Below are 113,637 nucleotides of genomic sequence, written 5' to 3'. Positions count from 1 at the left end.
ACCTCACCGGCTACAGCTTGGGAGCGCTGGACGCGGCATTCGTCAGCAAGCTCGACGAAACCCGCCAGAGCTTCAACTTCAAGCGTGTGTTGCTGCTCAACCCGCCGGTCAACCTGTACACCTCGATCACCAACCTGGACAAGCTGGTGCAGACCCGGGTCAAGGGCATCGACCGCAGCACCACCTTCTATGAGCTGATGCTGGAAAAGCTCACCCGCTACTTCCAGGACAAGGGCTACATCGATCTCAACGAAGCGCTGCTGTATGACTTCCAGAAGTCGCGCCAGCACCTGTCCAACGAACAGATGGCCATGCTCATCGGTACTTCGTTCCGCTTCTCGGCCGCCGACATCGCCTTCACTTCCGACCTGATCAACCGTCGCGGCCTGATCATTCCGCCGAAATTCCCGATCACCGAGGGCAGCAGCCTGGAACCCTTCTTCAAACGGGCCCTGCAATGCGACTTCGACTGCTACCTGACCGAGCAGGTGATTCCCATGTGGCGAGCGCGCACCGACGGCAACAGCCTGCTGCAACTGGTCGACCAGGTGAGCCTGTACGCGCTGGAGGACTACCTGCGCAGCAGCCCCAAGATCGCCGTGATGCACAACGCCGACGATGTGATCCTCGGCCCCGGCGACATCGGTTTCCTGCGCCGGGTGTTCGGCGAACGCCTGACCCTCTACCCCCATGGCGGCCATTGCGGCAACCTCAACTACCGCGTCAACAGCGACGCCATGCTGGAGTTCTTCCGTGGTTAATCGACTGCTGCTCGTCACCGCCCTGCTCGCCAGCGGCTGCGCCCTGGCCGAGGAAGTCGCGCCGCGTGCCAGCGTGGTCGAGGCCGACAAGACCGAAACCCTCACCGTGGAGGCCGACGGTTTCGTCGATCCGCTGCGCGAGCTCAAGTTCAATCCAGGCCTGGACCAGCGCGAGTTCGAACGCTCGACCCTGGCCGCGCTGAACATCTACGACCCGCTGGAATCGCTGAACCGGCGCATCTACCACTTCAACTACCGCTTCGACCAGTGGGTGTTCCTGCCGGTGGTCGATGGCTACCGCTACGTCACCCCCGGTTTCGTGCGCACCGGGGTGAGCAACTTCTTCAACAACCTGGGCGACGTGCCCAACCTGTTCAACAGCGTGCTGCAGCTCAAGCCCAAGCGCTCGGCACAAATTACCGCGCGGCTGATGTTCAACACCATCATCGGTGTCGGCGGCCTGTGGGATCCGGCGACCGAGATGGGCCTGCCCCGACAGAGCGAGGACTTCGGCCAGACCTTGGGCTTCTACGGGGTGCCGGACGGGCCGTACCTGATGCTACCGATCCTCGGGCCGTCGAACCTGCGCGACACCACCGGGCTGGTGGTCGACTATGTGGGGGAGAAGGAAATCAACTACCTGAACGTACCCGACACTGCCAGCGACCACCCGGAGCTCACCGTGCTGCAGGCGGTGGACAAGCGCTACACCACCAACTTCCGCTACGGGCAGACCAACTCGCCGTTCGAGTACGAGAAGTTGCGGTATGTATATACCCAGGCGCGCAAGCTGCAGATCGCCGAATAAGCGCTGTGGGAGCGGCCTTGCCGAGGCGTCGGACCGGTCGGAAAGGGCCGCAAAGCGGCCCCGGCAATCTTGAACTGGGCACACATCCTGGGGCTGCTTCGCAGCCCTATCGCGACGCAAGGCCGCTCCCACAGGAGTGATCAACCGGGCAATCCCAGGAACTGGCACAGCTCCCGCTTCTTGGCCAACGCATCCTTGCGCCCCAGCTCGATCAGCTCGCTGCAATAGCTCGCTTCGAACAGCAGGTAGCTCAGCACCCCCGCGCCGCTGGTCTTGGTAGCGCCAGGCCCACGCAGGAACAGCCTCAGCGCCGCCGGCAACTCGCGCCGATGACGGGCAGCGATTTCGTCCAGCGGCTGGCTGGGCGCTACCACCAGCACCTCAATTGGCGCCAGCCCCAGGCGCCGGGCGTCCAGGTGCGCCGGCATCAGGTGGCTGAGGTGATTGAGCCGTTGCAGCAGCTCGATGTCGTCCTCGAGGCTGTCGATGAAGGTGCTGTTGAGCATGTGCCCGCCGATCTGCGCCAGGCTTGGCTGCTGACCGCTGAACACGCGCTGGGTCGGCAAGGGCGGCGCCGGCCGCTGGGGGTTGCCACTGACGCCTACCACCAGCACGCGGCTAGCGCCCAGGTGCAGCGCCGGGCTGATCGGTGCCGACTGGCGCACCGCGCCGTCGCCGAAGAATTCATCGCCCAGGCGTACTGGCGCGAACAGCAGCGGGATCGCCGAACTGGCCAACAGGTGGTCGATGGTCAGCGGCGTGGGCATGCCGATGCGCCGGTGGCGCAACCAGGGTTCGATGGTGTTGCGGCCCTGGTAGAAGGTCACCGCCTGGCCGGACTCGTAGCCGAAGGCGGTCACCGCGATGGCGCGCAGTTGGTTGGCCGCCAGGGAGTGGGCGATACCGTCCAGGTCCAGGTGTTCATGCAGCAGGCGGCGCAGCGGGCGGCTGTCGAGCAGCGCCACCGGCACCTGGCCGCCGAGCCCCAGCAGGCTGTGACCGACGAAACGGCTGGCCTGGCGGATCACCCCGGGCCAGTCGCTGCGCAGTACCAGGTGGCTGCGAAAGTTCTGCCAGAAGGCGGTCAGGTGCTGCACCGATTCGGCGAAGCGGGTGGCCCCACTGGCCAGCTTGACGGCATTGATGGCGCCGGCTGAGGTGCCGACGATCACCGGGAAGGGATTGGCGGCGCCAGGGGGCAGCAGCTCGGCGATGCCGGCCAGCACGCCGACCTGGTAGGCGGCGCGGGCGCCGCCGCCCGAGAGGATCAGGCCGGTGGTTGAGGTCATGCATCCTTCCTGGAGTCAGTGATTGCCAGTACCGGCCCTATCGCGGGGCAAGCCCGCTCCCACGCAGCATAGGCAAAGAGCCAGCGCTAGCGCGCTTTCTTGTCATACAGCCGTGGCTCGCCCTCGGGCCGCGACTTGAAGCGCCGGTGCGCCCACAGGTACTGCTCGGGGCACTCGCGCAGCACGCCCTCGACCCACTGGTTGATGCGCAGGCAATCGGCCTCCTCGGTTTCGCCGGGGAAGTCCTCGAGTGGCGGGTGCACCACCAGACGGTAGCCGCTGCCGTCCTCCAGGCGCCGCTGGGTGAACGGAATCACCCGGGCCTTGCCCAGCCGGGCGAACTTGGTGGTGGCGGTGACGGTGGCCGCCGGGATGCCGAACAATGGCACAAAGATACTCTGTTTGATGCCGTAGTCCTGGTCCGGTGCGTACCAGATCGCCCGGCCCTTGCGCAGCAGCTTGAGCATGCCGCGCACGTCGTCGCGCTCCACGGCCAGCGAATCGAGGTTGTGACGCTCGCGGCCGCGGCGCTGGATGAAGTCGAACACCGGGTTGCCGTGCTCGCGGTACATGCCGTCGATGGTGTGGGCCTGGCCCAGCAGCGCGGCGCCGATCTCCAGGGTGGTGAAATGCACGGCCATGAGAATGGCGCCCTCGCCTTCGCGCTGGGCGGCCTGCAGATGCTCGATGCCCTCGATGTGGGCCAGGCGTGCAAGTCGGGCTTTTGGCCACCACCAGCTCATGGCCATCTCGAAGAAGGCGATACCGGTGGAGGCGAAGTTTTCCTTGAGCAGGCGCTGCCGTTCGTCGCCGGACAGGTCGGGGAAACACAGTTCAAGGTTGCGCGCAGCGATGCGCCGGCGCTCACCGGCCACCCGGTACATCACCGCGCCCAGGGTCCGGCCCAGGCCCAGCAGGGCGCGGTACGGCAGCTGGGCGACCAGCCACAGCAGGCCCAGCCCCAGCCACAGGCCCCAGAATCGCGGGTGGAGGAAAGAGGATCGAAAACGCGGGCGTTCCATTGAAGCTTCCGGCAAGACATGAGCCCGGCATTCTACATCGGTTGCGGGCAATCGGTCTTATCGCTATAAGTCAGGGCACTTTTTTCGCAACAAGCCGTCTATGCAGACCATGAGCCCCAACCAGACACCCGACAACGCCCCCGTGTTCCAGCTCAAGGGCAGCATGCTTGCCATCACCGTGCTGGAACTGGCGCGCAACGACCTCGAATCCCTCGACCGCCAGCTGGCGGCGAAGGTGGCGCAGGCGCCGAATTTCTTCAGCAACACCCCGCTGGTGCTGGCCCTGGACAAGCTGCCCCATGACTCAGGCGCCATCGACCTGCCCGGGCTGATGCGCATCTGCCGTCACCATGGCCTGCGCACCCTGGCGATCCGCGCCAGCCGCATCGAGGACATCGCCGCGGCGATCGCCATCGACCTGCCGGTGCTGCCGCCGTCCGGCGCCCGCGAACGCCCGCTCGAGCCTGAACCGGAAGTGAAGAAGCCGGAACCTGCGCCCGTTCCACCGCCTGCACCCGCAGAGCCGGAAGTACGCGCGACGCGCATCATCACCTCGACCGTACGCGGTGGCCAGCAGATCTATGCCCAGGGCGGCGACCTGGTGGTGACAGGCTCCGTCAGCCCAGGCGCGGAACTTCTCGCCGATGGCAACATCCATGTGTACGGCGCCATGCGTGGCCGAGCCCTGGCCGGTATCAAGGGCAATACCAAGGCGCGCATCTTCTGCCTGCAGATGACCGCGGAAATGGTCTCCATCGCCGGCCAGTACAAAGTGTGCGAAGACCTGCGCCGCGACCCGCTGTGGGGCTCGGGCGTACAGGTCAGCCTGTCCGGTGAAGTGTTGAACATCACCCGTCTTTAACGGATACTTGCCGGCATTTTTAGCGCAACTTTTTTCCAGTTGCCGTTTTTTGTATTTGCAGGGACGCCTGTCCCGATTATTTAGGGGTGAAACACCTTGGCCAAGATTCTCGTGGTTACTTCCGGCAAGGGGGGTGTGGGCAAGACCACCACCAGCGCCGCTATCGGTACCGGCCTCGCGCTGCGCGGGCACAAGACTGTCATCGTCGACTTCGACGTCGGCCTGCGTAACCTCGACCTGATCATGGGCTGCGAACGCCGCGTGGTGTACGACTTCGTCAACGTGGTCAACGGCGAAGCCAACCTGCAACAGGCCCTGATCAAGGACAAGCGCCTGGAAAACCTGTTCGTGCTGGCCGCCAGCCAGACCCGCGACAAGGACGCGCTGACCAAGGAAGGCGTCGAGAAGGTCCTGATGGAGCTCAAGGAGCAGTTCGACTTCGTGGTCTGCGACTCGCCTGCCGGTATCGAAAAAGGTGCTCACCTGGCGATGTACTTCGCCGACGAAGCCATTGTCGTGACCAACCCGGAAGTCTCTTCGGTACGTGACTCCGACCGCATGATCGGCCTGCTGTCCAGCAAGTCGCGTCGCGCAGAGCAGGGCGAAGACCCGATCAAGGAACACCTGCTGATCACCCGCTACCATCCGGAGCGCGTCGAAAAAGGCGAAATGCTTGGCGTCGAGGACGTCAAGGAAATCCTCTCGGTCGAACTGCTGGGTGTGATTCCCGAATCCCAAGCGGTGCTCAAGGCATCCAACCAGGGTATCCCGGTCATCCTCGACGACCAGAGCGATGCTGGCCAGGCCTACAGCGACACCGTCGACCGCCTGCTGGGCAAACCAAAACCACTACGGTTCATCGAAGTGCCGAAGCAAGGCTTCTTCGCGCGCCTGTTTGGAGGCAAATAAACCATGAACCTTTTTGACTTCTTTCGTGGCAGACAGAAACAGAGCAGCGCGTCGGTAGCGAAAGAGCGTCTACAGATCATCGTGGCGCACGAGCGTGGCCAGCGCAGTACCCCGGATTACCTGCCTGCCTTGCAGAAGGAACTGGTCGAGGTGATTCGCAAATACGTCAATATCGGCAACGATGACGTGCAGATCGAGCTGGAAAACCAGGGCAGTTGCTCGATTCTGGAACTGAACATCACCCTGCCTGATCGCTGATTCAAGCACTTCCGACTGATCCTGGGGCTGCCTTGCAGCCCTTTCGCGGCACAAGGCCGCTCCTACACAGGCCCTGCGCGCCCCTGTAGGAGCGGCCTTGTGCCGCGAAAGGGCCGCAAAGCGGCCCCGATTGTCTATAGAGAACCTGCAATGCCGCTGTCGAACATCCAGATCCTTCACGAAGACGCCGCCATCCTGGTGATCAACAAGCCGACCCTGCTGCTGTCGGTGCCGGGCCGCGCCGAGGACAACAAGGACTGCCTGATCACCCGCCTGCAGGAGAACGGCTACCCGGACGCCCTGATCGTCCACCGCCTGGACTGGGAAACCTCGGGGATCATCCTGCTCGCCCGCGACGCCGACAGCCACCGCGAGCTGTCGCGCCAGTTCCACGACCGCGAGACCGAAAAGGCCTACACCGCGCTGTGCTGGGGCCAACCGACCCTGGACAGCGGCAGCATCGACCTGCCGCTGCGCTACGACCCGCCGACCAAGCCGCGTCATGTGGTCGACCATGAACAGGGCAAGCACGCCCTGACCTTCTGGCGCATCGTCGAGCGCTGCGGCGATCACTGCCGGGTCGAGCTGACACCGATCACCGGGCGCTCGCACCAGTTGCGCGTGCACATGCTGTCGATCGGCCACCCGCTGCTGGGCGACCGGTTGTACGCCAACCCCGAGGCGCTGGCGGCCCATGAGCGGCTGTGCCTGCATGCGTCGATGCTGAGCTTCACCCATCCGGTATCTGGCGAACGCCTGAAGTTCGAGTGTCCGGCGCCGTTCTGATTACTCAAGGCCTGTAGTGCCGGCAACAGGGCCGGCACAAATTTTCGAGCATTTACGCTAAACTCGCGCCACTGCTGTCTGGAGTGACTTATGCGCGATGCCCTGAACGCCGGCCTGATCGAATTCCTCAAGGCCTCCCCGACGCCCTTCCATGCCACCGCCAGCCTCGCGCAGCGCCTCGAGGCCGCCGGCTACCAGCGCCTGGACGAGCGCGACAGCTGGGCCACCGTGCCCGGTGGTCGCTACTACGTGACCCGCAACGATTCCTCGATCATCGCCATCAAGCTCGGCAAGCTCTCGCCGCTGCTGGGCGGCATCCGCATGGTCGGCGCCCACACCGACAGCCCGTGCCTGCGGGTCAAGCCGCAGCCCGAGCTGCAACGCCAGGGCTTCCTGCAACTGGGCGTGGAAGTGTACGGCGGCGCCCTGCTCGCCCCCTGGTTCGACCGTGACCTGTCACTGGCCGGGCGGGTCACCTTCCGCCGTGACGGCAAGGTCGAGAGCCAGCTGATCGACTTCAAGCTGCCGATCGCGGTGATCCCGAACCTGGCGATCCACCTCAACCGCACCGCCAACGAAGGCTGGCAGATCAACCCGCAGACCGAGCTGCCACCGATCCTGGCCCAGGTGGCCGGCGACGAGCGCGTTGACTTCCGCGCCCTGCTCACCGAGCAACTGGCCCGCGAGCACGACCTCAACGCCGACGTGGTGCTGGACTACGAGCTCAGCTTCTACGACACCCAGGACGCCGCGCTGATTGGCCTGAACGGCGACTTCATCGCCGCCGCCCGCCTGGACAACCTGCTGTCATGCTATGCCGGCCTGCAGGCCTTGCTGGGTGCCGACAGCGACGAGACCTGCGTGCTGGTGTGCAACGACCACGAGGAAGTCGGCTCCTGCTCGGCCTGCGGCGCCGACGGCCCGATGCTCGAGCAGACCCTGCAGCGCCTGCTGCCAGAAGGTGACGAATACGTGCGCACCATCCAGCGCTCGCTGATGGTCTCGGCCGACAACGCCCACGGCGTGCACCCCAACTACGCCGACAAGCACGACGGCAACCACGGCCCCAAGCTCAACGCCGGCCCCGTGATCAAGGTCAACAACAACCAGCGCTACGCCACCAACAGCGAAACCGCCGGTTTCTTCCGCCACCTGTGCATGGCCGAGGAAGTACCGGTGCAGAGCTTCGTGGTGCGCAGCGACATGGGCTGCGGCTCGACCATCGGCCCGATCACCGCCAGCCACCTGGGTGTGCGCACGGTCGACATCGGCCTGCCGACCTTCGCCATGCACTCGATTCGCGAACTGTGCGGCAGCCATGACCTGGCGCACCTGGTAAAAGTGCTCACCGCCTTCTACCGCAGCCGCGAACTGCCCTGACGGCCAGCCCGCTCCCAAACGGACCTGTGGGAGCGGGCGTGCCCGGCGATTCGGTAGTCACCTGCCCCCGATCAATCCGCCGCGCTTGCAAAGCGCTATGCTTGATACATGGCCCCAAAACAGAAGGATGCTGTCCATGTCATCGCCGTTCCTGTCCCTGTTCGTGCCGGTGTTCCTGTTCCTGATGTTGCTGACCATCGGCTTCAGCCTGCGCGAGCGCAATGTCGGCGTGCTGATGATGTGGATCGGCACCCTCGGCATTTTCGGCCTCACCTGCTGGAAGATCCTCGAGAAACTGCCGTCGTAAACCACTACACTCGGGCAAACGTTTGACCTGAGGTAGAGTTTCCGGTGCCAGCCCTCCTGCGTTGCATCACGCTGCTGTTCCTGCTGTTCGTCACCCCGGTGCACGCCGCCGGCCTGCCGGGCCTGCTCGGTTCCAGCACACCCGCCCAGCCCGAAGCCAGCGAACCACTGGGCAAGTCGCTGGACGAGGTGATCAAGAACCTGGAGAACGACCAGCAACGGGCCAAGCTGCTGGCCGACCTGAAGAAGCTGCGCGACGCCACCAAACAATCTCAACCCACTGTCGAGCAGGGCGTGCTCGGCCTGATCGGCGGTGCCCTGCACGATTTCGAGCAGCAGTTCAGCGGCGATGCCAGCCCGTTCAAGCGCTGGTCGCTGGAAATCGACCAGGCGCAGGACGAGCTGGCCGCGCTGGTGGTGCCGGTGCACCAGTGGCCAGCGATCCTGTTCGGCTTTGCCGGGGTGATCCTGGTCTGGAGCCTGTTGGCCTACACCTTCAACTGGATCGGCCACCGCGTGCGCCTGCGCTTCGGCCTGACCGAGGAACTGCCCCAGCACCCGCGCACCTGGGACCTGGTGCGCTTCGCCCTGCGCAAGCTGGGGCCGTGGCTGGTGGCGCTGGTGTTCACCGTGTACCTGAGCTTCGCCCTGCCCTCCTCGCTGGGCAAGTCGATGGCCATGGTGCTGGCCTATGCGCTGGTGGTCGGCACGCTGTTCTCGGCGATCTGCGTGATCGCCTTCTCGCTGCTCGACGGCCCGCATCGCCACCGCGCCCTGCATATCCTGCGCCACCAGGCATTTCGCCCGTTGTGGCTGATCGGCAGCTTCGCCGCGTTCGGCGAGGCGATGAGCGACCCGCGCCTGACCACCGCGCTGGGCAGCCACCTGGCCCACGCCCTGGCCACCCTGGCCAATGTCGTCGCCGCGCTGTGCACGGGGCTGTTCATCCTGCGCTTTCGCCGGCCGATCGCCCACCTGATCCGCAACCAGCCCCTGTCACGGCGCCTGACCCGGCGCACCCTGAGCGACACCATCGAGCTGCTCGGCAGTTTCTGGTACGTCCCGGCACTGATCCTGGTGGCGATCTCGCTGTTCGCCACCTTCGTCTCCGCCGGCGACACCAGCACCGCCCTGCGTCAGTCGCTGATGTGCACGGTGCTGGTGGTGGTGTGCATGGTGCTCAACGGCCTGGTGCGGCGCCACGCCGCCAAGCCCAGGCGCGCCAACAAGCGCCAGGCGGTCTACACCGAACGCCTGCGCAATTTCGGCTACGTGCTGGTGCACCTGTTCATCTGGCTGGTGTTCATCGAGCTGGGCCTGCGTGTTTGGGGTCGCTCGATGATCAGCTTCGCCGAGGGCGACGGCCATGAAGTCAGCCTGCGCCTGCTGGGCCTGGCCGGTACGCTGATCGTCGCCTGGCTGGTGTGGATCCTCGCCGACACCGCCGTGCACCATGCCCTGGTGCGCTCGCGCCGGGGCATGGCCAACGCCCGGGCGCAGACCATGATGCCGCTGATCCGCAACGTGATGTTCGTGGTGATCTTCATCATCGCGGTGATCGTCGCCCTGGCCAACATGGGCATGAACGTCACCCCATTGCTGGCCGGTGCCGGCGTCATCGGCCTGGCCATCGGTTTCGGTGCCCAGTCGCTGGTGGCCGACCTGATCACCGGATTGTTCATCATCATCGAGGACTCGCTGGCCATCGACGACTACGTGGACGTCGGCGGCCACCTGGGCACGGTCGAAGGCCTGACCATCCGTACCGTGCGCCTACGGGACATCGACGGCATCGTGCACACCATCCCGTTCAGCGAGATCAAGAGCATCAAGAACTACTCGCGCGAATTCGGCTATGCGATCTTCCGCGTGGCCATCCCGCACAGCATGAACATCGACCAGGCCATCACGCTGATCCGCGAAGTGGGCCAGAAGCTGCGCAACGACCCGCTGATGCGCCGCAACATCTGGTCGCCGCTGGAGCTTCAGGGAGTGGAGAGCTTCGAGTCGGGCTCGGCGATCCTGCGGGCGCGGTTCAAGACCGCGCCGATCAAGCAGTGGGAGGTGTCGCGGGCGTTCAACCTGGCGTTGAAAAGGCAGCTGGACGAGGCGGGGCTGGATCTGGCGACGCCACGGTTGTCGGTGCAGGTGGTGACGGCCGGAGGGGGCCAGATGGCGGAAACCGGGTCCTCCAGTTAGGGCCCTTTCGCGGGTAAACCCGCTCCCACAGGATTGCCACACATTCGAAAATTGTGGGGTCCCTGTGGGAGCGGGTTTACCCGCGAAGAATCCAACACCTTATCCCGCCTGGGCACGAATGCGGATAGCATCGTGCCGCCAATATTCCAGGTCACAGTCGATCAGATGCCCATGCTGGTCGCTGTTGACCCGGGTGATATGCAAGCCCGGACTGCCCGCCGAGACCTTCAGCGCCCCCGCCGCAGCCGCCGGCAACGCGGTCGGCAGGATCTCGAAGCACACCTGCCCATAGTGAATGGCGTATTCCCGCGCATAGATCTCGGTCAGCGACCGGGCCAGGTCCAGTTCAAGAATCCCCGGGAAGTAGCGCGGGTTGAGATAGTGCTCGGCATACAGCACCGCCCGCCCGTCGATGCGGCGCAAACGGCAGATCCGCACCACGCTGGACAACGCCGGCAGGCGCAGGCGCGCGCAGATCGCCGCCGAGGCCGGTTGCAGGCGCGCCGACAGCAATTCGGTGCTCGGCATCCGCCCCTGGTCGCGCACCATCGCATGGAAATGGCTGCGCTCGATCAGGTCGTAGGTCAGCCGCTCGGGCGCGACGAACCAGCCACGGCGCTCCTCGCGGTAGATCAGCCCCTGGGCCTCCAGTTGCACCAGCGCCTCGCGCAGGGTGATGCGCGTGGTGTCGAACACTTCGCTGAGCCTGCGCTCGGCCGGCAGCTTGCCGCCGGGGGCCAGCAGGCCGTGTTCGATCTGCTCCTGCAGGGCATGGCAGATGGCTGTTACCGCGCGCGGTGGCGTCGCTTGCATCAATGGTTACCTATCTGGACTAGTCCAGCCCCATAACAGGGCATGTGGCGATGGCTACAAGCCTAGGCAAGGCTGATGAACATCCTGTGACAAAGGCACGCCAAGAGACCTGCCAGAACCGGGCCAGGCCACGCGCTTCAAGGCTTTCGATGTGGTCTACGCTGTATCCCCAGAGCCATCGGCCTGCCACCCACACCTTCTTCTTACATCAAACTGTCACGCAACAGGCCTACCTTGGCTCAAGGTTTGCTGACCTAGACCAGGGGTTCGCAAGCACCGCTTCTGTTCATAACAACGAATGCAAGGCACCCACCAAAGGAGCTTCGGATGAAAAAGTTGTTCATGGCGTCACTGCTCGGTTCGGCCATCGCTTTTTGCACCTCGGCCATGGCCCAGGACCTCAAGGCCCTTGAAGACGCCGCCCGCAAGGAAGGCACCGTCAACAGCGTGGGCATGCCCGATGCCTGGGCCAACTGGAAAGGCACCTGGGAAGACCTGGCGAAAAAATACGGCCTCAAGCACAGCGACACCGACATGAGCTCGGCCCAGGAGGTCGCCAAGTTCGACGCCGAGAAGGACAACGCCAGCGCCGATATCGGCGACGTCGGCGCCGCCTTCGGCCCGATCGCGGTCGCCAAGGGCGTCACCCAGGCCTACAAGCCGAGCACCTGGGACCAGGTGCCGGCGTGGGCCAAGGACCAGGACGGCCACTGGGCGCTGGCCTACACCGGCACCATCGCCTTCATCATCAACAAGGACCTGGTCAAGGAAGGCGAACGCCCGACCACCTGGCACGACCTGGAAAAGGGCAAGTACAAGGTCGCCATCGGTGACGTCGGCACCGCCGCCCAGGCCGCCAACGGCGTGCTCGCCGCCGCCATTGCCTACAAGGGCGACGAAAGCAACATCGAGCCGGGCCTGCAGCTGTTCACCAAGCTGGCCCAGCAGAAGCGCCTGTCGCTGGCCAACCCGACCATCCAGACCCTCGAGAAGGGCGAGGTGGAGGTCGGTGTGGTGTGGGACTTCAACGGCCTGAGCTACCGCGACCAGATCGACCCGAAACGCTTCGAGGTGCTGATTCCGTCGGATGGTTCGGTCACCTCCGGCTACACCACCATCATCAACAAGTATGCCAAGCACCCGAACGCGGCCAAGCTTGCCCGTGAGTACATCTTCAGCGACGCCGGGCAGACCAACCTGGCCATCGGCCATGCCCGGCCGATCCGCGCCGAGCACCTGAAGCTGCCGGCGGACGTGCAGGCCAAGCTGCTCCCCAACGAGCAGTACAAGGCCGCCCAGCCGATCAAGAACGCCCAAGCCTGGGAAGCGACCGCCAAGGCCTTGCCACAGAAGTGGCAGGAGCAGGTGATCATCGAGATGGAATAAGGCTGGGCCAACCTGGGGCTGCTGTGCAGCCCATCGCGACGCAAGGCCGCTCCCACAGGGCCAACGTCGCCCCAGAGGTTTGCACTACCTCTGTGGGAGCGGCCTTGCGTCGCGAAAGGAGGGCAAAGCCCTCCCCGCTTTTTCGGAGTCATAAATGAACCACAACGTCATCCTGGTCCTGCTCGACGGCCTCAATTACCAGGTCGCGCACCATGCCATGGGCCACCTGCACGCCTACGTCGAAGCCGACCGCGCCGCACTCTACCGCGTGGAATGCGAGCTGCCGTCGCTGTCGCGACCGCTGTACGAATGCATCCTCACCGGCGTGCCGCCAATCGACAGCGGCATCGTCCATAACAACGTCAACCGCCTGTCCAACCAGCGCAGCGTGTTCCACTACGCCCGCGAGGCCGGCCTGGGCACGGCGGCGGCGGCCTATCACTGGATGAGCGAGCTGTACAACCGCTCGCCGTTCGACCCGCTGCGCGACCGCCATACCCACGCACCGAAGCTGCCGATCCAGCACGGCCTGTTCTACTACGCCGACCACTACCCCGACTCGCACCTGCTGGCCGACGCCGAATACCTGCGCCGCCGCCATGCGCCGAACTTCCTGCTGGTGCACCCGATGAACATCGACGACGCCGGCCACCGCCATGGCCTGGACAGCAGCCAGTACCGCAATGCTGCGCGCAGCGCCGACATCCTGCTGGCCGACTACCTGCCGCGCTGGCTCGAGGAGGGCTACCAGGTGCTGGTCACCGCCGACCATGGCATGAACAACGACCGCTCACATAACGGCCTGCTGGCCGAGGAACGCGAAGTGCCGCTGTTCGTGTTCGGCGAAGCGTTCAACCTCGATCCTGCGGCCAAACCGTTGCAGACCGAGCTGTGCGGCACGATCTGCGAACTGCTTGGCGCCGCCCACGACAAACCGGTCTGCCGGGAGCTGCTCAAGTGAATGCAAGCCATCGCGGCCGCTACCTGGCCCTGCTCTGCCTGCTGCCGTTCGCCGTGTTCTTCATCATCTTCCAGGTCGCGCCGCTGGCCTGGGTCGCCCTCAACAGCCTGCAGAGCGAGAGCGGCTGGGGCCTGGCCAACTTCAGCAAGATCTTCGCCTCGAAGTTCTACCTGCAGGCGCTGCAACGCAGCCTGGAGATCAGCTTCTGGTCGAGTCTGTTCGGCATCGTCATCGCCACCTTGGGCGCCTACTCGCTGCGCCGGGTCGACTCGAAACTGCGCGATTTCGTCAGCGCCTTCGCCAATATGACCAGCAACTTCGCCGGCGTGCCCCTGGCGTTCGCCTTCATCATCCTGCTCGGCTTCAACGGTGCACTGACGCTGCTGCTCAAGCAGATGGGCCTGCTCGGCGACTTCAGCATCTACTCCAAGACCGGGCTGATCCTGGTGTACACCTACTTCCAGATCCCCCTGGGCGTGCTGCTGCTCTACCCGGCCTTCGACGCACTGCGCGAGGACTGGCGCGAATCCGCCGCACTGCTCGGCGCCAGTCACTGGCAGTTCTGGCGGCATATCGGCCTGCCGGTGCTCACCCCGGCGCTGCTCGGCACCTTCGTCATCCTGCTGGCCAACGCCCTGGGCGCCTACGCCACCGTCTACGCCCTGACCACCGGCAACTTCAACGTGCTGCCGATCCGCATCGCGGGCCTGGTGGCCGGCGACATCAGCCTCGATCCGAACCTGGCCAGCGCCCTGGCCATGGTGCTGGTGGGCCTGATGACCGTGGTCACGGTGGTCCATCAATGGCTGCTCAAGAGGAGCTACCATGCGCGCTGAAAACACGGCGGGCGGGCTCTACCACCGGGTGGTGGTGTACCTGCTGTTCCTGATCCTGCTGCTGCCGCTGGCCGGCACCCTGCTCTACTCGCTGGCCACCAGCTGGTCGGCGACCCTGCTGCCCAGCGGCCTGACGTTCAAGTGGTATGTGGCGCTGTGGAGCGAGCCGCGCTTTCTTGCCGCCTTCGGCCAATCGTTGCTGGTGTGCGTGGGTGCGCTGGTGCTGTCGGTGCTGCTGATCCTGCCGCTCCTGTTCGTGGTGCACTACCACTTCCCGAAACTCGACGCGCTGATGAACGTGCTGATCCTGCTGCCCTTCGCGGTGCCGCCGGTGGTGTCGGCGGTGGGCCTGCTGCAGTTGTACGGCAGCGGGCCGATGGCCATGGTCGGCACGCCGTGGATCCTGATCGGCTGCTACTTCACCATCGCCCTGCCGTTCATGTACCGGGCCATCACCAACAACCTGCAGGCCATCAACCTGCGCGACCTGATGGACGCCGCCCAGCTGCTCGGCGCCAGCACCTGGCAGGCGGCGTTCCTGGTGGTACTGCCCAACCTGCGCAAGGGCCTGATGGTGGCGCTGCTGCTGTCGTTCTCGTTCCTGTTCGGCGAGTTCGTGTTCGCCAACCTGCTGGTGGGCACCCGCTACGAGACCCTGCAGGTGTACCTGAACAACATGCGCAACAGCAGCGGCCACTTCAACAGCGCGCTGGTCATCTCCTACTTCGCCTTCGTGCTGGTGCTGACCTGGGTCGCCAATCGCCTGAACAAGGACAAGACCTGACATGAGCTTCGTCAGCGTACAGAAACTGCAAAAGAGCTACGCCGGCAACCCGGTGTTCGAGAACATCGACTGCCAGATCGAGCGCGGCGAATTCGTCACCCTGCTCGGCCCCTCCGGCTGCGGCAAGTCCACCCTGCTGCGCTGCATCGCCGGGCTGACCCCGGTGGACAGCGGGCGGATCCTGCTCGACGGCCAGGACATCGTGCCGGTAAGCCCGCAGAAGCGTGGCATCGGCATGGTGTTCCAGAGCTACGCGCTGTTCCCCAACATGACCGTGGAACAGAACGTCGCCTTCGGCCTGCGCATGCAGAAGGTCAAGGCCGACGAGAGCCAGGCGCGGGTGCGCCAAGTACTCGACCTGGTCGAGCTGGGCAGCTTCGCCGGGCGCTACCCGCACCAGCTGTCCGGCGGCCAGTGCCAACGCGTGGCCCTGGCCCGCTCGCTGGTCACCCGCCCGCGCCTGCTGCTGCTCGACGAACCGCTTTCGGCGCTGGATGCGCGCATCCGCAAGCACCTGCGCGAACAGATCCGCGCCATCCAGCGCGAACTGGGGCTGACCACCATCTTCGTCACCCACGACCAGGAAGAGGCGCTGACCATGTCGGACCGCATCGTCCTGATGAACCAGGGGCGCATCGTCCAGAGCGGCGATGCCGAAACCCTCTATACCGCGCCCGTGGACCTGTTCGCCGCGGGCTTCATCGGCAACTACAACCTGCTCGACGCCGACAGCGCCGGCCGCTTGCTGCAACGCCCGGTCAGCGGACGCCTGGCAATCCGCCCGGAGTCGATCACCCTGGGCCTGAACGGTGAGCTCGACGGCGAGATCCGCAGCCACAGCCTGCTGGGCAACGTCATCCGCTACCGGGTGCAAGTGCGCGGCGTGGAACTGGTGGTGGATGTGCTCAATCGCTGCGCGGCCGACCTGCACGCGGACGGGCAACGGGTATCCTTGTCGATCGACCCCACGGCGCTACGGGAAGTGGCCTAAGGAGCATCAACGCATGGCACTGGCAATCTTCGATCTGGACGAAACCCTCATCCACGGCGACTGCGCGTCACTGTGGAGCGAGCAGATGGCGCGGCTGGGGTGGGTAGACGGCAAAGCCTTCCTCAAGCGCGATCATGAGCTGATGGAAGCCTACGGCAAGGGCCACCTGGCGATGGAGGACTACATGGCCTTCAGCCTGGAGCCCATCGCCGGGCGCACCCTGGAAGAGGTGGAGCACCTGGTCGAGCCCTGGGTGGAGGATGTGATCGAGCCGATCATCTTCGGCGACGCCTGCCGCTGCATCGCCGAACACCGCAAGCGCGGCGACCGGATCCTGATCATCTCGGCCAGCGGCACCCACCTGGTCGGGCCGATCGCGGCCAGGCTGGGGGTGGACGAATACCTGGCCATCGAACTGGAGGCGGTCAACGGCGTCTACACCGGCAAGACCCACGGCGTGCTCACCTACCGCGAGGGCAAGATCTCCCGCCTGCTGGAGTGGCTGGACCAGGAGCAGGAAAACCTGGAGGGGGCGAGTTTCTATTCCGACTCACGCAATGACCTGCCACTGCTGCTGAAGGTCGATCACCCGCACGTGGTGAACCCGGACCCGGTGCTGCGCGAGCATGCGCAGACCAATGGCTGGCCGATTCTGAGCTGGTCTTGACCTGGGTGTGCGGATATACCGGCCAGCCATAGCGTGTGGCCGGTACACGCACCATTGATCCGTAACGCTTGCCTCGCCCGCCACAAATGTGCAGTATAGTGCGCACTGTGAGGACGGCCTCACGACGCTGTGCGTGAACATACCGGGGACGGCCCCATCATTGAATCGATGGAGACTCACCATGTCCTGGATCATCCTGTTGTTCGCCGGCCTGTTCGAAGTCGGCTGGGCTGTCGGCCTCAAGTACACCGACGGTTTCACCCGCCCCCTGCCCACCATCCTCACCGTCGGCGCCATGGTCATCAGCCTTGGCCTGCTGGGCCTGGCCATGAAGGAGCTGCCGCTTGGCACCGCCTATGCCATCTGGACCGGCGTCGGCGCGGTCGGCACGGTGATCGCCGGGATCATCCTGTTCGGCGAATCCATGGCGCTGATCCGCCTGGCCAGTGTCGCCCTGATCATCACCGGCCTGGTCGGCCTGAAGGTCAGCGCCAGCTGACCTCCCTCCGTTTTCCTTAGCGAACGTCGCCGCGCAGCAGGCTCACCTGCTCGCGCAGCACTGCGGGCTGCGCCGCCTCCACCGGGATGGCGGCGCCGGCCACCAGGGTCACCCGCGACCACAGGCGCTTGAAGAAGCCCTTGTTCGGGTCGCGACTGAAGAAGCTGCCCCACAGCCCCTGCAACGCCAGCGGAATCACCGGCACCGGCGTCTCCTGCAGGATGCGGTTCACCCCGCCCTTGAACACATCGATCTCGCCATCCGAGCTCAACTTGCCTTCCGGGAAGATACACACCAGTTCGCCGTCGTCCAGGTACTGGGCGATACGGGCAAAGGCGCGCTCGTAGGTGGCCTCGTCCTCGCCACGCCCGGCGATGGGAATGGCGCCGGCGGTGCGGAACACGAAGTTGAGCACCGGCAGGTTGTAGATCTTGTAGTACATGACGAAACGGATCGGCCGACGGATCGCCCCACCGATCAGCAGCGCATCGACGAACGACACATGGTTGCACACCAGCAGCGCCGCGCCCTCGTCGGGAATGCGCTGCAGCTCGCGGTGCTCGACGCGGTACATCGAGTGGCTGAGCAGCCAGATCAGGAAGCGCATGGTGAATTCCGGCACGATGCGGAAGATGTAGGCGTTGACCGCGATGTTGAGCAGCGACACCACCAGGAACAGCTGCGGGATGCTCAGCTTGGCCAGGCTCAGCAGGACAATGCTGATGATCGCCGAGACCACCATGAACAGCGCGTTGAGGATGTTGTTGGCGGCAATCACCCGGGCCCGCTGATCTTCCGGGGTGCGCGCCTGGATCAGCGCGTACAGCGGTACGATGTAGAAGCCACCGAAAATGCCCAGGCCGACGATTGACAGCATGATCCACCAGGCCTGGCTCATGCCCAGCAAGGTCAGCCAGTCATGGGGCACGGCTCCCACCGGGACATCCCCCGAATGCCACCACCAGAGCAGGCCGAACAGAGTCAGGCCGAACGAGCCGAACGGCACCAGGCCGATCTCCACCTTGCGCCCGCTCAGGCGCTCGCACAGCAGCGAACCGACCGCGATGCCCACCGAGAACAGGGTCAGCACCAGGGTGACCACGGTCTCGTCGCCGTGCAGCCAGTCCTTGGCGTAGGCCGGGATCTGCGTGAGGTAGATGGCGCCGACGAACCAGAACCACGAGTTGCCGACGATCGAGCGCGACACCGCCGGGGTCTGGCCCAGGCCCAGGCGCAGGGTCAGCCAGGACTGCTTGAAGATGTTCCAGTCCAGTTTCATCTGCGGCGCGGCGGCGGCGGCGCGGGGGATCCAGCGGCTGGCCAGGTAGCCCAGCACCGCGGTGCCCACCACCCCGGCGGCGGCCAGTACCGCGTACTGGCTGGAGGACATCAGCATACCGGCGCCGATAGTGCCGGCCAGGATCGCCAGGAAGGTGCCCATCTCCACCAGGCCATTGCCGCCCACCAGTTCCTCCTCACGCAGGGCCTGGGGCAGGATCGAGTACTTCACCGGGCCGAACAGCGCCGAGTGGGTGCCCATGGCAAACAGCGCCACCAGCATCAGTTCCAGATGATGGGTGACGAAACCGGTTGCGCCGATGGCCATGATGACGATCTCGGCCAGCTTGATCGCACGAATCAGGCGGTCCTTGGCGAACTTCTCGCCGAACTGCCCGGCCAGCGCAGAGAACAGGAAGAACGGCAGGATGAACAGCAAGGCGCAGAGGTTGACCCAGATCGAGCGGTCGCCTTCCAGGCTCAGCTTGTAGAGGATCGCCAGGATCAGCGACTGCTTGAACAGGTTGTCGTTGAAGGCACCCAGCGACTGGGTGATGAAGAACGGCAAAAAGCGCCGCTTGCCGAGCAGGGTGAATTGCGAGGGGTGACTCATCGTCCTTGTACCTGGTTGGGCTTTGTCATTGGAGGCACGTTCAGCGCATAAAGCCACAAATCTGCACGGGAATGGACGATGAAGGCAAGCCCGTTGCTTCGTCCAAAGGTTTCGGCTGCGCCACGCCTGTGGCAGAAGCAGCGGCTGTCAGTTCACCGCCTGTGGCTCGACGCGATGGAACGGCAACCGCGAAGCTGGCAGACTGCCGCCCCTCACCAACACGGAAGGTGCGCCCCTTGGGGCCGAACTGAACAGGGATGAAGGCCAGCCATTGATTCAATTGAATACCCACAACGCCCGGCTCAAACGCACACTGCGGGCGGCCAGCCACACCGCACGCACGGCGACGACCAAGCAGCAACTGCTGGCCGCCGTGGACGCCATGGCCGCCTTTTACGGCAACATGCAGTTCGACAACCGCTTGCCCTGGCTGATTGCCCTGCTCTGTGGGCCCCTGGCCATTGCCAGCATCGCAGGCTACTTGCAGGCGTACGAGCCGCTACTGGCGCCGCTGGCCAAGCTGCTGGGCCAGAGCCTGGCGCAGCTCGCGTCCAACCTCACGCTCGGCCTGCTCGGCGCCGCTGCGTTCAGCCTGATCGTCCTTTACCAGCGCAGGAAGCTCATCCCCAACCTTGCCTACGACCTGGCCGAGCGCTCCAGCCTGATCACCGCCGGCCTGCAGGAAATCCCGGTGACCGACAGCCAGTTGCTCAAGGGCCTGCAAATCGAGTTTCGCGACTATGTGCGCGGCAACCACAAGCGTTTCCTGCGCCGCGCCGTGCAGGGCCACTATCAGGGCCGGCTGCACAGCTTCAACTACCGCTGGTACCACCTGCATTACGTGGACAAACAGACCCACCAGGAAACCGAGTCCGATGGCAAGGGCGGCACAACCTCGAAAACCGTGACCTCCTACCAGGAATACGATCGCTACAGCCTGGTGATCGACTTCCCTTGGGTGAAGGGCATCGCCCTGGGTGGCGGTAGCGGCGGCCGCTCATCCATGGTCGACCTGGAGCACCACTTCAAGACCGCATCAAGCGACTTCGACCGCGCCTTCAGCCTCACTGGCAGCTCGGCCATGGCCTGCGCCCGCTTCGCCAAGCCGGTGACGGTGCTGCACCTGATCGACCTGCATCGCCAGCTTGATACGCCCAACCTGGAGTTCTCGCAGCACGGGCAACTGTGCCTGAGCAGCAACGACAACCCGCTCGTTTTCAAGCTGACTTGCGAGCTGGCCCGCGCGAGCGATTTCCGCTTGCTGATCGACCACGGCGTGCACCTGCCACAGCTCAGCGCTCTGCTCGACGCCGTGCACACCCTGGCCGAGCAGCACGACGACAATTTCACCGTGCCTACCCCGGCACAGCTACAAACGGAGCACTGACATGGACCTTTTCGCCCTTATCCTGCTAGCCGTGCTGATCGGCGTACCACTGATCGTCATCAGCCTGTACAACGGCATCGTCGGCAACCATAACCGGGTCAAACGCGCCTGGGCCGATGTGCTGACCTATGAGCGGCAGAAAACCAAGGTGCTCGACGCGCTGCAAGAGCAGGCCGGCCTGTACCGCGACCATGAACAAGGCGTGCTGGCCGGGATCACCCGCCTGCGCAGCGCCATTGCCGAGCTGCCTGTCGAGGCGGACGGCAAGACCCTGGCCAAGGCCGAGGACGCCACCCGTTCGCTGCTCGGCGGGCTGCGCGTGGCCTTCGAGGCTTACCCCGAGCTCAAGGCCTCGGAGCTGATGAACAACCTCATGCGTGAAATCGCCGAGCAGCAACAGAACGTCGGCGCGGCCATCGTGATTTTCAACGGCGAAGTGGAACGCTTCAACAACGGCATCCAGATGTTCCCAGGCTCCTTGGTCAACAGCGTGATGAACAAGCATGCGACCGTCATCCCGTTCACCGATATCCAAGCCGCCAGCGCCTTCGACTACACACCCAACCTGTAAGGCCGATCAGTGCTGGGCAATGCACGGCGACACGAACAGCTCGCCGCGCCACGCCCCGCGCAAGGTGCGGCTGGCCACCAGCGCCCAGAGCATGGCCAGCGCCACCACCAGCACCTGGCCGAACACGCTGAAGAAGCCGAGCTGCAGCCAGGCCGCCAGTTTCAGAGTGGCCAGGCAGTACACCCCCAGCGGGAAGGTGAAGCCCCACCAGCCCAGGTTGAACGGCATGCCCTGGCGCATGTAGCGCAGGGTGATCAACACCGCCGTCAGCAACCACCACAACCCCGCGCCCCACAGCACAATACCGGCCACCAGGCCCAGGCCACGGGCGACCTCACCCAGGCTGCCCAGGCCATTGGCGGCGAACACCGCCGGCGCGTCGCCACCGAGCACCAGCATGCCCAGCGCACCGGTGCCGATCGGGCCCAGGGCCAGCCAGCTGGAGGCTGCCATGTTGGCAGGCGGCAGTTTGTGCAGGGCCATGCGCAACATGAGGATGGTGAGGATGCTGAAGGCCACCGGCAGCGACACCGCCCACATCACATAGCTGGTGATGACCACCAGGAACTGCTGGTGGGCGTCGGCCAGGTGCGGAGCCAGCAGACCACCACTGGCCGCCGCGACCTCCGCCGCCACCACCGGCAGCAGCCAGACTGCGGTCATCTGGTCGATGCTGTGCTCCTGGCGGGTGAACATCAGGTAGGGAATGGCCACGCCGCACAGCAGCGCCAGGCCCACGTCCAGCCACCAAAGCATTTCAACCCACGGCACCACGGCCTCACCCCAGCGCGCCATGCCGAACACCAGGGCGCCGTTGAGGATGGTGGCCAGCCCCATGGGGATGGTGCCGAAGAACATCGACACGGTGGAGTGCGCGAAAATCCGCCGCGCCTCATCGAAGAACATTACCCAACGGGCGCCGTACAGGACGCAGAACAGGGTAAACAGGCCGATGGTCAGCCACCACAGGCCCTCGGCCACGCTGTCCAACCCCGGCACCTGGACTTGATGAAAGGCCAGGGCCAGCACGCCGGTACCCATGGTCGCGGCGAACCAGTTGGGGGTGAACTGGCGGATCACTTCGCGGGGGTGGGCCAATTGGCTGAACGGGCGCCAGGAAGGCGCGCGGGTCTGGGTGCATGGCATAAGGTGTCTCCTGGCCTTGTGTAAGGTAGAGATATCTTATGCCTGCAAAGAATATCTATATAACGGGTAATTTCTCTATCTGTTATCGATTTTAAAGATATAGCAGCCAGGCCGGCACCTGGCATATGCTTGACCGCTGACAATGACAAGGATCGGTCGATGCTCCGCGCCCTTAAAGGCTACCCCGCTGCGGTTCGCCTGCTGTTGTTCACCACCTTCACCTTGACCATGGCCCGGGCGATCACCCTGCCCTATCTGGTGGTGTACCTGTCAACGCACCTGGGCCTGTCGGTCGGCCAGACCGGCCTGCTGGTCGGCGGCGCGATGCTCCTGGCATCCATGCTCAGCCTCTATGGCGGACACCTGGTCGACACCCTGCGCAGTCATACGCTGATCGTCGCCTGCACCTCGGTGTTCGCCCTGGCCTTCGTCGGCATCGTGGCCAGCACTTCGGCTGCGTTGTTCTTCTGCTTCCTGGTGGTGGCCTACCTGGCCCAGACCGTGGTCGACATTGCCGCCAAGGCCGGGTTCTGCGCCTTGCTGGCAGAGAACCGACGCGGCGAAGTGTTCGCCATCAAGTACACCTTCAACAACATCGCCTGGGCCGCGGGGCCGATGCTTGGGGTGCTGCTGATCGAGGCGGACGACCACCTGCCGTTCGTGGTTTCGGCCCTGATCGGCCTCGGCCTGAGCCTGGTCTATTACCGCCTTGGCGAACGCAGCTTGCTGAGCCTGCGCGAGGACCGGCCGGCAGCGGGCTTCGCCCAGGTCGCCCTGGGCATGCTGCGCGACCGGCGCCTGGTGTGCTTCACCCTGGGCGGCGTGCTCAGTGCCGTGGTGTTCGGCCAGTTCACCGCCTACCTTTCGCAGTACCTGGTGGTGACCCTGAACGATCCCGCCGAGGTGGCGCGCCTGGCCGGCTACCTGGTAACCACCAATGCCCTGGCAGTGATCGGCCTGCAATACCTGATCGGCCGGCGCATCACCCGTCAGCACCTGATGCCCTGGCTGATGGCTGGCATGGCCATGTTCGCTGCCGGGTTGCTGGGGTTCTCCGTGGCTGCTTCGGCGCCGGCGTGGTGCCTGGCCATGCTGGTGTTCACCCTGGGCGAGATCATCGTGATTCCGGCCGAGTTCATGTTCATCGACCTGATTGCGCCGGAGCATCTGCGCGGGGTTTATTATGGCGCGCAGAACCTCTCCAACCTGGGCGCTGGGCTCGGGCCGATCCTGGTAGGTCTGGCGCTGGGGCATGTGGTGCCGGTGACGGTGTTCTATCTGTTGATCGGGTCGGTGATGCTGGCGGCGGTGTTCTACTGGCTGGGGACACGCACGGCCCGGCTGGCTTAGTTGGCAATACCGGTCCATCGCGGGCCCTGCGACGTCCTGCCACTGCGACCAACGTCGGCGCTGACGAACCCGCCGCTGCGTGCCAGACTGATTGATCGTGACCGCGTTTCATTTTTTGCTCCGGAGTTTGCATGTCGTTGTCCAGCGGGCTGATCGCCGTGGTCGCCCTGGCCTACATGGCCATCATGTTCGCCATCGCCTTCTATGGCGACCGCCGCAGCACGCCGTTGCCGCCGCGCCTGCGCGCCTGGGTGTACAGCCTGTCGCTGGCGGTGTACTGCACCAGCTGGACCTTCTTCGGCGCGGTCGGCCAGGCCGCCGAGCAGCTCTGGGCGTTCCTGCCCATCTACCTGGGGCCAGTGCTGCTGCTGATCTTCGCGCCCTGGGTGCTGCAGAAGATGGTGCTGATCAGCAAGCAGCAGAACATCACCTCGATCGCCGACTTCATCGCCGCCCGCTACGGCAAGTCGCAGACCCTGGCGGTGGTGGTGGCGCTGATCTGCCTGGTCGGCGTGCTGCCGTACATCGCCCTGCAGCTCAAGGGCATCGTGCTGGGGGTGAACCTGTTGATCGGTGCCAACGCCGATGCAACCGGCAGCCGGGTGCAGGACACCGCGCTGGTGGTGTCGCTGGTGCTGGCGCTGTTCGCCATCGTCTTCGGCACCCGCAGCCTGGACGTCACCGAGCACCACCGCGGCATGGTCCTGGCGATCGCCTTCGAATCGCTGGTCAAGCTGCTGGCCTTCCTCGCCGTGGGCGCCTTCGTGGTGTTCAACCTGTACGACGGCTTCGATGACCTGTTCACCCAGGCCCGGCAATCGGTGCACCTGAACGACTACTGGGAAGAAACCATCAACTGGCCGTCGATGGTGGTGCAGACCGCCGTGGCGATGATGGCGATCATTTGCCTGCCGCGGCAGTTTCACGTCACCGTGGTGGAGAACATCGAGCCCCAGGACATGCGCCTGGCGCGCTGGGTGTTCCCGCTGTACCTGGCCCTGGCCGCGCTGTTCGTGGTGCCCATCGCCCTGGCCGGGCAGATGCTGCTGCCGGGCACGGTGATCTCCGACTCGTTCGTGATCAGCCTGCCGCTGGCCGAGGCCCACCCCAGCCTGGCCCTGCTGGCGTTCATCGGCGGCGCCTCGGCGGCCACCGGCATGGTCATCGTCGAGGCCGTGGCACTGTCGACCATGGTCTCCAACGACATGCTGCTGCCCTGGCTGCTGCGGCGCAACAACGCCGAGCGGCCGTTCGAGGTGTTCCGCCACTGGATGCTCTCGGTGCGCCGGGTGACCATCGTCGTCATCCTGCTGCTGGCCTACGTCAGCTACCGCCTGCTCGGTTCCACCGCGAGCCTGGCGACCATCGGCCAGATCGCCTTCGCCGCGGTGACCCAGCTGACCCCGGCGATGCTCGGCGCGCTGTACTGGAAGCAGGCCAACCGCCGCGGTGTGTTCGCGGGCCTGGCCGCCGGCATCTTCCTGTGGTTCTACACCCTGGTGCTGCCGATCGCCGCCCACAGCCTGGGCTGGTCGCTGCAGCTGTTCCCGGGCCTGGCCTGGCTGCACGGCAACCCGCTCAACCTGCCGATCACCCCGCTCACCCAGGGCGTGGTGCTGTCGCTGGCGGGCAACTTCACCCTGTTCGCCTGGGTCTCGATCCTGTCCCGTACCCGGGTTTCCGAGCACTGGCAGGCCGGGCGTTTCATCGGCCAGCAGACCAGCGCCCGCCCCTCCAGCAAACCCCTGCTGGCGGTACAGATCGACGACCTGCTCAAGCTGGCCGCGCGCTTCGTCGGCGAGGAGCGCGCCCGGCAAAGCTTCATCCGCTTCGCCTACCGCCAAGGCAAGGGCTTCAACCCCAACCAGAACGCCGACGGCGACTGGATCGAGCACACCGAACGGCTGCTGGCCGGCGTGCTCGGCACCTCCTCGACCCGCGCCGTGGTCAAGGCCGCCATCGAAGGCCGCGACATGCAGCTTGAGGATGTGGTGCGCATCGCCGACGAAGCCAGCGAGGTGCTGCAGTTCAACCGCGCGCTGCTGCAGGGCGCCATCGAAAACATCAACCAGGGCATCAGCGTGGTCGATCAGAACCTGCGCCTGGTGGCCTGGAACCGCCGCTACCTGGAGCTGTTCAACTACCCCGACGGGCTGATCAGCGTCGGCCGGCCGATCGCCGACATCATCCGCTACAACGCCGAGCGTGGCCTGTGCGGCCCGGGCGAGGCCCAGGTGCATGTGGCGCGGCGCCTGCACTGGATGCGCCAGGGCCGGGCCCACTCCTCCGAACGGCTGTTCCCCAATGGCCGGGTGATCGAGCTGATCGGCAACCCGATGCCCGGCGGCGGCTTCGTCATGAGTTTCACCGACATCACCCCGTTCCGCGAAGCCGAGCAGGCCCTGCGTGATTCCAACGAAGGCCTGGAGCAGCGCGTCGCCGAGCGCACCCACGAGCTGTCACAGCTCAACCAGGCGCTGACCGAGGCCAAGAGCCGCGCCGAGGCGGTCAGCCAGTCCAAGACCCGCTTCCTCGCCGCCGTCAGCCACGACCTGATGCAACCGCTCAACGCCGCCAGGCTGTTCTCCGCCGCCTTGTCGCAACAGGCCGAGGCCATGAACGACGAGGCCCGGCAACTGGTGCAGCATATGGACAGCTCGCTGCGCTCGGCCGAGGAGCTGATCAGCGACCTGCTCGACATCTCGCGCCTGGAGAACGGCAAGGTCACCCCCGACATCAAACCCTTCGCCCTCAACGAGCTGTTCGACACCCTCGGCGCCGAGTTCAAGGTGCTGGCCGCCGAGAAAGGCCTGGAGTTCCGCCTGCGCGGCAGCCGCCTGCGGGTGGACAGCGACATGAAACTGCTGCGCCGGGTGCTGCAGAACTTCCTCACCAACGCCCTGCGCTACGGCAAGAGCCCGCTGCTGCTGGGCGCGCGGCGCCAGGGCGAACGCCTGTGGCTGGAGGTGTGGGACCGCGGCCCGGGCATCGCCGACGACAAGTTGCAGGTGATCTTCCAGGAGTTCAAGCGCCTGGACAGCCACCAGACCCGCGCCGAGAAAGGCCTGGGCCTGGGGCTGGCGATCGCCGACGGCCTGTGCCGGGTGCTCGGGCATCCGCTGGAGGTGCGTTCCTGGCCGGGCAAGGGCAGCGTGTTCCGCGTCAGCGTGCCCATCGTCCGCAGCCCCGCGCCCGCAACGCCCGCTCCCGTGGAGCAGGCCGGACAACCGCTGGCCGGGCTGCAGGTGCTGTGCGTGGACAACGAGGACAGCATCCTGATCGGCATGAACAGCCTGCTCAGCCGCTGGGGCTGCCAGGTATGGACCGCGCGCAACCAGGCCGAATGCGAGGCCTTGCTCGGCAAGGGCCTGCGTCCGCACCTGGCACTGGTGGACTACCACCTGGATGACGGCGAGACCGGCACCGGGTTGATGGGCTGGCTACGGGCGCGCCTGGGCGAGCCGGTGCCCGGGGTGGTGATCAGCGCCGACGGGCGCAACGAGACCATCGCCCTGGTGCATGCCGCAGGCCTGGACTACCTGGCCAAGCCGGTCAAGCCGGCGGCCCTGCGCGCCCTGCTCAATCGGCATCTGAGCCTGGTTCAGTAAGCGCTTCGTCGGCCAGGGCACGCTCGATCAGCTCGGCGGGCAGGCTCTTGCTGGCCCGGGCACCGAGCAGCTTGAGCTGCTCGCTGCGGCTGACCAGGTTGCCGCGCCCCTCGCACAGCTTGTTGCGCGCCGCGGCGTAGGCCTTGTCCACCTGGGCCAGGCGTGCGCCGAGCTCATCCAGGTCCTGGATGAACAGCACGAACTTGTCGTACAGCCAGCCGGCACGCTCGGCGATCTCCCGGGCGTTCTGCCCCTGGCGTTCCTGCTTCCATAGGCTGTCGATCACCCGCAGGGTGGCGAGCAAAGTGGTCGGGCTGACGATCACGATCTGCCGGTCGAAGGCTTCCTGGAACAGGTTGGGCTCGGCCTGCAAGGCTGCCGAGAAGGCCGCCTCGATGGGCACGAACAGCAGCACGAAATCGAGGCTGTGCAGGCCTTCCAGGCGGTTGTAGTCCTTGCTCGACAAGCCCTTGACGTGGTTGCGCAGCGACTGCACGTGCTGCTTGAGCGCGGCTTCGTCGTTATTGCCGACGAACTGCTGGTAGGCCGTCAGGCTGACCTTGGCGTCCACCACCACCTGCTTGTCGCCCGGCAACATGATCAGCACATCGGGCTGGAAGCGCTCTCCGTCGGCGCTGCGCAGGCTGACCTGGGTCTGGTATTCGCGGCCCTTCTCCAGGCCCGCGTGCTCCAGCACCCGCTCCAGGATCAGCTCGCCCCAGTTGCCCTGGGTCTTCTGGCCCTTGAGTGCCTGGGTGAGGTTGGTGGCCTCGTCGGACAGGCGCAGGTTGAGCTGCTGCAGGCGCTCGAGCTCCTTGCCCAGGGAGAAGCGCTCGCGGGCCTCCTGCTGGTAGCTTTCCTCGACGCGTTTTTCGAACGCCTGGATACGCTCCTTGAGCGGGTCGAGCAATTGGCCCAGGTGCTGCTGGCTGGTCTGGGCGAAGCGTTGTTCGCGCTCGTCAAAGATCTTGGTGGCCAGGTCAGCGAACTGCGCGCGCAAGGTGTCGCGGGCTTCCTGCAGGTCCTCGAGGCGTTGCTGGTGGCTCTCCTGCTGCTCGCGCAGCTCGGCCTCCAGGCGCGCGGTCTGGGCCTCGAGACGGCGCAGTTCGGCCTCGCGGTTGGCGCGTTCGAGGTGCCAGGCATGGGCGGCGTCACGGGCGTTGTCGCGGTCGATCTGCAGCAGTTCAAGTTCACGGCCCTGGGCGGCCAGCTGGGTCTGCTTGACGGTGTTGGCCTCGCTCAGGTCGCTGATCTCGTCGCGGCTGGCCTCCAGCTGGGCCTGCAAGCCGGCCTGGGTCAGCTGGGCGGCGTTCAGGCGTTCTTCGAGCAAGGCCTGTTCGGCCTTGCGCGCACCCTGGCCGCGCTGTACCTGCATGACCCAGCCCAGGCAGGGCACGGCGCCCGCCACCAAGCCCAGCAGAATGCTGGTCAGATCCACTGTCATGCTTACCCCGATCGAACATTGACGAATGCTGCGCAGCTTATCAGCCTGGTGGCAGGGTTGCCTGGTCGGTGCCAAGCGAGAGAGCACCTCAAGCCATGCGCATTCTCTGTGGGAGCGGCCCTTTCGCGACGCAAGGCCGCTCCCACAGGGGCAAGCGCAATCCTCACAATTGTTTTTACACAGCTGCTCCGGTTAACCACCGAACCACTGGCGCAACAATCGACGCGCCTCCTGCGAACCCTGTCCCGCCGCCAGTTCCAGCCAATAGCGAGACTGCTCCGGCTCCTGGGCCTGGCACAACCGGCCATACTCCAGCTGGGCCCGGCGATCGCCGGCGCGGGCCGCCTGGCGCAGCAGTTCATGGCCGATGCGCCGGTCGCGGGCATTGCCGCAGTCGCGGCAAAGCATCTGCCCCAGGCGGCTCTGAGCCACCACCACGCCCTGGCGCGCCGGCTGCTTGAGCATGCGCCCGGCCAGGTGCTTGACACTGGGCTTGTCGCCCAGGCGCGGGCTGTCGAGCAGCCACAGGGCCACTTTCAGGGAAAACCGCTTGGGGGAAGGCAGCGATGGCGAGGCATCAGGACTGGCGAGGTGTTTACCGCGAAGCTTCATGACCAACAGCAAGGATGACTCCAGAGGCGCGCCACTCTACTCCATTTTTTGTGGACTGGCCTGGGCGACTTTCGGCTGATCGACATTTTTTTCCATGATTTTTTCTTGACGTTTTCCCAGGGAAAATGTCCATGCCACCCCCACCCACCGATTGTCGGACAATCGAAGAAACAGCTGGCACGCCCGTCCTAGAGCAAGCGCCCGGGACAATCCACAGAACCTGTGGATAACTCGGTGGACAACCCCTTGAGGTAGCCCGCAAACCCCTGTGAAATGGGGCTTTCAGTCAAACTGTCGATTTTTTCACCAGCAAAATTAAGTGTTTTTTTTCATTGACTTAAGCCCTCAGTCAAGTCATTGGCGAGCCGTCCACAGGATGTTGCAGGAGGGTTACAACTGTTCAGCCGAGTGTGTACAAGTGCTCCAACAAAAGGCATCTCCGTGCACGAAAACGGTACAGACGGGCGATTGACGGGGCATTTTCCCCTCTTCACAGCAGGCGCGATTGACGACATAATGATCGGCTTCCCGCCAGAAAAGCCAAAAGCTTGCCAACCCCGATAAGTTCGTGTAGGGTTGCGCCCTGTTAGTACCCAGCTGAAGTCATTCTGGCCACTCAGTCCCCCGCAGCTTTCCGCTCGACAACGAGCAGGCACTGCCCCATCGGGACCGGCCCATTCGATGATTCACTCGGCAAGCCTTGCCCAGCACGAATCACGTTTCAGATTGATCAGGATCTTCCCCGATGCCCAGAACCCTGGTGTCGGTGTGCTGCCTGCCTTCTGTCGTACCTACCAGTCAGCCCAGCGCCCACCTAATTGCATGCGCCTCTCTGGCTGCCCTGTTCCAGTCAGGTTCTGCGTCTCCTTAATAAAGACGTCACTGGAACGTTTCTATTGTGCACGGATCAAACACCGTGTCTTACGCAGGAACATCCAACAATATGAGTAACCATCAACAGATCCAGGCTGCCTTCGGCACCCTTTCCCAGGCCTTCGCCCCACTGAAGTGCCTTATCGTTGCCCCACGCAAGGGCAGCTTCAGCTTCACCCTGGTCGACGAGCATGGCATCGCCTGCCACAGCGAGCGCCTCTACCCGGAGCAGTACAACCGGGCCGAACCGCTGCAAGCGGTGATCGAGCGTACCCGCCAGTCGCTGACCGCATGAACGAATGGCGGGAGATTCACGCCATGAATACGCCATGCAAAACCCAGCCTGAAGGTAATTGGCCTAATCGCCAGCGGGCATATGCCCCGCGCCTTCAGGCTGCAATCGATTTAAAAACAGCCCTTTACACCACAGTTATCACACTACACTTCAACTCGAGCGGCACCTGCCGCTTCCGGCGGGCCTGACCACTCACCAGCTGCCAAGCTCCAGCGCCCGTCGGCCCTTTTCAGCAGAGGGCATCATGGGCATCGCTGCGAGCGAGTTGAGTCAGTATGTGATCCGGCCGACCCTGATCTACCTGGGTCGCCACTGCGAAAGCGCCGAAGCTTTGTTACTGGGCGTTGCCGCAAGTCAGTCTGCACTGGGGGCCGCCCTGCATGACCGACGTGGCCACGGGCTTTACCGGATCGGCGGGAATCGTCACCGTTGCCTGTGGGACGAATACCTGGCCCGCGACCCCGAACTGGCCAGCCTGGTGCGTGGCCTGGCCAGCCAGCACGCCTTCCTCGGCGGCCCGCACCTCGAACTGACCGTCAACCTGCGCTACGCGACCGCCATCGCCTGGATGCTGATCGAAGAGCAGGCCATGCCCTTGCCCGCGGCCGACGACCTCCTGGGCCTGGCGCGGATCTGGCGGCAGACCTTCCACCCCCAGGGCCGCCTGCGGGATTTCACCCAGGCCTGGCAGCACTGCATCGAGCCAGTGCTGACCCAAGCCTCCTGAGCCGCCGCGCCCTACAACCGGAATAAACGGAATTTTGGTCGGATTGTCCTACAAAACCGCTCTATCTCCTGTGTTTCAGCCTATGGCGCAGCGCGGCATTTGTTGGTAGCTTTTCGCCCCGGAGATCCCAAGGAGTTTTCTAATAATGAAAAAAGTTATGCTCAAAACCTCTCTCGGCATTGCCGTTGCCCTCGCATCCAGCCAATTGCTCGCCAGCGGCTTTGCCCTGAACGAACAGAGTGTCAGCGGCATGGGGACAGGTTTCGCGGGTCGTTCTTCTTCTGCCGAAGATGCCAGCACCGTGTATGGCAACCCGGCGGGCATGTCCCGCCTTAAGCGCGACCAGATGACCGTCGGTGGTGCCGCGGTCATCGCCAAGTCCGATATTTCCGGACGCGGCAGTAACAAAGGGGGGGAAATGGACGGTGACATGGTGCCCGTGGTCGGCGTGCCGATGGGTTACTACGTCAAGTCCATCGATGATCACTGGAGCGTCGGTTTCGGCGTCTACGTGCCGTTCGGCCTGGTCACCGACTACGGTAGTGACGATGCCGCGCGCTACTGGGGCAAGAAGAGCCATGTCGAGGTCGTGACCTTCCAGCCGACCGTGAGCTATGCGTTCAACGACAAGGTCTCGATCGGTTTCGGCCCGACCATCAACCGTATCAAGGGCGAGCTGGGTTCGAACCTGGCCAGTATCTCGCCGCGCAGTCCCGCTGATGGCGAGGTGAAGATCAAGGGCGACGACACCGCCGTCGGCTACAACATCGGTATCCTGGTGCAAGCCACCGACCGCACCCGCGTCGGCCTGACCTACCATTCGATGGTCGACTACAAGCTCGAAGGCAAGACCAAGGTCAGCTACCCGCTGCTTGGCCTGAACGGCAACAAGTACGATGCCACCCTGAAGATCAAGACCCCCGAGTCGGTGGACTTCTCGGTGACCCACGAGCTGGACGACAAGTGGACCCTGTACGCAGGCAGCACCTGGACCCGCTGGAGCCGCCTGGAAAACATCACGGTCAACAACGAGGTGCCGGCAGGCGCTGCCGGGCAGTTCAAGACCATCACCGAGGAACAGAACTGGCACGACACCTGGGCTCACGCCATTGGCGCCTCCTACAAGGTGAACAAGGAGTGGACCCTGCGCACCGGCTTCTCGGTTGACCAGTCGCCGACCAACAACACCAACCGCTCCCCACGCATCCCTACTGGCGATCGCAAGATCTTCAGCATCGGTGCCGGCTGGAGCCCGACCGACGACATGACCATCGACGTGGCCTACTCCTACCTGTGGGAAGAAGACACCAAGGTCAACAACCAGCCGCACAGCTTGGCCGAGGCAGGCCTCAAAGGCAGCTACCAGGCCAAGTACGAAAACAGCGCCCACGGCGTTGGTGCTTCGCTGACCTACCGCTTCTGAGTGACACCTGCTGTATGAAAAAACCGCCCCCGTGGCGGTTTTTTCATGCCTGCACCCGCCACTGCTCTCCCAGGCACTGCTGCAGGTATTCCATGAACACCTGCACCTTGGTCGTCAGAGCAAAGCGATCGGCCAGGCACAGGTAGACATCCATCGGTTCGGTCTGGGCATAGGCCTGCCCACTGTCGCTGAATTCAAACAGGGGCACCAGCCGGCCGGCATCTAGATGCGGGCGCACTACGAACTCAGCCAGACGGGTGATACCACCGTCATTCAGCGCCATCTGGGTCAGCGCATCGATATCGTCGCTGATCAGCACCCGCCCGAAACGGGCCTCGAAACGCAGCCCATCGCGCATGAATCCCCAAGGCAGGAAGCGCCCATCCACCGGGTAGCGGAACACCAGGCAACTATGATCGTGCAAAGCTTGCGGCGTGGTTGGCCAACCCGCACTCGCCAAGTAGCCGGGCGAGGCACAGCAGATGAAGGGAATGCGGGCGATATGCCGGGCCAGCAGATGATCTTCCAACTGAGGGGTGATGCGCAGGCTCACATCCACGTCTTCGCGGGCATGATTGACCTTTCGATCAGCCATCACCAACTCTATCGAAAGCAGCGGGTAGCGTGCGCTGAACGCCGGGATCAACGGCGCCAGCACGTGCCGTCCGAACGCCGAGGTCGAGGCAATGCACAAGCGCCCCTGGGGCTCGCTGTCCGGCGTGGTGACCGCCAGCTCCGCCTGGGCAAGATCACGCTCGATATGCCGTACGCGCTCGTAGTACAGGCTGCCAGGCGGCGTCAGGGCCATGCTGCGAGTGGTGCGGGTCAGCAGGCGCACCTGCAGATGCGTCTCCAGCCGTGCCAAGTTCTGGCTAACGGCTGCCGGGCTGAGACCCAGGTTGCGGGCACCGCCGGCAATGCTGCCGGCTTCGACGACCTTGATGAAACTGCGGATGGCGTTGAGCAGATCCATGGAGTGCCTGTCTGATTCGTAAGTTTCTCTTTATAAAGAACTCAGTGAAGAGGGTCTACAGCGTTGCGTACAGCCCTTGTTAACCTGCACGCCCATTCATTCGAACAGAGGCCCCCATGACCGAATTGTCCTCGATCCGTAATCGTCGCAAATTACGCGCAGGCGCCACGCCCTATGTGTTCGCGTTCTACATGTCAGCGATCATGGCATTGTTGATGTGCTTCGTGATTACCGCCGCCAATGGCGGGGTCGCTGCCGACTACCTGCACAACGTACTCAAGGCGTACCAGCTGGCGATGCCCGTGGCGTTTTTCTGTGTACTGATGGTGCGACCAGTCGTCATTCGATTGGTGGCGCTGACGGTGCACCCGGAGTAGTCGACACACGTGCCTATCCGGCGAATGAAAACGAGCAATACAAGGATTGTAGGTACGGTGCCCATTACCCAAATGACAATTACCCGTTAACCCCTCCCGCGGCTCGCCACAATAGGCCAGCCTTGACCCAGGAGCGATCGATGATTCGCCATAGGGCGGGGTAAAAGTATCAGATCAGCCGACCGACCCCCACTCTGGACCTATTGGCTCAAGGCTGCGAAGCAATCGCCTTGTCGATCGCCGCCCTGAACGCCGGATCGTCCGGCTTGGTCAGGCTGGAGAAGTTGCCGATCACCTTACCCTTGCGATCCACCACGTACTTGTAGAAATTCCACTTCGGCGCGCTGCTCTGCCGGGCCAGCTCGACGAACAGCGGGATCGCGTCCTTGCCGCGCACCGGCTGGGCCTTGGTCATGGTGAAGGTCACGCCGTAGTTGGCGTAGCAGACCTTGGCGGTCTTGTCGCTGTCGGCGTCTTCCTGCTTGAAGTCGTTGGACGGCACGCCGAGCATTTCCAGGCCCTGTTCGCGGTAGTTCTTGTAGGTCGCTTCGAGCCCTTCGAACTGCGGGGCGAAGCCACAGTAGCTGGCGGTGTTGATCACCACCAGCGGCTTGCCGGCAAAGCGCTGGCACAGGTCGATCTGCTCCTTGCCGCGCAGCTCCGGCAGGCTGCCCTGGAGCAGCGCCGGGCAATCGGCCGCCCAGCTCGAAGTGGCGGCGGCCAGGGCCAGCAGGGGGAGGGTCAGCCAACGCGCATGCATGATATCGGTCTCCTGCACATGATTCCTTGAATGTGCAGGGTAGCGCTTAACACAGGCTCATGCCCAACTGCATCAACGCCAGCCCGCCCTTGTGCCAGCCCCACCACACCAGTGCCAGCACCAGCACTGCGGCGACCAGCAGCAGGCCACGCCTCAGCAGGCCGTTCATGCGGCCTGGGCCTGCAGGCGGGCGACCGGACGCTCGCGCACCGGCCAGTTGAGCGCTGCGGCGAGCAGGCTGAGCAGGATCGAGATCTGCCACACCAGGTCGTAGCTGCCGGTCTGGTCATACACCACCCCGCCCAGCCAGCCACCCAGGAACGCGCCCAACTGGTGGAACAGGAACACGATGCCGCCGAGCATCGACAGGTTGCGCACGCCGAACAGCGTGGCCACGGTGCCATTGGTCAGCGGTACCGTGGACAGCCACAGCAGGCCCATGGCGATACCGAACAGGTAGGCGCTGAACTGAGTCACCGGCGCCCAGAGGAACAGCACGATGACCACCGCGCGCAGCAGGTACAGGCCGGTCAGCAGGCGCGGCTTGGACATGCGCCCGCCGAGCCAGCCGGCGGTGTAGGTGCCGACGATATTGAACAGGCCGACCAGCGCCAGCACGGTGGTGCCGGTAGTCGCCGGCAAGTGCTGGTCGACCAGGTAGGCCGGCAGGTGCACACCAATGAACACCACCTGGAAGCCGCAGACGAAGAAGCCCAGCGCCAGCAACCAGAAGCCGGAATGCGAGCACGCCTCACGCAATGCCTGGCCGAGGGTCTGCTCGGCGCCATGGCTGGGTAGCGGGCGATCACGCAGCATGCCCACGAACGGCACGATCAACGCCACCAGCAGGCCCAGCACCAGCAAGGCTGTCGACCAGCCCAGCCACTGGATCAGCCCCAGGGTGCCAGGGAGCATGGCGAACTGGCCGAAGGAGCCGGCGGCGCTGGCGATGCCCATGGCCATGCTGCGCTTCTCCGCCGGCACGGCGCGACCGACCACGCCGAGGATCACCGAGAACGAAGTGCCGGACAGGCCGATACCGATCAGCAGGCCGGCGCTGAGCGACAGCGACCAGGGCGAATCGGCAAAGGCCATCATCGCCAGGCCGACTGCGTAGAGAATGCCGCCGATGACCACCACCTTGGCCGCGCCCAGGCGGTCGGCCAGGGCACCCGTGAACGGCTGGGCCAGGCCCCAGATCAGGTTCTGCAGGGCGATGGCGAAGGCGAATACCTCACGGCCCCAGCCGAAATCGGCGCTCATCGGCGCCAGGAACAGGCCGAAACCATGCCGCACCCCCAGCGACAGCGCGAGGATCAGCGCCGCCCCCAGAAGTACCCAACCGCTGCTCCGCCAAAGGGAAGTCATTGTCGTTGTCTCCAGCCCATCGCAAGGTTGATACGGGTATATACCCGCTTTCTATCGTGGTCGTTCAGGCAAGCTGCTCCAGCAAGCGTACCAACTCGTCACGCTGGCTTTCGCCCAGCCGCTCCACCAACTGTGCCTGGGCCTGCTGCCAAGCCGGGTAGGCGGCGTCCAGGCGCGCCCTGCCCGCTTCGCTCAGCAGCACCACGCGGTTACGCTGGTCGTCGCCGTCGGCAAGACGCACCAGGCCATCGGCCTCGAGCACCTTGAGGTTGCGGCCCAAAGTGCTGCGCTCCAGGCCCATGGCCTCGGCCAGGCAAGTGATGCTGGGGCGGTCGAGGCGCTGTACATGGCGCAGCAGGGAAAACTGCGCGACATTGATGCCGAAGCCGGCAAGGGCCTCGTCGTAATGTCGGCTCACCCCACGGGCGGCACGACGCAGATGGGTACAGATGCATTCACTGGTCAGCATGGATATGTGTATATACCCGCATTATGGATGTTGCAAGAAATTTCACGGTGTCGATTGAGGCTGCAGGCGTCGACGGATCGGTTCGAACTCGGGCGTGGCCTTGCGCGGCAAGGGGTCCGGCGCTGCCTTTTCGATAGCTTGCCAATAGCGCCACGGCACCTTGGCCGAACCCAATTCGTAATCCATGCCATCCCAACTGTCCTCGCGGAAGCTGTAGAAGGCCCAATGCAGTTGCTGGCGATCCAAGACCGTGAGCACATCCTCCAGGTAGGGTCGGCACCCGGGCAACCGGCGCATGCAGCCGAACTCGCCGACCACCAACCGTGAACGCGGCAACTTGATCGAATCGGCCCAATCCACTGGTTGCTGCAGGTAGCGGGCAACCTGCTCGGCATCCCACTGCCGGGTCTGCCCGGCAAACGGGACCGGCCCCGGATAGGCGAAAGGTTGCTGGCGTGCAAGATTGGGCGCGCTGGTGGCGGCATAGGGCTCGTACATATGCACGCTGTAGAGCACACGCTCATCCTCCAGGGCCTTGGGCCAGTAGCCGAAGGCATCGGCGGCGGCGTACCAGCCGGCATCGACCATGATCGGCGTCTTGCCGTCGACCTCACGGATCGCTGCCACCAACTGCCGATAGAGCGCCGGCAGGTCACGCGCTCCGCCCTGCTCGCGGGTGTACCACTGCTTCATCAGATCGAGATCGGCGTGCTCGGCCAGGTTTCCCTGCTTCTCTGGTGCAGGCTCGTTGACAAGGTTGTAGGCGGCAACGGCCGGGTGGTCCTTGAGGGCCTGGGCAACGTCTCGCCAGAAACGGGCGGACTGGGTCCAGTAACGCTTGTCCTGCCACAGCCGGTCGTCGAAGCGGTTCTGGTTGTTCTGCGCCCAGCGCATGCCGGGGAGCGACAGCGGTGTGATGACCACCTTGAGGCCGGCGGCGTGGGCACGGTCAAGCACCGCGATGAGCTGCTTCAGGTCGGCATCGGCCAACCCCTGGTAATCGTCGGCGTTGCCCAGCAGGAAATCGCGTTCGGCCGGCTGCCATTTATCGTACGAAAGCCGCACCCAGCTGGCGCCGTAGCCTTTCAGCGCATCGAAGTACGCCTGGTCCGGGGGCAGGCGGTTGAAACTGTTGCCGCCGTGGCGTGGAGTGCTCCAGAAATCGATCAGGTCGGCGGCGGTGGCGGGTATGGCGGCAAGGGCCAGCAGGCTGGCGAGTATCCAGTGGTGCATGGCGAGGTTCCTGGTGGTTTTGAGGAGCGAACGAGGATAAGCGCAATACGTGGGGATGGTTTCCGAGATCCATGCAGGACACATCCTGCCCCTGTGGGTGCTATACGAGCAGAGCCAAGGTGACCACCACCGTCAACTCCAGCAGTTCCAGCAACGCCCCGGCCGTGTCCCCCGTGGTTCCCCCCAGTCGACGGCACATCAGCCGACGCAGCCACACGAATACCACCAACGCCGCCAGCAGTGGCCACAGCACCGCCCAGCCTCCCAGCGCCAAGCCGGCCAGTGCACAGCCCAGCAATACCCAGCCCGCACCGCGCCGGGGCAGGTGTTCGGCCAAGGCCGCACCCAGCCCACCCGCACGCACGTAGGGCGTGCCGAGGAACAACCCAAGCATCGCCGCCCGCCCCACCACCGGCGCCAGCACCAGCAGGCCACCCGCTCCCTGTTCGACCAGCACCCACAGCGCACAGAACTTCAGCAGCAGCACCAGCACCAGCGTGACCACGGCAATCGGCCCGCTGCGCGGATCCTTCATGATCTGCAAGGTGCGTTCGCGATCGCCAAAGCCCCCCAGCCATGCATCGGCGCTGTCGGCCAGGCCGTCCAGGTGCAGCGCGCCGCTGAGCAGCACCCACAGCGCCAGCAGCAAGGCCGCGTGCAACGGTGCCGCGGTGCCTTGCAGCAGATGGCTGGCCAGCCACAACAACAGGCCGAACAGCAGCCCCACCAGCGGATAGCACAGCAGCGAACGCCCCATCTCCCGGGGCGCCGGCATGCCCGGCAAGCGCACCGGCAGGCTGCTGAGGAACTGCAGGGCGATCCAGAACGGCAGCATCTCAACCCACCTCGCGCATCTGGCCGTCGTTATCCAGCAGCAGGCGCACCAGCGCCCCATGCCCGACCTCGACCTGCAGCAATTGCTCACGCGGCAAGCCACGCGCCCGCGCCAGCAACAGCCGCATCACTCCGCCGTGGGTGACCAGCAGCACGCGCTGGCCCGCATACCTGCGGCGCAAGCCCTCGACCGCATCCAGCACCCGTTGGGCAAACTCCAGCACCCGCTCGCCGCCCGGCGGGGTGAAGGCATAAGGGTCATTCCAGAACTGTCCCAGGGCATCGGCATCGACCTGCATGATCTGCGCGGCGCTCTGCCCTTCCCACTCACCAAAATGCAGCTCGCGCACACCGGCCTCGCGCAGCACCGGCAGGTCCAGGCGTGCACCCAGCTCATCGGCGAACGCCGCACAGCGCTGCAACGGCGAACTGACCAGCACATCCCAAGGGCCGGCCTCGGCGACAGCCTGGCGCATCTGCGCCCATCCGGTCTCGGTCAGGGCGTCGTCGAGGCTACCGCGCAGGCCGCCACCCAATTGCGTCTCGCCATGGCGCAGCAGTTCGAGGATCATGCCGGGCGATCCGCCACTGCCGCCTCGGCGAAGGTCGCCATCTGCCCGTGCAGGGCGCAGGCCAGGCGGATCAGCGGGACCGCCAGTGCCGCGCCGCTGCCCTCGCCCAGGCGCAGGCCCAGGGCCAGCAGCGGCTGTGCCTCCAGGGCCGCCAGCAGGGCCTTGTGCCCCGGCTCGGCGCCCTGGTGGGCGAACAGCAGCCAGGAGCGGCACTGCGGATTGAGGCGTACCGCCACCAAGGCGGCGACACTGCAGATAAAGCCATCGACCAACACCGCCACGCCGTGCTGGGCACACGCCAGGTAGGCACCGGCCAGGGCGGCGATCTCGAAGCCCCCGACACAGGCCAGCGCCTGCAGCGGCTGGTCGGCGCGCAGGCCGTGCAGCACCAGGGCACGTTCGATCACTTCGGCCTTGTGCCGCACGCCGGCGCTGTCCAGGCCGGTGCCCGGCCCGCTCAGCTCACACGCCGGGCAGCCCAGCAACGTACTGGCCAGTGCCGCTGCGGCGGTGGTGTTGCCGATGCCCATTTCGCCGCCGATGAACAACTGGGTGCCATTGTCGAGTGCGCGCAGGGCACTGTCGCGCCCCGCCTGCAACGCCGCGGCCAATTGCGCGTCGGTCATCGCCGGCTGACGGGCAAAGTTGGCGGTGCCGGGCCCGAGGTTCAGGTGATGGACACCGGGCAGTTGCAGCGTCGGGTCGATGGTACCGAGGTCGACCACCTCCAGTTGAGCATCCAGTTGACGCGCCAGCACGCTGATCGCCGCGCCACCGCCGACGAAATTGCGCAGCATCTGCCCGGTCACCGCCTGCGGGTAGGCCGAGATGCCCTCTTCCACCACGCCATGGTCACCGGCAAAGACCGTGATGGCGATGCGTTCCAGGCTGGGACGCTCGCGCCCTTGCAAGCCGGCCAGGCGAATCGCCAGGTCTTCGAGCTGGCCGAGGGAGCCGGCCGGTTTGGTCAGTTGCTGCTGACGGGCGCGGGCCTGATCCATGGCGGCGGTGTCGAGGGGTTGGCAGGCGTCACGCCACCAGATCTGGGTCATAGGGCAGGTCCTTTGAGCATGAGAGGGAGGCCGGCCACGGTCAGCACCACGCGCTGGCAGCGTTCGGCCACAGCCTGGTGCAGCGTGCCCGCCAGGTCGACGTAGCGACGGGTCAGTTCGCCCATGGGCACCACGCCCAGGCCGGTTTCGTTGCTGACCAGGATGACGGTGCCCGGCAACTGCGCCAGGCACTCGAGCAGTGCGTCGCGCTCCTGCGCCAGGCGCTGGTCATCCTCGAGCATCAGCAGGTTGGTCAGCCACAGGGTCAGGCAGTCCACCAGCAGGCAGCGCCCTTGCGCGGCTTGCGCGCGCAGCACATCAGCCAGCGCCACGGGTTCCTCCACCAGCCCCCAATGGGCCGGACGCCGCTCGCGGTGCAGGCGCACGCGCTCATTCATCTCGCCATCCAGCGGCTGGCTGGTGGCGATGTAGGTCACCGGCAGGCCACTGGCCTCGGCCAGTTGCTCGGCCAGGCGGCTCTTGCCCGAACGGGCGCCGCCAAGGATCAGGTTGCGCATGTCAGGCGACTCCACACAGTTGGCGCAGGTGCGCGGTGTCCAGGTGCTGCTCGACCAGGTCGGCCAGGCGCTCGATATCGCGTTCGCGCAGGGCCTCGTAGTCGATGGTCTGCACATCGGCCAGACCTGCCCAGCGCAGCAGTGCAGCGCACGACTGGCTGCCTTCGAACAGGCCATGCAGGTAGGTGGCGAGGATCTGTCCGTCGGCGCTGATGGCGCCGTCGGCACGGCCATCGGCCAGATGCACCGCCGGACACTCCAGCGCCGGCCCCTGGGTGACACCGGCATGGATCTCGTAACCCGACACCGGGCTCTGTTCGAGGTACAGCGTGCCTGTGACATTGCGCAACTGCTTCTCGGCCTCCAGCACAGTGCTATAGGCCAGCAGGCCGAGGCCAGCGCTGGAGCCGGCGGGCCCTTCCAGGCCCAGTGGATCATGCACCTGCTCACCGAGCATCTGCAGGCCGCCGCAGATGCCGATGAGCTTGCCGCCGTAGCGCAGGTGCCGGGCGATGGCGGTGTCCCAGCCACGCTCGCGCAGTTGCGCCAGGTCGCCGCGCACGCTCTTGGAGCCGGGCAGGATGATCAGGTCGGCAGCGGGAATCGGCTGGCCCGGGCCGATGAACTGCAGGTCCACCTGCGGATGCAGGCGCAGCGGGTCGAAGTCGGTGTGGTTGCTGATACGCGGCAGCACCGGGACGATCACCTTGAGCACGCGCTCGCCTTTCGTCCCCTGGCGGGTATCGATACCGTCCTCGGCCTCCAGGTGCAGGTCGGTGACATAGGGCAGCACACCCAGCACCGGCTTGCCGGTACGCTGCTCCAGCCAGTCCAGGCCCGGTTGCAGCAAGGCGATGTCGCCACGGAAACGGTTGATGACGAAGCCCTTGACCCGCGCCTGCTCGCTTGCCGACAGCAGCTCAAGGGTGCCGACCAGGTGGGCGAACACGCCGCCCCGGTTGATATCGGCCACCAGGATCACCGGACAGTCGACCTCCTCGGCAAAGCCCATGTTGGCGATGTCACCGGCGCGCAGGTTGATCTCCGCAGGGGAGCCGGCGCCTTCGACCATCACCACCGGATAGGCTTCGCTCAGGCGCTCGTGGGACGCCAGCACCGCCTGCATGGCGATGGTCTTGTAGTCGTGATAGGCCACGGCGTTCATGCTGGTCACCGCCCGGCCATGGACGATCACCTGGGCGCCGGTGTCGCTGTTGGGCTTGAGCAGCACCGGGTTCATGTCGGTGTGCGGCGCCAGCCGGCAGGCCTGGGCCTGCACCGCCTGGGCGCGGCCGATCTCGCCGCCGTCAGCGGTCACGGCGCTGTTGAGGGCCATGTTCTGCGGTTTGAACGGCACCACGGCGACGCCCTGGCGCAGCAGCCAGCGGCACAGGGCGGTGACCAGCGTACTCTTGCCGGCATCGGAGGTGGTGCCTTGCACCATGAGGGTGGTCATGCCGATTCCTTCTGGTAGTCCGCCAGGGCCTGGGCCAGGCGTTGTTCGTCCGTCGCCGTGGCGGGCAGGCCGAAGCGCAGCGCAGGTGGTTGCTCGAACAGGCGCACCAGGATGCCGCGGCGGGCGAGAAATTCATGCAGGTGCGCGGCACGCTCATCACGCACGTACTGGAACAGGTCGCAGCCACCGCTGGGTGGCAGGCCTGCCCCATCAAGCAAGGTGGCCAGACGCTGGCTGGCCTGGGCGCAACGGGCAATCTGCGCCTGGTGCGCCGCCTCGTCGGCAAAACACGCCTGCCCAAGCACACGGGTCGGGCCGCTGACGGTCCAAGGTCCGAGTGCCTCGGCCAGCCGTCGCAGCACATCCACCTGGGCGACCACAAAGCCCAGCCGCACGCCGGCCAGGCCGAAGAACTTGCCGAACGAGCGCAACACGATCAAACCCGGTTGCCCGGCCTGTTCGACCACGCTGTGATCAGGCGTGTTGTCCATGAAGGCTTCGTCCACCAGCAGCCAGCCACCGCGTTCAGCCAGGCGCGCATGCCAGGCCAGCAGGCGTTCGCGGGCTACTCGGTGGCCGGTGGGGTTGTTGGGATTGACCAGCAGCAGAACATCGAGGCTGTCGAGCACGTCTTCGACCTCGGCCTCCTCCAGTTCGACCACCGCGTGCCCCGCTTGCGCCCAGGCATGTGGATGCTCCGCATAGCACGGCGACAGGACCCCGACCCGCCCTACCGGGCGCAAGAACGGCAAGGCCTGGATCGCCGCCTGGGAGCCGGCCACCGCCAGCAAAGGCTGCGCGCCATAGTACTGCCGCGCCGCCGCCTCCAGGCCGTCCTCGGTCTCCGGCAGCCGGGCCCAGGCTTCCAGCGGAATCGGCGGGATCGGGTAGGGCCAGGGCGCAATGCCGCTGGACAGGTCGAGCCACTGCTCCCGAGGGATGGCGTACTGTTTCACCGCCCGCAGCAGGCGGCCACCGTGTTCAAGCATTCAGATAGGCTCCCACACAGATCAACAGCACCCACAGCCACACGCCGCGCTGCACCAGGCTCCAGCCATGTTCGATGGCATCGGCGTCAGCCATCGGCCCTTCTCCCAGGCGCGGCCGCTCGTGCAACTCGCCGTGATACACCGCAGGGCCACCCAGCTCCACGCCCAGCGCGCCGGCACCAGCGGCCATCACCGGGCCGGCGTTGGGGCTGTCCCACAACGGCGCCTGATTGCGCCAGCAGGCCAGGGCCAGGCGGGTCTTGCCCAACAGCGCATAGGTCAGCGCCACCAGCCTGGCGGGAATATAGTTCAGGCCATCGTCGATGCGCGCCGCGCACCAGCCGAAGCGCTCGAAGCGCTCGTTGCGATAGCCCCACATGGCGTCCAGGGTATTGCTCAGGCGATACAGCACCACCCCTGGCGCACCGGCCACGACGAACCAGAACAGCGCGGCGAACACCGCGTCGCTGCCGTTTTCCAGCACCGACTCGGTGGCCGCCCGGGCCACGGCGGGCTCGTCCAGCTCGCGGGTCTCGCGGCTGACCAGGTAACCGACGCGCCGCCGCGCCTCGGCCAGGTCGCCCTGGCGCAATGCCTGGGCCACCGGCAGCACATGCTCGCCCAGGCTGCGCAGGCCCAGGGCGCAGTAAAGCGCCAGCACGTCCACCAGCCAGCCGATGTACGGCAGCCAGGACAGGATCAGCGCCAGCAGGGTCAGCGGCACCACCGCCAGGAACCACGCGGTAACGCCATGGCTGCGCCAGCCGCGCCCGCCAGCGTTGAAGCGTTGTTCCAGGCGTGAGGCGAAATTGCCGAAGCCCACCAGCGGATGACGCCGACGCGGCTCGCCCAGCAGCGCATCCAGGGCCACGCCCGCCACGGTCAGCAAGGCCACGCTCATGGACGCTCTCCCCAATGGTTTTCGTACAGCATCTCGCTCAACGGTCGTTGCTCGGCCCAGTCCTCCAGCACCAGCATTGGCGCCGGATAGAATTCGGTCACCGGCCCCAGGCACAGCACCGCCATGGGCTTGGCGCCGGCGGGCATGCCCAGCAGCTCGGCCAGGGCCTGGGGGTCGAACAGCGACACCCAGCCCATGCCCAGCCCTTCGGCACGCGCCGCCAGCCACAGGTTCTGGATGGCGCAGGCCAGCGAGGCCAGGTCCATCTCGGGCAGGGTGCGACGGCCGAAGACGTGCGCCTCGCGCTTGTCCATCAACGCCGCCACCAGCACTTCGGCGCAGTCGTTGATGCCTTCGACCTTAAGCTTCATGAATTCATCGGAGCGCTCGCCCAGGGCCTCGGCGGTGCGCACCCGCTCCTGCTCCACCAGCGCCTGAATTTGCCCGCGCAATGCACGCTGACTGATACGGATGAAGCGCCACGGCTGCATCAGGCCCACGCTGGGCGCTTGGTGGGCGGCGGCGAGCAGGCGCCCCAGCAACTCGGGGGCCACCTCACCCCCGGCGAAATGGCGCATGTCGCGGCGTTCGCCGATGGCCCGGTAGATGGCCTGGCGCTCGGCTTCGCTGTAGGCGTGTCGGCTCATGGTCGCAGCAGCGCCGCCGCCGCGTCGGGGTTGGAGGGGAAATAGAAGTGCACGTAGGAGGCAGTCAGGCGCCCCAGGCGATAGACCGCCTCGTTGCCCCGCCCACCGTTGGGGCTCAGGCCACGGGCGATCGGCGCCAGCTCGGTGCTGGTCAGCGAGTGGTGGTAAGTGTGGCCACGCAAGGTGCCTTCGGGCAGTTCGACCGCCTGCAGGGCCAGGGCCGCCAGGCGCTTCTGCATGGTCGCCTCGCCCGGCAGCAGGCCCAGCAGCGCGGCGCGCTCGCCCGCCACGTCGGTCAGTGCGTCGAGCAGGTAGAGCATGCCGCCGCACTCGGCCAACAATGGCTTGCCGGCGGCATGATGGGCGCGGATCGCCTCCAGCATCGGCGCGTTGGCGGCCAGGGCCTGGTGATGCAGCTCGGGGTAGCCGCCGGGCAGATAAAGGCTGTCCACCACGGGTAGCTCGCGGTCATGCACCGGCGAGAAGAACTCCAGGTGCGCGCCAAGGCCGCGCAGCAGGTCGAGGTTGGCACCGTAGGTGAACGCAAAGGCTTCGTCGCGGGCCACGCCGATGCGTACCCCGGCCAGCAACGTGGTTACGCTCGCAGGCTCAGGCCCGGCAAAACTGACCGGTGGCGGCAACGCGGCATCGCAGCTGGCACCGAGCGCTTCGGCGGCGGCGTCCAGGCGTGCATCCAGGTCGTTCAGTTCGCTGGCCTGGACCAAGCCAAGGTGACGGCTGGGCAGCTCGATGCCGCGCTCGCGGGACAGCCCGCCGTACCAGCGCAGGCCTTCGGTCAAGCTGCCTTCGAGCAGTTGCGCATGGCGCAGGCTGCCGACCCGGTTGGCCAGCACCCCGGCGAACGGCAGGTCGGGCTGGTAACGCGCCAGGCCCAGGGCCAGGGCACCGAAGGTCTGGGCCATGGCCGTGCCGTCGATCACTGCCAGCACCGGCACGCCGAAATGGCGCGCCAGGTCGGCGCTCGATGGCGTGCCGTCGAACAGGCCCATTACGCCCTCGATCAGGATCAGGTCGGCCTCGCCCGCCGCCTCCCACAACAGGCGCCGGCTCTCCTCGGCACCGATCATCCACAGGTCGAGCTGGTAGACTGGCGCGCCACTGGCACGCTCGAGGATCATCGGGTCGAGAAAGTCAGGCCCGCACTTGAACACCCGCACCCTGCGCCCGAGGTTGCGGTGCAGGCGGGCCAGGGCGGCGGTGACCGTGGTCTTGCCCTGGCCCGAGGCCGGGGCCGCGATCAGCACGGCGGGACACTGGCGCAAATCACTCACAGTTCGACGCCCTTCTGCGCGCGGATACCGGCCTGGAAGGCGTGCTTGAGCATGCCCATCTCGGTGACGGTGTCGGCCAGCTCGATCATTTCAGGCTTCGCGGCTCGGCCGGTGACGATCACATGCTGCATCGGCGGACGCGCCTGGATATCCGAAAGCACCTGGTCGAGATCCAGGTAGCCGTGCTTGAGGGCGATGTTCAATTCATCGAGCACGACGAACTGGATCGACGGGTCCTGCAGCAGCTGGCGGGAAACGGCCCAGGCGGCCTCGGCGGCGGCGATGTCGCGCTGACGGTCCTGGGTTTCCCAGGTAAAACCCTCGCCCATCACGTGGTAGCGCACCTGCTCGGGGAAACGACGGAAGAACAGTTCCTCGCCGGTGCTATTGCGGCCCTTGATGAACTGCACCACGCCGCACTGCATGCCATGACCCAGGGCGCGGGCGAGCATGCCGAAGGCCGAGCTGCTCTTGCCCTTGCCGTTGCCGGTCAGCACCAGCAACAGGCCGCATTCGTTGGGGGAATTGGCGATGCGCTCGTCGATGATCGCCTTCTTGCGCTGCATGCGCGCCAGGTGACGTTCGTCGCGTTCGATGGATTCGCTCATCAGGGGTCTCCGCAGACTGTCGCGCCGGCGGCGACAGGTAAAGGGCAGGCAGACGAGGAGCGCGCAGGGGGCGTGGCAACGGCCACATCGCACCGCGCATCACCCTCCGTGATGCCGTTTGGCAGTGACAGGCCGGTCTCCGGGCTCATGAGCGGGCGCAGGCCCTGGCCACGCGCCTTCCCGGACATGAAAATCCAGTGGCCTTGCGTAGCCGTCGACTCATCTACCGTTGCGGGGGCAGCGCCGGACTCGCGCCTGCTGGCGCCCACCGGCTTCCCAGTTTCACCCTGCCGAACCGCGGCTCGCAGGGCACCTGAAACACGCCGCGAAGGTTAGAGGGTTGCACCGGGAGCGTCAATCGAACGAGGGCCGATCTGGCCTGGATCAATGGCCGATCCGCCAGCTTGTGCCACACTCAAAGCAGTGATATCACATAGCCACCATTTTTCTCGGCTGACCTCGATCACAATGACAAGGAGAGCGCAGCATGCAAGGCCTGATCATCAACAACCCGCACCTGGAGTTCCTGCGCCCGGCTCTCGAACGCTGGATCGACTGCATCGACCGCTTCAACCAGTTGCAGGGCGACAACGAGGCGCCCTACTGGCACGGTAGCGCCGCCAATGTCGGGCTGCTCGCGGCCGCCGCCTGGCAGGGCGAACTGGTGGCACTGCAGCAATACACGAGCAAGAAGCAACGCGACGAAGGCGAGCGCGAGGGACGCTGCGACCTTTCGATCAGCAGCACCGAGTCAACCCTGCACCTGCGCGCCAGCCAGCGCTGGCCACGCCTGGGGCGCCTCGACCTGGCGACGGCCCTGCAGGAGACCAGCGCGCTTGCCAGGCACATCACCTATGCCAGCCAGCTGCGTGCCGGCGCCCTGTTCGTCACACCGTGGAAGGCGGGCCAGCACGCCAGCCCAGAAGAACTGCAGGACCTGGTGGATGACCTGCAGAAGCACTCGACGTGCGCGATCGCCTGGTACTTCCCCTACGCCTATCGCAAGCTGCACAACGAGCTGGGGCAGTATTTCCCAGGCGTGGCCTTACTGCTCAAGCAAGCTTGAAGGCGGCTCGGCAGGGCTCGGGAAGAAGCGCTGCGCCAGGGTTGGCGTCTTGATCCGCGCGACGAAGCTCGCCCGGTCGAATACCTGGCCGGTACGCAGATCGTAGACCGGCCCCGACACAGGGCCAACCACCTGGCCAAGCGTGACGTGGATGAAGCGAAAGTGCTCGCCATAGACCTGCTCCAGCTTGTCAACTCGGAAGTACCGGCCCGGCAGGAACACCGTCTCGCCCTCGTCCCAGTACAGGGAGAACGGGCTGATCGGCGTTCCATCCTGATAGCAGCCAGCTGGCAGCTCGTAGATGATCGAACTGTCGTCAAATACTCCGACCAGGCCCTGCGGGGCCTGCGCCCGGTGGGCAGAGGCAAACTCAACTACCTTGTAGGGGTTCTCGGTGAAGGACGCGATATCGGTATTGACCAGCACGTCCCCGACATTCAGCTGCCCCTGTCGATAGCGTTCTCCCCCGGTACCGCGCGAGCTGTGCCCGCCTCGATACAGGCTGACCTGGTTACTCCGGGGCAACTGCTCGAGGCTGTCGGCAAGGTCCTTGATGTAGTCGTCCTCATCGCCATAACGATAGGTACCGGAGCGAAACACGTCGTTCACACGAGACTCATCGCTGGTGTAGTACTCGATCAGCGAATTGAAGTAATCACGGCCATGGCGATAGGAATAGTGGGGGGTCCCCGCCGTCAGCACGCAATCCAGCCCATGGCCATCCAGCGCAGGCGCCGTACCCGGCGCCAGCTCCGCGACCGGCCACTGCCTGAGGAGGGTCTTCTGCCGGTGCAAGGCGTTGGCGGAAAGCACTCGACTGGACACTTCGTCCAACGTCACATGGCTGGTCCAGAAACGCGATGTGACACTGGCCATCCCCTCCACCGCCGGCGGGCTTCCACCGGCCAGCCGCGGGGGCTCCAGCAGCAGCCACACCCCGTTCTCATCCAGGCGCACCGGATGCAGGGGGGCGAAAGCAAAGGGATCGTCGGGCGGCACGATCAGCCACACGGCCAGCTCATGGCTGTAACGCACCCGGTAGCTCAGGCCATCCAGAACGATCCAGCAGCCACCGCTCTCGTCGAGCCGCATCCCCCGCAGACGCCCTGCCAGCTCGACCTCACCGGCAAGCACCTGGTTGGCTTCCAGGTCTTGCAACGACGGCGCGGCAGACTGCACAGGCGCCCAATTCGCCAACGAGGTGTTGCGCTCATTGAACGGGGCCTCGTAGGTCAGGGATACCAGGCTGGACTGAAACCCCAGATCGGCCATGTTCAACGCCGCGAACAAACTGTCGAAGATGGCGTCGCGCAGCGCGGCCCTGCGGGCATGATCGTCGACGGCGTTGGCTGCCGCGTCCACGTCGAGCGCCACCTTGGCGACACTGGCACCGAGCAGCGTCAGTGTCATCGGCCAGCCCAACGGTGCAAAACCGCCAAATACCCTGAGGAACGCGGCCAGGTAACCGCTCCACATCGCCGTGCGCAGGTCGGCGTTGTCGAGCATGGTCGAGGCGCTCTGGCGCATTTCCTCATTGGCCCGATTGCCAAGGTAGGTGAACAGCACACCGCTGATCGGCTGTCTGAGGTAGGCCAGGACCATCGTGGCCGCCTGCTCGGACCGGCTGTTGGCGATGCTCTGCAGGGTGGCCTTGACCTCGTGGGTACGTACGCTATCGCGGGCGTCGATGTGTGCGGCGTGGATGAATGCATTCAGCGTGTCGGCGTCCTGCAGCTGTTCGCGCAACCAGCGGGCCATGGCCAGCTCGGATTCGAACCCCTTCAACGCTTCAGTCGCCCATGGGCGGTAGAGCACCACCCGACCGTCCTGCGCCGCGAAACTGTAAAGGCAGCCTCGGTCGACCCGGTCGATCGCATAGCGGCTTGCGACCAGCGGGTTCGCGGTGCTGTCGCGCTGCAGCATGTCCAGCGTCGGCACACCGGTGACGCTCAGCTCATGGCTGACCATGGCACGCAGTCGGGTCCAGTCATCGACGGTAATACGCCCGTCGCGCTTGGCGGCGTGCACCTGGCCCAGCAGATTGATCTTGGCCAGCACACGAAACTTGTCACCGTAGGTGGACCAGAAGCTCGCGAGCTCGGCACGATAGGCGACGGCAAAGTCCAGCGCCCACAGATCCTGCTGCACCACCCTACCCAGCATCGGCACTTCATTGCGCTCATCGAACGCGCTGGCATGGTCCCCCTGGCGATAGAATCCGCCATACAGGTCCAGCTCATCGGGCGCCTGCTGGAAGCGGGCGTCGAAACGCTGGACCACCAGTTCGGCAAGATGCATCGACTTGCTGGGCGGGCCGCTGTGCCACCACCCGGTGAAACTCCGACTGCTGGTGCTGGCCCTGTCGAACTGGTGCCACCAGACGAACCTCGGGTCCATCGCCCTGCCCGTGTGCTTGGACAGGATGCGCTGCGCATGCTGGCGCGCCAGCTCGTAAGGGTCTGGGTACGCGCCGATGATCTCATCAACCAGGCCGGCCAGCGGCCGCCCTGCGTCCAATGCACCGAGACTGCGCTCCACGCGCTCCTTGATCGTGCTCATGCCCCACTCCCGGAATGTCGTTATCGGACGAGCATCCTGGCCACTGGCGGCCGGTGGGGAGCGGTAGATACTTGCGCGGACGGCTCAACGGCCCGCAAGGCGTGACTCAGGGATTCTGCGCCAGGTGCCCAGGCGGCAGTACGCGCTTGGCCTGCAGGTAGGCCTTGGCCCAGTAGCTGTTCGACAGGTAGTCCAGGCGCACGGTGCCGCCGCTGGAAGGCGCATGGACGAAGCGCCCTTCACCCACGTAGATCCCGGCATGGCTGACCTGCGACCCACCGCTGGTGGCGAAGAACACCAGGTCACCCGACTGCAGCGCATTGATATCCACGTTCGGCGCGTGCATGACGATCATCTCGCGGGTCGAGCGCGGCAGGCTGATGCCCGCGGCGTCACGGTAGACGTAGCCGATCAGGCCGCTGCAATCGAACCCGGCATCCGGTGTGTTGCCCCCCCAGCGATACGGCGTGCCCACCAGGCCGATGGCGCGGAACAGCACGTCGTCCGCTGCTGGCGAGGAAGATGCCTGATTGAACACCATCGGCGTCTTGGGTACCGGCGCCGGCGTGGGCGCACGGCTGGAGCAGGCCGCAAGCAGGGCCACCAGGGAAAGGAGTGCGAAGCGCGCCAACATCGCCATGATGCGAACGTCCTGTCGAGAATCCGACGGCCACGGCCGAAGGTAAAAAGAGTTGAGAATTTAGATTAGACGCTTTCTGTAAATGCGCACGGCGGCAAGCTTTTCAGCTACGCCGCCGTGCGAGGTTACAGCATTTTGATATCAAATCAATTGCGCGAGATCGTGGTCGGCGCCATGGCGAGCGCGCGTTTTGCCTCGATGAAGGTCTTGCTCCAGTAGCGATCGCCCAGACTGTCGATACGCACGCCACCGCTGCGGCGGCTGCTGGAGTGGATGAACTGGTTGTCACCCAGGTAGATGCCGGCATGGCTGACGCGGCCACGGCCGTTGGTGCTGAAGAACAGCAGGTCGCCGGGCTTGAGCTTGTTGCGGGCCACCTTGGGCGCGTCAACATTGATCATCTCGCGGGTCGAGCGCGGCAGGTTCATGCCCGCCTCTTCGCGGAACAGGTAGCCGATGAAACCGCTGCAGTCGAAGCCGGACTTCTCGGAGGTGCCGCCGAAGCGGTAGCGGGTACCGATCAGGGCCATGCCGCGTTCGAGAATGCTGTCGGCCAGCACAGGCAGCTGGTACGGCTTGCTGTTGCTGGAGAAGGCCTCGAGGTCGTCTTCGCTGGCCAGTTCTTCCTCGGTGAATACGGAAGACGCGGAAGCCTTGGCCTTGACCGATTGCTCGGCGGCCACGCGGTGATCCTGCGAGGGTGCGACCGGGCCGGTGGAGGCGCAGCCGTAAAGAAGGGTGACAAGTGCAAGTGGCACGAGGGGTGCGAAGCGCTTCAGCATGGGCACGACCGTGTCTGTAGTCCTTTAGAAGGGGGAAACTATGCCTTCTATCGGACCCATTTGCAAATTTTATCGAAAAAGATGTGACTTTTCCGTTTTGACGCTCTGGCACCGTGTTCTCAGGGTCACCAGCCGAGGGTTTCCTTGAGGAACGGGATGGTCAGCTTGCGCTGGGCCTGCAGGGAGGCCTGGTCGAGGCGCTCGAGGAGGTCGAACAGCGCGCTCATGCTGCGCGTGCCGCGGGTAAGGATGAAGTGGCCGACCTCATCGGTCAGGTGCAGGCCGCGGCGCGAGGCACGCAGTTGCAAGGCGCGCAGCTTGTCCTCGTCGGACATGCCGCGCATCTGGAAGATCAGCGCCAGGGTCAGCCGTGATTTCAGGTCGGCCAGCTTGATCGGCAGCTCCCGCGGCGAGCTGGCCGCCGCCAGCAGCAGCCGTCGGCCGCTGTCACGCAGGCGGTTGAACAGGTGGAACATCGCCTCTTCCCAGTCTGCCTTGCCGGCGATCACATGCAGGTCGTCGATGCACACCAGCTCGTACTGTTCGAGGTGGTCGAGCAGTTCGACGCCACGATCGAGCAGTTGCGCCAGGGGCAGGTAGACAGCCGGTTGACCCAACTGCTGGAAACGGTGGGTGGCGGCCTGCAACAGGTGGGTGCGGCCCACGCCCTGCTTGCCCCATAGGTAGATGAGGCTTTCGGTCCAGCCGGCGTCGGCTTCGCACAGCCGCTCGACATAGCCCAGTGCCGCGGCATTGGCGCCGGGGTAGTAGTTGATGAAGGTGGCGTCGTCGCGCAGACGCACACCCAGGGGCAACTGGATCGGTTTCATGCTCGCGGGCGGTCGCGGGGACCACAGGGGGCCTTTGATGAACAGTGTGCAAAGTCTATACCCGCAGCGCGGACGGCACAATCAGCGAGGGGAATAGCACAAGTAAAATCAATCAGTTGCACCATTTCACAAGCATCGCGGGGCAAGCCCGCTCCCACGCTGCCACTGTCGATGACGCCGGCGTGGTAGCGGGCTTGCCCCGCGATTGATCATAGGTCGGGGTCGATCTCCCCGGCATACATGTCCGATTCCTTGTACAGGTCATGCACATGCCGCAGCAGCACCATGATCACTGCCGCCACCGGCAACGCCAGTAGCACGCCGGTAAAGCCGAACAGCTCGCCACCGGCCAGGATCGCGAAGATCACCGCCACCGGGTGCAGGCCGATGCGGTCGCCCACCAGCAGCGGTGTCAGCACCATGCCTTCGAGCGCCTGCCCGACCATGAACACCGCGACGATGCCCAGCATCGGGTACAGCTCACCGCCGAACTGGAACAACCCGGCGACCAGCGCCGCGCCGATGCCGATGATGAAGCCCATGTACGGCACGATCGCCGCCAGCCCCGCCAGCATGCCGATCAGCAGGCCCAGCTCCAGGCCCACCAGCATCAGGCCGCTGGAATAGATGACGCCCAGCGCCAGCATCACGAGCAGTTGTCCGCGCACGAACGCCCCCAGCACCTCGTGGCACTCGCCGGCCAACCCCACCACCTGCGGCTCGCGCTGGCGCGGCAGCAGACTGCGCAGCTTGGCCATCATCAGGTCCCAGTCGCGCAGCAGGTAGAAGCCCACCACCGGGATCAGCACCAGGTTGGCCAGCCAGCCGATCAGCGCCAGGCTCGAAGCGGTGGCCTGGGACAGCAGCACGCCGACGATGTCGGTGGTCTGGCCCATGTGCTCGCCGATGGCGGCCTTGATCTTGTCGAACTTCCAGAAGCCATCGGCCAGGCCCAGGCGGCTCTGCACCCAGGGCAATGCCACATGCTGCAACCAGTCGAGCATCTGCGGCGCCAGCTCGTACAGACGCAGCAGCTGCTTGGCCAGCATCGGCACCAGCACCAGCAGCAAGGCCAGGAAGATCAGGGTGAACAGGCTGAACACCACCACCACGCCCCAGGTACGTGAAAGGCCGAGCCGCTCCAGGCGGTCCACCAGCGGGTCTGCCAGGTAGGCCAGCAGGATGCCCACCAGGAACGGCGAGAGGATGTTGTGCAGGAGGTACAGCAGCAGGGCGACCACAAAAGCCGCGCCCAGCCAGATCCAGCGACGCATATCAATCATTCAAGTATTCCTTACCAGCGAAAACGCAGGCCGTCGAACGGCTTGGCGGCGGTGGCCGGCGGTGTCGCGCCGGCCGGGTCCTGCGTGCTCGGCGCAGGCGTGGTGGCTACAGGCTCGGCAGGCAGTTCCTGGAGCTTGGCCAGGCTCAACTGCGCGCGCAGCTGTTCGCGATTGCCGCTGACGCGGTAGGTCAGGGTGCCGCCATCGGCCATCTGCAGACGCGCACCATAAGGCTCGAGCACCCGGCTCAGCTCGGCGTAGCGTTGCAGGTTCATGCCCTGGACCTGCACCTGCAGGTCGCTGCTGGCGCCGGGACGGGTGACGTAACGCGGCGCCAGGCGATTGCTCACCGCCAGCAGCACGGCATCGGCCAGGGCCGCCTGATCGGCGCCCTCGGCGCTACCCTGCTCACGCTGGTCGCCCAGCCACAACTGCCACTTGCCCTGCCACTTGCCATCGGCCTCGTGGGCGTGCACCGCCAGCAGCGCATCGGCGCCATAGCGCTCGGAGGCCTCGCGCAGCGGCGCCGGGTCGTTGCCTTCGAGCAACTTGGCATTGGCCACCAGTTGCTCCTGCAGATCGGCCAACGGCAGGCGCAGTGGCAGGCCGCGGTGCTGGGCGGCTCGGCGCAGGGGCTCGGCGACGGCCTGGCCATCACCGACCAGGTTGCTGCCCTCGACGCTGTCGTTCAGCCACCAGCCGAGGATCGACGGCCGGTTGCTGCCCCACAACGCCAGCCCTGCCTGGCGCAGGGCGCGCTCGGTGCTGCCGGGGTCGAACTCGACCAGCACCGACTCCGGCGGCCCGGCCTCGGTGCCGACCTGGTTGATGATCTGCTGCGGGTCCTTGCGCAGCGCGGCCAGTGCCGGGTTCTGCGCAGCCTTGGGGTCGCCGGTCAGGCGCAGCACCAGGGTATCCAGGGCTTTGCCGGTGGCCTGGGCGCGGGCTTCGCTGCCCTGCCCTTCGACGGGCTCACGCACCTGGTACAAACCGGAGACGGTTTCGGCCTGGGCGACGCTGCCGGCCACAGCCAGGCAGGCACCAGCGAGGAAATTGAGAAGACGCATTGAGGATTCCTGTCCAGATGACCTTGGGGCGACACGCCCTTGCCTGTCGGCTGTGACCGCGCAAGCACGGGAAATGCTCCGCCTTGCCGGCCCTTTGCGTTGGGCGCCATGCCTATACCTTATACAGGCACCGGCGCGGCAACCAGCCGCACAGGGTGAAACACGGTTTTTTGCCCAGATTTCCCGCCTGCCCGTCGGCCTGAGGATGGCCGCCTCGGGGCAACCCTGATAAAATCGCGCGCCTTCGCAGACCAGTGACGTACAGGCAGCCGCCGTTTCTGAAACCGGCCTTGGCCGTCCCGGTCGTTTTTCTGAATCCCTCCCTCCTAAAGGCCTGGATCAATGAGCAAGCAACCCTCCCTGAGCTACAAAGACGCCGGTGTAGACATCGACGCCGGCGAAGCACTGGTCGAACGCATCAAGGGCGTCGCCAAGCGCACCGCACGTCCTGAAGTCATGGGTGGCCTGGGCGGCTTCGGCGCCCTCTGCGAGATCCCGGCCGGCTACAAGCAGCCGGTGCTGGTCTCCGGCACCGACGGCGTCGGCACCAAGCTGCGCCTGGCGCTGAACCTGAACAAGCATGACAGCATCGGCCAGGACCTGGTCGCCATGTGCGTCAACGACCTGGTGGTGTGCGGCGCCGAGCCGCTGTTCTTCCTCGACTACTACGCCACCGGCAAGCTCAACGTCGACGTGGCCGCCACCGTGGTCACCGGCATCGGCGCCGGTTGCGAACTGGCCGGCTGCTCGCTGGTCGGTGGTGAAACCGCCGAGATGCCAGGCATGTACGAAGGTGAAGACTACGACCTGGCCGGCTTCTGCGTCGGCGTGGTGGAAAAGGCCGAGATCATCGACGGCTCGAAAGTGGTCACCGGCGACGCCCTGATCGCCCTGCCATCCTCCGGCCCGCACTCCAACGGCTACTCGCTGATCCGCAAGATCCTCGAAGTCTCCGGCACCGACATCGACAACACCCAGCTCGACGGCAAGCCGCTGGCCGACCTGCTGATGGCGCCGACCCGCATCTACGTCAAGCCGCTGCTGCAGTTGATCAAGCAGACCGGCGCGGTCAAGGCCATGGCCCACATCACCGGCGGCGGCCTGCTGGACAACATCCCGCGCGTGCTGCCAAAAGGCGCCCAGGCCGTGGTCGACGTGGCCAGCTGGCAGCGCCCGGCGGTGTTCGACTTCCTGCAGGAAAAAGGCAACGTCGACGAGCATGAAATGCACCGCGTGCTGAACTGCGGCGTGGGCATGGTCATCTGCGTGGCCCAGGACCAGGTCGACAACGCCCTGAAGGTGCTGCGCGCCGAAGGCGAGCAGCCTTGGGTGATCGGCCGTATCGACGTGGCCGCCGAAGGCGCCGCCCAGGTCGAGCTGCAGAACCTCAAGGCACACTGATGCCCTGCAATGTAGTCGTGTTGCTGTCGGGCTCCGGCAGCAACCTGCAGGCACTGATCGACCGCAACAGCGCCAGCGACAGCCCGGCACGCATCCGCGCGGTCATCTCGAACCGTGCCGATGCCTATGGCCTCGAGCGTGCCAAGGGCGCCGGCATCGATACCGCGCTGCTCGAGCACACCGGTTTCGACGGTCGCGAAGCCTTCGACGCGGCGCTGATGGCGCTGATCGACGGTTTCCAGCCCGACCTGGTGGTGCTGGCCGGTTTCATGCGCATCCTCAGTGGCGATTTCGTACGCCACTACCAGGGCCGCCTGCTGAATATCCATCCGTCACTGTTGCCCAAGTACAAAGGCCTGCACACGCACCAACGCGCGCTGGAAGCAGGCGACGCCGAGCATGGCTGCAGCGTGCACTTCGTCACCGAGGAACTCGATGGCGGGCCTCTGGTCGTACAGGCTGTGGTACCCGTGGCAACGGATGACACCGCGCAGACGCTCGCCCAGCGCGTGCACCTGCAGGAACACCAGATCTACCCGCTGGCGGTGCGCTGGTTCGCCGAAGGACGCTTGCGTCTGGGCGAACAGGGTGCATTACTGGATGGCCAGCCGCTGGCGGCCAGCGGTCACTTGATTCGATCCTAGGAGAACTTATGCGTCGCGCCCTGCTCTTGGCTCTCGCCGTGCTCGCCCTGCCCCTCCAGGCAGCTGACCTGAAGCCTTTCGCGGCCAGCTACACCGCCGACTGGAAACAGCTGCCAATGAGCGGCACCGCCGCGCGCAGCCTGGAAAAAAACGCCAACGGCACCTGGAGCCTGAACTTCAAGGCTTCGATGATGATCGCCAGCCTGACCGAGCAAAGCACCCTCAAGTTCGAGAACGACACCCTGCTGCCACAGCAGTATCATTTCGAACGTGGCGGCCTGGGCAAGGCGAAGAAAGTCGACCTGAACTTCGACTGGGCCGGCAAGAAGATCACCGGCAGCGACCGTGGCGATGCCATCAACCTGCCGCTCAATCGCGGCGTGCTGGACAAGTCGTCCTATCAACTGGCCCTGCAGCATGACGTGGCAGCCGGCAAGAAGAGCATGACCTACCAGGTGGTTGACGGTGACGAGATCGACACCTACGACTTCCGCGTGCTGGGCACCGAAAAAGTAACCACCAAGACCGGCCAGGTCGACGCGATCAAGGTCGAGCGCGTGCGCGACCCGAGCCAGAGCAAGCGCATCACCGAGCTGTGGTTCGCCAAGGACTGGGACTACCTGCTGGTCCAGCTGCGCCAGGTCGAGACCGATGGCAAGGAGTACGTGATCGTGCTGCAGGATGGCACGGTCGATGGCAAGGCAGTCAAGGGTAACTGATCGTCAGGCCTGCAATGCCCGAAGCCCCGCCTTGCGCGGGGCTTCTTTTTGGGTGAATACCCCTCGATCGGCCCCTTCATGAAACTTGTTTCATCGCTGTTTTATTTACTTAGCCTGCTAACAAATTCTATAAAGGAGGCCTGCGACACAGTGCCGCAGCCAACCAAGCAGTGGAGTTTGACGATGACAGTCCAAGTAACCGAACGCGACGAATCGAAAATGTCCCACGAAGGCCAGGCCGCTGGCCTGCGGATCTGGGACGTGCATCAGCAAGGCCAACTGGTCGGCATGTTCCACGACGAGCAACAGGCTCACCAGTACCGCATGGAGCTGGAATACCTCGAGCGCCAACGTCCGGCGCAGTGACCCGGCCTTGCAACAAAAAACCCCGCCAAGGCGGGGTTTTTCGTACTTACCACATCAGATCGTCCGGGATCTTGTAGGCTGCGTACGGATCGTCCTCGTCCGCCTCCTCGACATGGGTGTTGAGCAGCAGGATACGGTTGGGGTCGCGCTCCTGGATCTTCACCGCCGCCTCGCGCGGGATCACTTCGTAGCCGCCGCCATGGGCGACGATGGCCAGCGCGCCATTGCTCAGCTTGCTGCGCATCAGGGCGTTGACGGCGATGCGCTTGACCTTCTTGTCATCGACGAAGTTGTAGTAATCCTCGGTGGTCAGCCTGGGCAGCCGGGTCGCTTCGATCAGTTGCTTGACCTGCGCGGCGCGGGCCTTCTGCTCGGCCTTTTCCTGGACCTGGCGATTCAGCTCCTGGTCCTTTCTGGCTTTCTCGGCCTGGGCTTCCTTGGCCAGGCGCTGCTGGCTGTCGTCCACCTCGACCTGGCCCTTGTGTTCCAGGCGTTTCTGTTTCTTCTCGGCCTTGTTGGTCTGAGAAACCTGTTTCTGGTTGACCAGACCGGCTTTGAGCAATTGGTCGCGAAGGGAAAGGCTCATGGGTGTTCACTCACTTATGCATCGGCTCAGCCGCAGCTGGGCAGGTTCTTTTCCTGACGCTTGGCCTCGCCCCACAGGGCGTCCAGCTCGTCGAGGGTACGATCTTGGATGGACAGGCCCTGCTCGCGCAATGCCTGTTCGATAAAACGGAAACGGCGCTCGAATTTACGATTGGCGCGGCGCAAGGCGTTTTCCGGGTCGTGCCTGAGGTGCCGGGCCAGGTTGACGGTGGCGAACAGCAGGTCGCCCAGCTCGTCCTCCAGCGCGTCGCTGTCGCCGTCGGCCATGGCCTGCAGCACTTCGTCGAGCTCCTCGCGGACCTTGTCCAGCACCGGCAACGCCTCGGGCCAGTCGAAGCCGACCGTGGCGGCGCGCTTCTGCAGTTTGGCGGCGCGGGACAGCGCGGGCAAGGCCGCGGGTATGTCGTCGAGCAGCGATAACTGCTCGGGCTCGCTCTTTTCAGCGCGCTCCTCGGCCTTGATCTCCTCCCAGCGCGACTTGACCTGGGCCTCGTTCAGCGCCGGGGTGTCCAGTGGCGCATACAGCTCGCCGGTGGGGAACACATGGGGGTGACGGCGGATCAGCTTGCGGGTGATCGAATCGACCACGCCATGGAACTCGAAGCGCCCTTCTTCACGGGCCAGCTGGCTGTAGTAGACCACCTGGAACAACAGGTCGCCCAGCTCGCCCTGCAGGTGCTCGAAATCGCCGCGCTCGATGGCGTCGGCGACCTCGTAGGCTTCCTCGAGGGTGTGCGGGACGATGCTGGCGTAGTCCTGCTTGAGGTCCCAGGGGCAGCCATATTGCGGGTCGCGCAGGCGGGCCATGAGGTGCAGCAGGTCTTCAAGGGTGTAGGTCATGGGTTGTCCTTACCGGCCCCATCGCGGGGCAAGCCCGCTCCCACGGCGGGAACGGGCTCGCCCCGCGATGGCGGTATCAAGGGGTGCGATTACGCCGCGTCTCGATGATGTTGGGCAACTGCGAGATCCGCCCCAACAGACGCCCGAGGGCGTCCAGGCCGGGGATCTCGATGGTCAGCGACATCAGCGCGGTGTTGTCTTCCTTGTTCGAGCGAGTGTTGACCGCCAGCACGTTGATCTTCTCGTTGAGCAGCACCTGCGACACGTCGCGCAGCAGCCCCGGGCGGTCGTAGGCACGGATGATGATGTCGACCGGGTAGGTCTGCACCGGGATCGGTCCCCAGCTGACCTGGATCATGCGCTCCGGCTCCTTGCCCGCCAGTTGCAGCACCGAGGCGCAATCCTGGCGGTGAATGCTCACGCCACGGCCCTGGGTGATGTAGCCGACGATGGCATCGCCCGGCAGCGGCTGGCAGCACCCGGCCATCTGCGTAAGCAGGTTGCCGACCCCCTGGATCTGGATATCGCTGCGCTTGCCCGCACGGATGCCACGGGCCTGGCGCGGGATCAGTTCGACCGGTTCCAGACGCTCAGGCTCGAGCAGCTGCTGGGCGGCGTTGACCATGTGCGCCAGGCGCAGGTCGCCGGCGCCAAGGGCAGCGAACATGTCCTCGGCGGTCTTGACGTTGGCCTTTTCCGCCAGGCGTTCGAAGTCCACCTGGGGCAGGCCCAGGCGGCTCAGTTCGCGCTCGATCAGGGTCTTGCCGGCGGCCACGTTCTGGTCGCGGGCCTGCAGCTTGAACCAGTGGACGATCTTGGCCCGGGCCCGCGAGGTGGTCACATAACCCAGGTTGGAGTTCAGCCAGTCACGGCTCGGGCTGCCGTGCTTGCTGGTGATGATCTCCACCTGCTCGCCGGTCTGCAGGCTGTAGTTCAGTGGCACGATACGGCCGTTGATCTTGGCGCCACGGCAGTTGTGGCCGATCTCGGTGTGCACCCGGTAGGCGAAGTCCAGCGGCGTGGCGCCCTTGGGCAGGTCGATGGCGTGGCCATCGGGGGTGAATACGTAGACACGGTCCGGCTCGATGTCGACGCGCAGCTGTTCGGCCAGGCCGCCGATGTCGCCCAGCTCTTCGTGCCACTCCAGCACCTGGCGCAACCAGGAGATCTTTTCTTCGTAGTGGTTGGAGCTTGGCTTGACGTCGGTGCCCTTGTAGCGCCAGTGGGCGCACACGCCCAGCTCGGCCTCCTCGTGCATGGCGTGGGTACGGATCTGCACCTCCAGCACCTTGCCCTCGGGGCCGATCACTGCGGTGTGCAGGGAGCGGTAGCCGTTTTCCTTGGGGTTGGCGATGTAGTCGTCGAACTCCTTCGGAATGTGCCGCCACAAGGTGTGCACGATGCCCAGCGCGGTGTAGCAGTCGCGCACTTCCGGCACCAGCACGCGCACCGCGCGCACGTCGTAGATCTGGCTGAACTCCAGGCCCTTGCGCTGCATCTTGCGCCAGATCGAATAGATGTGTTTTGCCCGGCCGCTGATGTCGGCGTTGACGCCGGTGGCCAGCAGCTCGTTCTGCAGCTGGTTCATCACGTCGCTGATGAAGCGCTCGCGGTCCAGCCGGCGCTCGTGCAGCAGCTTGGCGATCTGCTTGTACTGGTCTGGCTCGAGGTAGCGGAACGACAGGTCCTCGAGTTCCCACTTGATATGGCCGATACCCAACCGGTGCGCCAGCGGCGCATAGATGTCGAACACCTCGCGCGCCACGCGCAGGCGTTTCTCGTCATCGGCGGACTTGACCGCACGGATGGCGCAGGTGCGTTCGGCGAGCTTGATCAGCGCCACGCGCACATCGTCGACCATGGCCACCAGCATCTTGCGCAGGTTCTCGACCTGCGCCTGGGAGCCAAGTACCAGCGACTGGCGCGGGCTGAGGCTGGCACTGATGGCCGCCATGCGCAGCACGCCGTCGATCAGCTTGGACACCACCGGGCCGAAACGCTGGCCGACCTCGGCCAGGGTCACCTTGCCTTCGCGCACCGAACGGTAGATGACCGCCGCCACCAGCGAATCCTGGTCAAGCTTGAGGTCGGCGAGGATCTCGGCGATCTCCAGCCCCGCCTGGAAACTGGAGGTGCCATCGGCCCAGGAATGCTTGGCCGGATTACCCTTCCTCTCGACTTCATGGGCGAACTCGCAGGCCTCTTTCAGCCCCGGGCGATCGAGCTGCGAATCGACGCTCACCACATGATCGAGCCATGCTTCGAGATTGATACTGCCGTCGTTGTTGACCGGCTGGTGCACTCTCACCTGTACCATCTTTGTTCTACCTTTCCATACAGTGCACCACGCGGGTGCACTGGCTATCACCTGTGCGTCCCTCACTCCCTGAAGGGCGCACCAAGAGGGCCAGCCCGGCTAGCCCGCTTCGAATAACGCCATGGCCTCGACATGCGCCGTTTGAGGAAACATGTCGAGAATCCCGGCCCTTTTTAACCGGTACCCCTGCCCGACCAGCACCTGCGCGTCTCGCGCCAGCGTGGCCGGGTTGCACGATACGTAGACCAGCCGTTTCGCACCCAGCCGGGCGATGCCTTGCACCACCTCGAAAGCCCCGTCGCGCGGTGGATCCAAGAGTACCGCAGAAAAGCCCTCGGCGACCCATCCGGCGTCCGCCAAAGGCTGCGATAAATCGGCCTGAAAAAACCGAGCGTTATGCACATTGTTGCCGTGGGCATTGGACGCGGCGCGCTCGACCATGGCCTGCACGCCTTCCACCGCCACCACCTCGCGCGCCTGGCGAGCCAGCGGCAAGGCGAAGTTGCCCAGCCCGCAGAACAGGTCCAGGACCCGCTCGTGCGCTTCAGGTGCCAGCCAGGCCAGGGCCTGCTGGATCATCAAGGTGTTGACCTGGGCATTGACCTGGACGAAGTCGCCCGGCCGCCAGGCCAGCTCCAGCCCCCAGGGTTCCAGGGCAAAGCCCAGTTGCACCGCGACATCCACCGGCGCCGGGTCACCCTCGCCCTGCAGCCACAGCTGGGCGCCGGCCTCACGGCAGAATGCCTCGAGCCGCGCCAGGTCTTCACTTGGCAAGGGCGCCACATGCCGTACCAGCACCGCCTCGGCGGTACCGCTGAACAGCTCCACGTGCCCCAGCGCTTGCGGCTTGCCCAGGCTGCGCAGCACGGTGGGCAGGTGGCGCATGATCGCCTGCAAGGGCTGTACCAGCACCGCGCATTCGTCGATGCCGACGATGTCCTGGCTGGCCTCGGCGCGAAACCCTACGTCCAGTTGGCGCGCCTTGGGGTCCCAGCGTACCGCGACCCGCGCCCGGCGGCGGTAGCCGAATTCCGGTCCGCTCAGGGGAACAGCCCACTCCTCGGGCTGCACACCGGCCACTCGCTGCAGCTGCTCGGCGAGCAGGCGCTGCTTGAGCGCCAGCTGGCCGTCATGGGGCAGGTGCTGGAGGTTGCAGCCACCGCAGCGGGCGTAGTGCCGGCAAGGCGCTTCGCGGCGCTCGGGGCTGGCCTGGAAAACGCGCTCAAGGCGCGCCTCGACCACCTTGCCGCGGGCGGCCAGCACCCGCGCCTCGACGTCCTCGCCGGCCAGCGCGCCGCTGACGAACCAGGTACGCCCCTCGCTGAAGGCGATGCCGCGACCGTCACCGGCCACGCGCTCGATCGACAGGCGTTGCTTCTTGCCCACGGGCACCTGCGCGGCACGGTTGCCGCCGGCCGGCTGGAAGCGCAGGCCGGTGTTGCTTTTCTTTCTGGACATCAGGTCGGGTCGAACAGGCCGGTGGAGAGGTAACGATCGCCGCGGTCGCAGATGATGGCGACCATCACCGCGTTCTCGACTTCACGGGACAGGCGCAGCATCGCCGCCACCGCACCGCCGGAGGATACGCCACAGAAAATGCCCTCTTCGCGGGCCAGGCGACGGGTGGTCTCCTCGGCCTCCTGCTGGGACATATCGACCACGCGGTCGATGCGGCTGGCGTCGAAGATCTTCGGCAGGTACTCGTGGGGCCAGCGGCGGATGCCCGGAATGGCCGAGCCTTCCATCGGCTGCAGGCCGACGATCTGCACCGCCGGGTTCTGCTCCTTGAGGTACTGCGAGCAGCCCATGATGGTGCCGGTGGTGCCCATGGAACTGATGAAATGGGTGATGGTGCCCTGGGTCTGCTGCCAGATTTCCGGGCCGGTGCTGTTGTAGTGGGCGATCGGGTTGTCGCCGTTGGCGAACTGGTCGAGGACCAGGCCGCGGCCTTCGGCCTGCAATTTCTCGGCAAGATCGCGCGCGCCCTCCATGCCCTCTTCCTTGGTCACCAGGATCAGCTCGGCGCCATAGGCAGTCATCGCCGCCTTGCGTTCGGCGGTGGAGTTGTCGGGCATGATCAGGATCATCTTGTAGCCCTTGATCGCCGCGGCCATGGCCAGAGCGATGCCGGTGTTGCCGGAGGTGGCTTCGATGAGGGTGTCGCCGGGTTTGATCTGGCCACGCAGCTCGGCGCGATTGATCATCGACAGCGCCGGGCGGTCCTTGACCGAGCCGGCCGGATTGTTGCCTTCGAGCTTGAGCAGCAAGGTGTTGCTGGTGTTCCCGGCGAGACGCTGCAGGCGAACCAGAGGCGTATGGCCGATGCAATCGGCGATGGTTGGGTACTGCAGGGTCATGGGCGTTTTCGCAATCCGGACGGCAGGGGCGTCTATCATACCGGCAAACCCTGCTCGGCCATATCACGCAATTGCTGGATGTTATAGCTCATGGCTATAAGAGCATGGGCAAACCGTAAGTCATAGATTCAGCGAGTCCCTGTGGGAGCGGCCTTGTGTCGCGAAAGGGCTGCACAGCAGCCCCGGCGGCAGTGGCGGTGACGCTGACATCTCGGGGCCGCTTCGCGGCCCTTTCCGACCGGTCCGACGCCTCGGCAAGGCCGCTCCCACAGGGCTGGGCGATCTCCTAAAGGGAGAGCGGAGCCTTTGTGGAAACGGGATTGACTCGCGATGGGTCTGACTCTACTGCTGCCAGGCGCATGCACAAGCGCAGGCCATGCTCGCCATTGACCGCCCACACGCTCCCACCCTGTCGCCGGATCGCATTGCGGGCAATGCTCAAGCCCAGGCCGAAACCACCGTCCCCGGGCCGCGAACCCTCCAGCCGGGAAAACGGCGCGAAGATCCGCTCCAGGTCGTCCTCGGCCACGCCACCGCCCTCGTCTTCCAGGTCGATACGCCAATACCCGCCCTCACGCCAACCGCCCAGGCGCACCACGCCCGCCTCCGGGGAATGACGGATGGCGTTGCGCAGCATGTTCTCCAATGCCTGGGCCAGGTCGTTGAGGCTGCCCTGCACCCAGCAGTCGGCCGGCAGCTCGCAACGCAGCCGCCGCGGCGCCCAGCCGCTTTCATAGCAGGCGTTCTCGCTGAGCAGGTCCCACAGCGCCGCCACCTGGATCGGCTCGAGGTTCACCGGCGCACGCTCGGCGTCCTGCCAGGCCAGCTGCAAGGTGTCCTCGACCAGTTGCTGCATGCCATCCACCTCGCGGTGCAGGCGTTCGCGCAGGCGCTGCAGGTCGGTCTCGCCATCGCAGGCCACGCGCAGGCGGCTGAGCGGCGTGCGCATCTCGTGGGACAGGTCGCGCAGCAACTGCTGCTGCAAGGCCACGGTGCCCTGCAGGCGCTCGGCCATCTGGTCGAAGGCCCGGGCCAGTTCGCCCAGTTCGTCCTTGCGCCGCGTGGTACGCGAATCCAGGCGGGCCGCCAGCTGGTCGGCCCGCCAGGCATTGGCCTGTTCGCGCAACTGGTTGAGCGGCACGATCAGCATGCGGTACAGGCCGACGCACAGCAGCAGGGTGAACAACCCGGGGATGATGCCGTTGGTCACGACGCGCCAGAACAACCGGTACTGACCGGGGTTGAAACGCTCCGGCAGCTCGATCACCAGCATGCCCTGCTCCGGCGCACCGGGGAACGGCAGGCGCAACCAGGGCTGGCCGACACTGCGTCGGCTCATGGGCCAGTCGACGCCACGCAGGCGTGTCAGGCGCTGGGCCTGACCGGCGGTCAGGTCGGCGCTGCCCAGCGGCTGCAGGTCGCCATCGAGCACACCCACCCAGCCCTGCTCGCGCTCGCGCATCGTGGCCAGCCAGGCGTCCACGCCCTCACGGTCGCCGCTGCGCCAGGCCTGCTCGGCCTCCGCCGCGTAGCCGCGCAGCACTTGCCGCGCCGGCTCGGACAGAAAGGCATCCTGGGTTTCCATGTGCCGGCCCCAGCTGTAGCTCAGGCCGATCATCAGCAGGCAGAAGCCCACCAGCAGGACGGTCAGTTTCCAGAACAGCGAGTGGCGGTCGAGCACGGTTCAGTCGGCCTCGCCCGCGCCGAACACATAGCCCTTGCCCCAAACGGTACGCACCTGGCGCTCGTGGTAGCCGATGGCCTTGAGCTTGCGGCGGATCTGGCTGACGTGCATGTCCAGACTGCGGTCATGCCGCGAATAGCCGCGCTGCAGCACCTGCTGGTAGAGGAAGGGCTTGCTCAGCACCTCATCCTGGCTGCGGTGCAGGGTATCGAGCAGGCGGTACTCGCTGGGGGTCAGCCCGGCACAGGCTCCGGCGAGGCTGACATCGGTGGCTTGCTCGTCGAAATGCAACTGCCCGGCTTCCACCTCACGCGGCGCCCGAGCGCGCCGCTCGAAGGCCACCCGGCGCAGGATCGCCTCGATGCGCACCCGCAGCTCGGCAAAGCTGAACGGCTTGGGCAGGTAGTCGTCCGCGCCGCGCTCGAAGCCGCTGATGCGGTCGGCCTCGGCGCCCAGCGCCGACATCAGGATCACCGGCGTGGCGCTGCGTCGACGCAGGCTGGCCAGTGCGTCCAGGCCGTTGAGGCCGGGCAGCAGGATGTCCATCAGCACCAGGTCGAACACCTGCCGGCCCGCCGCCTCCAGGCCTTCCAGGCCATTGCGGCACCAGGTCACCTGGAAGCCGCCGCGCTGCAGCTCGTCATGCAGGTAGGCCCCCAGCACGGGATCGTCCTCGATGGCGAGGATGTTGGTCGCGTGAATCGCTTCAGGATGCATTGGCAACTGCCATCAATTCTCAATTACGCGATTATTGGACAAGCGGTCCGAACAAGGCAACCTCCGTCCGACTGGCGTGACATTGAAGCGCCCGCACCGGCAACGCCAGCCGAGAAAAGCAAAAACCATTACAAATCCTGTGCATTACCCCTCAGCGCAGAGTAACGTTCCCGCTGATGCGCGAACCGCGCCTTTAACAGCACATGACAGGAGACAGGTGTGCTCGACCGTTTGGGAATCCGCAGCCGCGTCCTGCTGCTGGCCTTGCTGCCCGCCAGCCTGATGGCCCTGGTGCTGGGCAGTTACTTCACCTGGCTGCAACAAAGCGACCTGCGCACGCAACTGCTGCAACGCGGCAAGATGATCGCCGAGCAGTTGGCACCACTGGCGGCACCGGCCCTCGCCCGCCAGGCGCCGGCGCAACTGGAGCGCATTGCCGCCCAGGCCCTGGAGCAGGCCGATGTGCGCGCCGTGGCGTTCCTTGCCGCCGACCGCACGCGCCTGGCCCATTCCGGCCCCAGCATGCTCAACCAGCCGCCCAGCGGCGGCACCGGCACGCAGCTGCTGCAACGCACCGGCAACGACGCCACCCGCTACCTGATGCCGGTGTTCGGCCATCACCGCGACCTGGCCACCGACGCCGTGCCGGCCGAGGCCGAGCGCCTGCTCGGCTGGGTGGAGATCGAACTGTCCCACGACGGCACCCTGTTGCGTGGCTACCGCAACCTGTTCACCAGCCTGCTGCTGATCCTCGCCTGCCTGAGCCTGACCGCGCTGCTGGCCCTGCGCATGAGCCGCACCATCAACAACCCGATCAACCGCATCAAGCACGCGGTCAACCAGCTCAAGGACGGCCATCTGGACGAGCGCCTGCCGGCCATGGGCAGCCACGAGCTCGACGAACTGGCCGCCGGCATCAACCGCATGGCCGAGACCCTGCACAGCGCCCACGAGGAGCTGCAGCACAGCATCGACCAGGCCACCGAGGACGTGCGCCAGAACCTGGAGACCATCGAGATCCAGAACATCGAACTGGACATGGCGCGCAAGGAGGCCCTGGAGGCCAGCCGCATCAAGTCCGAGTTCCTCGCCAACATGAGCCACGAGATCCGCACCCCGCTCAACGGCATCCTCGGCTTCACCCACCTATTGCAGAAGAGCGAGCTGACCCCGCGCCAGCTCGACTACCTCGGCACCATCGAGAAGTCCGCCGACAACCTGCTGGGGATCATCAACGAGATCCTCGACTTCTCCAAGATCGAGGCCGGCAAGCTGGTGCTCGACAGCATCCCGCTGAACCTGCGCGACCTGATCCAGGACACCCTGACCATCCTCGCCCCGGCCGCCCACGCCAAGCAGCTGGAACTGCTCAGCCTGGTCTACCGCGACACGCCGCTGTCGCTGGTGGGCGACCCGCTGCGGCTCAAGCAGATCCTCACCAACCTGGTGAGCAACGCCATCAAGTTCACCCGCGAAGGCACCATCGTCGTGCGCGCCATGCTCGAGGACGAGCAGGAAGACAGCGTGCAACTGCGCATCAGCGTGCAGGACACCGGCATCGGCCTCTCGCCCCAGGATGTGCGTACCCTGTTCCAGGCGTTCAGCCAGGCCGACAACTCGCTGTCGCGCCAACCCGGCGGCACCGGCCTGGGGCTGGTGATCTCCAAACGCCTGATCGAGCAGATGGGCGGCGAGATCGGTGTCGACAGCACGCCCGGCGAAGGCTCGCAGTTCTGGATCAGCCTCAACCTGCCCAAGGCCCACGACGACGCCGAGGAACAGCCCGCCCAGGCCCTGCTCGGGCGCCGCGTGGCCATCGTCGACGGCCACGACCTGGCGCGCCAGGCGCTGGAACACCAACTGGAGGACTGCGGCCTGGCGGTCAGCGTGTTCGCCTCCTGCGACCAGCTGCTGCAAGGCGTGCAGGCCGCCAGCCAGGCCGGACAGCCATTCGAGTTTGCGGTGCTCGGGGTCAACCTGGGCAGCCTGGCGCCGGAACAGCTGGGCCAGTACCACCAGCAGCTCGAACGCCTCGGTTGCCAGTGCGTGGTGCTGTGCCCGACCACCGAGCAGCCGCTTTACCACCCTTACCTGCCCAACGCCCACGGCCAGCTGCTGGCCAAGCCGACCTGTACCCGCAAGCTGCGCCGCCTGCTGCTGGAGCTGGTGCAACCGCGCCGGCCAGTGTGCGAGCAGCGCAACAACGGTGGCCAGCGCATGCCGAAGATCCTCTGCGTCGACGACAATCCGGCCAACCTGCTGCTGGTGCAGACCCTGCTCGAAGGCATGGGTGCCGAGGTGCTGGCGGTGGACAACGGCTACGGCGCGGTACAGGCCGTGCAGGACGAACCGTTCGACCTGGTGCTGATGGATGTGCAGATGCCCGGCATGGATGGCCGCGCCTGCACCGAGCAGATCCGCCAGTGGGAAAGCAGCCAGAGCGGCCCGCCCCTGCCGATCGTGGCCCTCACCGCCCACGCCATGGCCAACGAGAAACGCGCCCTGCTGCACAGCGGCATGGACGACTACCTGACCAAGCCGATCAGCGAGCGCCAGCTGGGCCAGGTGGTGATGAAGTGGACCGGCCTGAGCCTGGGATCGCCGCCACCGGAACGCGCCAGCGAACGCCTGGCCGACAGCAGCGAACTGAAGGTGCTCGATCCGGAGGAAGGCCTGCGCCTGGCGGCCGGCAAGCCGGACCTGGCGGCGGACATGCTGGCCATGCTGCTGGCCTCGCTGGAATCCGACCGCGAAGCCATCCGGGCCGCGCGCAACGCCGCCGACCGCACGGCAATGATCGAGCGCGTGCACCGGCTCAACGGCGCCTCGCGCTATTGCGGCGTGCCGCAGTTGCGTGCGGCCTGCCAGCGCAGCGAAACCTTGCTCAAACAGGACAGCCCCCAGGCGCTGCAGGCGCTGGATGAACTGGACCAGGCCATCAGCCGGCTGGCCGAACAGGCGCGCCAGAGCGCGTAGGAGACACAGGTCAACGCCCAGAACAACCATTTGGCTAGACTGGTGGCATTTAAGATAGGACTCAGACCATGCGCGCCCTGTTGTTCAGCAGCCAGCACTACGACCAGGAAAGTTTCACCCGCGCCGCCAGTGCGGGCACGGTGGAGCTGCACTACCAGCCCGCCCGCCTGACCCTCGACACCGCGCCCCTGGCCCAGGGCTTCGAGGTGGTCTGCGCCTTCATCAACGACGAGCTCGACGCGCCGGTGCTGGAGCGCCTGGCCGCCAGCGGCACGCGCCTGATCGCCCTGCGCTCGGCCGGCTACAACCACGTTGACCTGGCTGCGGCGCAGCGCCTGGGCCTGACCGTGGTCCGCGTCCCGGCCTACTCGCCCCACGCCGTCGCCGAGCACGCCGTGGCCCTGATCCTGGCCCTCAACCGCCGTTTGCACCGGGCCTACAACCGTACCCGCGAAGGCGACTTCACCCTGCACGGCCTGACCGGCTTCGACCTGAGCGGCAAGACCGTCGGCGTGGTCGGCACCGGCCAGATCGGCGCCGCCTTCGCCCGCATCATGGCCGGCTTCGGCTGCCAGCTGCTGGCCTACGACCCCTACCCCAACCCTGAGCTGGTCGCCCTCGGCGCCCGCTACCTGGAACTGCCCGAGCTGCTGCGCCAGGCACGCATCATCAGCCTGCACTGCCCGTTGACCGAGCACACCCGCCACCTGATCAACGCACAGAGCCTGGCCCAGCTGCAGCCTGGAGCCATGCTGATCAACACCGGCCGCGGTGCGCTGGTCGACACCCCGGCGCTGATCGACGCGCTCAAGAGCGGCCAGCTCGGCTATCTGGGGCTGGATGTGTATGAAGAGGAGGCGCAGCTGTTCTTCGAGGACCGTTCCGACCTGCCGCTGCAGGATGACGTGCTGGCGCGCCTGCTGACCTTCCCCAACGTGATCGTCACCGCCCACCAGGCCTTCCTCACCCGCGAGGCCCTGGACGCCATCGCCACGACCACCCTGGACAACATCAACCGCTGGGCGGCAGGCAATCCGCACAATCTTGTAAACGGTTGATGCTAGGATACGCGGCAATTTTGGAGGACCCATGGTCGAACACGATTTCCGCTACACCCTTTTCAACCCGCAACACACCCTGATCGAGTGCCGCGCGCTGGCGCCGGGCCGCTACCAGGTCACCGGCAACGGCGGCTCGATCCAGAAGGGCGACGTCCTGCTGGTCACCCTCAAGGGCAGCAAGGACCTGTCCATGCGCCTGACCGTCCAGACCGTGCGCCACCTGATCAATCCGCACGGCCAGTGGGTCGCCGTGGCCCAGGGCCCGGCGTTCAACGAGCTGGAAATCCTCAACTGGCAGGTCAAGTGCGACAGCTGCGACGCGGTGCTGGACTTCGAGTTCGCCAACGACGCCAAGCTGGGCAAGAAGGGCCAGGCCCCGGCCGCCAGCGCGCGTATCCAGGAACTGGGCTGGGCGAGCAAGGGCGACAAGCACCTGTGCCCGCAGTGCCGGGAGCGTGGTTGAGTGAAACAGCTGCTGACCGGCGCGCTGATCGCCTGCGGCCTGCTGGGCTGCGCCGCACAACCCTCGAAGCTGCAGCAGGAGCAGAGCTACGTGCTGGAGTGGATCGGTGAGCGCCCGCTGATCGACTACAGCCACCTGACGCTGACCCTGGCCAGCGATGGTCGCGCCTACGGCAACGGCGGCTGCAACCACTGGTTCGCGCCCTACACGCTGGATGGCGAGCGCATCAGCTTCGGCAAGGTCGGCAAGACCCGCAAGCTGTGCGCGCCGGCGCTGATGGACCAGGAAAAACGTTTCCTGCAGGCGCTGGAAACGGTGCAGCGCTGGGATGTGTCGCCGATCGAGCAGATCCGTTTCTGGCCGGCCGAAGGCAAGCCGCTGCGGTTCTGGCCTGAGGAAGGCTGATTATCGCCGGGGCCGCTTTGCGGTCCTTTCGCGACACAAGGCCGCTCCTACAGGGTTTCGCGTTCCCCTGTAGGAGCGGCCTTGTGTCGCGAAAGGGCTGCGAAGCAGCCCCAAGATCGATCAGGCGCCGCCTTTCAAAGCCTTGATCTTCGCCTGCAGCCCTTCGAGCGTCTGCTCGCCCATCAGCTGCTCACGCACCTTGCCCTTGTCGTCGATGATGTAGGTCACCGGCAGCGCCTCGCTGCGCGGCAGCTCGTAGCGCTCGGCCGGGTCCTGGGCCAGCACGGTGAAACCGATGCCCAGGGTGTCGGCGGCCGTTTTCAGGTCCGGCCCCTGCAGGCCATCGAAATTCACCCCCACCACGCGAATGCCCTGGGCCTCCCACTGCTTGGCGGCGGCATTGAGCTCAGGGATTTCCGTGCGGCACGGGCCGCACCATTCGGCCCAGTAGTTGAGCACCAGCCAGTGCCCGTCGATCTGTTCGGCCTTTACCGTATTGCCGTGCTGGTCCACGCCGTAGTCCGCACCGCAACCGCCGAGCAACAGGCTCGCGGTGATGGCCAGTGCAGCTGCCAAACGCCTTGCCATGGGTCAATCCTTCTCGAAGTTTTCAAGCATTGAAGTCGGTCGCTGCGGTTAGAATAGCCGCCACACCCAGCTGGATGCGACCCGTCATGACCGATCTGACCCTCTATCATAACCCGCGCTGCTCGAAATCCCGCGGCGCCCTGGAACTGCTCGAGGCACGCGGCCTGGCGCCGACCATCGTGCGCTACCTCGAAACCCCGCCGGACGCCGCCACCCTCGAACAGCTGCTTGGCAAGCTGGGCATCGGCGCGCGCCAGCTGCTGCGCACTGGCGAAGACGAATACAAGGCCCTGGACCTGGCCAACCCGGCCCTGAGCGACGCCCAGCTGATCAAGGCGATGGTCGAGCATCCCAAGCTGATCGAGCGCCCGATCCTGGTGGCCGGTGACAAGGCCGTGGTCGGCCGCCCACCAGAGAAGGTCCTGGAGATCCTGCCGTGAGCGAACCCTACATCCTGGTGCTGTACTACAGCCGCCACGGCTCGACCAGCGAGATGGCCCGGCATATCGCCCGCGGCGTCGAGATGGCCGGCCTGGAGGCGCGCCTGCGCACCGTGCCGGCGATCTCCACCGAGTGCGAGGCCGTGGCCCCGGACATCCCGGCCAGCGGCGCGCTGTACGCCACCCTCGACGACCTGCGCCATTGCGCGGGCCTGGCCATGGGCAGCCCGACCCGCTTCGGCAACATGGCCGCGCCGCTCAAGTACTTCCTCGACGGCACCAGCAGCCTGTGGCTGGGCGGCGAGCTGGTGGGCAAGCCGGCGGCGGTGTTCACCTCCACCGCCAGCCTGCACGGCGGCCAGGAGACCACCCTGCTGTCAATGCTGCTGCCGCTGATGCACCACGGCATGCTGGTCACCGGCCTGCCCTACAGCGAATCGGCGCTGCTGGAGACCCGTGGCGGCGGTACGCCGTACGGCGCCAGCCACCATGCCGGCGCCGACGGCAAGCGCGAGCTGGACCCGCACGAGATCACCCTGTGCCGCGCGCTCGGACAGCGCCTGGCGAAGACGGCCAAGGCGCTGGGTGGCGAACGTGGCTAGAAAGCCGAAGGTCTTGCCGCCACTGGACTGGCTGGCCCCGCGGGTGCGCTTTACCCGCGCCCTGAGCCTGGCCTGCTTCTTCGGCCTGATCGCCCTGCTGGTGGTGAACAACCTGTGGTTCGCCAACCTGCACGGGGCGCGGGTCGAGGTGATCATGGCCATCGAGCTGATCCCGCTGCTGCTGTTGCTGCCGGGCATGCTGATGGGCAGTGCCCGGGCGCATGCCTGGACCTGCTTCGTGGTGAACATCTATTTCATCAAGGGCGTGCTGGCGGCGTTCGATCCGGCGCGGGCGCTGTTCGGCTGGGTTGAAGTGCTGGTGAGCCTGGGGTTGTTCGTCAGCGGGTTGCTGTTCGTGCGCTGGAAGTTCCAGCAGGAGCGGCGCCTGGCGGGTGAAGGGCAGTAGACCTGGCCTGGCCTCTTCGCGGGTAAACCCGCTCCCACAGGATCTTCACTGCATCTGAAAGCAGTGCACTACCTGTGGGAGCGGGTTTACCCGCGAAGCAGGCAACACTGATATCAGTGGTTGACGGTATGCGCCAGCATCACCGACAACTGGCACAGCGGCCGGCCGCTCTCTGCATGCCACTGGTTGAACGCCTGCTGCACCAGCGCCAGGTCACGCTGGCTGGTCGGCGGCTTGTCGATGATCTTCTGCGCGATCAACGCCGCCGCCATGTCGTCGGTGGGGATGAAGGTATCCTTGCCGACCATCCGCAGGAACCGCGGCGCCGACAACCCGCCCAGCTGGTTGCCATGCTTGGCCAGGTACTTCCACAGCCCGACGATATCGGTCTCTGGCCAGTCGGCGATGAACGCGCCGAAACTGCCCTTCTCCTTGGCCACATCCAGCACCATCTGCGCATTACGCGGCACGCTCTTGAGCTTGCCCAGGTGGCGGATGATGCGCTCATCCTGCATCAGCCGCTCCAGGTGCTCGGCGCCCATCAGCACCACCTTCTGCGGATCGAAACCGAAGAACACCTGCTCGAACGCCGGCCACTTGGCGTCCACCAGGCTGTGCTTGAGCCCGGCGCGGAACACGCGCAGGGCCAGGGTCGACAGGTAGCGGTCGTCAGGGATGTCGCGCAGCTGCGCGGGCGTGCGCGGCTGCGGCAGGAAGGCTTCCAGCGCCTGGGCCGAACCGAAGCGGTTCAGGCAGTACTCGTGCAGCCACTGATAGTCGCGCATGGGTTCAGATGTTCAGCACGTCGAGGAAACGCGGGGTGGCGCTCTCGTCGATCTTCAGGCTGGTGAAGTCGAACAGGTTGCGGTCGGCCAGCTGCGACGGCGCGACGTTCTGCAGGGCGCGGAAGATGCTCTCGGTACGGCCCGGGTGCTTGCGCTCCCACTCCACCAGCATGTCCTTGACCACCTGGCGCTGCAGGTTCTCCTGCGAGCCGCACAGGTTGCACGGGATGATCGGGAATTCCTTCATGTCCGAATAGGCCTGGATGTCCTTCTCGCTGCAGTAGGCCAGCGGGCGGATCACCACGTTGCGGCCATCGTCGGCACGCAGCTTCGGCGGCATGCCCTTGAGCGCGCCGTTGAAGAACATGTTGAGGAAGAAGGTCTCGACGATGTCGTCGCGGTGATGCCCCAGGGCCATCTTGGTCGCGCCGATCTCGTCGGCGAAGGTGTACAGGGTGCCGCGACGCAGGCGCGAGCACAGCGAGCAGGTGGTCTTGCCCTCGGGTACCAGCTCCTTGACCACCGAGTAGGTGTCCTTCTCGACGATGTGGTACTCGACGCCCAGCTCTTTCAGATAAGCCGGCAGCACGTGCTCGGGGAAGCCCGGCTGCTTCTGGTCCATGTTCACCGCGACGATGTCGAACTTGATCGGTGCCACCTTCTGCAGGTGCAACAGAACGTCGAGCATGGTGTAGCTGTCCTTGCCGCCGGACAGGCAGACCATGACCTTGTCGCCATCCTCGATCATGTTGTAGTCGGTGATGGCTTCGCCGGCGAGACGACGCAGGCGTTTTTGCAGTTTGTTCTGGTTGACCGAGAGGGTGCCCATAGCGCTTGGATCCGCGAGGTGTGACAAAAGCCGACTATTTTACGCACAAACCGCACGGCGCAGTAGGTGAATCCGATAAAGACTTCAAGGGAATCAGCACCGGGCCTGACAGCGCAATTTGCTCTAAAAACCCGGTTTTATGCGGGGAACGGCTTCCTATACTGCGACATAAGGCCACATTGGCGCAGCACTTGGTGTCCTGGCCTCGGGCCATAGGCGCTCCATCCGGGGGGCGTTTGGCAACGACGATAGGAGTGACCCGTATGATTCATCACGTTGTTGGGCTGTTCACCCACCCTGACCAGGAGTGGCGGGAGATCCGTGGCGAGGACGAAAGCATCAGCCACATGTACCTGACGCACACGCTGATCCTGGCGGCGATCCCCGCCGTCTCGGCGTTCATCGGCACCACCCAGGTCGGCTGGGTGATCGGCGAGCGGCCAGCGGTGATGCTGACCATGGAAAGCGCGCTGTGGATGAGCATCATGTCCTACCTGGCGATGCTCGCCGGGGTCGCGGTGATGGGCGCCTTCATCCACTGGATGGCGCGCACCTACGACGCCAACCCGAGCATGGCGCAGTGCATCGCCTTCGCCACCTACACCGCCACCCCGCTGTTCATCGGCGGCCTCGCGGCGCTGTACCCGCACCTGTGGCTAGGCATGCTGATCGGCACGGCGGCCATCTGCTACACCGTGTACCTGCTGTATGTCGGCTTGCCGACGTTCATGAACATACCGTCGGATGAAGGCTTCCTGTTCTCAAGCTCCGTGCTGGCGGTGGGCCTGGTGGTACTGGTGGCGATCATGGCCGCGACCGTGATCATCTGGGGACTGGGCGTGGGGCCCGTCTACACCAACTGAACGCATACCTATCAGATCCAACCAACACTGGGGCATCACCCGAGGCCGCCGCAAGGCGGCTTCGTTTCGTGTGCCTGACCGGCGGCTCGGCAGCCGGCCATTGCCTGCGGCATAATGCCCGGTCAGGAGAACTGCCCCGCCATGCCCGAGCTGCTCAGACAACGCGTCGAAACCTGTTACCAGCAAGCCGAAACCTTCTTCAAACGCCCTTTTCCGCGCCCGCAAGTCAGCTTCAAGCTGCGCGGCCAGAAGGCCGGTGTTGCCCACCTGCACGAGAACCTGCTGCGTTTCAACCTGCAGCTGTACCGCGAGAACCAGGAAGACTTCCTGCGCCAGACCGTGGCCCACGAGGTCGCCCATCTGGTTGCCCACCAGTTGTTCGGCGAGCGCATCCAGGCCCATGGCGAGGAGTGGCAACTGATCATGCGCGGGGTGTACGAGCTGCCGCCGAACCGTTGCCACAACTATGAGGTGCAGCGGCGGGTGGCGACGCGCTACATCTACCGCTGTCCGTGCCCGGAGAGTGATTTCCCGTTCACCGCCCAGCGGCACAAGCTGGTGCGCCAGGGGCGGCGGTACCTGTGCCGGCGGTGTCGGGAGATATTGGTGTACAGCGGCGAGACCCGGGTCGAGTAGATGCCGGACACGTCCCTGTAGGAGATCACCCAGCCCTTTGGGGCTGCGCTGTCGCGCAGGGAACTGCTATCTCTGTGGGAGCGGCCTTGCGTCGCGAAAGGGCTGCGCAGCAGCCCCAGCAATTTTGATGGTGACTCGGAATCTGGGGCCGCTGCGCGCCCCTTTCCGACCGGTTCGACGCCTCGGCAAGGCCGCTCCCACAGGGGTAGGCGTACTATCCCGGGCATTCTGCTAGTGGCACAAAAAAGGCGACCCGAGGGTCGCCTTCTTCATTTCACATCGCGATCAACGCGCCGGGCCTTCGGCCACGCCCAGGTCGTCGGTCGGACGGGTGTCGATCAGCGGCGAGCCGCCGGACGCCAGTTCCGCCTGCAGGGTGTCGGTGTCCAGCTCCTTGACCCACTTGGCCACGACCACGGTGGCCACGGCGTTGCCGATCAGGTTGGTCAGCGCGCGGGCTTCGGACATGAAGCGGTCGATACCCAGGATCAGCGCCAGGCCCGCCACCGGCAGGTGGCCAACGGCCGACAGGGTCGCGGCCAGCACGATGAAGCCGGAACCGGTGACGCCCGCAGCACCTTTGGACGCTACCAGCAGCACCAGCAGCAGGGTGATCTGGTGGGTGATGTCCATGGTGGTGTCGGTGGCCTGGGCGATGAACACCGCGGCCATGGTCAGGTAGATCGAGGTGCCGTCCAGGTTGAACGAGTAGCCGGTCGGGATCACCAGGCCGACCACCGATTTCTTCGCGCCCAGGCGCTCCATCTTGGCCAGCATGCGCGGCAGGGCCGACTCGGAGGACGAGGTGCCCAGCACGATCAGCAGCTCTTCACGGATGTAGCGGATCAGCTTGATCACGCTGAAGCCGTGGGCGCGGCAGATGCCGCCCAGCACCACCAGGATGAACAGCACGCAGGTGATGTAGAAGCAGGCCATCAGGTAGCCCAGTTGCACCAGCGAACCCACGCCGTACTGGCCGATGGTGAAGGCCATGGCACCGAAGGCGCCGATCGGGGCCAGCTTCATGATCATGTTGATGATGTTGAACATGACATGGGCGAAGCGATCGATCAGGTCGAGCACCGGCTTGCCGTAGCTGCCCAGGCGGTGCAGGGCGAAGCCGAACAGCACCGAGAACATCAGCACTTGCAGGATGTCGCCGTTGGCGAAGGCGCCGACCACGGTGTTGGGAATGACATTGAGCAGGAAGCCCACGGTGGTCTGCTGCGCGCCGGCGGCGGCGTAGGCGGCCACGCTGCTGGCGTTCAGGGTGCTGACGTCGACGTGCATGCCGGCGCCAGGCTGGACCACGTTGACCACGACCAGGCCGATGATCAGGGCGATGGTGGAGACGATCTCGAAGTACAGCAGCGCGTAACCGCCGGTCTTGCCGACCGACTTCATGCTCTGCATGCCGGCGATGCCACTGACCACGGTGCAGAAGATGATCGGGGCGATGACCATCTTGATCAGCTTGACGAAGCCGTCACCCAGGGGTTTGAGGGCTACGCCGGTTTCCGGGTAGTAGTGGCCGAGCAGGATACCGATGGTGATGGCGACGATCACCTGGACATACAGCGATTTGTACAGCGGCTGACGAGTCGTCATGGCTAGTTTTTCCTCAAGTGGGCCGGCGCATCCTTCCCAGGATGTCGGGGCACCTGAATCGCGAACCCTCCTGTACCCGGAGGGATTTGTCGTTGTGGGCGAGTGCCTGGGCAGGCCTCTGCCAGCTGAATAGCAAGGGCGATGCCAAAGTGCCCGCTTGAGGTGCACAGCCAATGATTACAGGGTGTGAATGCCCCGGGACGGGGCGCAAAAGCCGGTAGGAAATGGCGGGTTTCCGCCCGATGGCGGAAATCGTACAGGGCGGTTTGGCGGATTTCCGCCCAGCGCGCATGGCATTTCCTGTAGGAGCGGCTTTAGCCGCGAAGCAAGCAACGCGGTGCATGGCACTGGCTGTGCCGGTGATCGCGGCTAAAGCCGCTCCTACAAGTTTTGCGCGATTTCAATCGAGCCGGAAAGCGATGCGGAACGCAGCCCCGCCCAATTCGGAGTCGCCCAGGCTCAACTCGGCGTCATAGCTGTCGATGATGTCCTTGACCACCGCCAGGCCGATCCCCTGCCCGGGATGCTGACGGTCCAGCCGCTCACCGCGTTCGAGAATGCGCTCACGCTGGTCGGGCGGCACGCCCGGGCCATCGTCCTCGATCCACAGTTCCAGTTGCCCCGGCGCTTCGCGCAGGCTGACCCGCACCTGCCCCAGGCACAACCGGTAGGCGTTCTCCAGCAGGTTGCCGAGCAGTTCAAGCAAGGCGCCCTGCTCCATCGGCACTCGCGCATCAGCCGGGAGATTAATGCTGACTTCGACGCGTTTGTCGCGATAGACCTTGGCCAAGGTGCTGCACAGGCTGTCGAGCAACGGCTTGAGCTCGACCTGGTGCTTTACCAAACCACTCTTGCGCAGGCTCGCACGCTGCAACTGGTAGTCGATCTGCTGGCTCATGCGCTCGATCTGGCTCTGCAGCACCCGCGCCTGCTCGCGGTCGCCCTGCTCCATGCTCTCGCCCACGCCCTGCAGCACCGCCAGCGGGGTCTTCAGGCTATGAGCCAGGTCGTCGAGCGAGTCGCGGTAGCGCTGGCGCTGCTCGCGCTCGCTGCGCAGCAGGCGGTTGAGCGAGCCGGTCAGGCGCAGCAGCTCGCGCGGGTGCTCGCGGCTGAGCCCGTCCCGCGCCCCGCTTTCCACGTCGTCCAGCTCGGAGCTGAGCCGGCGCAATGAGCGCAGGCCCCAGGTCAGGCCGGCCCAGAGCAGCACCATCAGCGCCAGCAGCGCCGCGCCGAAGCCCAGGTAGAGCTTCTCGCGCAGGCCATTGAGGGTGTCCTGGTATTCGCGCACCGGCTGCAGGGCGACGATGCTGAACGCCGCGCTCTTGCCGCCTAGTAGCTTGACCTCGACGTCGTAGACGAAGAACTCATCGCCGTCGTCCTGGTGAATACGGGCGAACTCATTGCCGCGCCCGTCATAGCGGGGGTGGTAGTTGATATTGCGGTTGCGCGTAGCCCGCGACTGCCAGACCAGCGTGCCCTGGCGGTCGAAGATGTAGCCCAGCAGGCCGGTGTAGGGCAGGTTGTAGCGTTCGTCCGGCAGCAGCGCCGGCATCTGCAACTGGCCGCGCTCGATGCGCGCGGCCGAGATCAGGGTGGTCACGTCCGAGGCCAGGCGCTGCTCGATCGACTCCTGCAACGCCAGGCTGAAGGCCTTCTGCAAGGCCGGCAGCAGCGCCAGCATGAACAGCAGCGCCAGCAAGGCCGCCGCCAGCATCAGCCGCACCCGCAGCGAACGGATCATCGGCAGCGCTCGGTGAACAGGTAGCCCAGGCCGCGCACGGTGTCGATCGGCTTGAAGCCGTTGTCGCCCTCGAGCTTGCGGCGCAGGCGGCCGACCAGCACCTCGATGACGTTCGGGTCGCGCTCCTCGTCGTCGGGGTACAGCTGCTCCATCAGGCGGTCCTTGGCCACCACTTGCTGGTGATGACGCATGAGGTACTCGAGGATGCGGTATTCGTAGGCGGTCAGCGCCAGCGGTTGCTCGTCCAGGGTCGCCTGCTTGCGGTTGAGGTCGAGCACCAGGGGCCCGGCGGCGATGGTCGACTGGGTGAAACCGCTGGAGCGGCGCAGCAAGGCGTTCAGGCGGGCCTCCAGCTCCTCGAACTGGAACGGCTTGACCACGTAGTCGTCGGCGCCGGCAGCCAGGCCCTCGACCTTGTCCTGCCAGTTGCCGCGGGCGGTCAGGATGAGGATCGGGAAGGTCTGGCCGAGGCTGCGCAACTGGCGGATCAGGTCCAGCCCGCTCATGCCCGGCAGGCCCAGGTCGATCACCGCCAGGTCGTGGTTGTACTGCTCGGCCTGGTACAAGGCCTCTTCCGCGTTGGCCACCGCCTGCACCACATGGCCGCCCTCGCCGAGGCGGGTGAACAGGTGATGACGCAGCAGCGCCTCGTCCTCGACCACCAGCAATTTCATGTGGATCTCCTTTCAATGGGAATGCCCTGTGCCGGCCTCTTCGCGGGTAAACCCGCTCCCACAGGGTTGTGCACCACCTGTGGGAGCAGGTTTACTCGCGAAGAGGCCGGCACAGGATAACAGCGACCTCAGAACTTGTAGGTAGCCGCCAGGTAGGTCTGCGCGCTGCTGGTCAGGCGCAGGGTACCGTCCTTCGGCCCGCCGTGGGTGCCGATCTCGGTGGCGGCGTTGCTGCGCAGGTAACGGTAGCCCAGCTCCACCGAGGTGTTGTCGGTCACTTCCTGGATCACACCGGCCTGCAGGCCGACGGCGTAGCCGTAGTCGGTGTCGCGGCGGGCGCCCGGCGAATCCTGGGTCAGCTTGGTCATGCCCAGGCTGCCGCCGCCGAACAGCTTGGTGGTATCGCCCACCGGCAGGAACAGGTCGTAGCTGCCCAGCAGGTTCTCCTGGCGCAGCTTGACGCCGCTGTGGTCGCCCGAGACGTTGTCGTAGGTCAGGTAGTAGCGGCCCTGGTCGTTGATCTTGCCCAGGCGCGCGCCCCAAGTGCTGTCCTTGCCGATGATGCCGTCGGCGTTCAGGCCGTCGGTGTTGCTTTGCAGCAGGCCGGACTTGCGCACTTTGTCGCTGGTCTGGCCGTAGGTCAGGCTGGCGAAGTTGTCATCGGCCTGGGCAACGCTGGTGAGGCCGGCGGCGCAAACTGCCATGGCGGCGATCAGGGTGTTGAGGGTTTTCATGGTTCAGGTACTCCGGGTTGGATGCGTTGTTGCTGTCTGGGGGCTAGAGTAGGGAGGGCGCCCTGAACCCCTGCTGAACCCGGCCTGAACCTTGGCTGAACGAACCGAAGAAGGAGCTCGACCATGCGTACCCTGCTTGCCCTGGCCTTGTTGTGCAGCGCCAGCCTTGCCCAGGCGGCGGTGCAGACCCGCGAGATTCGCTATCAGGATGCCGACGGCACCGCGCTAATCGGCTACTACGCCTACGACGACGCCCTCGAGGGCAAGCGCCCGGGCGTGGTGGTGGTGCATGAATGGTGGGGGCTGAACGACTATGCCAAGCGCCGCGCCCGCGACCTCGCCGCGCTGGGCTACAACGCCCTGGCCATCGACATGTACGGCGACGGCAAGAACACCGAGCACCCGGCCGACGCCCAGGCGTTCATGGCGGCGGCGATGAAGGATCCGAAAGCCGCTGCCCGGCGCTTCGACGCCGGGCTTGAGCTATTGAAGATCCAGCCCAACACCAACAAGCACCAGCTGGCGGCCATCGGCTACTGCTTTGGCGGCAAGGTGGTGCTGGATGCGGCGCGCCGGGGCGTGAAGCTCGATGGCGTGGTGAGCTTCCATGGCGCGCTGGTGACCCAGACACCGGCCAAGCCCGGGGTGATCAGGGCGAAGATCCTGGTGGAGCACGGTGAGGCCGACAGCATGGTTACCCCGGAGCAGGTGGCGGCGTTCAAGGCGGAGATGGATGCGGCCAAGGCCGACTACAAGTTCGTCGGGATTCCGGGGGCCAAGCATGGGTTTACCAACCCGGACGCGGATCGGTTGGGGCATGGGGGGCATGGCGGGCCGGATATCGGGTATGACAAGGCGGCTGACGAGAGCTCTTGGAAGGATATGCAGGCGTTCTTGAAGACGGCGTTTGACTGAAGGCCTCATCGCGGGGCAAGCCCGCTCCCACGAATGGCGTTGTTTTCCGGCGTGGGAGCGGGCTTGCCCCGCGATGACGCTCCGGTGATTTGCGCCAGCTATCGCGACTGGCACAATACCGACCATGAACAGACTCCCTACCTGCTGCGCCCCGCTCCAGCACCACTGGCCCCTGCCCCGCCCGGTCCCCGGCGCGGTGCTGGTCAGTTGCGCCTTCGACCCGGCCCGCCTGGCCGCCGACGACTTCCAGCGCGCCGGCATCGAGCAGACCGCCAGCCTGCAACGCTCGGTGGCCAAGCGCCAGGCCGAGTACCTGGCCGGCCGGGTCTGCGCCCGCGAGGCGCTGCGGATTCTAGACGGTCGCAGCTACGTTCCCGCACCTCATGAAGACCGCTCGCCGATCTGGCCCGCCAGCATCCACGGCTCGATCACCCACGGCCAAGGCTGGGCCGCCGCCGTGGTCGCGGCCGACGGCCAATGCCGTGGCCTGGGGCTGGACCAGGAAACCTTGCTCAGCGAAGAGCGCGCCGAACGCCTGGCCGGGGAAATCCTCACCCCCGCCGAGCTGGAGCGCCTGGACCGCAGCCAGCAAGCCCTGGCCGTGACCTTGACCTTCTCGCTCAAGGAAAGCCTGTTCAAGACCCTCTACCCGATCACCAAACAGCGCTTCTATTTCGAACACGCCGAGCTGCTGACCTGGTCCGCCGACGGCCATGCCCGCCTGCGCCTGCTCACCGACCTATCGGCCGAGTGGCACCATGGCGTCGAGCTCGATGGCCAGTTCTGCCTGCAAGACGGCCATCTGCTGAGCATGATCAGCGTCTAAACCCTCGGCTGCTCACGCGGCCAGCTCAGGCTGAAACACGCCCCACCCAACTGCTCGCTGTGCCCGACCAGGGCGCGGCCGCCGTGCCAGTAGATGATCCGCCGCACGATCGACAACCCCAGCCCATGCCCGCCCGAAGCCCGGGTGCGGCTGTCGTCGAGGCGGGTGAACGGGGTGAAGATACGGTGCCACACGCCTTCGGGAATCCCGGGGCCGTCATCCTCCACGTCGATGCGGCAACGCTGCTGGCCGATCTGGTAGCTCAGGCGCACTTCCGATTCAGCATGGCGCATGGCATTGCGCACCAGGTTCTGCAGGGCCCGGTGCAGATAGCGCGGCTCGGCCTCGACCCGGGCGTCGCCGCCGTCGAGCCCGTGGCACACCCCACGCACCACCCGCACCTCGGCCCGTAGCGGCGCCAGCTCCTCGATCACCCGCGCCAGCAGCTCGTCCAGGTCCACCACCTGGAAATGCAGGGCCGGCGCGCCCTGCTCCAGGCGGGCGTAGGTCAGCATCTCGTCGACCAGCTTGTCCAGGTCCTGGATATCACCGTCCATGCCGGCCAGGTGCTTAGCCCGCGCTTCATCGGTGCTGGCGCTCTCGATCATCTCCAGGCCGAAGCGCAGCCGGGCCACCGGCGTGCGCAATTCGTGGGACACCGCCCGCACCAGCTCGCGCTGCATGGTCAATGAACGCTGCAGGTGTTCGGCCATGCCGTTGAAGGCCTCGGCCAGGCGCCCCACCGAGTCGGCGTCGCCGGCCGGCACGCGGGTATCGAGGCTGCCCTGGGCAATGCGCGTGGCCGCCACCTCCAGGCCCGACACACGCCGTTCCAACTGGCGCACCAGCAGGTAGACCACCAGGCCGATCAGGCACAGGCCGAGGAAGGCGATCAGGATCAGCAACTGCGGTGGATACGGGTTGAGCTGATACAGCGGGCCGATCTCCAGCACCCAGGGCGAGCCGGACAGCCCCGCGAACACGCGGATCGAATCGCCGTCCCGGCCCAGGGCCATCACCGTGTCGCCCTCCTCCACCCGGCGGCGCTGGTCGTCGTCCAGGGCGGCGCGCTCGATGCGCTGCAAGGCGATGTCGAAGCCGAAACCCTTGCTCTGGCGCAGCTGCGCCAGGCGCGCCTGCTGCTCGGTCACCGGGTAGCGCACCAGCTCGTCAGCCAACAGGTAAAGCGTGGCACGGGCCAGCTGCTCACTGATCTGCTTGACCTCGGCCACCAGCAGCAGATCCTCGTGGCCGACCCGACGCAATACCCGGGCGGCATGCGGGCCGGTCTTCTCCACCACCACCAGGTCGCGGTACAGCCGCGCCCGCTGCCCACCGTCGAGGGTGAACGCCGACAGCGGCTGCAGGTCCAGCGGCACGCCGAGCAGGCGCTCCCAGATCACCAGCGAACGGGTGCGCTCCACCGCGTTCTGTTGCGCCAGGTTGTCGGCCATCAGGCTGAAGGTACCCTGGGCCAGGCGCTCGCGGTGCTGGCCGGCGCGGATTTCGTTGAGCAGGTGCAGGCTGAGCACGCCGAGTACGGCCACCAGCACCAGCACCGCGAGCATGCCGCCATAGATGCGCAGGAAGATCGAGTTCATGGCGCCTCGCCGACGAACAGGTAGCCCTTGCTGCGCAGGGTCTTGATCAGCCGCGGGTTGATCGGGTCGTCGCCGATCTTGGGGCGGATCTTGGAGATGCGCACATCGATGGAGCGGTCCTGGCCGTCGTAGCCGACACCGCGCAGCGAGGTGAAGATCTCCTCGCGGGACAGCACCCGCCCGGCGTTGCTGGCCAGCAGCCAGAGCAGGTCGAACTCGGCGCCGGTCAGCTCGATCAACTGGCCGCTCAGGCGCGCCTCGCGCTGGCGGCTGTCTATATGCAGCGGGCCGAAGCTCAGCTCCTGGCGCCGCTCCGGGGCCTCGCTGCGGCGCAGCAGGGCATTGATGCGCGCCAGCAGCACGCGCGGGCGCACCGGTTTGCAGACATAGTCATCAGCGCCCAGGTCCAGGCCCTGGATCTGGTCCAGCTCGTCGCTGCGGGCGGTGAGCATTAGAATTGGGCCGGCGTACTGGCCACGCACCCGGCGGCAGATGCTCAGGCCGTCCTCGCCGGGCAGCATCAGGTCGAGGATCACCAGGTCCGGCTGACTGTCGATGATGCGCCGGGCGGCACGGCCGCCATCGCCCTCCACCGCCACCTCGAAGCCATTGGCCTGGAGGTACTCGGCAGTGAGCTCGGCGAGGCGCTGGTCGTCCTCGACGATGAGGATGCGGTTGATTGGCTGGTCCATGGCCTTACCCTTCTTCTGGTTTTTGTCGGGCCTTGCTGTTGGCTGTAGCGGCCTCATCGCGGGGCAAGCCAGTACAACCCTTTGATTCCAGCGAAAATACACCTTCACCAAAGCGCAACATCAGCCCCGGATACTACGTCCCGCCCCCACCCCTGCCAACCACCCAGAACGCCCCACGACTGAACCGTTTTTTGTGATAGGGTGCGCGCCCGAAAAAATCTCTGCGATGGCGTAGCACAGGCAAAAAATAGTGCAAACCTCTTGGGACAAGGGCTACAGCGAATACCCACGGATCACTCACAAAGTACCCACAAGTTATCCACAGGCGCTCACCTTGCAAAGCCCCCGAGACCGCATTATCTTGTATCCCTATCGCAGCGAACCACTAGATGTTGGGTTTCGCGCAAAATCACAAACACAAGTCGCCAGGCAAATTCAAGCGAATTTACCGACTGAACTTAACGTGATTTCAACAGCCAAACCGCTCCTGCGGAGGGCGACCGAGGCAAGCCGCAGACGGCCTTGTTCGGGTATGAGTGTTGCAGGCAGTGCCTCCCACTCATCAGCAACAGATTTTGGGTACGCCCAGAACCTTTGACTTCGGCCAGGGAGCGGCAGGTTATTGCCCCTTATTCCTGAGTCTGTCCCGAAGTCGGTAAGCCCGAGCGGGCGTATGCGCGTGCATGACGCCTCCCCGCCCAGGCCATCGAGCAAGTGGACGGAACGGTGGGCGCCCCAACAAGGCGCCTGAACAAACTAGAAACTGTGGAGACACCCACCCATGCAAACCGACACAACTCGCGAGAACCCGCAGGGCAAAGCGCCGCAGGCCGCCGATTCCAATCAGGATCTGGCAGCCACCGCGCCTGGCCAACTGCGCGTGATCAAGCGCAACGGCACTGTCGTCCCCTACACCGACGACAAGATCACCGTGGCCATCACCAAGGCGTTCCTCGCAGTTGAAGGCGGCACCGCCGCCGCCTCGTCGCGCATCCACGACACCGTCGCGCGCCTGACCGAGCAGGTCACCGCCACGTTCAAGCGTCGCATGCCATCGGGTGGCACCATCCACATCGAAGAAATCCAGGACCAGGTCGAACTGGCCCTGATGCGTGCCGGCGAGCAGAAAGTCGCCCGCGACTACGTGATCTACCGCGACCAGCGTGCCAAGGAGCGTGCTACCCGCTCCAACGCCGAAGCCGTGGTCGAGCCGCACCCAAGCATCCGCATCACCCTCGCCGACGGCAGCCTCGCGCCTCTGGACATGGCCCGCCTGAACACCATCATCAGCGAAGCCTGCGAAGGCCTGGCCGAAGTCGATGGCGACCTGATCCAGCGCGAAACCCTGAAGAACCTGTACGACGGCGTGGCCCTGAAGGACGTCAACACCGCCCTGGTGATGACCGCCCGTACCCTGGTCGAGCGCGAGCCGAACTACTCGTTCGTCACCGCCCGCCTGCTGATGGACACCCTGCGCGCCGAAGGCCTGGGCTTCCTGGGCGTGGCCGACAGCGCCACCCACCACGAGATGGCCGACCTGTACGCCAAGGCCCTGCCGGCCTACGTCGAGAAAGGCGTCGAGTTCGAACTGCTCGACCCGGCGCTGAAAGGCTACGACCTGGAGCGCATGGGCAAGGCGATCAACCACGAGCGCGACCAGCAGTTCACCTACCTGGGCCTGCAGACCCTGTACGACCGCTACTTCATCCACAAGGATGGCGTGCGCTTCGAGCTGCCGCAGGTGTTCTTCATGCGCGTGGCCATGGGCCTGGCGCTGGAAGAGAAAGACAAGGAAGCCCGTGCGATCGAGTTCTACAACCTGTTGTCGTCCTTCGACTACATGGCCTCGACCCCGACCCTGTTCAACGCCGGCACCCTGCGCCCGCAATTGTCCAGCTGCTACCTGACCACCGTGCCGGACGACCTGTCGGGCATCTACCACGCGATCCACGACAACGCCATGCTGTCGAAATTCGCTGGTGGCCTGGGCAACGACTGGACCCCGGTGCGCGCCCTGGGCTCGTACATCAAGGGCACCAACGGCAAGTCGCAAGGCGTCGTGCCGTTCCTGAAAGTGGTCAACGACACCGCCGTCGCCGTGAACCAGGGTGGCAAGCGCAAGGGCGCCGTGTGTGCCTACCTGGAAACCTGGCACCTCGACATCGAAGAATTCATCGAGCTGCGCAAGAACACCGGTGATGACCGTCGTCGTACCCACGACATGAACACCGCCAACTGGATCCCTGACCTGTTCATGAAGCGCGTCTTCGATGACGGCAAGTGGACCCTGTTCTCGCCATCGGAAGTGCCTGATCTGCACGACCTGACCGGCAAGGCCTTCGAAGAGCGCTACGAGTACTACGAAGCCCTGACCGAGTACAACAAGATCAAGGTGTTCAAGACCATCCAGGCCAAAGACCTGTGGCGCAAGATGCTGTCGATGCTGTTCGAGACCGGCCACCCATGGCTGACCTTCAAGGACCCGTGCAACCTGCGCTCGCCCCAGCAGCACGTGGGCGTGGTCCACAGCTCGAACCTGTGCACCGAGATCACCCTGAACACCAACAAGGACGAGATCGCGGTCTGCAACCTGGGCTCGATCAACCTGCCGAACCACATCGTCGATGGCAAGCTGGACACCGCCAAGCTGCAACGCACCGTGAACACCGCCGTGCGCATGCTCGACAACGTGATCGACATCAACTACTACTCGGTGCCGCAAGCGCGTAACTCGAACTTCAAGCACCGCCCGGTCGGCCTGGGGATCATGGGCTTCCAGGACGCGCTGTACCTGCAGCACATCCCGTACGGCTCGGACGCTGCCATCGAGTTCGCCGACAAGTCGATGGAAGCGGTCAGCTACTACGCGATCCAGGCTTCCTGCGACCTGGCCGACGAGCGCGGCGCCTACGAGACCTTCCAGGGTTCGCTGTGGTCCAAGGGCATCCTGCCGCTGGACAGCCAGCAGATCCTGATCGAGGCCCGTGGCCAGAAGTACATCGACGTCGACCTGACCGAAAGCCTGGACTGGGCACCGGTGCGCGAGCGCGTGCAAAAAGGTATTCGTAACTCGAACATCATGGCCATCGCGCCGACCGCGACCATCGCCAACATCACCGGCGTGTCGCAGTCCATCGAGCCGACCTACCAGAACCTGTACGTGAAGTCGAACCTGTCGGGCGAATTCACCGTGATCAACCCGTACCTGGTCCGCGACCTGAAGGCCCGCGGCCTGTGGGACTCGGTGATGATCAACGACCTGAAGTACTACGATGGTTCCGTGCAGCAGATCGAGCGTATCCCGCAAGAGCTCAAAGACCTGTACGCCACCGCGTTCGAAGTCGAGACCAAGTGGATCGTCGATGCCGCCTCGCGTCGCCAGAAGTGGATCGACCAGGCCCAGTCGCTGAACCTGTACATCGCCGGCGCTTCGGGCAAGAAGCTGGACGTGACCTACCGCATGGCCTGGTACCGTGGTCTGAAGACCACCTACTACCTCCGTGCCCTGGCCGCGACCAGCACCGAGAAGTCGACCATCAACACCGGCAAGCTCAACGCCGTGTCGAGCGGCGGCGACAGCGCCCCGGTCCAGGCCGCGGGCCCTGCCCCGGTACCGAAGGCCTGCGCCATCGACGAGCCGGATTGCGAAGCCTGCCAATAAGGCCTTCGCAGCGCTGAGCTGAACATGCCGCCTCAATCGCCCTCACGGGTGGCTGAGGCGGCATTTTTTTGCGCCCCGACATCCCCCTGCGGGAGCGGTGCGTGGGAGCGGGCTTGCCCCGCGATAGGGCCCCTACAGGCAATACACCCCCTAGGCCCTGACCAAGATCAAAACACCATATGTAGCGCCTAACAAAAAAAATCACACTACATATAGGATCTAGTCCCATTTAGGGCTAGACTCTTACCCCGTGACGAACCACCGGTATCCAGTGAACGGAAGCACGTAATGCAGGTCGAAAATTTACCGCCCTGCGCCCCCTGCGCCGCCCCGATCCAAAGTGATTTCCGGTATACTTCGCGGCCCCAAAAAGGGATGAGCCAATGATCGACTGCGTGAAGCAAGCCCCCGGGGCCACACCGCAGGTTTTATCGTTGCCGTACAGCTTCCAGGTGCCCTGCCCCCTCGCCCGAGTGCAGGCCAGGCGCCGACCCGAACACCTTCAAACGTGACGAGAGCCCGCTCTCACTGCTTGCCGCAGCGCCCGTTGGCGTCGCGCCGTACAGGCATCACTTCAAAATCCAACCGGTTGCCCCGCGCAACCCTCTAGCAGGAGCCAGGACCATGCTGAGCTGGGACGAATTCGACAAAGAAGACGGTGAAGTCGCCGCCAAAGGCAACACCCCCGCGCAGGCCGCAGCCGCCACCACCCTCGACAAGCTCGACAGCGCCGGCGGTGCCGCCGCCCTGGAAGCCCGTGCCGCCACCGCCGCCGACTCCGACGCCGTCAAGCGCGCCAAGGCTGCGCTGGACGCCCTGGACATCGCTGAAGGCCTGGCCGAGCTGGAAGGCTCCTCGGCCCGTGTCGCGGTCGATGAAAAGCGCATGATCAATTGCCGCGCCGACCTCAACCAGCTGGTCCCGTTCAAGTACGACTGGGCCTGGCAGAAGTACCTCGATGGCTGCGCCAACCACTGGATGCCGCAAGAGGTCAACATGACCGCCGACATCGCCCTGTGGAAGAGCATGGACGGCCTGACCGAAGACGAGCGCCGCATCGTGATGCGCAACCTCGGCTTCTTCTCCACCGCCGACTCGCTGGTTGCCAACAACCTGGCCCTGGCCGTGTACCGCCTGATCACCAACCCGGAGTGCCGCCAGTACATCCTGCGCCAGGCCTTCGAAGAGGCGATCCACACCCACGCCTACCAGTACTGCATCGAGTCGCTGGGCATGGATGAAGGCGAGATCTTCAACATGTACCACGAGATCCCGTCGGTCGCGAAAAAAGCCGCCTGGGGCCTGAAGTACACCCGTGCCATCTCGGACCCGGAGTTCAACACCGGCACCGTCGAGACCGACAAAGAGCTGCTGCGCAACCTGATCGCCTACTACTGCGTCCTGGAAGGCATCTTCTTCTACTGCGGCTTCACCCAGATCCTGTCCATGGGCCGCCGCAACAAGATGACCGGCGTCGCCGAGCAGTTCCAGTACATCCTGCGCGACGAGTCCATGCACCTGAACTTTGGCATCGACGTGATCAACCAGATCAAGATCGAGAACCCGCACCTGTGGGATGCCGCGATGAAGGAAGAGGCTACCCAGATGATTCTGCAGGGTACCCAGCTGGAGATCGAATACGCCCGTGACACCATGCCACGCGGCGTGCTGGGCATGAACGCGGCGATGATGGAGGATTACCTCAAGTTCATTGCTAACCGTCGACTGACCCAGATTGGTCTGAAGGAAGAGTATCCGGGGACGACTAACCCGTTCCCTTGGATGAGTGAGATCATGGACTTGAAGAAGGAGAAGAACTTCTTTGAGACTCGGGTGATTGAGTATCAGACTGGTGGGGCGTTGAGCTGGGATTGACGCTTATTTGAATAAAAAGGCTGCCCAAGGCAGCCTTTTTATATTCGGAAACCATTCATCTTCAAAACTTAGCAACACGAAAAGCCATTAGTTAAAACCACATTATCTCATAACGACCATTGGATGCCCTCTGAAATGAGGTGACCCAGGGAACCTTGAATAGCAAACCCTCCGCCGCTCATTTGAAGGCTTCTGCAACCCATAAATACTTTCCATACTAAAGAATGATTGCAACCCATCCCCACCCATTACAAAACCACTATACCCATTTTGAATAAGATTAAGTAACTCTCCCTCGTAGCGGTCGCCACAAATAAAGCAAAGATCCGATAACGACCTTACAAGCTCCCCGGCAGTAGGTCGTGCCTTTAAGTCAGATTGCAAACAACTTTCAACTATCAACTGCAGTTGCTCTGAAAGAATCTTATACTGAGGATTACTCGTCATAAAGCCTGGCCAAGCGGCACGCTGTCCAGTCTTAACATTTACAGCCGCCTCTAAATACACACCAAACGGGTAGTCTCCAGTCAGCACTCTAAACATCAAAGCGCCAAGTGACCAGATATCTGTACTTTTCCCTGGATGATCCCCAGGAGAGCGGAACATCATTTCTGGCGCCATATAAGGCAGCGCCCCTTTAATAGTGCCCGAGGTTGAATTTGTCAGATCACCACCATCTTTTGCAGCCTCATCCAACACCTCCTTGGTAAAAGTAGCAATACCAAAGTCTGTTATTTTTAGCTGATGAAGATTCACTCCTGGACCGACAATTATATTACTAGGTTTCAAATCACGATGAATGACATCTACGTAATGGGATGCGGCAACACCCTTTGCCAAATGGAGAAATACTCGTGCCCCGAGATGAGGATCTACCGCTCCAAACTCCTCAATTACCTTTTCAAGCGTCCGCCCAGGAACATACTCTTCAATCAGGTAAGCTTTTCCTTCATCCTCAAAATAATCTAATGTTTTTGCGACATTATGATGATTTACCTTTGCCGCAATAATTGCACTTTGACTGAATCGCCTCAGAACCTGGCCTGCCTGAGGTGTTTTAAGCGCAACTTCACACTGTAATAAATGGTCTTTAGCAAGAAATACATCTTGCATCCCACCCTTCCCAACATGCCTTAAAATCTCATATCGCTGGGCTACAATATGGCTCATACCAAAACCTCCGGATTTGAGACATCGAATGTCACAAACCTTCTCTTACCCGCCGCTCCGAATGTAATGACACAACATCCTGGAACTAAATCCCCAGGAGAAACCCTGGTATTATTCAAATAAACCGCACCACTAGTCGCTTCCACTTTAAAGTCAAAGCCATCATAAACTATAGTTATCTCGCCGACATCCTGAGCTCTCAAACCAATCTTCTTATTCTCAGCATCAAGTTGATGAACCTTTCCGCTCATCACAACTAGAGCCTTATGCTTATTTTTCAAAAGGTGCTTCGCCAACATACGAGCCACCTCGCTCATGACAGGCCTCTCAGCAGGCTCTTTACTCAGGCATGCTGAAATCATAAGCAATATATCTTCGTGCAAACCTTTCAAATGGCAGGAAACACCGTCAATATCTTCTCTTCGATTCCTCAGCTTACTCACAAGAGAAAAATCTCTATTCACAAGTGAGACACAGAGAACCCCAAATGCATAAACATCGACGGCCTTTGTGAAAGATATTGGCTTCTGCGCCCATAGTTCAGGAGCCATGTATGCCGCAGTACCAATAACACTAACCGTTTTTGCCTCATCTTCGAAACGAGACAGCCCGAAGTCAAAAATCTTTACAACGCCATCATGATCAATTCGAATATTTTCTGGCTTAATGTCTCGATGAATAATCCCAACATCATGAATATCTGACAGACCCGAAGCAATCTGCCACAAAACCCTTAAATACTCTACACCTACTTCGTAGCTTCCAGGCTCTAAATCCTTGCCATCTATATACTCCAATACAATACCAACTTCCGAAACACCCCGATCACTTAAATTAACAACATCATATAACTGCACCACGTTTTTTGAACGAAGCTTAGCCAACGACATCTGCTCATCAACAATCCTGCGAGTATCCACCCCTGGCTGGAGCCGTTTCATAACAACGCGACGCTGCAGGTTAGTGTCAAAACACTGTACTACCTCCCCCATTCCACCGGCAGCTCCACCCGATGACACCTCGTACCTATTTGCGACTAACATCTCCACCCTCCGAAGCAGAGCCACCGTTAATCTCTACATCTAACTCAAATTCATGAGAAGCTCTCTTTTTCACCTTAGAAGACTTAATCTTCTTTGTGCGCTGGCTCTCATTCTTCGTTAGAGATTCGTCCTTCCTTCCATGCAATCCAAGCTCATGCTGAATCAGTGCAAGATTGCTCTTTGGAACTATTACTTCGGCGAATGACACATGCCCAAAAGCATCCCAAAGCTCCACCGAATCAGGTTCCGACTCTAAGACCTTAACCTTAAGCCCAGGCAGATCCATGAGGGCAGATGAGGCGTTATCTGGGCTACCACACCACCGTGACAGAGCGGAGATTCTTTCTGACGCAGATTTAATGTCAGGTGAATAGTACAAAATATCGTCAAACGTTTTGGAATCGACGTAATGCACCCCATCAGTTGTAATCGCAATACTTTGAGCGTCTGACGAGACATCTACTAAGTGAGGTGAAATCCCTGCCCCCATCCCGGCAAACTGAAGCAGTTCCCGCCCATGTCCGCCAACTGCCTCTTGTAGAGAATCATCTGTAGTCAATCGTTTGGTTCTGCCTCCGCCACCAAACTCATAGGCCCTTGAGTCGCCGACATGTACAATTAAAGCTCTCCCTTCGTCATCTACGATCAACCCTGTTAAGGTAGCCCCCCCTCTCCCCTCAAAAGCATGATTAACTCGATCATTAGCCTCCAATATAGAAAACTTCACCCGCGATTGGAGGTTGAAATCTCTATATGCTAACAGCGAGCTAAAGAAGCTTGCTATAGCCAACTCAGCACACTTATCTCCTTCCTGCATCCCTCCCATACCATCAGCCAGTACAACAGCCAAAATCCCACGACCACCATTTACTGCTCCAAGCCTGAGCATTGCTGCTCTGTCTTGATTGCTTTTCCTTTGAAGTCCTATATCTGTACTAATAATTACTGGAATGTCGTAACATGACTGAACACCACGACCTGGCACCTTTCTTGATAACCACTTCCTTATAGACTCGCTTAATAGTATTCCCACTTCTCCTCCTTATGATTCGAATCCACTTAACCTCTACCAAATTGAATAGACAACCCCTAAGCAAAGCCATTAAATAGCCATCAGACTAGAATTTTTTCTGATCGTTTGTCTACACCTTGGCATTAGAAACTCTAGCCATTTACGGAAATCTCCTACACGAAAGCTATTGACCTTATCGAGTGTGGCACCTAGATTTGCCGTCGGCGCCTAAGAAACGCCTCACGTAGCGGTCGTTCCGCCCCGACAGATGCGGTTTTTTTGTGCCCGTGGTCTAATCCTGCGCGCGAAAAACGTGTTATGTCGGGAGTGGACCAATACAAGACCCGAAAGGGAAATACGTCCGGCCTCTACGTGGGTTTTCTTAACTCCCGACACCCAGCCCTAAGAAAGCTGGCAATCACGTAGAGGTAAAGGAAATGCCTATCGAGACCGTTCGCAGGCCTTTCGCACATGCGTCCCGCCTATTCCACTCCCTCAGGACCAGGGAGGCCAGCCATGACTGACCTCCACGACTCCACCCTCTTCACCCGCCACAACCGTCCTCTCCACACCCTCTGGCTCGAATCCCAAGCCTGGTTCTGCGCCCACGAACTCGGTCGGATGACCGGGCGCTTCTTCGACGAACACTGCATCCGCAAGCTTGACCCGGACCAGCATCGCACCGTGCAGCTGCTGCGCTACGGCCAGTACAGCGAGACCACCATGGTCAGCGAGTCCGGTGCCTATACCCTGCTGGCCCATCACCACATTCCGGAAAACCGCCACCTGCGGCACTGGCTGACCCATGAGGTGGTGGCGGTGCTGCGCGATGGGCAGGACTCGGCGCTGGAAGACCTGCCTCGCCTGGGCAGGATGTGCTGGCCGGGTGGGCATACGGCGAGTCTGTTGTATTGGCAGAGTGAACCTTGGGTACGAATGCGGGATATGCCGGTGGTGATGGCGGCGGAGTTACCCGTGGTGGTGCCCGAGCGGCGCAAGCTGAGCTGGAAGGAATGTGCGCAGCGGGCGTTGCGGTTGCATGGGGTTGGCGATTGAACCCTGCGATCCACTGAAAGGGCTGCCATGCAGCCCTGTTCAATCCTGCCCTGATTTCTTCCGGATGCGCTGGCGCTTGGCACCAAGCTCATAGCGAGCGATGTCGGCTATGCACTCCACCTTCGGCAAAAACAGCGCCTCAAGCTCTTTTCTTCGACCTAGAACCATCGCCACTCGGATCAGATTTTCAAAACCGACATTTCGTCCCGTTTCAAGGTTGGACACAGTATTGGTGCCGATGCCAGCACGAGCAGCCACTTCCGCTTGCGACATCTGTTGAGCGAGCCGCTCGGTGCGCAAGCGCTCGCACAAGGCCCTCATGAGCTCGCTGGGTTTAGTAAGACTTAAATCCAACTTCATGCGTGTTATCTCGAGAAATCGCAGTTAAGGCACAAAATATTGGATTAAGTATTCCTCTGCCAGAAAGGGGTCGTCTTTCTGAATGGTCTGACAACACCGTAAGACTCAGGCAGATTTCGAAGGAGGATTTCTGATGGCTGGGGCGTGGGAGCGGCGCTGCGCCGCAGGAGATTGCACCGCAAAGCCGGTGCTCCCCTTCGCGGGGCAAGCCCGCTCCCACGCCCTTATCGGCTCACAATGGCCTTAGTGAGCAACATCCAGCGGCATCCGGTACTCGATCACCCCCGGCTTCTCGGCAATCCAGTCATACAACCGCTGCGCAGTCCGGTTGGTCTCCTGGGTATGCCAGTACAGCCGGTCGCACTGCTGCTGCCGGGCCTGGTCCTGGACGAACTCGATCAGTTGCTTGCCGATCATCCGCCCGCGGGCGCTCGGGCACACGAACAGGTCTTCCAGGTAGCAGAAGTCGTTGCGTCCCCAGGTCGAGCGGTGGAACACATAGTGGACGAAGCCGAAGAGCTGTTCGCCGTCGGTGGCCACGGCGCAGTGCATGGGTTCGGCCGGGTCGAAGAAGCGGGCCCAGGTGCGCTCGGTGATGGCTGGGCCCAGGTCTACCTGGTAGAAGGCCTGGTATTGCGCCCAGTAGTCGAGCCAGGGCTGAAGGTCGGTTTGCTTCACTTCGCGGATGAAAACGGGCAGTTGGGTGGTGGTCATGGTTGGAACCCCTTTGGGACAAGACTGCGTGAATTAGTGAGGGGGCCGGCCTGCCCGTAGCGCTTGCCTTCCTTGGTGGTTGCTTGCGGGCTTGGGTTTTATAGCGGATAAATGGTTGGTTTTTACCTGCCAATTGCTTGGTAATGGCCAGACCACTTTGGGGTTCTGGATGGGCGTTAGGCTTGAGATTGCCGGGGCTGCTTTGCAGCCCTTTCGCGACACAAGGCCGCTCCCACAGGGGTTCGCGGTCGCCTGTGGGAGCGGTCTTGCCGGGGCGCCGGACCGGTCGGAAAGGGGTGCGAAGCGGCCCCGGCATTGGCAGTTATTAATCTAATCCACCAGCCAGGGAATCAGGCCAATGTTCAAACACGCGCAGCTGGAATCGGTGAAAGCCTGGATCAACGACCCCGCACACGGCGCGCTGGCCTTGCATGTGCGTATTCAACGGGCAATCCGCCAGCTGATCCTCGACGGCGCACTGCCGGTGGGTAAGGCGCTGCCCGCCTCGCGCCCGCTGGCCCAGTCCCTGGGCGTCTCGCGGGATACCGTGGAGTCGGCCTACAGCCAGTTGCACGCCGAAGGCTTTATTGAACGGCGCGTGGGCAGCGGCAGCTTCGTGTCGCAACGGGCCCGGTGCCTGCCGTCGCGCAAGCGCCAGCGTCCGGCACATCAGCAAGCCCCGGTACAGTTGAGCCGCCGAGCTGAAGCCGTGTTGCACAGCGGTGGCGTCCACAACTTCCAGTCGCCCCGCCCCTTCGCCCCAGGCGTGGCCGAAACCCGGCACTTCCCCCTGGCCATCTGGGAGAAGCTGGAGCGGCAGGTGTACAAGGAATACGGCACGCGGGCGCTGGAGCACAGCGAGCCGCAGGGCATGGCCCCCTTGCGTAGGGCAATCGCCGACTACCTCAACCTCGAGCGCGGGGCCCAGGCATCCGCCGAGCGCATCCTGATCCTCACCAGCTCGCAGCAGGCCCTTGGTCTGTGCGCCCAGGTACTCATGGACGCAGGCGACCAGGTCCTGGTCGAAGACCCGCTGTACCAGGGCACCCGCAGGGCTGTCACCGCCGCCGGCCTGGCATGCGTGCCGGTCCCGGTGGACGCGCGCGGCCTGCAGGTGGACGCCATGGCCCGGCTGGCGCCGGATGCCCGGGCGGTGTTTCTTACCCCTTCGCACCAATACCCGACCGGCGCGACCCTGGCGCTGGACCGGCGCCTGCTGGCGATCGAATGGGCGCGCCAGCAACAAGCCTGGATCATCGAGGACGACTACGACAGCGAGTTCCACTACGCCGGCCGCCCCACCGCCTGCGTGCAGGGCCTCGACCCACACGACCGCACGCTGTACATCGGCACCTTCACCAAATCGCTGTTCGCCGGCCTGCGCATCGGCTACCTGCTGCTGCCGCCCCAGCTCGTCGCGCCGATGACCGCCGCCCGCACGCTGCAGGATGGGCATAACGCCTCCATCGCCCAGCTGACTCTGGCCCGCTTCATGGAAGGCGGGCACTTCAACGCCCATGTGCGGGCCATGCGCGCGCTCTACGCCGAGCGCCGGGATGTGCTGGCGGATCTGCTACGCAGGCACCTGGGGGCGTTTCTCGTGCCGCAGGTGCCCGCCGGCGGGCTGCAGATGCCCTGCCATTTCGTGCAGGGCTTGCCTGAAGACGCCGTGGTCAGGGCGGCACGCGGGGTGGGGATCGATCTGTTGGGGCTGGGCAGCTTGTACGCGGTGCCGAGGAACGATGCCGGCTTGTTGATGGGGTTTGCAGCGCTGACGCCCGCTGAGATGAGGGAGGCGGTGGTGAAACTGCAGAAGGTGCTGGCAGGTTTGGCCAGATAACCACGCTGCGTGCAAGCAGTACGGTCAAAACCCATGCGGAATGCGACCAGAATGCCCGATCCACGTAATGCCTCGGATTGCAGGCATTAACGGCCAATATTGCAGTCAGTGCCCAGAAATCCAGGCATTGGCGTGAGAGGTAGTGCGAACAGGTGCCTCTAATGCCACGAGCCAGGGGCTGTATTGAAAATCCCCCACTCCCTGTATCTATTACGGTCTCTCCCTTCCCTCCACCATCCCTTCCACACTCATCTGGATGGCTAAAGGAACCCGCATCATGGCTGCCCTGCTGCTGCAAATGTCCCCCATTGGCCTGGTGATCGCCCTGATCCTGCTGCTGCGCCGCCCACCCGTGCAGGCCGCGCTGGCCGGCGTGGCCGGTGTCTTGCTGCTGTGGGGGCTGGGCGCCGCGCAGCCGCTGTCGGCGGCGGTGTCCGGCGCCATCCTGCAAGACACGCTGATCCTGTTCCTCAGCACCGCCTGCGTGATCGTCCCGGGGCTGGCCTTCGTCATCCTGGTCGAACGCGCCAACGCCCCGCAGGCGATCGGTGCCTGGGTGCGGGAGCTGGGCTGGACGCCGCCGATGCAGGTGATCTTCATCGTGCTGGGCCTGGCGCCGCTGCTGGAGGCGATGACCGGGTTCGGCGTATCGCTGATCGCCACGGTGCCGCTGCTGATGGGGCTGTTTTCCCGCCAGGTCGGCATGAAGATGGCGCTGGCCGGCATGGTGGTGATGCCCTGGGGCACGCTGGGGCTGGCCACGGTGATCGGCGCGCTGCTGGCCCATGTGCCGGCGCAGGAACTGGGCAGCCATTCGGCGCTGGTCAGTGCCCCGGTGTTCCTCGGCCTGGCCGCCGTGGCGCTGGTGCTGGCGGGGATTCGCAGTCTGCAGGCTTGGCTGGGGTTGGCGCTGGTCTCGTTGCTGTTCAGCGCGGTGCTGTATGCGGTCAACCGCTGGATCGGGCCGGAGGCGTCGGGCGTGCTGGCTGGGTTGGCGGTGGCCGGCGTGGGCCTGGGGATGTCCTGGGCGCGGCGCGGGGCGCTGGTGCGCTGGCCGCAGGCGGCATGGCCGTACCTGGCCCTGCTGGCGGTGATTATCATCTCGCGGGGGCTGTTCCTGCTGTCGGGGTGGGACGGGCTGTGGGTGGTGCATGGCACCAACGTGTCGTGGAAGCCACTGGCTTCGCCGGGGCTGGCCTTGCTGCTGGTGGTGCTGATGATGGTCGGGCGCCAGGGCGCGGGCTTCCCATGGCAGGCGCTGGTCACCCGGGTGCGGTTCCCGGTGGCGACAATATTCCTGTTCCTGCTGCTGTCGCAGGTGATGGTCAAGGCCGGTTTCCTGGTCGAGGCGCAACGCGCGCTGCAAGCGATGTCGGGTGTGTCGCTGGCTTCGACGGTATCTCTGCTGGCCGGGCTGGCCGGTTACGTCACGGGTTCCAATGTCGGCGGCACCACGCTGGTGATGCCGTCCATCGCTGCGCTATCCAGCGTCCACGGCCCCTGGCTGGCGGCCATGGCCAACAGCGCCGCAGGCCATGGCGCGCTGGGCTCACTGTCGATCCTGTCGCTGATCATCGGGCTGGCCGGGGCGAACCGTGAGGAAGAGCACGGACTGATCCGCTTCGGCTTTGCCTTGGTGCTGCTGAACATCGTCATCGTGGCTGCAACCGGCGTGGTTTTGCTCTACCTTTCGGGAGCCCCCGCCTGAGACGACACAAGGCCCCCATGGACCGGAACCCCAAGCCCGACAAACGCTGGCACACCGTCAACGCCTGGCTGCTGCGCCAGATCGACAGCGGCGAATGGCCCAGCGGCACGCAACTGCCCTCGGTGCGCGAGCTGGCGCGGCTGTTCGACAGCAGCATCGCCACCGTGCAGCGGGCCCTGGCGGAGCTGGAGGCCAATGCCTATGTGCAGGCCACGCCGCGGATCGGCTATTTCGTCGCCAAGGGCGCGGCCCAGGTACAGGGGTTCGACCTGGCTAGCGTCACCGTCAACGTCAACCACGCGGTGGTCGCCATGCTCGCCCAGGCGGCCAGCAACACCGCGCTGTCGTTGAGCTCGGCAGTGCTGCACGACGAGCTCACGCCCCAGGTGCTGCTGAACAAGTGCCTGGCGACGCTGGCCGCCAAGGCCGGCCTACCCTTGGCCGGCCTGATCGCTCCGCCGGGCCTGGTCTCGCTGCGCCGGCGCATCGCCGGGCTGATGCTGCAACGCGGCGTGGCCTGCGGGCCGGACGATATCCTGGTGACCTCGGGCGACACCGTGGCCCTGGAGCTGGCCCTCGAAGCCGTCGCCCGGCCGGGCGCCACGGTGGCCATCGAGACACCTACCTACTACGGCATCCTGCAGACCATCGAACGCCTGGGGATGCGCGCCCTGCCCATCCGCACCCACGCCGACAGCGGCATGGACCTCGAGCACCTGGAATGGGCCCTCAAGCGCGGCAAGGTCGATGTGGTGTTTCTCAACCCGACGCTGCAGAACCCACGGGGCTTCATCATGCCCGACGTGGCGCGGGCACAGCTGTCACAGTTGGCGCAGGCAGCGGATGTGCCGATCATCGAGGACGATATCTTCTTCGACCTGGTGGACGAGGCGCAGCGGCCCAAGGCGATCAAGCACTACGACAGCACCGGGCAGACTATCTATTGCTCGTCGTTCTCCAAGACCGTGGCGCCGGGGTACCGGGTTGGCTGGTGCGTGGCCGGACGGTACCGGGATGCGATCCTGGCACAGCTGTTTTCGCGCAACCTGGCGGTGTCGAGCCTGGCCCAGCGGGTGCTGGATGAGTTTATCGGGCGGGGGTACATGGAGGAGCACTGCGCGAAGCTGCGCGGGCGGCTGGTAGCGCAGACCGAGGTGATGGCGACGCTGGTGCAGTCGGTGTTTCCGACGGGGACACGGTATGTGGCGCCGCAGGGCGGGTTTATCCATTGGATCGAATTGCCGGAAGGGACGGACATGCTGGCGCTGCAACGGTTTGCGGCGGAGCGTGGCTGCAATGTCGGCGACAGCGGGATGTTCTTTGCCGATGGGGAATGTGGCACTGGGTTGCGGGTGTGCCTGGGGCGGGTGATAACGCCGGAGGTGATGGGCGGGTTGAGGGTACTGGCGGAGTGTGCGGCGCTTTCGAGGTCTTGATTACGCTTGAGGTACTTGGGGGCGCTGCGCGCCCCTTTCGCGACACGAGGCCGCTCCCACAGGGGAATACGTGCTCCTGTGGGAACAACTGTCTTCTTTGTGGAAGCTGACCCGGCCATGCCGGGCATCGCCAGAAAAACTGGGGTCCTACGGGTTTGGAGTGAAGCTCAGGCTTGGCGCGGTCCATGTGGGAGCGGCCTTGTGTCGCGAAAGGGCTGCGCAGCAGCCCCAGGTTCCGGAATCAAGCCAGATGTGCCTGGCTGCGCAAATGCTCGGCCAACATATCGATAAAGGTCCTCACCTTGGTCGAGCCATATTTGCTCTCCCGATGCAGGATATGGATCGGCCAGGGCGCTTCCTCGTATTCAGCCAGGATCACCTGCAAGCGCCCGGCCGCCACTTCGTCCGCCACCTGGTACGACAGCAGCCGGGCAATCCCGAGCCCGGCACTGGCCGCGGCGATGGCGGCGTCGTTGCTGGTCACGGTCAGGCGCGGCTTCATGCGAATCAGCGTCGGGTCGTCGATGGCGCCGAAGCGCCAGTCCGTGCGCGGTGACAGGGTCCCGGCGGCGATGACTTCGTGCTTCTGCAATTCCGAGGGATGGCGCGGCGTGCCGTGGCGTTCGAGGTACTCGGGCGAGGCGCACAACAACCGGCGCATCCTGCCCACGCGCAACGCCTTGAGGCCCGAATCGGGCAACTGGCCGATTCGCACCGCCACGTCCATGCCCTCCTCCACCAGGTTCACCACGCGGTCGAGAAAGTACGCCGACACATCCACCTCGGGGTACTGCTGCAGGTAACGGACGATGCACGGCATGACGAACTTCTTGCCGAACAGGATCGGCGCGGTCACCGCCAGGTCGCCCTTGGGCGCGGCGTTGATGCCGGCGGCGGCTTCGTTGGCCTCGACGATGCTGGCGAGGATATGCCGGGTGTCCTCCAGGTAGCGCCCGCCGGCCTCGGTCAGGCGCACGCTGCGGGTGGTGCGCAGCAGCAGCTTGACCCCGAGCTGTTCCTCCAGGGCGCTGACGGCGCGGGTCACCGCCGCCGGCGAGATGGCCAGGCGGCGGGCGGCGGCGGCGAAGCTTTCCAGCTCGCCCACGGCCACGAACACTTTCATCAGGTGGATCTGGTCCATGCCGCGCCCCACGCGTTGTCGTGGGGCGATTATCCCTGTGCGCACGCTAGAGCTCCAGCACCACGGCTTGCGCGCCGTCCTCGGCCTGGGCGGGGATGGCGCAGCAGATCAGCACGCTGCCGGCTTCGGGCAGTTCGGCAGGCGGGTTCGGGTAGTGGACCTGGCCGCTGACCAGCTTGGTCTTGCAGGTACCGCAGGAGCCCCCTCGGCAGCTGAACTCCGGCGACAGGCCACGGCTTTCCGCCAGTTCCAGCAGGGTGCCGCTGTCCGGCGCCCAACGCGCTTCCTTGGCGGAGCTGGCGAAGTACACCGGCACCGGCTCGCTGGCGGGTGGTGGCTGCTGCAGCGTCGGCTGGTTGTCGTCGGTGTGGCGGCGCAGTGTCGAGGGGCCGAAGGCTTCGGCATGGATGCGGGCGTCGGGCACATGCACGCCGCGCAGGCCTTCGTACAGGTCCTGGGTGAAGCTGGCCGGGCCGCAGAGGTAGAAGTCGTAGTCGTCCAATGCCAGCGTGGCCTTGATTTGCTCGATGCCCAGGCGGCTGGCGAATTGGTAGTCATGCCCTGGCACGGCCGAGGGCTCGGGCTGACTCAGGGCACGATGGATGCTCAGCAAGCCCTTGGCGTGTTGCTGGAGCGCGGCAAGCTCCTGCTGGAACGGCAAGTCGGCCAGTGTGCGCCCGCCATGAAAAAGGTAGATACGCCGCCCCAGCCCCTTGGCCAGTTGCTCACGGAGCATGGCAATCAACGGAGTGATGCCGACGCCCGCACCGATCAGCACAAGAGGCCGGTCGCTCTGCTGATCCAGGGTGAAGCTGCCCATGGGCTGGCGCACCTCCAGCCGATCGCCGACCTTCACCTGTTGGTGCAGATAGCGTGACGCCGGCCCCTGCGCCTTGACGCTGATGCGCAGGAAGCCATCGGACGGCGCGCTGGACAGGCTGTAGGTACGGATCAGCGGCGCCTCCCCATCGATGCGCAAACGCACGGGAATATGCTGGCCAGGGGCGAAGGCCACTGCGGCGCCATCCTCGGGTTGCAGATGGAACGAGCGGATATCGCGACTCTCCTGCTCGATGTGCAGTACCCGCCAGGTCAGCCATTGACGCTGCCGTTCGCGCTGTTGCAGGCGCTGCTCGGCTTCGCGCCAGGTGCCGGTCATCAGGCTGGTGGGTGCGTATTCCTGGAAGGCCCAGCGCAGCGACACGGCAGCCCGGCGCAGCACCACCTGCTCGATGTCCAGGGTCCAGATCCGCTCGGCGCCTTCGAAGGCGCTGATCAGCGGGCTGTCGAGAATCACCTCGGTACGACCGGAAACCTGCAGCACATCGCCCGTGGTGAAGTCGACGAACACCAGGCCAGCGACCGGGTTGACCAGCAGATTACCGAGGGTATTGAAATGCAGGTTGCCGGCGTAGTCGGGAATGGTCAGGCGATTGCCCTCGACCCTGACGAAACCAGGCCGGCCACCGCGATGGGACACGTCCACCGAGCGCTGGCCACCGTCTCGATCGACGTAGCTGGCGACAAAGAAGGTGTCGGCGCTCTCGATTATCGCGCGGGTCTCGGCATTGAGTTCCGCTGAGTCCCGGCGCCCCTGCGGCGGCTTGTCGACGCGGGTGTACTCGCGCAGCTGAATGTACTGCGGGCAGTTGCCGAACGACTGCTCGACCACCACCTCCAGCTGACCGGCGCCTGCCCTGCGGATCAGGCCATTGAGCCGATTGCGTCGCCGGGTATGCAGTTCGATTCCCAGCAAACCAATGGCACCGCCGTCCACCAGGCCCGGCGCGGCCGGGTCATCGGCGGCAAGCTCAGTGCCAATCAGCAGTTGCCGGGGATCGGGCGAGCTGACGAAGCCTTCCGCGCCTTCGAGCAGCGTCGCCCAAGGGGTGCCAGCGGCATCCACGGCACCGGCCACCAGGAACGGCAACTGCTGGTAGAACGCGCGATGCTGGTCGGGCATGAAGTCACGGATGACCTTCTGCCCGAACACCTCCATGCGCTCTGCAACACCGACGTGCTCCTGCAGCCGTTTTTCACCTGCATGCCAGGGCGATTGCATGGCGGCATACCTCGGGAGTCAGAGCGTGGTCTGCAAACCGATGACCGTACGTGGCATCGGCACGAAGCCCGGCAGCGCCTCGACACGGGCCAGCCAGGCGCGCACGTTGGGGTACGGCTCCAGCGACACGTTGCCTTCCGGCGCGTGGGCGATGTACGAGTAGTTGGCGATATCGGCGATGGTCGCCTGGCTACCGACCAGGAACGGGCCCTTGGCCAGTTCGGCGTCGATCACCTTGAGCAGGGTGTGGGCGCGGCCGATGACTTCGTCGGTGTTGAACGAGGCACCGAACACCGTCACCAGGCGTGCCGCCGCCGGGCCGAAGGCCAGTGGACCCGACGCCACCGACAGCCAGCGCTGCACACGGGCGGCACCGACCGGATCCGCAGGCAACCAGCGCTCACCGCCGTAGGCCTTGGCCAGGTAGACCAGGATGGCGTTGGAATCGGCGATGACGATGCCGTTGTCATCGATCACCGGCACCTGGCCGAAGGGGTTGATGGCGAGAAACTCTGGCTGCTTGTGCTCGCCCTTGGCCAGGTCGACGAAGACCAGCTCGGTGGGCAGTTCGAGCAGCGACAGCATCAGCTCGATGCGGTGGGCGTGGCCAGACTTGGGGAAGTTGTACAGCTTGATCGGGCTTGGCATGTGCGGGGCTCCGGATCAGCGCCGGGAGTGGCGCTGCTGGAGGACATGCTGCACTGGATCGCCCGACAGCAGAATCAGTGCCGGGAGCAATCCAGTATTTCGGCAGGTGAAATAATCACAATCACGGGGCAAGCCCGCTCCCACCCGCCCGCGCTTGCGATCTCAATGACGGTGCTGTTTCTGGTACAGATACAACCCCCGCGCCGCCTCGACCACCAGCGGTACACAGGCCTGATGCTCATCGAAGCTCATCGAGTCGAGCAGCTCGAAATTGTCTTCCAGCCCATGCAGGGAAATGGCCTTGAGCAGACGATCCTGCTCCGGCGGCAGCTCGCTCCACTCGGCTACCTGGGTACCGCGCATGTAGCCGAAGCACCACTCCTCGAGAATGATTGTCGGGCCCTCTTCGCTTTCGCCCTCCTCAAACTGAGGTTCGAAGTGTTCGAGGTCGTCGGCCAGCTCTTCCGCTACCTGGTTGGCATAACGCAGCATCAACGCAGTGTAGGCCTCTTCATGGGCAGGTTTCTTGAACTTCGGAACCTTGCCACCAGCGACAGAGGGCAGCCATTGCTCGGGATTGACCTTGCTAGGGGAGCTGGCCAGAGCGGTGAAGAAACCGTTGAGCTCGGCGAGGTTGAGCACCGAATAGTCGTTGCCGTAGGTGATCAGCAGGTCTTCGAGACGGTCGAGTTCTTTTTCGCTGAGCGCGGGGAGCATGGGCGGGTGTCCTAGGGCGGAAATTTGCGTGCACCCTAGCACAGGCAACGCCTGCCCGCTCCCATCAAGGGAACGGGCATCGGACTATTGCTGCAGCCAGTGCGCCAGGTCGGCCTGCCGCCCGGTGCCGATCAGCAGCCACAGCAAGAGTCGGCACTTGCGCGGGCAGAGCCAGCCGGCCATGTGCAGGCCCCGGGCCTGCAGGTCGATCTCGCCGCCGATGAATCCGTAGGTCCCCAGGGCTGTCGGGCCATTGCCAGTGCGGGTGGCGATGATCACCGGCATGTTGCCGGCGATGCTCCCCAACGCCTCGGCCCAGGCTTCAGAGACATGGCCTGCGCCAAATCCGGCAACCACCACCCCTGAATAGCCCAGGCCTCCGAGCGCTTGCAGCAGCCTCGTATCGGCATCGAGACAGGCCTCCAGCAAGACGACCTGGTGATCCACCTGCACCGGCAGGGGTAACCCCCGCCGTGGCGTGGCAACCTGGCGATAAAGTGGTCTGCCCTCCACGATTTCCCCTATCGCCCCAGCGCCGGGCGACTCGAAGGCCGCCATCGCCAGGCTGGCAGTCTTGCGTACCCGCGCGGCCAGGTGGATCTGGTCGTTGATCACCACCAGCACGCCACGCCCCCGGCTGCCATCGGCAATTGCAACCTGCACCGCCGCCAGCAGGTTCGCCGGACCATCGGCGCCCGGCTGGCTGGCCGAACGCATGGCGCCGGTCATGATCAGCGGGGTGTCATGGGGCCAGAGCAGGTCGAGGAAATACGCGGTCTCCTCCAGCGTATCGGTGCCCTGGGTGAGGACCACGGCCTGGGCCCCCGCTTGCACTTGCGCGCTTGCCCAGGCCAGCGCATCCAGCATGTCGCTGAACGCCAGCGAGGCGCTCGGCACCAGGCACAACGTGGCGGTGCTGATCTGCGCCAGTGCCTGCAGTTGCGGCAGGGACGCCAACAGCGCGGCGCAATCGAGCCGAGGTGTGACACCCTGCCCCGGCACCCCGGATTGCATGCTGACAGTGCCGCCCAGGCTGGCGATCGAAACACGTGGTGATGTCATGGGTTACCTCCCGCAAGCAGGCCGACCAGGGGCACGATGCCCAGGGTGCTGATGGCCATGGACAGGACATTGCCGATATAGCCGTGCATGTAGCCTGGCAGGCGCTGGCTGATGGCCACGGCAAGCGGTGGCGCGATCAGCGCGCCGAGCACGGCGCTGGCGAAGATCACCTGCCAGCTGCCGCCCAGTGTCAGCACGGCGGCGGGCACGATCGACACGATAGGAATATAGGTCGGATACCAGCCCCGCTCTTGCCATTGCCGCCGCCAGAACAGCACACCGACCAGCGATGCCAATGCCTGCCCGGCGACCATCTGCAGCACCAGTTGCGATCCGTAGGCCGGTGCCGCCGGCGCCAGTACATAAGCCAGCAACACGCCCAGCAGCAAACCGAGGCTGGCCAGTTCGTTGCCAAAAAACGGCGCTTCGCTGAAATCGGCCAGTACCCGACGCAGGGTCCAGACCACGCCATAGTCCGGCTTGCTGGCCGTCGCTACGACCTCAGGACGCTGCCCATCGCGAACCAACGTCGGGAAGCGCTTGCACAGCAGGAATGCCAGCACGCTGGCCAGGGCCATGCCACTGACATTGCCGATCACCACCGGCAACTGCAGCGGGTAGCACAGGTAGTTGACCAGCAGCAGGCTGGCCGGCGTCACCAGCACGGCACCGAGCAGCGCGCCATTGATCGTGACGCGCCAACCGCCGCCAAACAGCAGGACCATGGCCGCCGGTAACGAGACAAAGGCGACGAAGGTCGGCTGCCAGGCACCACCGTCCAGCGTCCAGCCCCACAGGGCATGGCTGAGCAGCAGACCAAGTAACGAGCTGATGATCAGCCAGGGCCACAGCCCGGTGCCGTAGCAGATGGCAAAGCCTTGCCAGCGATACCCGCGCTGCTGGGCCCAATGCGCGAGGCTCGCCCCCAGCAGCAGCCCCAGTGCCGGCAATTCGTGCTTGTAGAAGGCGACCTCGCTGATATCACCGACAATCCAGCGCAGCCTGCTCAGTGGTTGGTCGAGGGTTGCGACAAGCTGCGCATAATCGGGCCATCCAGCCAACATCAGGCTGGCAACGCAAAGCAGCGCGAGGCCCAGGAGTATCACCGACGACGACCATTGTCGCGGTAAGCAAAGGCGCTGTTCCATGACGCCTCCTCAACGTGGCATCGGCGCATGCAGCCGATAACCCAGGGTGGCGTCGTAGAGGTCGGTGCGCCGGTCACGCGGCAGGTCGTTGAGGCTGTTCCAGATCGGCGCCGAGCGGGCGGCGCTGAGGTCGACGTCGGCATAGAGGATGCACTCCTCCTCGGCATTAGCCACCTCACCGATAGGCCAGCCGTTGGTGCCGGCAATCAGCGAACAACCGAGGAAGCGCCCGCCCCGTTCGCGGCCGATGCGATTGGCGGCGGCGATGTAGACATTGTTGACGTGGGCCGCGGTCATCGTCAGGTACGAGGCCATGCAGCGTCCGGCCTCGTCGAACAGCGGCGGCGGTGTCCAGACCCAGTTGTTCAGGCTGCAGATGATGTCGGCGCCCTGCGCCGCCATGAGCCGTGGCACCTCCGGGAACCAGATGTCCCAGCAGATCAGCAGGCCGATGCGGCCGATAGGTGTTTCGAATACCGGGAAGCCCAAGTCCCCTGGCGTGAACCAGAGCTTTTCCTGGTTCCACAGGTGCGCTTTGCGGTAATGCCCGAGCCGCCCCTGCGGGCCAAACAGCACGGCGCTGTCGAAAAGCTTGAGACCGTCACGCTCGGCGAAGCCTGCGGCCAGATACACCTGCTGCTCACGGGCGAACTCCGCCCAGGCCCGCAGGCATCGTCCATCCTCCAGCGACTCGGCGTGGGCATAGGCCTCGGCGCGAGAGTTGAAGGTGTAGCCAGTGTTGGCCAGCTCCGGCAGCACGATCAGGTTCGCCCCTTCACGCGCGGCGCGGCGGGCCAGGGCCAGGCCACGGCTCAGGTTGCCATCGCAATGGTCCAGGCCGACCTGCGGGTCGTACTGGATGACGGCAATGCGTACGGGGCTGACGGGAGTGGTGTGTTCCTGCATGGCGGCTTCCTGTTCTGGTTGTTGTGGAAGGCCGCCAGTAGAACGGGCATGGCAGGTGGGGCAACAGTCAGCAGGATCCTCTGGAACTGAGGGAGCTTGCGAAAATACCTGGAGGCGCACTCCTACAAAGTTGTTTCAAAGCGCCTGTCGAGGCACCTGATAATGCGGATAGTGCTCCAAGCTGAAGCCCCCCTTGAAACGTGCGCCGGTGTCGTTGCAGAGGTTGATCACGGTGTCGATGGCAGTACGCAGACACGGCTCGGTCCAGCCGGCATCGACAGAGAAAGACTCCCCGGCGAGGTAGAGCCCTGAATGGGCACTCAGGTCGCGGTTGTACTTCATCAGGCTTACCGCGTCGTAATAGGTGCCCGCCCGGTACAATTTCGCACAGCCAAGTGCATTCCTGTCTGTCATCCATCTTTGTATGCGGGTGTTTCCAAGATCGATATGTGGCGAGATGGGTTCGCCGATGTTGGTGCAACGCAACAGGATCCGATCGAGTTCCGCTACGCATTTTTCCACCAACTCGGTGTCTGAATAGGCCGCCAGCTTGGTGGCATCGTCCTCCCAGGTGTAGCTGAGCAGGATGCAATCGCGGGTGTGCCGATCGTTGTAACGGTAGGCGTAGACATCGTGCACAAAGCTGTCGGTGACCAGGATCTGCGGCATATGGGGATGCTGGTCGAGAAAGCTTTTACGCAGCGGCGCATAAACCTTGCAGCTGGTCTCCCAATGGGCGTGCTTCCAGGCCTCGACAATGGCCGGTGGCAGCATGTTCCGGGAGAACCCCTCCAGGCGTATCCCTGTTTCGATCAACCAGGACGGCGTGGAAAGCACCACACTGTCGAACACCTCGCTCATCGGCTGAGCCTTGGCTTCATCGCTGTGCCGCCAACGGTAATCGACGCGGATGCGGCCATCAGCCAATTTGTGCAGCCCATGAACAGAGCTGTCCGTCAGCAGGCCATCCTTACGCGCCACGCACTGGCTATACAAGGATTCGCCCAAGCCAGCGATGGCCATGAACAGCAGGGCCTCATCCAACGCAGCGATCCCCAGGTAGGCAGGAGCCTGGAAATGCAGGCCTTTGCTGTCGGGCACAGTCTCGACATCCCGATACGGCGCTGCAAGCACTTGCCCCCTTTCATCTACACGTCCATGCACAAGCTGCAGGTGGCTGCTGAAACCGAAAATGGCGGTGCGCAGCGGATAGAGGCAACACACGTCGTAGAAGGCGCCCCAGCTGCCATCACCGATGCCGATTGCATAGAAGATCGCCGACTCGTCACGGTCCATGCCAAGGCCGCCGAAATCGCCTGGATTGCCGGGGTCCCACGCCTCCTGGATAGGCAGCAATACAAGGTCACGGAACGACAGCCTGTGATATCGCTCGACGATTGCCGACCACATTGCCAGCCAACCTTCTGTGCCGTAAATGGCTGCCACCTGTTCGGCGAAACGCTCGGCAAAGCGCCGCCACTTGCCATGAATCCTCTGCAGTACCGCAGTAGGTGGCGGAGTGTGACCTTCGGGGTTTTTCCAGATCAGCAGCTTCGGATCACCCTCCCCTTCAAGTTGACCTTCACGCAGGTAGATACCTGTCGCATTGACCCAGGGCGTGCCAGGGTTGGGGAAGTCGGAAAGTCGCAGGTCGAACAGATCTGCGTAATACGCCATCAATGAACGGCCTGCCTTGGGCGGCTGGCCGGTTCGGTTGAAGAACGGCATGCGCATGGCGCCCATTTCGAAGGGGGCGGTGTGTGCTGGTGGCTTGTCAGCAGAGGGTGACACGGTGAGATGACGCCCCCCGATTCGCCGGGCCTGTTCGATCAGGGTGATATGGGTGAAACCACAGCGCAGCAGTTCTCGTGCGATGGTGAGGCCGGTAACGCCAGCACCGACAATGCAGATGCGATGTGCAGGACTAGCAGCCTGGGCAATGCCGCCCAGTTGTTCGACGAGGCGTCGGTAGTCGAAACACAGGTCAGGCGGGTTAGGGAATCGTGCGGACCATGGCAGCACTGGGGTGTGAGGCTCGACGGCCAGGTCGGCGGGATGGTTGTGCGTTGATCCGATGGTCATGGGCTCGGGTTCTCAGGGTGGGTGAGGAACCTGAGCATGCCGGGAGCAGGGAGGTGGGGATCAGTAGATGTGTATTGTGATGCCGCGTGCGTTGTTGCCTGAATTGATGCATCGCGGGTCAAGCCCGCTCCCACGCCACCCGCTCCCACAGGGCCTGTATTAGCTCGGTGGTAGCGGATAGCGTGGGAGCGGGCTTGACCCGCGATAGAGGCGTCAGCGTTTAGACCGCCAGCGCGCGCTCACGCAGCTCGCTGTTGAGGATGCGGTCGTTCTCGCTGTAGTCCACCGGGCAGTCGATCACGTGCACGCCTGGGGTCTTGATGCAGTGCTCGAGCAGCGGCAGGAAGCCTTCGGCGCTTTCCACACGGTGGCCATTGGCACCGTAGGCTTCGGCGTATTTGACGAAGTCCGGGTTGCCGTAGTCCAGGCCGAAATCGGTGAAGCCCATGTTGGCCTGCTTCCAGCGGATCATGCCGTAGCCGTCGTCACGCAGGATCACCACGGTGATGTGCATGCCCAGACGTACCGCGGTTTCCAGCTCCTGGCTGTTCATCATGAAGCCGCCGTCGCCGCATACCGAGATGACCGGGCGATCCGGGTACACCAGGTGCGAGGCCATGGCCGATGGCAGGCCGGCGCCCATGGTCGCCAGGGCGTTGTCCAGCAGCACGGTGTTGGGCTTGTGGGCCTTGTAGTTGCGGGCGAACCAGATCTTGTAGATGCCGTTGTCCAGGGCGACGATACCTTCGGACGGCAGGGCGCGACGGATGTCGGCGACCATACGCTGCGGGTAGACCGGGAAACGGTCGTCATCGGCGCCTTCGGCGATCTGCGCTTCGTTCGCTTCACGGATGGCCATCAGGCGGGTGAAGTCCCAGTGGCTGGTGTCGGTCAGCGCTTCGCTGATCTGCCACACGGCGTTGGCGATGTCGCCGATCACTTCAACCTGCGGGAAGTACACGGCATCGACTTCAGCCGAGCGGAAGCTGACGTGAATGACTTCGGTGCCACCACGGACCATGAAGAACGGCGGCTTCTCGATCACGTCGTGACCGATGTTGACGATCAGGTCGGCGGCTTCGACGGCGCGGTGCACGAAGTCACCGGACGACAGCGCGGCGTTGCCCAGGAAGCGTGGGTGGCGCTCGTCTACCACACCTTTACCCATCTGGGTGGTGATGAACGGGATGCCGGTCTTGTCGATCAATTGCTTGAGGACCTTGGCGGTCATCTTGCGGTTGGCGCCGGCGCCGATCACCAGGATCGGGTTGCGGGCGTTCTTCAGCTTCTCGACAGCGGCTTCGATGGCCACGTGTTCGGCCAGCGGGCGACGGTGCAGGCTGCGCGGGATCGGCAGGGCGTCGGTCTGCTCGGCGGCGATGTCTTCCGGCAGCTCCAGGTGCACAGCACCCGGCTTCTCTTCTTCGGCCAGGCGGAAGGCCTCACGCATGCGCGCAGGGATGTTGTCGGCCGAGGCGAACTGGTGGGTGTACTTGGTGATGGGGTCCATCATGCCGCACACGTCGATGATCTGGAAACGGCCTTGCTTGGACTTCTTGATCGGCTTCTGGCCGGTGATCATCATCATCGGCATGCCGCCCAGGTAGGCGTAGGCGCTGGCGGTCACCAGGTTGGTCGCGCCAGGGCCGAGGGTCGACAGGCTGACACCGGTCTTGCCGGTCAGGCGGCCATAGGTCGCGGCCATGAAGCCCGCGGATTGCTCGTGGCGGGTCAGTACCAGCTTGATCTTCGACTTGCGCAGGGACTCGAGCAGGTCGAGGTTTTCCTCACCGGGAATGCCGAACACATACTCGACACCTTCGTTTTCCAGGCATTGCACAACGACATCGGCGGCCTTGGCCATCTTGCTTCTAACCTCAAGTAATAGGACGGTGAAAGTCCAGAAATGCGCAGCACGGTACGCTGGCATCGCTCGGTCCGGGTGCCAGGATTGCCCCGAACCTAAGCCTTGACGCAGGGTAGGTACGGGGAAGTCACGTAATTGTGACGGCAATATTGTCGCACCTGTGGCGAGGCGATGTGAGGTAGCCGGCGAGCAAAGGATATTTGCGGTGGGAGACATGATGGGCAGTAGTGGGATCTCTGTAGGAGCGGCCTTGTGTCGCGAATGGGGCGCGTAGCGGCCCCAGGGTTTGTGCATCACGCTGATATCGCCGGGGCCGCTTTGCGGCCCTTTCGCGACACAAGGCCGCTCCCACAGGGGTGGCGGTGTGGCGTTGATTTTGGAACGCAGAAAAGACAAAACCCCTACCTGCTCGCGCAGATAGGGGTTTTGCGAAATGAATCTTGACGATGACCTACTCTCACATGGGGAAACCCCACACTACCATCGGCGATGCATCGTTTCACTGCTGAGTTC

Annotated in this window: 105 protein-coding genes, 1 rRNA gene and 1 riboswitch (1 of these 107 only partly in view); of the genes, 46 read left to right on the top strand and 60 right to left on the bottom strand. The window is 64.5% G+C overall.

What is annotated here, in order from left to right; translation table 11 throughout:
- A protein-coding gene (locus DMX06_RS09520; protein WP_110736467.1) for a serine/threonine protein kinase crosses the window boundary here: on the top strand, positions 1–761 show its 3' portion. Its footprint begins 538 nt before the window's first position; only the last 761 of its 1,299 coding nucleotides appear in the window; its start codon lies beyond the left edge, outside the window; the stop codon is at positions 759–761.
- Positions 754–1,569 carry an MlaA family lipoprotein gene (locus DMX06_RS09515; protein WP_110736466.1) on the top strand — a complete coding sequence of 272 codons (816 nt, stop codon included), beginning with the start codon at positions 754–756 and terminating at the stop codon, positions 1,567–1,569. The genes DMX06_RS09520 and DMX06_RS09515 overlap by 8 nt, the downstream gene beginning before the upstream one ends.
- Positions 1,570–1,709: 140 nt before the next feature.
- On the opposite strand, the gene DMX06_RS09510 is transcribed toward DMX06_RS09515, so the two are convergent.
- Both DMX06_RS09510 and DMX06_RS09505 read right to left on the bottom strand, forming a co-directional pair.
- The gene (locus tag DMX06_RS09510; RefSeq protein WP_110736464.1) at positions 1,710–2,858 is read right to left on the bottom strand and encodes a patatin-like phospholipase family protein; all 1,149 of its coding nucleotides are present in this window, start codon (positions 2,856–2,858) and stop codon (positions 1,710–1,712) included.
- A gap of 86 nt (positions 2,859–2,944) precedes the next feature.
- Positions 2,945–3,880, bottom strand: a complete 936-nt coding sequence (locus DMX06_RS09505; RefSeq protein ID WP_110736463.1) for a lipid A biosynthesis lauroyl acyltransferase — start codon at positions 3,878–3,880, stop codon at positions 2,945–2,947.
- A gap of 100 nt (positions 3,881–3,980) precedes the next feature.
- On the opposite strand from DMX06_RS09505, the gene minC reads away from it, so the two are divergent.
- From minC to DMX06_RS09475, 7 genes are all read left to right on the top strand, one after another.
- Positions 3,981–4,742: a septum site-determining protein MinC gene (minC, locus tag DMX06_RS09500; protein ID WP_110736462.1), complete on the top strand. Its 762-nt coding sequence runs from the start codon at positions 3,981–3,983 to the stop codon at positions 4,740–4,742.
- Positions 4,743–4,838: 96 nt separating this feature from the next.
- Positions 4,839–5,651, top strand: coding sequence for a septum site-determining protein MinD (gene minD / locus DMX06_RS09495; RefSeq protein ID WP_110736460.1), 813 nt, complete (start codon positions 4,839–4,841; stop codon positions 5,649–5,651).
- A 3-nt stretch (positions 5,652–5,654) separates the two neighbouring features.
- Positions 5,655–5,909, top strand: coding sequence for a cell division topological specificity factor MinE (gene minE, locus DMX06_RS09490; protein ID WP_023631120.1), 255 nt, complete (start codon positions 5,655–5,657; stop codon positions 5,907–5,909).
- 150 nt (positions 5,910–6,059) lie between these two features.
- Entirely contained in the window at positions 6,060–6,695 is a 636-nt protein-coding gene (locus DMX06_RS09485) for an RluA family pseudouridine synthase (protein WP_084941741.1), read from the top strand.
- A 90-nt stretch (positions 6,696–6,785) separates the two neighbouring features.
- Complete coding sequence (locus DMX06_RS09480) at positions 6,786–8,075, top strand: M18 family aminopeptidase (protein WP_110736458.1); 1,290 nt, start codon at positions 6,786–6,788, stop codon at positions 8,073–8,075.
- Positions 8,076–8,211: 136 nt separating this feature from the next.
- Positions 8,212–8,382 carry a hypothetical protein gene (locus tag DMX06_RS26285; protein WP_167388396.1) on the top strand — a complete coding sequence of 57 codons (171 nt, stop codon included), beginning with the start codon at positions 8,212–8,214 and terminating at the stop codon, positions 8,380–8,382.
- Positions 8,383–8,426: 44 nt separating this feature from the next.
- Complete coding sequence (locus DMX06_RS09475) at positions 8,427–10,580, top strand: mechanosensitive ion channel family protein (protein WP_110736457.1); 2,154 nt, start codon at positions 8,427–8,429, stop codon at positions 10,578–10,580.
- A gap of 99 nt (positions 10,581–10,679) precedes the next feature.
- On the opposite strand, the gene DMX06_RS09470 is transcribed toward DMX06_RS09475, so the two are convergent.
- Complete coding sequence (locus DMX06_RS09470; protein ID WP_110736455.1) at positions 10,680–11,393, bottom strand: UTRA domain-containing protein; 714 nt, start codon at positions 11,391–11,393, stop codon at positions 10,680–10,682.
- Positions 11,394–11,720: 327 nt separating this feature from the next.
- Between DMX06_RS09470 and DMX06_RS09465 the strand changes: the two genes are divergently transcribed.
- From DMX06_RS09465 to sugE, 7 genes are all read left to right on the top strand, one after another.
- Entirely contained in the window at positions 11,721–12,779 is a 1,059-nt protein-coding gene (locus tag DMX06_RS09465) for an ABC transporter substrate-binding protein (protein ID WP_110736453.1), read from the top strand.
- Positions 12,780–12,933: 154 nt separating this feature from the next.
- Positions 12,934–13,740, top strand: coding sequence for an alkaline phosphatase family protein (locus DMX06_RS09460; protein ID WP_110736452.1), 807 nt, complete (start codon positions 12,934–12,936; stop codon positions 13,738–13,740).
- Positions 13,737–14,576, top strand: a complete 840-nt coding sequence (locus tag DMX06_RS09455; RefSeq protein ID WP_011532723.1) for an ABC transporter permease — start codon at positions 13,737–13,739, stop codon at positions 14,574–14,576. The genes DMX06_RS09460 and DMX06_RS09455 overlap by 4 nt, the downstream gene beginning before the upstream one ends.
- On the top strand, positions 14,566–15,360 hold the full coding sequence (locus DMX06_RS09450; protein WP_110736450.1) for an ABC transporter permease: 795 nt from the start codon (positions 14,566–14,568) through the stop codon (positions 15,358–15,360). The genes DMX06_RS09455 and DMX06_RS09450 overlap by 11 nt, the downstream gene beginning before the upstream one ends.
- 1 nt (position 15,361) lies before the next feature.
- Positions 15,362–16,351, top strand: coding sequence for an ABC transporter ATP-binding protein (locus DMX06_RS09445; protein ID WP_110736449.1), 990 nt, complete (start codon positions 15,362–15,364; stop codon positions 16,349–16,351).
- Positions 16,352–16,364: 13 nt separating this feature from the next.
- Complete coding sequence (locus DMX06_RS09440; protein WP_110736447.1) at positions 16,365–17,018, top strand: HAD family hydrolase; 654 nt, start codon at positions 16,365–16,367, stop codon at positions 17,016–17,018.
- Positions 17,019–17,199: 181 nt separating this feature from the next.
- On the top strand, positions 17,200–17,517 hold the full coding sequence (sugE, locus tag DMX06_RS09435) for a quaternary ammonium compound efflux SMR transporter SugE (protein ID WP_110736446.1): 318 nt from the start codon (positions 17,200–17,202) through the stop codon (positions 17,515–17,517).
- 16 nt (positions 17,518–17,533) lie between these two features.
- Here sugE and DMX06_RS09430 read toward each other — a convergent pair whose 3' ends face one another.
- The gene (locus tag DMX06_RS09430) at positions 17,534–19,408 is read right to left on the bottom strand and encodes an MFS transporter (RefSeq protein ID WP_110736444.1); all 1,875 of its coding nucleotides are present in this window, start codon (positions 19,406–19,408) and stop codon (positions 17,534–17,536) included.
- Between the two features lie 271 nt (positions 19,409–19,679).
- Here DMX06_RS09430 and DMX06_RS09425 point away from each other — a divergent pair, with 271 nt between their 5' ends.
- A complete protein-coding gene (locus DMX06_RS09425; protein WP_146232193.1) occupies positions 19,680–20,795 on the top strand; it encodes a hypothetical protein in 1,116 nt (371 codons plus the stop codon).
- 1 nt (position 20,796) lies between these two features.
- Positions 20,797–21,366: a LemA family protein gene (locus DMX06_RS09420; protein ID WP_110736441.1), complete on the top strand. Its 570-nt coding sequence runs from the start codon at positions 20,797–20,799 to the stop codon at positions 21,364–21,366.
- Between the two features lie 6 nt (positions 21,367–21,372).
- Here the strand turns inward: DMX06_RS09420 and DMX06_RS09415 are convergent, their stop codons facing one another.
- Complete coding sequence (locus DMX06_RS09415) at positions 21,373–22,512, bottom strand: TDT family transporter (protein ID WP_110736439.1); 1,140 nt, start codon at positions 22,510–22,512, stop codon at positions 21,373–21,375.
- Positions 22,513–22,671: 159 nt separating this feature from the next.
- On the opposite strand from DMX06_RS09415, the gene DMX06_RS09410 reads away from it, so the two are divergent.
- Positions 22,672–23,862 (top strand): MFS transporter, encoded by a 1,191-nt coding sequence (locus DMX06_RS09410; protein ID WP_110736438.1) that lies wholly within the window; start codon positions 22,672–22,674, stop codon positions 23,860–23,862.
- A gap of 131 nt (positions 23,863–23,993) precedes the next feature.
- Positions 23,994–27,470, top strand: coding sequence for a hybrid sensor histidine kinase/response regulator (locus tag DMX06_RS09405; protein ID WP_110736436.1), 3,477 nt, complete (start codon positions 23,994–23,996; stop codon positions 27,468–27,470).
- On the opposite strand, the gene rmuC is transcribed toward DMX06_RS09405, so the two are convergent.
- Together rmuC and DMX06_RS09395 are read right to left on the bottom strand one after the other, a co-directional pair.
- A complete protein-coding gene (gene rmuC / locus DMX06_RS09400) occupies positions 27,442–28,800 on the bottom strand; it encodes a DNA recombination protein RmuC (protein ID WP_181427806.1) in 1,359 nt (452 codons plus the stop codon). The two genes, DMX06_RS09405 and rmuC, sit on opposite strands and share 29 nt — an antisense overlap.
- Positions 28,801–29,106: 306 nt before the next feature.
- Positions 29,107–29,526, bottom strand: coding sequence for a tetratricopeptide repeat protein (locus DMX06_RS09395; protein ID WP_110736691.1), 420 nt, complete (start codon positions 29,524–29,526; stop codon positions 29,107–29,109).
- Positions 29,527–30,469: 943 nt separating this feature from the next.
- Here DMX06_RS09395 and DMX06_RS09390 point away from each other — a divergent pair.
- From DMX06_RS09390 to DMX06_RS09380, 3 genes are all read left to right on the top strand, one after another.
- Entirely contained in the window at positions 30,470–30,694 is a 225-nt protein-coding gene (locus DMX06_RS09390; RefSeq protein WP_050704563.1) for a hypothetical protein, read from the top strand.
- Positions 30,695–30,938: 244 nt separating this feature from the next.
- A complete protein-coding gene (locus DMX06_RS09385; RefSeq protein ID WP_110736432.1) occupies positions 30,939–31,421 on the top strand; it encodes a hypothetical protein in 483 nt (160 codons plus the stop codon).
- Positions 31,422–31,566: 145 nt separating this feature from the next.
- Positions 31,567–32,844 carry an OmpP1/FadL family transporter gene (locus tag DMX06_RS09380; RefSeq protein ID WP_110736430.1) on the top strand — a complete coding sequence of 426 codons (1,278 nt, stop codon included), beginning with the start codon at positions 31,567–31,569 and terminating at the stop codon, positions 32,842–32,844.
- Between the two features lie 43 nt (positions 32,845–32,887).
- Here the strand turns inward: DMX06_RS09380 and DMX06_RS09375 are convergent, their stop codons facing one another.
- A complete protein-coding gene (locus tag DMX06_RS09375; protein WP_110736428.1) occupies positions 32,888–33,817 on the bottom strand; it encodes a LysR family transcriptional regulator in 930 nt (309 codons plus the stop codon).
- 116 nt (positions 33,818–33,933) lie between these two features.
- Between DMX06_RS09375 and DMX06_RS09370 the strand changes: the two genes are divergently transcribed.
- The gene (locus DMX06_RS09370; RefSeq protein WP_110736427.1) at positions 33,934–34,194 is read left to right on the top strand and encodes a DUF2798 domain-containing protein; all 261 of its coding nucleotides are present in this window, start codon (positions 33,934–33,936) and stop codon (positions 34,192–34,194) included.
- Between the two features lie 208 nt (positions 34,195–34,402).
- Here DMX06_RS09370 and DMX06_RS09365 read toward each other — a convergent pair whose 3' ends face one another.
- From DMX06_RS09365 to cobO, 15 genes are all read right to left on the bottom strand, one after another.
- The gene (locus tag DMX06_RS09365) at positions 34,403–34,954 is read right to left on the bottom strand and encodes a glutathione peroxidase (protein WP_110736689.1); all 552 of its coding nucleotides are present in this window, start codon (positions 34,952–34,954) and stop codon (positions 34,403–34,405) included.
- Between the two features lie 46 nt (positions 34,955–35,000).
- Entirely contained in the window at positions 35,001–35,123 is a 123-nt protein-coding gene (locus tag DMX06_RS26525) for a hypothetical protein (protein ID WP_258378818.1), read from the bottom strand.
- Positions 35,120–36,322 (bottom strand): MFS transporter, encoded by a 1,203-nt coding sequence (locus tag DMX06_RS09360; RefSeq protein WP_110736425.1) that lies wholly within the window; start codon positions 36,320–36,322, stop codon positions 35,120–35,122. Before DMX06_RS09360 ends, DMX06_RS26525 begins: the two co-directional genes overlap by 4 nt.
- Before the next feature lie 64 nt (positions 36,323–36,386).
- Entirely contained in the window at positions 36,387–36,791 is a 405-nt protein-coding gene (locus DMX06_RS09355; protein WP_050704557.1) for a MarR family winged helix-turn-helix transcriptional regulator, read from the bottom strand.
- Positions 36,792–36,833: 42 nt separating this feature from the next.
- Positions 36,834–38,024 carry a glycoside hydrolase family 5 protein gene (locus tag DMX06_RS09350; RefSeq protein WP_110736423.1) on the bottom strand — a complete coding sequence of 397 codons (1,191 nt, stop codon included), beginning with the start codon at positions 38,022–38,024 and terminating at the stop codon, positions 36,834–36,836.
- 100 nt (positions 38,025–38,124) lie between these two features.
- A complete protein-coding gene (locus tag DMX06_RS09345; protein ID WP_110736421.1) occupies positions 38,125–38,859 on the bottom strand; it encodes an adenosylcobinamide-GDP ribazoletransferase in 735 nt (244 codons plus the stop codon).
- A 1-nt stretch (position 38,860) separates the two neighbouring features.
- Positions 38,861–39,430 carry an alpha-ribazole phosphatase family protein gene (cobC, locus tag DMX06_RS09340; protein WP_110736418.1) on the bottom strand — a complete coding sequence of 190 codons (570 nt, stop codon included), beginning with the start codon at positions 39,428–39,430 and terminating at the stop codon, positions 38,861–38,863.
- Complete coding sequence (gene cobT / locus DMX06_RS09335) at positions 39,427–40,482, bottom strand: nicotinate-nucleotide--dimethylbenzimidazole phosphoribosyltransferase (RefSeq protein ID WP_110736416.1); 1,056 nt, start codon at positions 40,480–40,482, stop codon at positions 39,427–39,429. Before cobT ends, cobC begins: the two co-directional genes overlap by 4 nt.
- Positions 40,479–41,000, bottom strand: coding sequence for a bifunctional adenosylcobinamide kinase/adenosylcobinamide-phosphate guanylyltransferase (cobU, locus tag DMX06_RS09330; protein WP_110736414.1), 522 nt, complete (start codon positions 40,998–41,000; stop codon positions 40,479–40,481). The genes cobT and cobU overlap by 4 nt, the downstream gene beginning before the upstream one ends.
- Position 41,001: 1 nt before the next feature.
- Positions 41,002–42,456 carry a cobyric acid synthase gene (locus tag DMX06_RS09325; RefSeq protein ID WP_110736412.1) on the bottom strand — a complete coding sequence of 485 codons (1,455 nt, stop codon included), beginning with the start codon at positions 42,454–42,456 and terminating at the stop codon, positions 41,002–41,004.
- A complete protein-coding gene (gene cobD, locus DMX06_RS09320) occupies positions 42,453–43,445 on the bottom strand; it encodes a threonine-phosphate decarboxylase CobD (protein ID WP_110736410.1) in 993 nt (330 codons plus the stop codon). The genes DMX06_RS09325 and cobD overlap by 4 nt, the downstream gene beginning before the upstream one ends.
- Positions 43,438–44,346 carry an adenosylcobinamide-phosphate synthase CbiB gene (gene cbiB / locus DMX06_RS09315; RefSeq protein WP_110736408.1) on the bottom strand — a complete coding sequence of 303 codons (909 nt, stop codon included), beginning with the start codon at positions 44,344–44,346 and terminating at the stop codon, positions 43,438–43,440. Before cbiB ends, cobD begins: the two co-directional genes overlap by 8 nt.
- Positions 44,343–44,993 (bottom strand): 5,6-dimethylbenzimidazole synthase, encoded by a 651-nt coding sequence (gene bluB / locus DMX06_RS09310; RefSeq protein ID WP_110736406.1) that lies wholly within the window; start codon positions 44,991–44,993, stop codon positions 44,343–44,345. The genes cbiB and bluB overlap by 4 nt, the downstream gene beginning before the upstream one ends.
- The gene (locus DMX06_RS09305; protein ID WP_110736404.1) at positions 44,990–46,285 is read right to left on the bottom strand and encodes a cobyrinate a,c-diamide synthase; all 1,296 of its coding nucleotides are present in this window, start codon (positions 46,283–46,285) and stop codon (positions 44,990–44,992) included. The genes bluB and DMX06_RS09305 overlap by 4 nt, the downstream gene beginning before the upstream one ends.
- Positions 46,282–46,893 (bottom strand): cob(I)yrinic acid a,c-diamide adenosyltransferase, encoded by a 612-nt coding sequence (cobO, locus tag DMX06_RS09300; RefSeq protein ID WP_028690903.1) that lies wholly within the window; start codon positions 46,891–46,893, stop codon positions 46,282–46,284. Before cobO ends, DMX06_RS09305 begins: the two co-directional genes overlap by 4 nt.
- A 113-nt stretch (positions 46,894–47,006) precedes the next feature.
- Positions 47,007–47,225: riboswitch (cobalamin riboswitch) on the bottom strand.
- 155 nt (positions 47,226–47,380) lie between these two features.
- Here cobO and DMX06_RS09295 point away from each other — a divergent pair.
- Positions 47,381–47,959: a hypothetical protein gene (locus DMX06_RS09295; protein ID WP_110736403.1), complete on the top strand. Its 579-nt coding sequence runs from the start codon at positions 47,381–47,383 to the stop codon at positions 47,957–47,959.
- Here the strand turns inward: DMX06_RS09295 and DMX06_RS09290 are convergent.
- The 6 genes from DMX06_RS09290 to DMX06_RS09265 all read right to left on the bottom strand — a co-directional run bounded on the left by DMX06_RS09290 (position 47,939) and on the right by DMX06_RS09265 (position 55,120).
- Positions 47,939–50,518 carry a dermonecrotic toxin domain-containing protein gene (locus tag DMX06_RS09290; RefSeq protein WP_110736401.1) on the bottom strand — a complete coding sequence of 860 codons (2,580 nt, stop codon included), beginning with the start codon at positions 50,516–50,518 and terminating at the stop codon, positions 47,939–47,941. The two genes, DMX06_RS09295 and DMX06_RS09290, sit on opposite strands and share 21 nt — an antisense overlap.
- 106 nt (positions 50,519–50,624) lie before the next feature.
- Positions 50,625–51,158 carry a C40 family peptidase gene (locus tag DMX06_RS09285; RefSeq protein ID WP_110736400.1) on the bottom strand — a complete coding sequence of 178 codons (534 nt, stop codon included), beginning with the start codon at positions 51,156–51,158 and terminating at the stop codon, positions 50,625–50,627.
- Positions 51,159–51,304: 146 nt separating this feature from the next.
- A complete protein-coding gene (locus DMX06_RS09280; protein WP_110736398.1) occupies positions 51,305–51,940 on the bottom strand; it encodes a C40 family peptidase in 636 nt (211 codons plus the stop codon).
- A 125-nt stretch (positions 51,941–52,065) separates the two neighbouring features.
- Positions 52,066–52,770 (bottom strand): DnaA regulatory inactivator Hda, encoded by a 705-nt coding sequence (gene hda, locus DMX06_RS09275; RefSeq protein WP_110736397.1) that lies wholly within the window; start codon positions 52,768–52,770, stop codon positions 52,066–52,068.
- Positions 52,771–52,979: 209 nt separating this feature from the next.
- The gene (locus DMX06_RS09270; RefSeq protein ID WP_110736395.1) at positions 52,980–54,053 is read right to left on the bottom strand and encodes an AI-2E family transporter; all 1,074 of its coding nucleotides are present in this window, start codon (positions 54,051–54,053) and stop codon (positions 52,980–52,982) included.
- An 11-nt stretch (positions 54,054–54,064) separates the two neighbouring features.
- Positions 54,065–55,120: a DUF2066 domain-containing protein gene (locus tag DMX06_RS09265; RefSeq protein ID WP_110736394.1), complete on the bottom strand. Its 1,056-nt coding sequence runs from the start codon at positions 55,118–55,120 to the stop codon at positions 54,065–54,067.
- 342 nt (positions 55,121–55,462) lie between these two features.
- On the opposite strand from DMX06_RS09265, the gene purM reads away from it, so the two are divergent.
- The 4 genes from purM (at position 55,463) to DMX06_RS09245 (ending at position 58,250) form a co-directional block, all read left to right on the top strand.
- Positions 55,463–56,521, top strand: a complete 1,059-nt coding sequence (gene purM, locus DMX06_RS09260; RefSeq protein ID WP_110736392.1) for a phosphoribosylformylglycinamidine cyclo-ligase — start codon at positions 55,463–55,465, stop codon at positions 56,519–56,521.
- Positions 56,521–57,165 carry a phosphoribosylglycinamide formyltransferase gene (purN, locus tag DMX06_RS09255; protein ID WP_110736391.1) on the top strand — a complete coding sequence of 215 codons (645 nt, stop codon included), beginning with the start codon at positions 56,521–56,523 and terminating at the stop codon, positions 57,163–57,165. Before purM ends, purN begins: the two co-directional genes overlap by 1 nt.
- An 8-nt stretch (positions 57,166–57,173) precedes the next feature.
- A complete protein-coding gene (locus DMX06_RS09250; RefSeq protein WP_050704538.1) occupies positions 57,174–57,884 on the top strand; it encodes a DUF3108 domain-containing protein in 711 nt (236 codons plus the stop codon).
- A gap of 183 nt (positions 57,885–58,067) precedes the next feature.
- Complete coding sequence (locus tag DMX06_RS09245; protein WP_028690913.1) at positions 58,068–58,250, top strand: hypothetical protein; 183 nt, start codon at positions 58,068–58,070, stop codon at positions 58,248–58,250.
- 46 nt (positions 58,251–58,296) lie between these two features.
- On the opposite strand, the gene DMX06_RS09240 is transcribed toward DMX06_RS09245, so the two are convergent.
- The 7 genes from DMX06_RS09240 to DMX06_RS09210 all read right to left on the bottom strand — a co-directional run bounded on the left by DMX06_RS09240 (position 58,297) and on the right by DMX06_RS09210 (position 66,771).
- Positions 58,297–58,836, bottom strand: coding sequence for a DUF2058 domain-containing protein (locus DMX06_RS09240; RefSeq protein ID WP_110736389.1), 540 nt, complete (start codon positions 58,834–58,836; stop codon positions 58,297–58,299).
- Positions 58,837–58,862: 26 nt separating this feature from the next.
- Positions 58,863–59,696, bottom strand: coding sequence for a nucleoside triphosphate pyrophosphohydrolase (gene mazG / locus DMX06_RS09235; protein ID WP_110736387.1), 834 nt, complete (start codon positions 59,694–59,696; stop codon positions 58,863–58,865).
- Between the two features lie 76 nt (positions 59,697–59,772).
- Positions 59,773–62,013, bottom strand: coding sequence for a GTP diphosphokinase (relA, locus tag DMX06_RS09230; protein WP_110736385.1), 2,241 nt, complete (start codon positions 62,011–62,013; stop codon positions 59,773–59,775).
- Positions 62,014–62,112: 99 nt separating this feature from the next.
- Complete coding sequence (rlmD, locus tag DMX06_RS09225) at positions 62,113–63,471, bottom strand: 23S rRNA (uracil(1939)-C(5))-methyltransferase RlmD (protein WP_110736384.1); 1,359 nt, start codon at positions 63,469–63,471, stop codon at positions 62,113–62,115.
- Positions 63,471–64,370 carry a cysteine synthase CysM gene (gene cysM / locus DMX06_RS09220; protein ID WP_110736382.1) on the bottom strand — a complete coding sequence of 300 codons (900 nt, stop codon included), beginning with the start codon at positions 64,368–64,370 and terminating at the stop codon, positions 63,471–63,473. Before cysM ends, rlmD begins: the two co-directional genes overlap by 1 nt.
- Before the next feature lie 286 nt (positions 64,371–64,656).
- Positions 64,657–66,051, bottom strand: coding sequence for a sensor histidine kinase (locus DMX06_RS09215; protein ID WP_110736380.1), 1,395 nt, complete (start codon positions 66,049–66,051; stop codon positions 64,657–64,659).
- A gap of 3 nt (positions 66,052–66,054) precedes the next feature.
- Entirely contained in the window at positions 66,055–66,771 is a 717-nt protein-coding gene (locus DMX06_RS09210; RefSeq protein ID WP_110736378.1) for a response regulator transcription factor, read from the bottom strand.
- Positions 66,772–66,990: 219 nt separating this feature from the next.
- Between DMX06_RS09210 and DMX06_RS09205 the strand changes: the two genes are divergently transcribed.
- The 4 genes from DMX06_RS09205 to DMX06_RS09190 all read left to right on the top strand — a co-directional run bounded on the left by DMX06_RS09205 (position 66,991) and on the right by DMX06_RS09190 (position 71,676).
- Positions 66,991–69,747 carry a response regulator gene (locus DMX06_RS09205; RefSeq protein WP_110736376.1) on the top strand — a complete coding sequence of 919 codons (2,757 nt, stop codon included), beginning with the start codon at positions 66,991–66,993 and terminating at the stop codon, positions 69,745–69,747.
- Positions 69,748–69,815: 68 nt separating this feature from the next.
- On the top strand, positions 69,816–70,805 hold the full coding sequence (locus DMX06_RS09200) for a 2-hydroxyacid dehydrogenase (RefSeq protein ID WP_110736374.1): 990 nt from the start codon (positions 69,816–69,818) through the stop codon (positions 70,803–70,805).
- A 31-nt stretch (positions 70,806–70,836) separates the two neighbouring features.
- Complete coding sequence (locus DMX06_RS09195; protein WP_110736372.1) at positions 70,837–71,271, top strand: hypothetical protein; 435 nt, start codon at positions 70,837–70,839, stop codon at positions 71,269–71,271.
- The gene (locus DMX06_RS09190) at positions 71,272–71,676 is read left to right on the top strand and encodes an META domain-containing protein (RefSeq protein ID WP_110736371.1); all 405 of its coding nucleotides are present in this window, start codon (positions 71,272–71,274) and stop codon (positions 71,674–71,676) included. It begins immediately after the preceding gene.
- 120 nt (positions 71,677–71,796) lie between these two features.
- Here the strand turns inward: DMX06_RS09190 and DMX06_RS09185 are convergent, their stop codons facing one another.
- Entirely contained in the window at positions 71,797–72,264 is a 468-nt protein-coding gene (locus DMX06_RS09185) for a TlpA disulfide reductase family protein (RefSeq protein WP_110736369.1), read from the bottom strand.
- Between the two features lie 86 nt (positions 72,265–72,350).
- Between DMX06_RS09185 and arsC the strand changes: the two genes are divergently transcribed.
- The 3 genes from arsC to DMX06_RS09170 are packed head-to-tail and all read left to right on the top strand — an operon-like array spanning position 72,351 to position 73,712.
- Positions 72,351–72,704, top strand: coding sequence for an arsenate reductase (glutaredoxin) (arsC, locus tag DMX06_RS09180; protein WP_110736367.1), 354 nt, complete (start codon positions 72,351–72,353; stop codon positions 72,702–72,704).
- Complete coding sequence (wrbA, locus tag DMX06_RS09175; protein ID WP_050704525.1) at positions 72,701–73,306, top strand: NAD(P)H:quinone oxidoreductase; 606 nt, start codon at positions 72,701–72,703, stop codon at positions 73,304–73,306. The genes arsC and wrbA overlap by 4 nt, the downstream gene beginning before the upstream one ends.
- The gene (locus DMX06_RS09170) at positions 73,299–73,712 is read left to right on the top strand and encodes a DUF2069 domain-containing protein (protein WP_110736687.1); all 414 of its coding nucleotides are present in this window, start codon (positions 73,299–73,301) and stop codon (positions 73,710–73,712) included. The genes wrbA and DMX06_RS09170 overlap by 8 nt, the downstream gene beginning before the upstream one ends.
- A gap of 113 nt (positions 73,713–73,825) precedes the next feature.
- Here DMX06_RS09170 and DMX06_RS09165 read toward each other — a convergent pair whose 3' ends face one another.
- On the bottom strand, positions 73,826–74,497 hold the full coding sequence (locus DMX06_RS09165) for a DNA-3-methyladenine glycosylase I (RefSeq protein ID WP_110736365.1): 672 nt from the start codon (positions 74,495–74,497) through the stop codon (positions 73,826–73,828).
- A gap of 4 nt (positions 74,498–74,501) precedes the next feature.
- Positions 74,502–75,326 carry a tRNA 2-thiocytidine(32) synthetase TtcA gene (gene ttcA, locus DMX06_RS09160; RefSeq protein ID WP_011532643.1) on the bottom strand — a complete coding sequence of 275 codons (825 nt, stop codon included), beginning with the start codon at positions 75,324–75,326 and terminating at the stop codon, positions 74,502–74,504.
- 263 nt (positions 75,327–75,589) lie between these two features.
- Between ttcA and DMX06_RS09155 the strand changes: the two genes are divergently transcribed.
- A complete protein-coding gene (locus DMX06_RS09155) occupies positions 75,590–76,189 on the top strand; it encodes a Yip1 family protein (RefSeq protein WP_023630778.1) in 600 nt (199 codons plus the stop codon).
- 141 nt (positions 76,190–76,330) lie between these two features.
- On the top strand, positions 76,331–76,825 hold the full coding sequence (locus tag DMX06_RS09150; RefSeq protein ID WP_096048527.1) for a SprT family zinc-dependent metalloprotease: 495 nt from the start codon (positions 76,331–76,333) through the stop codon (positions 76,823–76,825).
- 285 nt (positions 76,826–77,110) lie between these two features.
- Here DMX06_RS09150 and DMX06_RS09145 read toward each other — a convergent pair whose 3' ends face one another.
- The 4 genes from DMX06_RS09145 to DMX06_RS09125 form a co-directional block, all read right to left on the bottom strand.
- Positions 77,111–78,433: a dicarboxylate/amino acid:cation symporter gene (locus tag DMX06_RS09145; protein ID WP_110736363.1), complete on the bottom strand. Its 1,323-nt coding sequence runs from the start codon at positions 78,431–78,433 to the stop codon at positions 77,111–77,113.
- Positions 78,434–78,833: 400 nt separating this feature from the next.
- Positions 78,834–80,174, bottom strand: a complete 1,341-nt coding sequence (locus tag DMX06_RS09135; RefSeq protein ID WP_110736360.1) for an ATP-binding protein — start codon at positions 80,172–80,174, stop codon at positions 78,834–78,836.
- Positions 80,171–80,848: a response regulator gene (locus DMX06_RS09130; protein ID WP_028690933.1), complete on the bottom strand. Its 678-nt coding sequence runs from the start codon at positions 80,846–80,848 to the stop codon at positions 80,171–80,173. The genes DMX06_RS09135 and DMX06_RS09130 overlap by 4 nt, the downstream gene beginning before the upstream one ends.
- Before the next feature lie 128 nt (positions 80,849–80,976).
- Complete coding sequence (locus tag DMX06_RS09125) at positions 80,977–81,582, bottom strand: outer membrane protein (protein ID WP_110736359.1); 606 nt, start codon at positions 81,580–81,582, stop codon at positions 80,977–80,979.
- Positions 81,583–81,705: 123 nt separating this feature from the next.
- On the opposite strand from DMX06_RS09125, the gene DMX06_RS09120 reads away from it, so the two are divergent.
- Positions 81,706–82,497, top strand: a complete 792-nt coding sequence (locus tag DMX06_RS09120; RefSeq protein ID WP_110736358.1) for a dienelactone hydrolase family protein — start codon at positions 81,706–81,708, stop codon at positions 82,495–82,497.
- Positions 82,498–82,621: 124 nt separating this feature from the next.
- Positions 82,622–83,323: a 4'-phosphopantetheinyl transferase family protein gene (locus DMX06_RS09115; protein WP_110736356.1), complete on the top strand. Its 702-nt coding sequence runs from the start codon at positions 82,622–82,624 to the stop codon at positions 83,321–83,323.
- Here DMX06_RS09115 and DMX06_RS09110 read toward each other — a convergent pair.
- Both DMX06_RS09110 and DMX06_RS09105 read right to left on the bottom strand, forming a co-directional pair.
- Positions 83,320–84,924 (bottom strand): ATP-binding protein, encoded by a 1,605-nt coding sequence (locus tag DMX06_RS09110; RefSeq protein ID WP_110736354.1) that lies wholly within the window; start codon positions 84,922–84,924, stop codon positions 83,320–83,322. The two genes, DMX06_RS09115 and DMX06_RS09110, sit on opposite strands and share 4 nt — an antisense overlap.
- Positions 84,921–85,616 carry a response regulator gene (locus DMX06_RS09105; protein WP_110736352.1) on the bottom strand — a complete coding sequence of 232 codons (696 nt, stop codon included), beginning with the start codon at positions 85,614–85,616 and terminating at the stop codon, positions 84,921–84,923. Before DMX06_RS09105 ends, DMX06_RS09110 begins: the two co-directional genes overlap by 4 nt.
- Before the next feature lie 781 nt (positions 85,617–86,397).
- Here DMX06_RS09105 and DMX06_RS09095 point away from each other — a divergent pair.
- The gene (locus tag DMX06_RS09095) at positions 86,398–89,277 is read left to right on the top strand and encodes a ribonucleoside-diphosphate reductase subunit alpha (protein ID WP_110736351.1); all 2,880 of its coding nucleotides are present in this window, start codon (positions 86,398–86,400) and stop codon (positions 89,275–89,277) included.
- A 624-nt stretch (positions 89,278–89,901) separates the two neighbouring features.
- On the top strand, positions 89,902–91,152 hold the full coding sequence (locus DMX06_RS09090; RefSeq protein ID WP_050704266.1) for a ribonucleotide-diphosphate reductase subunit beta: 1,251 nt from the start codon (positions 89,902–89,904) through the stop codon (positions 91,150–91,152).
- A 102-nt stretch (positions 91,153–91,254) separates the two neighbouring features.
- Here DMX06_RS09090 and DMX06_RS09085 read toward each other — a convergent pair whose 3' ends face one another.
- Genes DMX06_RS09085 through DMX06_RS09075 form a run of 3 tightly spaced genes read right to left on the bottom strand, consistent with a single transcriptional unit; the run spans position 91,255 to position 94,398 of the window.
- The gene (locus DMX06_RS09085) at positions 91,255–92,322 is read right to left on the bottom strand and encodes a serine/threonine-protein kinase (protein ID WP_110736349.1); all 1,068 of its coding nucleotides are present in this window, start codon (positions 92,320–92,322) and stop codon (positions 91,255–91,257) included.
- The gene (locus tag DMX06_RS09080; RefSeq protein WP_110736346.1) at positions 92,319–93,365 is read right to left on the bottom strand and encodes a serine/threonine-protein kinase; all 1,047 of its coding nucleotides are present in this window, start codon (positions 93,363–93,365) and stop codon (positions 92,319–92,321) included. Before DMX06_RS09080 ends, DMX06_RS09085 begins: the two co-directional genes overlap by 4 nt.
- Positions 93,349–94,398 (bottom strand): PP2C family protein-serine/threonine phosphatase, encoded by a 1,050-nt coding sequence (locus DMX06_RS09075; protein ID WP_146232192.1) that lies wholly within the window; start codon positions 94,396–94,398, stop codon positions 93,349–93,351. Before DMX06_RS09075 ends, DMX06_RS09080 begins: the two co-directional genes overlap by 17 nt.
- A 495-nt stretch (positions 94,399–94,893) precedes the next feature.
- Here DMX06_RS09075 and DMX06_RS09070 point away from each other — a divergent pair, with 495 nt between their 5' ends.
- A complete protein-coding gene (locus DMX06_RS09070) occupies positions 94,894–95,433 on the top strand; it encodes a BRO-N domain-containing protein (protein ID WP_110736342.1) in 540 nt (179 codons plus the stop codon).
- 39 nt (positions 95,434–95,472) lie between these two features.
- Here the strand turns inward: DMX06_RS09070 and DMX06_RS09065 are convergent, their stop codons facing one another.
- Together DMX06_RS09065 and DMX06_RS09060 are read right to left on the bottom strand one after the other, a co-directional pair.
- A complete protein-coding gene (locus DMX06_RS09065) occupies positions 95,473–95,793 on the bottom strand; it encodes a helix-turn-helix domain-containing protein (RefSeq protein WP_069017428.1) in 321 nt (106 codons plus the stop codon).
- A 243-nt stretch (positions 95,794–96,036) separates the two neighbouring features.
- Positions 96,037–96,507 carry a GNAT family N-acetyltransferase gene (locus DMX06_RS09060; RefSeq protein WP_110736340.1) on the bottom strand — a complete coding sequence of 157 codons (471 nt, stop codon included), beginning with the start codon at positions 96,505–96,507 and terminating at the stop codon, positions 96,037–96,039.
- A 358-nt stretch (positions 96,508–96,865) separates the two neighbouring features.
- On the opposite strand from DMX06_RS09060, the gene pdxR reads away from it, so the two are divergent.
- From pdxR to DMX06_RS09040, 3 genes are all read left to right on the top strand, one after another.
- Complete coding sequence (gene pdxR, locus DMX06_RS09050) at positions 96,866–98,347, top strand: MocR-like pyridoxine biosynthesis transcription factor PdxR (RefSeq protein WP_110736336.1); 1,482 nt, start codon at positions 96,866–96,868, stop codon at positions 98,345–98,347.
- Between the two features lie 277 nt (positions 98,348–98,624).
- Positions 98,625–100,055, top strand: coding sequence for a transporter (locus DMX06_RS09045; RefSeq protein ID WP_110736334.1), 1,431 nt, complete (start codon positions 98,625–98,627; stop codon positions 100,053–100,055).
- Positions 100,056–100,072: 17 nt separating this feature from the next.
- Positions 100,073–101,491, top strand: a complete 1,419-nt coding sequence (locus DMX06_RS09040; RefSeq protein ID WP_110736333.1) for an aminotransferase-like domain-containing protein — start codon at positions 100,073–100,075, stop codon at positions 101,489–101,491.
- A 241-nt stretch (positions 101,492–101,732) separates the two neighbouring features.
- On the opposite strand, the gene DMX06_RS09035 is transcribed toward DMX06_RS09040, so the two are convergent.
- The 10 genes from DMX06_RS09035 to rrf form a co-directional block, all read right to left on the bottom strand.
- On the bottom strand, positions 101,733–102,632 hold the full coding sequence (locus tag DMX06_RS09035; protein WP_110736331.1) for a LysR family transcriptional regulator: 900 nt from the start codon (positions 102,630–102,632) through the stop codon (positions 101,733–101,735).
- Between the two features lie 46 nt (positions 102,633–102,678).
- Complete coding sequence (locus DMX06_RS09030; protein ID WP_110736329.1) at positions 102,679–104,694, bottom strand: pyridoxamine 5'-phosphate oxidase family protein; 2,016 nt, start codon at positions 104,692–104,694, stop codon at positions 102,679–102,681.
- Between the two features lie 18 nt (positions 104,695–104,712).
- Positions 104,713–105,342, bottom strand: a complete 630-nt coding sequence (locus DMX06_RS09025; RefSeq protein ID WP_110736328.1) for a glutathione S-transferase family protein — start codon at positions 105,340–105,342, stop codon at positions 104,713–104,715.
- A 162-nt stretch (positions 105,343–105,504) separates the two neighbouring features.
- Positions 105,505–106,059, bottom strand: coding sequence for a UPF0149 family protein (locus DMX06_RS09020; RefSeq protein WP_110736326.1), 555 nt, complete (start codon positions 106,057–106,059; stop codon positions 105,505–105,507).
- Positions 106,060–106,143: 84 nt separating this feature from the next.
- Positions 106,144–107,121, bottom strand: a complete 978-nt coding sequence (locus tag DMX06_RS09015) for an asparaginase (protein ID WP_110736324.1) — start codon at positions 107,119–107,121, stop codon at positions 106,144–106,146.
- Positions 107,118–108,185, bottom strand: coding sequence for a hypothetical protein (locus tag DMX06_RS09010; protein WP_258378822.1), 1,068 nt, complete (start codon positions 108,183–108,185; stop codon positions 107,118–107,120). The genes DMX06_RS09015 and DMX06_RS09010 overlap by 4 nt, the downstream gene beginning before the upstream one ends.
- Before the next feature lie 93 nt (positions 108,186–108,278).
- Positions 108,279–109,175, bottom strand: coding sequence for a nitrilase family protein (locus DMX06_RS09005; RefSeq protein ID WP_110736321.1), 897 nt, complete (start codon positions 109,173–109,175; stop codon positions 108,279–108,281).
- 135 nt (positions 109,176–109,310) lie between these two features.
- Positions 109,311–111,257: a flavin monoamine oxidase family protein gene (locus DMX06_RS09000; RefSeq protein WP_110736320.1), complete on the bottom strand. Its 1,947-nt coding sequence runs from the start codon at positions 111,255–111,257 to the stop codon at positions 109,311–109,313.
- 220 nt (positions 111,258–111,477) lie between these two features.
- Positions 111,478–113,121 (bottom strand): acetolactate synthase large subunit, encoded by a 1,644-nt coding sequence (locus tag DMX06_RS08995; protein WP_110736318.1) that lies wholly within the window; start codon positions 113,119–113,121, stop codon positions 111,478–111,480.
- A 441-nt stretch (positions 113,122–113,562) separates the two neighbouring features.
- Positions 113,563–113,637: ribosomal RNA gene (gene rrf, locus DMX06_RS26965) — 5S ribosomal RNA — on the bottom strand; the annotation flags it as partial.

The sequence above is a fragment of the Pseudomonas mosselii genome, from assembly GCF_003205295.1.
Classification (GTDB): domain Bacteria; phylum Pseudomonadota; class Gammaproteobacteria; order Pseudomonadales; family Pseudomonadaceae; genus Aquipseudomonas; species Aquipseudomonas mosselii_B.
This window is presented reverse-complemented; position numbering and strand designations above follow the sequence as displayed.

Bases quoted from the DNA above. Each gene is read 5' to 3' on its own strand.
- DMX06_RS09185 (WP_110736369.1), bottom strand. From the start codon at position 72,264: ATGGCAAGGCGTTTGGCAGCTGCACTGGCCATCACCGCGAGCCTGTTG.
- DMX06_RS09115 (WP_110736356.1), top strand. From the start codon at position 82,622: ATGAACAGACTCCCTACCTGCTGCGCCCCGCTCCAGCACCACTGGCCC.
- DMX06_RS09450 (WP_110736450.1), top strand. From the start codon at position 14,566: ATGCGCGCTGAAAACACGGCGGGCGGGCTCTACCACCGGGTGGTGGTG.
- DMX06_RS09085 (WP_110736349.1), bottom strand. From the start codon at position 92,322: ATGAGCCATATTGTAGCCCAGCGATATGAGATTTTAAGGCATGTTGGG.
- DMX06_RS08995 (WP_110736318.1), bottom strand. From the start codon at position 113,121: ATGGCCAAGGCCGCCGATGTCGTTGTGCAATGCCTGGAAAACGAAGGT.
- cobC (WP_110736418.1), bottom strand. From the start codon at position 39,430: ATGATCCTCGAACTGCTGCGCCATGGCGAGACGCAATTGGGTGGCGGC.
- DMX06_RS09290 (WP_110736401.1), bottom strand. From the start codon at position 50,518: ATGAGCACGATCAAGGAGCGCGTGGAGCGCAGTCTCGGTGCATTGGAC.
- DMX06_RS09445 (WP_110736449.1), top strand. From the start codon at position 15,362: ATGAGCTTCGTCAGCGTACAGAAACTGCAAAAGAGCTACGCCGGCAAC.
- DMX06_RS09505 (WP_110736463.1), bottom strand. From the start codon at position 3,880: ATGGAACGCCCGCGTTTTCGATCCTCTTTCCTCCACCCGCGATTCTGG.
- DMX06_RS09195 (WP_110736372.1), top strand. From the start codon at position 70,837: ATGGTCGAACACGATTTCCGCTACACCCTTTTCAACCCGCAACACACC.
- DMX06_RS09065 (WP_069017428.1), bottom strand. From the start codon at position 95,793: ATGAAGTTGGATTTAAGTCTTACTAAACCCAGCGAGCTCATGAGGGCC.
- DMX06_RS09285 (WP_110736400.1), bottom strand. From the start codon at position 51,158: ATGGCGATGTTGGCGCGCTTCGCACTCCTTTCCCTGGTGGCCCTGCTT.
- DMX06_RS09415 (WP_110736439.1), bottom strand. From the start codon at position 22,512: ATGCCATGCACCCAGACCCGCGCGCCTTCCTGGCGCCCGTTCAGCCAA.
- DMX06_RS09030 (WP_110736329.1), bottom strand. From the start codon at position 104,694: ATGCAATCGCCCTGGCATGCAGGTGAAAAACGGCTGCAGGAGCACGTC.
- minC (WP_110736462.1), top strand. From the start codon at position 3,981: ATGCAGACCATGAGCCCCAACCAGACACCCGACAACGCCCCCGTGTTC.
- DMX06_RS09130 (WP_028690933.1), bottom strand. From the start codon at position 80,848: ATGAAATTGCTGGTGGTCGAGGACGAGGCGCTGCTGCGTCATCACCTG.
- DMX06_RS09200 (WP_110736374.1), top strand. From the start codon at position 69,816: ATGCGCGCCCTGTTGTTCAGCAGCCAGCACTACGACCAGGAAAGTTTC.
- relA (WP_110736385.1), bottom strand. From the start codon at position 62,013: ATGGTACAGGTGAGAGTGCACCAGCCGGTCAACAACGACGGCAGTATC.
- DMX06_RS09360 (WP_110736425.1), bottom strand. From the start codon at position 36,322: ATGACTTCCCTTTGGCGGAGCAGCGGTTGGGTACTTCTGGGGGCGGCG.
- cobT (WP_110736416.1), bottom strand. From the start codon at position 40,482: ATGACCCAGATCTGGTGGCGTGACGCCTGCCAACCCCTCGACACCGCC.
- DMX06_RS09480 (WP_110736458.1), top strand. From the start codon at position 6,786: ATGCGCGATGCCCTGAACGCCGGCCTGATCGAATTCCTCAAGGCCTCC.
- DMX06_RS09470 (WP_110736455.1), bottom strand. From the start codon at position 11,393: ATGCAAGCGACGCCACCGCGCGCGGTAACAGCCATCTGCCATGCCCTG.
- pdxR (WP_110736336.1), top strand. From the start codon at position 96,866: ATGTTCAAACACGCGCAGCTGGAATCGGTGAAAGCCTGGATCAACGAC.
- minE (WP_023631120.1), top strand. From the start codon at position 5,655: ATGAACCTTTTTGACTTCTTTCGTGGCAGACAGAAACAGAGCAGCGCG.
- DMX06_RS09410 (WP_110736438.1), top strand. From the start codon at position 22,672: ATGCTCCGCGCCCTTAAAGGCTACCCCGCTGCGGTTCGCCTGCTGTTG.
- arsC (WP_110736367.1), top strand. From the start codon at position 72,351: ATGACCGATCTGACCCTCTATCATAACCCGCGCTGCTCGAAATCCCGC.
- DMX06_RS09390 (WP_050704563.1), top strand. From the start codon at position 30,470: ATGAGTAACCATCAACAGATCCAGGCTGCCTTCGGCACCCTTTCCCAG.
- DMX06_RS09510 (WP_110736464.1), bottom strand. From the start codon at position 2,858: ATGACCTCAACCACCGGCCTGATCCTCTCGGGCGGCGGCGCCCGCGCC.
- bluB (WP_110736406.1), bottom strand. From the start codon at position 44,993: ATGAGCCGACACGCCTACAGCGAAGCCGAGCGCCAGGCCATCTACCGG.
- DMX06_RS09135 (WP_110736360.1), bottom strand. From the start codon at position 80,174: ATGATCCGTTCGCTGCGGGTGCGGCTGATGCTGGCGGCGGCCTTGCTG.
- DMX06_RS26525 (WP_258378818.1), bottom strand. From the start codon at position 35,123: ATGAACGGCCTGCTGAGGCGTGGCCTGCTGCTGGTCGCCGCAGTGCTG.
- rlmD (WP_110736384.1), bottom strand. From the start codon at position 63,471: ATGTCCAGAAAGAAAAGCAACACCGGCCTGCGCTTCCAGCCGGCCGGC.
- DMX06_RS09245 (WP_028690913.1), top strand. From the start codon at position 58,068: ATGACAGTCCAAGTAACCGAACGCGACGAATCGAAAATGTCCCACGAA.
- DMX06_RS09395 (WP_110736691.1), bottom strand. From the start codon at position 29,526: ATGAAGCTTCGCGGTAAACACCTCGCCAGTCCTGATGCCTCGCCATCG.
- DMX06_RS09385 (WP_110736432.1), top strand. From the start codon at position 30,939: ATGGGCATCGCTGCGAGCGAGTTGAGTCAGTATGTGATCCGGCCGACC.
- DMX06_RS09440 (WP_110736447.1), top strand. From the start codon at position 16,365: ATGGCACTGGCAATCTTCGATCTGGACGAAACCCTCATCCACGGCGAC.
- DMX06_RS09325 (WP_110736412.1), bottom strand. From the start codon at position 42,456: ATGACCACCCTCATGGTGCAAGGCACCACCTCCGATGCCGGCAAGAGT.
- DMX06_RS09465 (WP_110736453.1), top strand. From the start codon at position 11,721: ATGAAAAAGTTGTTCATGGCGTCACTGCTCGGTTCGGCCATCGCTTTT.
- DMX06_RS09210 (WP_110736378.1), bottom strand. From the start codon at position 66,771: ATGCATCCTGAAGCGATTCACGCGACCAACATCCTCGCCATCGAGGAC.
- DMX06_RS09145 (WP_110736363.1), bottom strand. From the start codon at position 78,433: ATGACGACTCGTCAGCCGCTGTACAAATCGCTGTATGTCCAGGTGATC.
- DMX06_RS09105 (WP_110736352.1), bottom strand. From the start codon at position 85,616: ATGGACCAGCCAATCAACCGCATCCTCATCGTCGAGGACGACCAGCGC.
- DMX06_RS09005 (WP_110736321.1), bottom strand. From the start codon at position 109,175: ATGCAGGAACACACCACTCCCGTCAGCCCCGTACGCATTGCCGTCATC.
- cbiB (WP_110736408.1), bottom strand. From the start codon at position 44,346: ATGAGCGTGGCCTTGCTGACCGTGGCGGGCGTGGCCCTGGATGCGCTG.
- DMX06_RS09240 (WP_110736389.1), bottom strand. From the start codon at position 58,836: ATGAGCCTTTCCCTTCGCGACCAATTGCTCAAAGCCGGTCTGGTCAAC.
- DMX06_RS09020 (WP_110736326.1), bottom strand. From the start codon at position 106,059: ATGCTCCCCGCGCTCAGCGAAAAAGAACTCGACCGTCTCGAAGACCTG.
- sugE (WP_110736446.1), top strand. From the start codon at position 17,200: ATGTCCTGGATCATCCTGTTGTTCGCCGGCCTGTTCGAAGTCGGCTGG.
- DMX06_RS09365 (WP_110736689.1), bottom strand. From the start codon at position 34,954: ATGCATGCGCGTTGGCTGACCCTCCCCCTGCTGGCCCTGGCCGCCGCC.
- DMX06_RS09350 (WP_110736423.1), bottom strand. From the start codon at position 38,024: ATGCACCACTGGATACTCGCCAGCCTGCTGGCCCTTGCCGCCATACCC.
- DMX06_RS09010 (WP_258378822.1), bottom strand. From the start codon at position 108,185: ATGTTGGCTGGATGGCCCGATTATGCGCAGCTTGTCGCAACCCTCGAC.
- DMX06_RS09040 (WP_110736333.1), top strand. From the start codon at position 100,073: ATGGACCGGAACCCCAAGCCCGACAAACGCTGGCACACCGTCAACGCC.
- DMX06_RS09165 (WP_110736365.1), bottom strand. From the start codon at position 74,497: ATGCGCGACTATCAGTGGCTGCACGAGTACTGCCTGAACCGCTTCGGT.
- DMX06_RS09265 (WP_110736394.1), bottom strand. From the start codon at position 55,120: ATGCGTCTTCTCAATTTCCTCGCTGGTGCCTGCCTGGCTGTGGCCGGC.
- DMX06_RS09025 (WP_110736328.1), bottom strand. From the start codon at position 105,342: ATGCCAAGCCCGATCAAGCTGTACAACTTCCCCAAGTCTGGCCACGCC.
- DMX06_RS09250 (WP_050704538.1), top strand. From the start codon at position 57,174: ATGCGTCGCGCCCTGCTCTTGGCTCTCGCCGTGCTCGCCCTGCCCCTC.
- DMX06_RS09015 (WP_110736324.1), bottom strand. From the start codon at position 107,121: ATGACATCACCACGTGTTTCGATCGCCAGCCTGGGCGGCACTGTCAGC.
- DMX06_RS09125 (WP_110736359.1), bottom strand. From the start codon at position 81,582: ATGAAAACCCTCAACACCCTGATCGCCGCCATGGCAGTTTGCGCCGCC.
- purN (WP_110736391.1), top strand. From the start codon at position 56,521: ATGCCCTGCAATGTAGTCGTGTTGCTGTCGGGCTCCGGCAGCAACCTG.
- hda (WP_110736397.1), bottom strand. From the start codon at position 52,770: ATGAAACCGATCCAGTTGCCCCTGGGTGTGCGTCTGCGCGACGACGCC.
- cysM (WP_110736382.1), bottom strand. From the start codon at position 64,370: ATGACCCTGCAGTACCCAACCATCGCCGATTGCATCGGCCATACGCCT.
- DMX06_RS26285 (WP_167388396.1), top strand. From the start codon at position 8,212: ATGTCATCGCCGTTCCTGTCCCTGTTCGTGCCGGTGTTCCTGTTCCTG.
- DMX06_RS09090 (WP_050704266.1), top strand. From the start codon at position 89,902: ATGCTGAGCTGGGACGAATTCGACAAAGAAGACGGTGAAGTCGCCGCC.
- DMX06_RS09045 (WP_110736334.1), top strand. From the start codon at position 98,625: ATGGCTGCCCTGCTGCTGCAAATGTCCCCCATTGGCCTGGTGATCGCC.
- DMX06_RS09430 (WP_110736444.1), bottom strand. From the start codon at position 19,408: ATGAGTCACCCCTCGCAATTCACCCTGCTCGGCAAGCGGCGCTTTTTG.
- DMX06_RS09035 (WP_110736331.1), bottom strand. From the start codon at position 102,632: ATGGACCAGATCCACCTGATGAAAGTGTTCGTGGCCGTGGGCGAGCTG.
- DMX06_RS09270 (WP_110736395.1), bottom strand. From the start codon at position 54,053: ATGATTGATATGCGTCGCTGGATCTGGCTGGGCGCGGCTTTTGTGGTC.
- DMX06_RS09110 (WP_110736354.1), bottom strand. From the start codon at position 84,924: ATGAACTCGATCTTCCTGCGCATCTATGGCGGCATGCTCGCGGTGCTG.
- DMX06_RS09120 (WP_110736358.1), top strand. From the start codon at position 81,706: ATGCGTACCCTGCTTGCCCTGGCCTTGTTGTGCAGCGCCAGCCTTGCC.
- DMX06_RS09380 (WP_110736430.1), top strand. From the start codon at position 31,567: ATGAAAAAAGTTATGCTCAAAACCTCTCTCGGCATTGCCGTTGCCCTC.
- DMX06_RS09375 (WP_110736428.1), bottom strand. From the start codon at position 33,817: ATGGATCTGCTCAACGCCATCCGCAGTTTCATCAAGGTCGTCGAAGCC.
- DMX06_RS09295 (WP_110736403.1), top strand. From the start codon at position 47,381: ATGCAAGGCCTGATCATCAACAACCCGCACCTGGAGTTCCTGCGCCCG.
- cobO (WP_028690903.1), bottom strand. From the start codon at position 46,893: ATGAGCGAATCCATCGAACGCGACGAACGTCACCTGGCGCGCATGCAG.
- DMX06_RS09485 (WP_084941741.1), top strand. From the start codon at position 6,060: ATGCCGCTGTCGAACATCCAGATCCTTCACGAAGACGCCGCCATCCTG.
- DMX06_RS09355 (WP_050704557.1), bottom strand. From the start codon at position 36,791: ATGCTGACCAGTGAATGCATCTGTACCCATCTGCGTCGTGCCGCCCGT.
- cobU (WP_110736414.1), bottom strand. From the start codon at position 41,000: ATGCGCAACCTGATCCTTGGCGGCGCCCGTTCGGGCAAGAGCCGCCTG.
- DMX06_RS09000 (WP_110736320.1), bottom strand. From the start codon at position 111,257: ATGACCATCGGATCAACGCACAACCATCCCGCCGACCTGGCCGTCGAG.
- DMX06_RS09460 (WP_110736452.1), top strand. From the start codon at position 12,934: ATGAACCACAACGTCATCCTGGTCCTGCTCGACGGCCTCAATTACCAG.
- DMX06_RS09280 (WP_110736398.1), bottom strand. From the start codon at position 51,940: ATGCTGAAGCGCTTCGCACCCCTCGTGCCACTTGCACTTGTCACCCTT.
- purM (WP_110736392.1), top strand. From the start codon at position 55,463: ATGAGCAAGCAACCCTCCCTGAGCTACAAAGACGCCGGTGTAGACATC.
- DMX06_RS09070 (WP_110736342.1), top strand. From the start codon at position 94,894: ATGACTGACCTCCACGACTCCACCCTCTTCACCCGCCACAACCGTCCT.
- cobD (WP_110736410.1), bottom strand. From the start codon at position 43,445: ATGCTTGAACACGGTGGCCGCCTGCTGCGGGCGGTGAAACAGTACGCC.
- DMX06_RS09345 (WP_110736421.1), bottom strand. From the start codon at position 38,859: ATGCTGCCGTTCTGGATCGCCCTGCAGTTCCTCAGCAGCCTGCCGGTG.
- DMX06_RS09370 (WP_110736427.1), top strand. From the start codon at position 33,934: ATGACCGAATTGTCCTCGATCCGTAATCGTCGCAAATTACGCGCAGGC.
- DMX06_RS09405 (WP_110736436.1), top strand. From the start codon at position 23,994: ATGTCGTTGTCCAGCGGGCTGATCGCCGTGGTCGCCCTGGCCTACATG.
- DMX06_RS09420 (WP_110736441.1), top strand. From the start codon at position 20,797: ATGGACCTTTTCGCCCTTATCCTGCTAGCCGTGCTGATCGGCGTACCA.
- mazG (WP_110736387.1), bottom strand. From the start codon at position 59,696: ATGACCTACACCCTTGAAGACCTGCTGCACCTCATGGCCCGCCTGCGC.
- ttcA (WP_011532643.1), bottom strand. From the start codon at position 75,326: ATGGGCACCCTCTCGGTCAACCAGAACAAACTGCAAAAACGCCTGCGT.
- DMX06_RS09095 (WP_110736351.1), top strand. From the start codon at position 86,398: ATGCAAACCGACACAACTCGCGAGAACCCGCAGGGCAAAGCGCCGCAG.
- DMX06_RS09150 (WP_096048527.1), top strand. From the start codon at position 76,331: ATGCCCGAGCTGCTCAGACAACGCGTCGAAACCTGTTACCAGCAAGCC.
- DMX06_RS09060 (WP_110736340.1), bottom strand. From the start codon at position 96,507: ATGACCACCACCCAACTGCCCGTTTTCATCCGCGAAGTGAAGCAAACC.
- DMX06_RS09080 (WP_110736346.1), bottom strand. From the start codon at position 93,365: ATGTTAGTCGCAAATAGGTACGAGGTGTCATCGGGTGGAGCTGCCGGT.
- DMX06_RS09155 (WP_023630778.1), top strand. From the start codon at position 75,590: ATGATTCATCACGTTGTTGGGCTGTTCACCCACCCTGACCAGGAGTGG.